Raw genomic sequence first — 115,343 nt, 5'->3', positions numbered from 1 at the left:
CCTGAAGCTGGCCGACGGCGCGCCACTTACCATCGACGTGACGCCAGCACCGGTCCCGGTAGCCCGTTGGTTGCCCGTGGTACTGCTGATTCAGCTGGCTGTGCTGTTGCTGTGTACCTGGCTGGCGGTACGCCTGGCCATCGGCCCGCTAACCCGTCTGGCCCAGGCAGTGGACAACCTCGACCCGGACCAGCCCGGCGTGCAACTGGATGAAAGCGGGCCACGCGAGGTGCGTTACGCTGCCGTGGCCTTCAACGCCCTGCAGGCGCGCATTGCTGCCCACCTCAAGGAACGCATGCAGTTGCTGGCGGCCATTTCCCACGACCTGCAAACCCCGATCACTCGCATGAAGTTGCGGGTCGAAGTGATGGATGAGGGGGTCGAAAGGGACAAGTTCGGGAGCGACCTGGATGAAATGGAACACCTGGTGCGCGAAGGCGTGGCGTATGCCCGCAGCATGGACAGCAGCACCGAAGCGACCTGCCGGGTCAACCTTGATGCCTTTCTCGACAGCCTGGTATTCGACTACCAGGACAGCGGCGCCCAGGTCGAACGCCACGGCAGCAGCGATACCCTGCTGGAAACCCGCCCGCATGCGCTGCGCCGGGTACTGGTGAACCTGGTCGACAACGCCCTGAAGTTTGCAGGTGCTGCCGAGCTGCAAGTGTCTCGCGAGGGCAGTACCACCATCATCCGCGTGCTCGACAACGGGCCCGGGATACCCGTTGACGAGCTGGATGAAGTGCTCAAGCCGTTCTACCGGGTGGAAGGTTCACGCAATCGCAGCACGGGTGGCACCGGCTTGGGCCTGGCCATTGCCCACCAGCTGATCCGGGCCATGGGGGGCCGGCTGACCCTGAGCAACCGCGAACAGGGCGGATTGTGCGCGCAGATCGAACTCACCTGAACGGCTTCTGCGATCGTTGGCAGGAACGGCCTTGTGTCTCGATCGGGCCGTTCCTGTAAAAAGCGAGGTCGCCTCTACAAACAGATACACAACTGCATCTCCCTGACACACTGCAGATACCCCGCCTCGAGACACTCCCGGTCACACAACCACACCCCGGGAGTCCCTGATGAAAGCCTTCACCTTGCCCACCGGCTGGACGCTGTTCGCCGCCCTCGCCGGCCTGACCTTGGCGATGACCGCCGTAGTCCTGGCCAGCCAACCTGACCCGGACGGCTTGCGCAGTGCCATCCGTGCCACCGCACGCAGCTCGTTCGCACTGTTCCTGCTGGCGTTCCTGGCCTCGTCGCTGGTGACCTTGCTGCCTGGCACAGCAAGCCGCCGCATCCTCCAGGAGCGACGCTACCTGGGGTTGGCATTCGCGTTCTCCCACACCGTGCATGGCGTGCTGATCTATCGCTACGCCCAGCAATTCCCCGAGCTGTTCTGGGCCGGCCGCACGCTCACTTCCAGCCTGCCCGGCACGGTCGGCTACCTGTTCTTGCTGCTGCTCACCGCCACCTCGTTCAAGGCCCCCATGCGGCTATTGGGCGGCCGTGCCTGGCAAGCGCTGCACAGCAGCGGCATGTGGGTGCTGGCTGCCGTGTTCTGCCTGTCGTTCTACAAGCGCATTCCCATGGGGGGCTGGTACCCGCTGGCGTTCGCCCTGATGTTCAGCGCCATCGCCGTCAAGCTAACCGCCAAAGTGGCCCGTAAACAACGCCGCAGCACCCGCGCCCTTGCCTGAAGAGAGCACCGCAAATGACGACCTTGACCCGTACCCTGACCACCGTTGACCGCCTCGGCAGCTGGAGCGCCGACGTGCCATTACGGGTATTTCTGGCCTGGGAGTTTTACGAATCCGGCCTGGAGAAATTCAACGGCAGCAACTGGTTCGCCGACCTGCAGACCAGCTTCCCGTTCCCCTTCAACCTGCTGCCCGCGGAGCTGAACTGGCAGCTGTCGATGTGGGCCGAGTTGGTACTGCCGTTGCTGCTGTTGCTGGGCCTGGGTACCCGGCTGGCATCATTGGGTTTGATGGTGGTGACCGTTGTAGCGATAGCGGCAGTGCACTGGCCGGCGCACTGGTCGGGCCTGGCGGAGCTGGCCCAAGGCTATGCCATTACCGACCAGGGCTTCGGCAATTACAAGTTGCCGCTGATCTACCTGGTGGCGTTGCTGTCACTGCTGCTCAAGGGCGCCGGGCGCCTTAGCCTCGATCATTGGCTGGGCATGCGGTTCGGCAGATGAGGATCGGGGGCTGCTGCGCAGCCCCCCAATGCCTTCAAACTGTTCCGACAATGACACCCTGCTCGCGCAATGCTTCCAACAATGCCAACCCTTGCTGCATATCTCCGCCCAATGCCTGCAGCCGCTCTCTTCCAGTTCCTTGCTCCACCAGCAACCGATACGCCATAGGTGCCAACCGGGCAAAGCGCACCTGCAACCGGGCATCGCGATAAACCAGCAGCAAGCTCGGCGATGCTGGGGCAGCCGTTGGCTGGTAGTCCACGCCAATGCGTTCCACCGGCCAACGATAGGCCAGGACCCGCGCCACACAAGACAACAACGGCTCTCCAGCCAGCAGGTCACCACCCGGGTCATGCGCCGGGTCCTCGGCATCGCTCAGGTACAGTTGCGCCTCGACCCACTCATAGTGCGCCAGCTCCAGCTGCCAAGGGGTGTCCAGCGCCACATGTTGCAGGTAGTCGACGAACGTCTCGGCAATTTCGGTAAACAACGGCGTCTGGCAACGGTAACTGGCGTAGAAATCACGTACTCGGGCATGCCAGCGCTGCTCGCCCAACGCCTGGCGCATCACCGGGAAGCTGCCAGCCAGCAAGCCTTCGATGGCGCCATAGAACAACTCACGGTAAACCTTCAGGCGCCGGGCCTCGACGCCGGGCGGCGGGGCATGGCGCTGTGGGTCGCGCAGGTGACGGGCCAAGGCATACTGCTGCGCACGCAGGGTCTCATTCATCTGCTTGCCCTCCGGCAGCGCATTGCACAGCACGCATACGCGCCGTCTCGGCCAACAGTTCGGCCAAGGGCGGGTAGTTGAAATCACGTTCAAGCACCGTCGGCTGTACGCCAAAGCGCGCACAAGCGCTGGCGTACAGCGCCCAGACATCTTCCTTCACGGCTGCCCCGTGGGTATCCACTTTGAGGTCCGGCGCTTCATCGTAATGCCCGGCAACGTGCATCCCGGTCACGCGCGCCTGGGGCAAGCCTGCAAGGAATTGCTGGGCGTCGTAGCCATGGTTGCAGGCGTTGACATAGACATTGTTGACGTCCAGCAGCAGGTCACAATCCGCTTCTTCGAGCACCGCCTGGATGAAGTCGAGTTCGCTCATCGCCTGATACGGCGCGGCATAGTAGCTGATGTTCTCCACGGCAATGCGCCGCTCCAGCTGCTCCTGAGCCTGGCGTATGCGCGCGGCCACATGGCGTACGGCTTCATCGGTGAACGGGATGGGCATCAGGTCGTACAGGTGCCCGTCATCACTGCAGTAGCTCAGGTGCTCGCTGTACAGGCGCACCTGGTATCGGTCGAGAAACTGCCGGGTCTGCTCGAGGAAATGGCGGTCCAGCGGCGCACTGCCACCCAGCGATAAAGACAACCCATGACAGGTGACAGCAAAGCGCTCCGCCAACTGGGCCAAGCCCTTGCCATAGGCGCCGCCCACGGCAATCCAGTTTTCCGGCGCACACTCCAGAAAGTCCACTGCACCCGCCTCCATGGCCAGCAGTTCCGGCAACAGGCCGCGACGCAAGCCTAGGCCGACGTTCAACATCGCAGGAAACATAAAAGTTCTCCAACAGGCACAACGCCCCACCTGGCCAGCAGGAGGAGCGTTGTGGCGTTTCATGGGGTAGAACGTCAGGGTTTGCCGGTCAGGTGGCTGAACAAGCCGTCCGGCATGGCTTTGCCATTGGCCTGGTAAATCGCCTTGAGGTGATCCGCCGCTTCCTGCTCGGAGATGAAACCGTCATGGTTGCGGTCGATCGTGTCGAAATCACCGGCACGGTCCTTGGCCACCGCCAGAAACTCATCGCGCGAGACCTTGCCATCGTGATTGCTGTCGGTTCTGGCGAACGAGGCGTCACCACACTTGCCTTCACCACACTTGCCCTCAGCCCCGGCCTTGGCGCCGGCGCCGCACTTGCCCTCACCGCACTTGCCTTCGCTTTGGGAAGCCTTGCCGCTCCCCCCGCACTTGCCCTCACCACACTTGCCCTCGCCGGCCACTTTGGCCGAGGCCAGTTGGTAACCTTGAGCCAGCGGCTCGACGGCGAACGCACTGTTGCTCAATGCCATGCTGCCGATCAGGGCGGCGCCGAGCAGGCCGAGGGTGTTTTTTGCTTGAGTCATGATGCAGCTCCACTGGGGTTGGAAAGTGGAGCCATTAGGCCGTTGCGGTTTGTCGGGGATGTATCGTGCCAGGCGCGCTTTTGTATGGCAGTAGGTCTGCAGCACAGGCAGATACAGTGCGATACACACCACCCGGCAACGGGCCCCAAGGTGCCTTGGGGCCATGAGGCGTGATCAGTCTTCCAGCGGTTTGGGCGGGGCCGCTGGCTTGGCGGGCTTGGCCGGCTTGCTGTCCTTGTCCTTGGCTTGCGGGGCCGCCGCTACGGGCTCGGGTGCCGCCACCGCCTTTTCGCTGGCAGGCAGATCATCGACCGCCTTGAGGATCACCTGCGGGTCGATGGCCTCGCCGGTGTCGTCGTCCTTGAGCATGTGCCGCTCACCGTCCTTGCCCACCAGAATCACCTTGGTACCCTTGCTCGCCCCCAGCTTCAGTTCCCGAATCAGGGCCATTGTGGTCTGCTGCTCCAGGTTCTTGTCCTCTCGCTTGCCCATCATGTTGGCGACGCTGTACAGGACAAGGTTGCGCTCCTTGAACGCGGCTTGGGTGGCCGGGTCCTCAAGCGCCTTGTTCAGCCCTCGCAACGTCGGGTCGGCACTGCTGGGAGCGATAACCACCAATGGTCTGGCCTTGCCCAGTTCCTTGGCTAGAGGCGCATCACTGTCTGCGGCAAACAGGGGGCCGGCAACAGCAAGCAAGGTTGCGAGGGTCAGTGACCGGACAAGCATGCGTATCTCCTTATTGTCTCGATAAACCAATGACTACAGATCATGGAGAAAAATCCGACAGGGAGCCTAAACCACTTCATTCCAGAGCGGGGTGTGCAAAAGTAACTGTCGATTTCCGAGCCACCTGAAGCCAAACTACGTCGCTGGTACAAACCACTGTCAGCTTGATTGAGCATAGCCCAAAGCCGCTTTGGCAGGGCCAGGCGAGCCCTTGCCCTGAGCGTATGTCAACGCACATCGATCGATGGCCCCTTGGGTCCCACTTCCATCGCTTGAATCGTCATATCCAGCATCAGCCCTCTGCGTGCAGCGCGCTGAGCATCACGAATGGCATCCGCCTGGTCGATCATGGCCCCTTCGCTCAGCGCTTCGTCGTCAAGCACCCTTTCAAGCTGCCTTCTGAACGGCAGGTCGACCGCAGCGAATCGCTCAGGGTGGGAACGCTCCAGGTGCGCCCGCCAGAATTCACGGTCAACCATGGAGCGGGCAACCTCTTCCGGGGTCTCTGCATCCCGCACCGCAGCCTCTGCTTGTGCAAGGTCCGCATCCAGGACGCCTGAGATCGCAAGAAAGCTCATTTCTCCCACCTGCAATGGCAGGTCGAGACGCTCCCTCAGCCCGATCCTGAAAGCCAACCCCACCTCGCTTCCTTCCTGCGTCCTGCCATGCTGTAGCGCCCATCGGGTAGCGAACAGGTCGACTGCATCCTGGCGCCATAAACGTCTGCCCAGGTCTAGCAAAGCGCGTTCGCTTCCTCCCTGAGCCGCGTGCTCAACCTGCCAAACCAGCAAATTCAGTTCAAGGTTACTCAAGCACCAGGTTGCACCGTCCTGGCACCCCCACTCATCATTGGCCACCGACAGCAAGTTCTGCCGCAGCTCTGGCGTAATGGCCATCGCTTGCAGTACCGCCATGACCCGATTGCCCAATGCACGCGCATTGACACGAAAGTCTTCGGACAGCAACAACTGGCGAAGCACCCGGAAAAAACGCTCGGCGTCCTGCCCCGAATCCAGCGAGTCCCAGGCAGCAAGCATCAAGCCGCGATGCTCCGGGGCCACGGCATCCCCCCATACTTCACGCGCGTGCTGCAGCCGCAGAAGCACTTGCTCCTCGTCGAGGGCAGGATCGTCGCTGCTCAACGAAGCCTGCAAGCGTAGTGTCTGGGCCTCGCCCAAGGGGTTCGCATTCAAGCGGAACCGCCGCCGCTGCCACACGGGCAACTGGTAGAAACCCTCTGGAATGTGCCTGATCCGGTTATCCCGCAAGTCAATGGATACCAACTGAGCGTTGTCGAACACGCCCAGTGGAAACTGCGAGATCTGTGTGTCGCGCAAGTTCAGCCAACGCAATTCAGCCAAACCCGCCAACGTGAACCTGCTCCCCAGGGGGTTGTGGGACAGGTCGAGAGACTGCAGGCTCGTGCAACTGGCCAGTGTGGCGGTTTGTGCAATGTTCAGGACGATCCGGTTGTTGGTCAGGCTCAGATGCCGCAACTGCGCTATCTGCAGCAACGGCTGCGGAAGGCGCGTCAACAGGTTCCCTCCCAGATCGAGGGTTTGCAGGTTAGGGAAAGCCAGCAATAGGCTGCTGGGCACCTCCAGAAGGTCAAGGTGCAGCAGCGACAGGCTGGTCACACCTCTGAAGCTGACCTGTGGGGGTATGTTGGGCAAGCCGCTCGATCTGAAATTGCAGAACATGACGTGGAGGTTTTCCTGTGCATTGATTTGCAGTTCCCCCACGCCCACCGACCGCCGCCAGCAATTGAACAACGTCTGGCGTAGAGCCTCTCGATCTTCCCTGACATCGCCCTGCCCTCGTGCCACCCAGGTATTCAGTGTCATGCGCAGGATGGCGAACTCATTGCGAAGGTCAGCCAGTACGTGTTCAATCTGATGCCCTGAACGCCTGGCGTCATCGGCGAAGGTCTCGACCTGCTCATCACTCAACCACGGAAAGAGATCGCGCAGCGTTGCCCTCAGGGCACTCCCCCTTGATGCGAAACCACCCACTCCGCCACCACCCAGCGGGTAGCCAATACGTCCATCGGCCAAGCGCACGGGCCCTCGGACAGCACCTGGGCGTACCGCGCCAAGCAAACGACTGATCTCATCACGATGGCGTGCCGCTTCGCGCGCCAGTATCACCCTGAGGTTGTGCTCGAAGGGATCGCCGATCCCCATCGCCTGCCGTTGCGCTTCGGTATAGGCTGGCGCCATGACGTCGAACAACTCACCTGCCTCACCCAGCCCCGTGCCCTGGCTGCCATGCAGTTGAAACCTACCGTTAACGTGCACCAGATCGAACGCCCGCTGCCCTTGCTCGGTCTTCGCCAGTATCGGCCCGCCCAGGGAGCCTTCGTAAAGGCGCCAGCACACACCTTGTTCGCTTCCGGGTAGATACCGCAACAAGCCCAAGGCCACCCGTGCCAGGTCTGCATGCTGCGGCGTATCAAGGTACAACGCTTCAAATACCCGAGCCTGGCGGGTAGCCAGCACGCTGCCCCTTGCCGCCTCGGCCAGCCCCAGTGCAACCCTTCCGCTGGACAGCAGCCGCATGCGATCAACGCTGCTGGCGGCCTGTACCAGTGCTTGCGCAGTGCGCGCGCTCAGCCCCGGGAACACCCGGCGCAGCGCCGCGCTGCCAGGGGTATCGCTGGGCTGCAAGGCTTCGAAAAGGTGCTGCAGCAGTGTTCGCCGCTGCGTCCAGGCCAACGCGGCCAGTGCCTGATCTGCCAGGCCACTCGCGCCTGGCAAGCGCCGAGCGTGATCGAGCACTGTTGTATCGTCTACCGGCTCGCCGCTGCGCAAACGGCCAATCATGCTGCGGATGCGTTGATCAAGCCTGACCCGCGCCACGCTGTCGATCATCCCGGGGCTCGGTGCCTGGGCGTGTACATGCAGGCCACGCAGGTCGTCGCCATCAAGGCCGTGGAACAGCAGAACCTGATCGATCTGTTCGTCATTCAGCCCACTGAAGGGTTCGCCCAGACGCCGGAACATGCGGTATTTGTCGGTCCACCGAGCCGGTTGCTCGCACCACAACCGCCAGGCACCTGAGCCGTTGGGACGCAGCAACGGCCCGTGGCCGTCGACCGGATACAACTGCCATTGATCATCACCCGCCTCTGTCACGCGATAGTGATGCCCGTCCATTTCGATCCAGGCCCGCCCGTCCTGACGCCGAATACCCAAGGCGTCCGGGCTTGAGGCTGCAACGGGTGCCTGGCTTTGAAACGGGGTCAAATCTTGTTGCCAGAGTTTCTCTGTGCCGTCCTCCAGCCGAGCCGGCACCAGGGCATCGACCTTCGCAGAGCGTGCCCAAACCCGTCGAGCCACACCCACCCCGGCTACCGTGGTCGCCAGCACGGCAAGGTCTGTCGCCACATGGATCAAATGGTCGAGCGCCTCCTGGCGATCGCCTTCCTGCCAGGCCTCGACGCCATGGTAGACCTCACCCAGCAGTTCGCAGGCCGTCACGGCCAGCAGCGCCAGGCCAAGCCCTGGCAGAAAGAAACTGGCCAGGTTGAGCAGCGCCCATCCTTCGGCTTCAAGGCGCAGGTCATGCTGGCGCTGAACCTCACGATCCAGCCTGGCCACAGGGACCGCGATCATCGCCGCATCGTCCTTGATCTGGTGGATACGTGCCTGTGCCAGGCTGATGAACAACGGCTGCGGGTAAGCCTGCAAGCGCGGTTCGAGATCGCGAAAAGCCCAGCTCGGCAGGTCATCGAAGCGCTCCGCGACCTGGGCGAAAAAAGCCTGGCTGTCTCGCCGCAGCACGAAGCGGCTGAAAAAACGCTGGTAGGCCTTGTCTCGCAAGCAACGGCCCAGTTCGCGGTTCAGTTTGTCGATGCTCTCGAACGCGCGCCAAGGCGAAAAAGGGTCCCCAGGCACGTAAAGCAAAACCCGCCGCGTCGTGTTGAACAGGACGCCCTGCTCAATGACAACGAACACGGTGACCTGCTCGATCGGGCAACCCAGCAATTTCAGTTGCCTGGCCAGCACAAGGTCGCCCGCCAGGCGCGGCAGTTCCCCCTTCTCGCACACAGCCACCATCACATTGAGTTCGCTGGCATCCAGCGTTCCCTCCTGCCTGGCTTTGTAGGCGTCCACAAGCATGGTGTAGCGCCTGGCATCTACAAACTGAGACACCAGGCGCTCGGCACTGCCAGCGGGCGTGAGGATGGCATCCAGATGACGTTGATAGCGCTCACCCAGGTCCAGCTCACGACACAGTCCGGCAAACTCGATGCTTGTAGGGGGTTTGACCGTGCCGTGGCGTGGAAGCAGCAGGCGGTTACCGCGCGGCTGGCCACCTTCCTGCGCCTGGGCGGCCGTGAAGTTGCGCAATGCCACTTCGAGCAGCGGCTTTTCTTCATAGACCACGGCCGTCAGGTGCGCGCCCACCGGCTGACTGTTGATCACAGCTTCCCGGCGGCCCTCCAGAAACCTGAGCGAGTAAGGGTTACGACCAAGCCCATAACGCTCGTCGAGGGCCTTCCCCAGGGCTGATGCGACGAAACTGTCGATGCCCTCGATACCTCGCAGCACCGTGTTCACTTGCTCACAGCAGCGAAGGCTGTTTGACAATGCCCTGCCGATCTCAGGCAGTTGCTCAGCAGGTGCATGACGCAACCAAGGTGGCAGGCGCCTGCCGATGATGCCGTCCTGGAAAGCATCGATGGCGGCCTGCGCATCTGACGGCAAAGTGGTGTCCATAGCGGGGGCCTCTTCATGAAAAGAGGCCAGACTAAGTTGCCTGCTCCCCGCCAGGCGCTATATAGCTAATGCCTGCGCTCAGACAACCGCCAACCCGCTAGCTGAGCGGACGCTGCACCGTGTTCCGGGCCAGCGCCTCCAGCGTCAACTGCAGCAACACCGCATGCTCGCGTTGCTGGTTGCTGGTCTGCAGCCGTGCGATATCCTCTTCCCGATTTCCCAACGCCATCAGCCGTTCCAGTTCAGCGTGCATGGAGGGTGGCACTTGCAAGCGAACCGGGAAAGTCTTGTGCAGGTAATCCTGCCAGAACCACTGCCGTGACAGATAATGAGCGATATCTTCCCGGGTTTGTTTCATCAGGACCCTTTCACGGACCAGGAGAAGGTCCTGATGGCTCAGCGCCGGGATGCCTGCATAGAGCATTTCACCGGGTTGGGCAGGCAAGTCCAGGACATTGCGCAAGGCGATTCGATAGGCCAAGGCAAATTCGATCGACTCAGCGCCCGCCCCCACCCGATAGGCATGTTCAGCGGCAAGCTGATCGAGCAACGCCAAGCGCCACATCCCGGCACCGAGCCTTAGCAAGGCCAGCTCAGGCCGCCGGGCAGATTCACCGTGCCGCGTGCGCCATATCATCAGTCGCAGTTCCAGGTCAGCGAAACGAGCGGTGGCATTATCCTGGCAACCGGTCGCCGCTGCGTGCTCGAACAGCTCATGCCTGAGGGCATCATGCTCAGACATCGCCTGGAGCATGTCGAACACACGGGCCGCGAGCGCGGACGCGGTCGATGAGCGATTGAAGGCACCCGACTCTGTCAGCATCGACAGGGTATTGAAGAATTCCTCCGACTGCTCCTCGGACTCCACATGGGCCCACAGTGCGGCCATTTCATCTCGACGTTCGCCAGGTAACGCATCCAGAAAGCGCAACCGGTAAGGCACGCGACTGGCCTCAAGCAAATGCCAGATTGAAACCCCGTCATATGCTGCCTCCAGCGGATTGCCGGAAAGCTCGACCCTGCCCGAACGCCACAACTGCGACTGATGAAAACCCTCGGGCAGTTCAGAAATACGGTTGTCGCTGAGGTTCAGGGTGTGCAGTTCTGGCGCGTCCATCAGCCCGTAGGGAAACCCGGGCATCTGGGTGTTTGACAGGTAGAGGGCATTCAGCTCGGTCATTGCCTGGACGGAAAATGCCCTGCGCAACGGGTTGTCCGAAAGGTTCAGGTACACCAGGGACCGGCAATCTGCCAAGACCAACGCCTGGCCTTGGTCGAGCGTGATCTGGTTACCAGACAAGTCGAGTACCTCCAGCTTCTGGACAAGCATCAGAGGCAATGGCAAGCGCGTGAGTCGGCAATGGGTGATTTCCAGGTTGCGCAAGTTGGGAAACGCCCGCAGAAACTCGTCCGGAACGTGCTCCACGCGCATGGCGCGCAAGGCCAGGATCGAGACGTGAGGAAAGCCCACTTGCGCGGGCAGGGCCGGCAGATGGCGCAAACGGCTGATGGTCTGGGTCAGCATGAAACGCCCGTCGTCCAGTGCCGCTTGCCCTTGCAGTTCCGGCACAAGACAGCGCCAGCAGTTGATCAGCCCCTTTCTGAACTCACGCCGGGCGGCCAGTTCTGGTGACAGCAAGGCACTGCGTGCCCACTGGGTCAAGTGCCTTTTGAGCACCCCATATTGCTGTTCCAGCACAGATAACCGGGCCTGCGCGTCACTTGAGGCCAACCAGCGCCCGATCTGTTCGTCGGTAAAGGCCGGGTACAGGTCTCGCAACCGGGCCTGAAGCGCCCTTGGCCGGTTTCGCCCTAACGCCCCCCAGAGCCTGCCGCCCGCCATGGGGTAACCAATCCGGCCATCAGCAAGACGTTGCGGCGCGAGAAACGAGCCGCTCGGCTGTTCCAGCCTGAGCAGGTTCACCACGGTCTGGCGCTGGTCGAAAGCAACGTTGGTCAGCGCCTGGCGCAACGCAGGCACGAAGGGCTGGCCTTGGCCGATGGCCGCTTGCGATGCGTCGTCATAGGCTGCGGCCAAGGTCTCGAACAACTCGCCCCTCTCACCGGCAACCGTGTGCGTTGGGGCACGCAGGCGGAACAGCCCATGACGATGAAGCAGGTCAAACGTCTGCGCCGATCCCTCGACCGTCAGTAACGGCTCGCTGGCATCACCGTCGTACAATCGCCACCCCGGCCCGCCAGCCCCCGGCACATGCACCAGCAGGTTCAGGACCACACGCGCCAGGTCGAGGTTTTGCGGCGTATCGATGCACAGCGCCTCGTACACCCGCGCCATTCGAATCCGCGCAACCTGCAACCTTGCTGCCTCGGCCATCAGCAATGGCACACGCCCCGTCTCACGCAAAAACTGCAGGTCATCCTCGCTGGCATCGCGCAGCACCTCATTCGCGGCCAAGCGGTGCAGGCTGGCAAAGTTCTGTCGTAAGAGGCGGCCAGTTTCAGTGTCGGGATTCTGCTCTTCGTACAACGCCTGAAGCAGTTCTCGTCGCCCGGCCCAAGCCACATCGGCCAACGCTGCTCCTTCCTTGCCGGCGGCTTGTGGAAGGCGCATGACCCGCTCCAGCAGTTGCGGGTCTGCGGTTACACCGCCCTCGCGCAACTGGTTGACCAACGTACCAATCCTGCCAGCGAGCCGCACGCGTGTGACGGTGTCGAGCAGCGCGGCCTCCGGCGGTCGGCCATACACATGCCATGCCCGCAGATGCTGATCATCCAGGCCATGAATTGCCAGCGACCGGTCGATCTGCGCGTCGTCGAGGTCGCTGAATGGCCCGCCCAGGCGGCGGAACAACTGGCGTGTGTCGCCCCACTCGGCGGGCTGTTCGCACCACAGCCGCCACGCACCGCCCCCATTGTGACGCAGTGGCGGCGCATAGCCCTGGTAAGGGAGCAATTGCCACTGTTCATCGTCGTTGTGCCAGGTCATCTCATACCAGTGCCCGTCCATGCTGATCCAGCGGCGCTCGCCAACACGGTGCACACCCTCCATGTCCGGCACCGCCGTGTCTGGCGGGCTTTCGCAGCGATAGGGGCCGAGGTCTGCGTTCCACAGTTTTTCCTCACCGTTTTCCAGCTGCGCCGGTACCAGGTTGTCGACCACACTCCAGGCGCGTCGGGCCGTGGCGACTACGGCAACGGTTGCCCCGACAGCCAGCAGCCCTTTGCCTACATTCAGCAGGTGCGCCAGCGCTGCATTGCGTTCGTTTTCCTGCCAGTCCCCTACAGACTGGAACGTCTGCTCAAGCAGTTCCCAGGCCATCACCCCCAACAACACCGCGCCGATGCCCGGAACGAAGAACCCTGCGACACCCAACAAGGTCCAGCCTTCAGCACGCAAACGGCGGGCGTGTTCGGCCTGGACCTCGCGATCAAGCAAGGCCACGGGCGGGGCGATGATCGCAGCATCGTCCTTGATCCGCGCGACCCAGTCGTCAGCAAGGTGCTCGAACAATGGCAGGCGATAGGCAAAGGTCTGCTCATCGAGGTCCCGGGTTGCCCAGCCGGGCACGTCATCGAGCCGCTCACTGACGGCCGAGAAGAATCGCTGGCTATCGCGTCGGCGCACGAAGCGGTTGAAGAAACGCCGGTAGTCATCTTTGCGCAGGCGTTTGCCAAGCACCCGGCGGGCATAATCTTCCAGGTCGCTGCGCACGCTCCAGGGGCCGTGCGGGTCACCCGGTACATAGACCAGCACGCGCTTGCTGGTGTTGAACAGCAAGCCCGCGTCGATCACGTCCAGCACGACGATTTGCTGCAAGCGGCAACCGAACACCGCCAACTGGCGCACGCGAACCGATGCGCCTTCGAGCTTGTCGAGCGTGTCCTTGGTGCAGAGCGCCACCACCCACTGCAGTTCGTCTGCGCTCAATATGCCCTGCGCCCTGGCCTGCAGGGCATCCACCAGCATGCTGTAGCGTTGCCGTCGCGTCAGCAATCCCCTGACTTCGGGCTGAAGTACCGAATCCAGATGCGCCTGGTATTTCTGCCCAAGATCCAGCGCTCGACACAGCCTGGCGAAGCCCGGTGCAGACAGCTCACTGCGCCTTGCGCCGCGCACATCGACCAGGCAATTGCCCTGTGCCTGGTCGCGCTGCTGGTCTGCAGTGAAATTGCACAAAGCGGCCTCGAGCAGAGGAATGTCGTAGTAGTCGCTGCCGACAACCGGAAACCTACTGGTTACATAATGGATCGTGTGTGAGGGAAAGGTGTACCACTGGCGAAAGTACAGGCGATCGACATCAAGGTCGCCGTGGGCACCGAGCGCTTGCTGCAGCAAGGGCCGGGCAAATGCATTCAGGTTGCCTAGCCGCGCCAGCACTGACGACAAGCCTGCACGGCAGGCCAGCAGTTCAGGCAGCGCCTCGCTCAGCAGGGTGAATTCGGCCATGCTCAGCCGCTTCATCCAGGCCGGCAACCGCTGTGCGATGTAGTGGTCCTGGCATGCTTGTGCCATGGCAAGGGTATCGACCGCAGCCGATGGTTGACTGCTATTGTTCTGCATCTCTGCCTCCGCGACGACATGGAAGGCCGAGTCTGAAGACTGTTGCGTCATGCTGACGCCTAGCTATCTACCACCCGCTCAGAACAGCAGTAACTGATGGTCGGTAAGGCGCGCGAAATCATCGCCGACAAAGGGCAGGATGGCGTCGGCCACCGGCAGTAGCTGACGGCTGATGTAGTGATCGTAGTCGATCGGTGCCTGCAGGTTTTCCAGCGGCTCAGGCCCGGCGGTGGTGATCACGTAGCTGATCCAGCCACCACGCTGATACTGCAGAGGGCGCTGCAGGCGCTTGTTGTAGTCGTCGGCAAGGCGTGCGGCACGCACATGCGGCGGCACGTTGCGCTGGTAATCGGCCAGCGGGCGACGCAGGCGCTTGCGATAAACCAGCAGTTCGTCCTGCTCGCCCGCCAACGTGCGCCGTACATACTCGCGTACATAATCACGGTAGGGCTCGCTGCGGAACACACGGCCGTAGAGTTCCTGCTGGAACTGCCGGGCCAGCGGTGACCAGTCGGTGCGCACCGACTCCAGGCCCTTGTAAACCATTTCTTCAGCACCGTCGGCCCGCTGCACCAGGCCGGCATAGCGCTTCTTGCTGCCCTCGTCGGTGCCGCGGATGGTGGGCATCAGGAAGCGCCGGTAGTGCACCTCGAACTGCAGTTCGAGGGCGCTGTGCAGGTTCATGGTCTCGTGCAGATGGGCTTGCCACCATTGGTTGACCTTTGCCACCAGTTCGCGGCCAATACGCGCCGCGTCTTCCTCGGCGTGGGCACCCTTGAGCCAGACAAAGGTGGAGTCGGTGTCACCGTAGATCACATCGTAGCCACACGCCTCGATCAGGGACCTGGTCTGGCGCATGATCTGGTGGCCGCGCATGGTGATCGACGACGCCAGGCGCGGGTCGAAGAAACGGCAACCGCTGGAGCCAAGCACGCCATAAAAGGCATTCATGATGATTTTCAAGGCCTGCGACAGCGGCGCATTGCCCTCGCGCTTGGCCGCTTCCCTGCCCTGCCACACCCGTTCGACGATGGCTGGCAGGCAGTGCTGTGTGCGTGAAAAACGCCCACCGCGAAAGCCCTCGACCGAATGTGCGTCGTCAGGCTGGCGCAGGCCTTCGATCAGCCCGACCGGGTCGATGAGAAAGGTCCGGATGATCGACGGGTACAGGCTCTTGTAGTCCAGCACCAGCACCGAGTCGTAAAGCCCTGGCCGCGAATCCATGACAAACCCGCCGGGGCTGGCTTCGTCCGGCCGGCTGCCAAGGCTGGGCGCGACAAAGCCAAGGCGGTGCATCTGTGGAATGTACAAGTGACAGAACGCGGCTACCGACCCACCGCTGCGGTCCACGGCCAATCCCGTCACCGAGGCCCGTTCGAGCAGGAAGTCGAGCAGCCGGGTATGGGCGAAAATGCGCGTGACCAGTTCGCAGTCCTTCAGGTTGTAGCGTGCCAGGGCCGGTTTGTCTTCGGCGAAGCGGCGATTGATTTCGTCCATGCGTTGGTACGGCGTGTCGATGGCCTTGCCTTCACCCAGCAGGGTCTGGGCAACGTTCTCCAGGCTGAACGAGGCAAAGCTCCAGGTGGCCGAACGCAACGCCTCGATGCCATCGATCAGCAGCCGCCCCGGCGCATCGGCGAAAACATGGCCGCCACCGGCATGGCTGCGCAGGGTCATGACCGCACCGTTGCGCCCCAGGGCCAGTGGCACCTGCAACGACTTGGCGTGCTCATGCAGCAGGCGCAGGTCGAACTGCACCAGGTTCCAGCCAATGATCGCGTCCGGGTCATGCCTGGCCATCCACTGGTTGAGCCGGGTGATCAAGGCGGCGCGATCGGCGCAATACTCCAGGTCGAAGTCAAGCCCGCTGGCATCGCCGTTGGCCGGGCCGAGCATGTACACCTGGCGCTGGCCACAGCCCTCCAGCGCGATGCTGTACAGCTCACCACGCTCGCTGGTCTCGATGTCCAGCGACACCAGGCGCAGCGCCGGGCGATAGCCTGGCAGAGGCCTGAGCTGGGCTTCCCGGTAAACGCCCTGCGCATCCGGCTGGCCAGTAAACTGCACCGGCGCCGTGATGAACCGCTCCATGAGGTAACGCTCCGGCGGCCGGATATCGGCCTCGAACACGTCGATACCGGCCGTGCGCAGACGCTGCTCCAGTTGCATCAACTGGCGATGCTGGCGGGTATAGAGGCCGAGCATCGGGCGATGCTCGAAGTCCTTCAGGCGCAGTGGCTTGAGCTTCGTCCCGGTTTCGTTGGCCAGCAGCACACGGGCGTGCTCGGCCTGCGCCTGAGGAATGAAAGCCACCGACTCCTGCGCCGCAAGCCGCAACAGCCGCGGCCCGTCATCGGTGGCCAGCCAGAACTCCACGCAGGTGCCTTCCGGCGTATCGTGCCAGTGCCGGGTCAGGACAAAACCCTGCTGCAACTCCACTGCGTCGACCTCTGGATTGTCTGTAGATGGCGTTATTCTACCTGTGTCGTGCCTGGCATGAGTGTTTTAGCGCTTCCCCGCCACAAAACCGCTCCCCCGCCCGGCCACGGCCAGCAGCCAGGCCAAGGCGATCAACACCAGCACCACCCCGCCAAACCACTCCACACCGGCCCCAGCCAGCAGCAATCCGCCAATGATCCCGCCCAGGGCAATGGCGCAGTTCCACACCGTCACCAGCATCGACTGCGCCACGTCACCACCCGGGCCTGCGGCGTCGGCGCACGCTGTCTGCAGCAGGGTCGGGGCGCCGCCATAGGTCATTCCCCACAAGGCGATGCTCAAGTACACAAACCACGACGATGCCTGCCCCAATGCCAGCGTGGCCAAGGCAAAACCGGCCAGGCTCAGCAACACCAGTTTGCGCAGGTGTCGGTCGACCAGCAGCCCTACCAGGCCGATCCCGGCCAGCGCCGACAGACCAAACACCATCAGCACAGGGCCAATGTCCGCAGCCATGCCAGCCGCCGCCAGCAACGGCACGATATAGGTGTAGAGGATGTTATGGCCAAGGATCCAGATGAGGATCACCAGCAATACGATCAACACCCCCGGCGTGCGCAATACCTGCATGGCCGCCGGGCGCTTGCCGGCAGCCTGCCCCGGGTAGTCCGGCACGGATCGCAACACCCACACCACCAGCAGCGACGCCACCAGCGTGACAACCACGAACGTCGCGCGCCAGCCCAGCCCCGCTCCCAGCCAGGTCGCAATCGGCAAGCCGAGCGACAAGGCAATCGGCTGACCGAGCATGGCCAGGGCCATGGCCCGGCCCTGCAACGGCACCGGCACCATGCGCCGGGCATGGCCAGCGATCAGGCCCCATGCCAGGCCGGCCGCAGCCCCCGTGAAAAAGCGCAGCACCAGGGTCAGCGTGTTGGAGTCCGACAAGGCCGTCAGCCCGTTGAACAGCACGAAGCCGATGATCGCCAGCAACAGCGCCCGGCGCCGATACCAGCCTTGGGTCAACGTCACCAACGGGATGGCGGTCAGCAACGAGCCCAAGGCATACGCCGTGACCCATTGCCCAGCCATGGCCTGGCTGATGTGCATGCCATCGGCGATCTGATCGAGCAGACCCGCCGGCAGGGTTTCGCTGAGAATGGCGATGAAACCGGTCATGGCCAGCGCCAGCAGACCGCCAACGGGTAGACGTTCGTTGCTGACAGCCAGCAACGGTGCGGAAGATGTCTGGGACATTGCAAATGCCTTGAGTGAGAAACGAGGCGAACAGTCTGCTAGACAAGGCCATTACGGAAAAAGACGGTTACAATGCCGCTCACCCAGGACATCAGCGTCCGCAATCAGGAGTGCGACATGGACAGCCTCAGCGGCTTCGTGGTCTTCAACCGGGTGGCCGAAACCCGCAGCTTCGTTGCCGCCAGCCAGTCACTGGGGATCAGTGCCTCTGCAGTGGGCAAGCGCGTGGCGCGCCTGGAAAGCCGCCTGGGCGTGCGCCTGTTCCACCGCAGCACACGCAGCATCACCCTCACCGCCGAGGGCACGATGTTCCTCGAACGCAGCCGGCGCATCCTCGCCGAAATCGAAGCCACCGAGCAGGAGCTGTCGCAGGCCAGCGAAACGCCGCGCGGGCGCCTGCGGGTGAGCATGCCGCAGGTGACCAGACTGGTAATGCCGGCCCTGGCCGAGTTCATGGCACTGTACCCACAGGTTGAACTGGACCTGGACTTCTCCGACCGCATGGTGGATATCGTCGGCGAAGGCTTCGATGTGGTGATGCGCGGCGGGCAGCCGGTGGATTCCCGGCTCAGCGCCAAATTCCTCGGGCACTTTCAGCACCGCCTGGTAGCCTCGCCCGAGTACCTGCGCGAACGCGGCACTCCCCTGCACCCACGCGACCTGGCGGTGCATACCTGCCTGCATTATCGCTTCCCCAGCAACGGCAAGCTGGAAACCTGGCCGCTGCGCCAGGAGCATCCCGAACAAGCCTATGACATCCCCATCTCGATGGTCTGCAACCACGTCGAAACACGCGTCTGCTTTGCCTTGAACCACCGCGGCATTACCTGTCTGCCGGACTTCAACGTGGGTCGCGAACTGGCCAATGGCTCACTGGTCAGTGTCCTCGACGACTTCATGGAACGGCGCGGCAGCTTCTATCTGCTGTGGCCGTCCGGGCGGCAGATGCCGCCAAAGTTGCGGGTATTCATCGACTTCATGCTCGCTCGGGTATTCAACCGTACAGGTAGTTGATGTCCTTGTAGGCCAGCGGCGGTACCTGGCCGAGCAGGAAGTCACGCAGCTTGTGCATCTGCCGCGCTTTTGGGCTGGCCTTGAGCCAGGTCATGTAGTAACCGTCGCCGGTGGCCACGGCATGCTTGAAAGGCGTGACCAGGCGCCCGGCGGCCAGGTCGGTGCTGGCCAGTACCAGATCGACCACTGAAATGCCCAGGCCTTGCTGGGCGGCCGATATGCCCTGGTCGAGGGTATCGAACACCTGCCCCTGGTCGATGCTGATGTCCAGCGCGTCCATTCGCGCCAGCCAACGCCGCCAGTCACGCCGGTCGGGTGACGGGTGGAGGAACTCGCATCGGGGCAGGTCGGACAGTTGCGGTTGTGCCTGCGTCATGTAATCCGGATGACATACCGGGATCAGCCATTCATCGAACAGCTTGAAACTCTCGATATCGGCGGGAAAACGCCCGCTTGCCAGGAGAATGGCGCAGTCGTAGGGCTCGGAATAGAAATCCACGCTGTCGATATCCATCCACACACTGGACAGCTGCACGCTGCAGTTGTCCTCGACCTTCTTGAACGCATCCAGCGCCCGCAGCAGCCAGCGCACCGTAAGCGTGGACGGCGCCTTCAGGCGCAGGCCATAGCGATCCTGACGCAGCAGTGCGCAGGCATTCTCGATGATCTTGAAACCGACCTTCAGCTCTTGCGCCAGCAGGCGGCCGTGCTCGGTCAGGCTCAGTTTCGGGCCCCGACGTTCGAACAGGTCGCAGCCGAACAGGGCTTCGAGGGTCTTGATGTGGTGGCTGACGGCGCCCTGGGTCAGGGCCAGCTCTTCAGCCGCACGGGTGAAAGAGCCATAGCGAGAGGCCACCTCGAAGGCACGCAGCGCGTGCAAGGCCTGAATCCGTTCCGACATGGCGGCGTCCCGAGCATGAGTAGGACTAATAGTAGGTCATAACTCCACGCGTTTTACAACGACAAGAGCGTCTCGGAAAATGCCGGTAAATAACAAACATAACCAAGATCCTGCCTGCATGTGACTGGAACGTTCACTTAAATCAACGCCTGGGGAAATCATGTTTACGGGATATGGAAATTGCTATCGCCTGGATGCGCTGGAGCTTGCCGCTGAACATGGTCACACCATGCAACACTGGACGTTCAAAACCATAGAACACTTTCGCAGTATTCTCGCCAACCCCGAATTCCCCTGCCTGTTCGGCCGCAAGGCGGTAAACGGCGAAACCTGCCACATTCTCTTCGCCCGCGCCGAGCAACTGGCCGATGATATCGCGCAGGGCCTGGCCAACTATGTGCGCACCGTCGCACCGATCGCACCCAAGCAGCGCATCGGCAGCCCTTTGGTGGTGTTTCTCGAAACCGCAGCCGGCAGCAGCCTGGCCGAGCAGCAGGCCTTGGCCTGGAAGGTACTGCGCGGCGTGCATGCGCGCGACCCGCACCCTTGGCCTCAAGGCATCCCGACCGATCCCGACGATACCGGCTGGTCGTTCTGCTATGCCGGCATGCCGCTGTTCATCAACATGAACTTCCCCGGCCATCAGCAGATGAAAAGCCGCAACCTGGGCCAGCACATCACCTTCGTCATCAACCCGCGGGAGAACTTCGACGAAGTGGCCAACGCCAACACCGAGAGTGGCAAGCGCATCCGCGAGCGCATTCGCGAGCGCGTGCACCACTACAACGACGGCGTTGTGCCCGACACCCTTGGCTTTTTCGGCGATACCGACAACTACGAGTGGAAGCAGTATCAACTGCAGGAGGCAGGCTCGCTCAACCCGTCACGCTGCCCGTTCCACGCCCATGCCGCACACCAGCCGACACCCGACATACTGATCGAGAACTGACCGTGAATACCGCACTCACCGCCACCTACGCCCTCACCGTGCTGCTACTGATCGCCACTCCCGGCCCGGTGGTTGCACTGATCGTCAACACTGCGGCCGCCTCCGGCTCGCGCAAGGCCATGTTCACCGCCGTCGGCACCAACTGGGCATCACTGGTGCTGATTGGCGCGGCAGCGTGGATCATCCTCACCAGTGCCGCCATCGACAAAACATGGCTCAGCACCATGAGCCTGCTGGGCTGCCTGTTCATCGGCTACATTGCCGTGGGCACGCTGAGGGACGCCCTGCAGGCACCCGCGTCAGACGCGGCGAGAGAGGCCCCCAAGGCTGGGCGCGGCGGGCTGATGCAAGGCTTCATGGTGGGCATTTCCAACCCGAAAGACATCATTTTCTTCATCGCCTTCTTCCCGCAGTTCATTCAGATCACCGAGTCGTTCGGCAAGAGCATGGTGGTGCTGTCGCTACTGTGGGTGGCCATCGATTTCGCCGTGCTCAGCCTGTACATCTTCGCCATCGGCAAGATCGCCTCGCAGCGCAGCAACCGCATCATCAGCCTGGCGTCGGGCGTCGCCCTGCTGCTGATCGCCGCCGGCGGCCTGCTGTACAACCTCAAGGAACTGGCGGCCTGAACCTGCTGCAAAGCACCCGGCATCAGCGAAGGAGAGACCATGACCACGACTGACACGCGCCCGTCTCCTTCGCCGCTGCAGCAGGACTACCAGCGTTTTCTCCTGCTGGGCAGTCGCCGTGCCCCCTATACCCTGCATGTGCACGAAACCGGCTACCGCTCCGGCACCATCAACACCGATGCCCTTGGCCTGCGCTACAGCCATTGCGCCGGCAAGCGCTTTTCGGCGGCCGAGCACGGTGGTGCGTCGCGCATCAACCTGCTGGTCGGCGGCTCCACAGCCCTGGGCATCGGCGCCAGCTCCGACGAACACACGGTGGCCTCGCACCTGTCGATGCTCACGGGCGAAGTCTGGCTGAGCCTGGCCGGCTGCGGGCTCAACGCCACCCAGGAATTGATGATGTTCCTGACCCACCAGCACCGCCTTGGTCAGCTCGGCCATGTGGTGGTGCTCAGTGGCCTCAACAGCTTGGCCCACGAAGCCCTGCACGAAGTCCTCGCGGGTACCAACGACCCGCAGCACGCCAAGGCCTACCAGGCCTTTCTCAACAGTTTCAGCGAAGGCCTGCAGCCCTGTGCACCACCCCGTCGGCAGTCGCTGTGGCGGCGCATCGGACAAGCGCTGGCCCCTCCTGTGGCCGCGCCCCCGGTCAGCTGGCCACTGTCGCCCCCGGAAAAACGGCTGGCCCGTGCCGCCGACAACATTGGCCGCACCTTGCGCCAATGGGATCGCCTGCTGGCAGACAGCCACGCCACGCTCACCTTCATCCTGCAACCCTTGCTGCCCTGGTGCCGGGATACTCTGCCCGCCGGTGAGCAAGCCATGCTGACCGCGCTGCAGCAACAACCGGCGAACTTCGACCGGCTGCTGGAGGGCGCGTTCGACAGACAGTTGCATTCGGCATTTTTCCGCCGCATCAAAAGCCAGGCCGACCCGGTGCCCTGCTACGACATGAACTGCATGCTCGACAGCTCGCCCGTGTTCGGCGCCGACCTGTTCATCGACCGCCTGCACCTGAACGATCTGGGCAACAATGCCTTGGCCAAGGTGATCACCGCCAAGCTTGGGCTGGCCCAGGAAAAACATGCCCAGCGCAAGGTCACGCCGATCAAGCTCGTCTGACAGTTGTCGGGTGGTCTTTCGGCCACCCCCCTTGGGTGGCTAGAATACGTCGTCGTTACGATTTGCCCGAGGCGCACGCTTGACCGCCATGAACACCGAAGCCGTCCTTCCGTACCTGGCCATCCATGGGGTTTGCCTGTGAACCTTGTGCGGCGCCTGCCCCCGCTATTGGCTGCGCTGATGCCATTGGTCGCGCAAGCGCTGGAGGTACGCATCGACCCTCATGCCGACCTGCTCTACCGTCAGGCCTTGCCGCTGCTGGAGCAGGCCGATGACCAGGGCGACGCTAACAGCACGCTGCGCACCGCAGTAGGCGGCGACCCTGAGCTTAGCCGCCAGGGCCAGGCCATGGCTCACACCTTGCCGACAGCGGTTGCCCTGCTGAAAAAATCGGTAGAGCTTGGCCACCCGGTCGCACAGTACCGCCTGGCCCTGTACTACATGACGTACCTGCCCGCCGCGCAAATCCCGGAGGCCGCCTGCCCGTTGCTCGAAGCCAGCCTCCAGCAGGGGTTTGCCGCACCGGCGCCAGCCATTGCCACCTGGTGCCGGCCGTACAACGTCAGCAGCGAGTACCGCACAGCGCTGGAGGCTATCCCCAGCATGGCCACCGTGTACGCCCCCTACTACCCGCAACCGGCCACACGCCTGGCTTGCAACCGCAGCCGGCCACAAGGCCTGGAAATGCTATGGGGGCGACAGCGCGACTATCAGGCCGAGGTGTACCGCCTGCTTGGCGACCTCGACCCACAGCAGCGCACGAGCCTGCTGCAGAAAGCCGTAGACATCAATGGCTGCGCAACGGCGCAACAGCTGCTGACCAGCCGCCCATAACCCAGGGTCATTCGGGGCCGCCTTGCGGCCCTGTTGTCAGTTGGCCACTGAGGTTGAGGCGAACACGCCTAGACCAGCAAGATCGTTCAAGCCATCCCCTGCCCCGTCTGTCATGCTGGCCTGCCACGTAGCCGCCATGCAGCCATCATGCCCCACATCGCCCGCCAAGCCTTTCTTCACGGCGCCATTGCCATTCTCCCGTTGTCCCTGGCCGTTGCCCCTTGGGGCCTGCTGGCCGGTTCCATGGCCATCGAGGCCAACCTCAGCGCCTGGCAGGGGCAAGGGCTGTCGGCCATCGTCTTCGCCGGCGCCGCGCAGCTGGTGGCCATTGGCATGCTCAAGGGGGGGGCCAACCTGGCGTCGATCCTGCTCACCACCCTGCTGCTGACCTCGCAGCACCTGCTGTATGGCCTGTCGATGCGCCCGGTAGTTTCCAGCCAGCCGCTGCGCTGGCGCCTGGGCCTGGGCTTTCTGCTGACCGACGAATTCTTCGCCCTGACCAGCCAGTACGACCAGCAGCAATTCAACCGCTGGTATGCCTTGGGGGTGGGCCTGACCTTCTACATTGCCTGGAACCTGTTCACCCTGGCCGGCATACTGCTGGGCCAGAATATTCCACACCTGGACCAGTTTGGCCTGGATTTCTCCATTGTCGCCACTTTTGTCGCCCTGATCGCGCCGCTGGTGCGCAACCTGGCCACCGTGGTGTGCGTAGCCGTGTCGCTGTTCTGTTCGGTGCTGTTCAGCTACTGGCACTGGGAAACCGCCCTGGTGGTCGCAGGCCTGCTGGGCATGAGCGCCGGGTTCATCTGCCAGAAATTCGCCGGAGTCCGCGCATGACCTGGATCTTGATATTCGCCATGGGCGCCATCGTGTTCCTCAACCGCTACGCATTCCTGGAGCCGCGCCTGCCCTTGCGTCTGAGCTCGAATGCCCGGCAGTTTCTCGGCTTTGCCGTGCCGGGCATGCTCACCGCCATCTGCGGCCCGATCATCTTCATGGCTGACCACCAGCTCAACCTGAGCCTGCTCAACCCCTACCTGCTGGGCTCCCTTGTGGCCATCGCCCTGGTGCTGTTGACCCGCAGCGTATTGCTGAGCATGCTGGTGAGCATGTTGATCTTCTTCCTTCTGCGCAGCTGGCTGGCATGAGCCCACCCTTGCGCGAGCAGACACACCTCTGGCAGGCGCCAGCCCTTGGCGACGTCGAGATGCTGCACGCTCGCTACTATCAGCAGCGCTTTGCCCCGCATGTGCACGAAGGCTATGTATTCACCGTGATCGAGTCGGGCGCCCAGCGCTTCTGGCACCGCGGCAGCGAGCACCTGGCACCGGTCGGCAGCATGGTGCTGATCAACCCCGACGAACTGCATACCGGCGCTACGGCCCATGAAGCCGGCTGGCGTTATCGCGGCTTCTATCCCGAGCACGAGCGGGTGACCGGTGTGCTTGACGAACTGGAACTGGGCCGCCACGGCATGCCCAGCTTCAAGGACAGCGTGATCCATGACCCGGCCCTGGCCCTCGCGTTCAGCCAGCTGCATCAGTTGTCCGAAGCCAGCGCCAGCGCCTTGCAGCAGCAGACGGCCTGGCGCCAGGCGGTGCTGGCCCTGGTGCAGCGGCACGGGCAGTGCGCCGAGCCTTCGGCCCCTGGCCACGAACCCCTCGCCGTAGCCCGCGCCCGCGAACTGCTGGAAAGCCAACTGGCCGACCCGCCCTCACTGGAAGCGCTGGCGGCAGCAGTCAACCTGTCGCCGTTCCACTTCGCCCGGGTGTTCCGCCAGGCCACCGGACTGCCGCCCCATGCCTGGTTAAAGCAACGCCGCCTGGCCCGTGCCCGCGAAATGCTGAAGCACGGCCTGGCCGCTTCGCAAGTGGCGTTCGACCTCGGCTTTGCCGACCAGAGCCATTTGAGCCGGCAGTTCAAACAAGCCTATGGGGTGACCCCGGGGGCGTATCGACAAGCCTGCGTTCACTCTGCTCTACGCGCGTGAGAGGGCGGCAGCGCCCTCTCGAGAATGCAGACCCGCCAGCAGCTACCAGACTGTGCAGTTGAGCACTTCAACAGGTCACTTTCAGATCCCGAGCCTTGGATCCCACGCACGAGACGAGCATCAACTTTAAACATGCAGACGCGGCAGTAGCCCTTTGCAGCTGCCGCAGCGCGCCTTGCAAAGGCCACAAGAGCCTGACCAACCCTCTGCTACACTGACAAGGCTGAATGGAGGATCCTGTCATGTCCGAAAGAGAGCTCACCACCCTTCTGTCGTTGATGAACCAGCGCCAGGCCTGTCTGAGCAGTGCCTGCAAGGAGATTGCCGACTGGATCGACCGGCAGGGCGATGTGCCCGCCGCCGGCAAGATCCGCGCTAGCCTGAAGGCACTGGAGGCCGATGAGGCCCAGGTTCGCAAGACCCTGACGTCGCTGACCCTCGACAGACCGCTGCCGCGCTTTCGTAGCTGAAAGGCGCAGCTGAAAAAGAAAAGGGCCGCTGAACGCGGCCCTTTGATCTGTCAGTGGTTCATGTGCATGTGATCATGCCCACCACCTGCGTCGGCGTTGAGCGCACGCACTTGCGCCTGAACGTCCAGGGTTTCCTTGGCGCCCTTGGCATCCTCGATGGTCAGGGTCAGCGGCACTTTGTCACCCTCCTTCACCTGATTGTTCAGGCCCATCAGCATGACATGCAGGCCATTCGGGTCCAAGGTCACTGCCTTGCCGGCTGGCAATTCGACAGCCTTGACCTCACGCATGCCCATCACGTCACCGTTCATGGTCATCTCGTGCACCTGCACGGTCTTGGCCACGGGCGAAGCCACACCCACCAGCTTGCTGTCGCTGCTGGCAGTCAGGACCATGAACGCACCGGTGGACTGCTGATGCGGCACGCTGGCACGCACCCAGGCATCACTCACGGTGGTCTGGGCCAGGGCCGGCAGGGCCAGCCCCATCAGTACCAGGGCAGCCAGACCGCGTTTGATCGGTTGCATCGACATTCAGCAGATCTCCATCAGGGTGACCAGATCTTCGGCGCATTCCTTGGCGTTCAGGGAATGGCCCAGGCTCAGGCGCAGGGTGCCACGTGTATCGTAGACGTAGCTGGTGGACGAATGAGAAATGGTGTAGGTGTCTCCGGCCGGAACCTTCTCGTAGAACACCTTGAATTCCTTGGCCACCGCGGCAATTTCCTCGGGGGTGCCGGTCAGCGCGGTGAACGTCGGGTCGAAGGCCTTGACGTAGGCATCGAGCACCTCGGGCGTGTCGCGCTCCGGGTCCAGGGTGATGAACACCACCTGGAACAGGTCGCGGTCGCGGCCCCTCAGCAGCTTGCGAATCTGCGCCGCCCGCGCCAGCGTGGTCGGGCAGACGGCCGGGCACTGGGTGAAGCCGAAGAAGACCATCGGCATGCTGCCGTAGAAGCTCGACAGGGTGCGCACGTTACCTTGCGGGTCTTTGAGGCTGAACTTGCGCCCGAGGATATCGTTGCTCATGTTCTTGCCGTACTTGAACTCGAGCCCCCGGGCCGGGCTGCAGCCTGCCAGCAGGCCAAGCCCGAGAACGCCCATGCCGGCGACAACCGCACGCCGGGTCAAAAGATCATTCATGAAACCATCCTTTAAAGGGAAGGTGCCGGCCCTCGGGACGGACCGGTCGAAAAACCGGGGCATTCTGGCATGACGCCCAGAGGGGTTCTACCCGACAAAGGCGAGGATGGCCTGCAGCCCTTTGAATATGGGCTGCGGCCTATTGTCGCGGGGGTTGAAACCGTAACACTTTGTTGCTAAGGGAACCGCCTTCAACTCAGTAGTAGGCGTTTTCTTTCTGGCTGTGGTCAGTCACGTCACGCACGCCCTTCAGCTCCGGAATACGCTCGAGCAGGGTGCGCTCGATGCCTTCCTTCAGGGTGACATCGGCCTGGCCGCAACCCTGGCAGCCACCACCGAACTGCAGCACGGCAATGCCGTCGTCGACCACGTCCACCAGGCTCACCTGGCCGCCATGGCTGGCCAGGCCGGGGTTGATCTCGGTCTGCAGGTAGTAGTTGATACGTTCGTTGATCGGGCTGTCTTCGTTGACCATCGGCACCTTGGCGTTCGGCGCCTTGATGGTCAGCTGGCCACCCATGCGGTCGGTGGCGTAGTCGACCAGCGCGTCTTCCAGGAACGGTACGCTGACGGCGTCCAGGTAGGCAGTGAAGCTTTTCAGACCCACGGCGGTGTCGTCGGGCTTCTCTTCGCCCGGCTTGCAGTAGGCGATGCACGTCTCGGCGTACTGGGTGCCCGGCTGGGTGATGAAAATGCGAATGCCGATGCCGGGCGTATTCTGCTTGGAGAGCAGATCGGCCAGGTAGTCATGGGCGGCGTCGGTAATGGTTATAGCGCTCATGTAGGTTCCTCACAGACTTGCGGCCAAGTGTACGCCAACCCAGCCTTCGAACAAAGTCCTAGCAATTGACTCGGGAAAGCGCATATTCAGGGGCCGGCCCCCGTTGCGCCGCCAGCCAGGCCTGCATTCGCCGGTACAGGCCGCGCTCCAGCCACTGGTAGCTGAACCACGACATTAGTCCAATGGACGGCACGCACAGGGCGAACGTCAGGAACGGGTTCAGCTGCAGCCGCTGGCTGGCGAACCAACCGGCATACAGCACCAGCACATGAATCAGGTACACCGAGTACGAACAGTCGCCAAGGGCCTTGAGCAGCCGATTGCCCTGGAACAGCGGCTCCATGGCCACGAAGGCCAGGACGACCATCGCACTCGGTAACCCCCAGTGCAGCAAGCGCTGGGAAGCGTCCAGACAGTAGATCGCCATGCCCGCCACACCCAGCAACGCCAGCGGCAACCACCGCCCCTGACGGATCAGCCCGCGGCGGTACAGTACACCGACACCAATGCCCAGCAGAAACTCGTAGATGATGTCGTTGTTGTAGAAGCGGCTGACCACGCCCATGCGCCCCAGTACCTCACTGACCAGCAACAGAGCGGCAGTCACCAGCAGCAGGTGATGCCGTTGGCGTACCAGGAAGGCCAGGCCGAACAGCAGGTAGAAAAACATCTCGAAGTTCAGCGTCCAGCCCACGTTCAGGGTCGGGTACAGGCCATAGCCACCTGGGTTTTCCGCCGGGATGAACAGCAGCGACAGGAACAGGTGCCGCCAGTCAAACGCCTGATGTGGCATCCATTGGCTGAATGCCAGCAGCAACATGGCCATCAGGGCTGTGTAGAACCAGTAGGCAGGGACGATGCGCAGCGCCCGATTGAGCAGGAACTGGCGCGGCTCGATGGTTTTGTCGCGGGTCGACAGGTAGATGACCAGCCCGCTGATGACGAAAAAGATGTCGACACCTACGGCGCCACGGTCGGTGAGCAGTTGGCCGATGGGGCCGGTGGCGTGGAAGTCGAAGAAGATCTGCATGAAATGGTGGCAGACCACCACCCAGGCGGCGAACGCCCGCAATGCCTGAAGCGAATACAGCATGGAATACCCTGCGCTTGGCGGTGCATTGAGGCCCGTATCGAGTGCAGAGGCCAGCGCCAGCCTTGAGAGCAGCGCCGTACCTGTCGTAGGAGCGGGTTCACCCGCGAAGGGCTGCAAAGCAGCCCCAGCAATCGATCCAGACCACCTACTCTGTCCGACCGCAAGCAAATCGGAAAAGTCAGCCAACCCGATCAGAGGTTCTCGTAGCGGTTCATGTCCAGCACGCCCGCCTCGACCGGTTCGGTCTCCTTGATATAGCTGTTCAGATCGTGGAAGTAGTGCCAGAACGCTGGGTGACTGCGGCGCACACCCCAGCGCATGACAATGCGCTCGAACTTCGCCGCGTCATCTTTGGCATACTCCATGTCCTCGACGAACTCCGGCACATCCGTGGTCGGGATGTTGAAGATGAAGTTCGGGTAGCTGCTGAGCACCCCCGGGTACAGGGTCAGGGTATCCAGCCCCGGCTGGTAGCGGTACGCCTCACCCAGCAGGAACGCCACGTTGCTGTGCGCGCGGTTGCGCAGCAGGCTGTAAACCTGACGCTGGCCGTCCTGCCCTTCGATACGCAGCATGGTCGCCTCGGGCAACTGGTTGATCACCTTCAGCCCGGCCGCCGGGCGCGACACCAGACGGCTGAGCGACTGCTCGGCATTGCGGAATTCTTCGCTCATCTGCGGCCGTGAGCAGAACGCACCCTGGCAGCGGTTGATCGGGTCCGGCGCGGCATTCAGGCTGCCGGTGCGCTGCAGCAGCTTAAGGCCAAAGTCGCGTTTGGGATTGCGCGGGTCGAGCTTGATGCCACTCGGGGTGTCGGTGTCGATGTCTTCATAATCCATCCACATCTTCACCTTGCCACTGTTCTGGTACCAGTCGCCAAGGATCGCCTTGCGCTGGTCGGCCGGCATCAGGCGCAGGAAGTTGACCTCGGCACCATTGCGGATCAGGTCGAAGTACAGGCGCGTCTGCAACTGGTGCGAAACGTTGCCATACACATCGAAGTTGACCGCCAGCTGGTAATACGTGCGCTCGAACAATGGGTAGTCGAACAGCCACACAGTCAGCGGCACATCCCCCACCAGGCCCTTGGTCACCGATGCGCTGTCGAAGTGGCGGAAGATGCTCAGCAGCGCATTGTCGTTACCAGCCCACAGCGTCGACCATCTCGGTGCCGGCATTTCGGCATAGGCTTCACGGCGCAGTTTCTCGTAGTCGTTGCGCTTGTCACGATAGGCGTGCCACAGGCTCAGCACACTGCCCACGTCATCGATCTGACCAGGCATGGCCAACAGCGGAGTAGCCTCGCCCCGGTACTCGGCATCGGTGACATAGCGATCGAAGGCCGGCTCCTGGAACAGCGCCCAGAAGTTGTCGCGGATCACGTCAGTGGCAATCTGTCCGCGGCACACCGGGCCACGGATGAAGGTGCGCACGAAGTACTCGGCGTTATCCAGCATGAACTGGTAGCGCGCCACGGCCGGGATCGCCTCGAAGGTTTCAAACGGGTTGGCCCGGTGGCGCGGGCCGTAGCCCGGAAGCGCGGCGGCATGCCAGTCGCCGGCATAGAACAGCTGCTTCACGCGCTTGAGCTTCTGCGGCCCCATCGGGTAGGTGATGTGCGTCTTGTGCACGATCACGCCCTGCACCGGGATCAACCGGTAGTAGAAGTCCGTGCCCGGCGGGTCGTTGGGGCGGCGGGTGGCAATGATATCGACCGGCTTGCCACTTGGCGTACGCGAGCGCACCCACTGGAAGAAGTGGCCCTGCTCGCCGCCAGCGAAATGGATGTGCGCCAAAAACAGGTGCTCGTAGAGCCAGCGCCCCACCAGCGCCTCGGTGGACCCCGGGCGGTTGAGCAGTTCTTCCCACTCTGCGATCTGCCTGGCTTCGGCCGCGCTCGGCTGGATCGGCTGGTACTCCACCGGCGCACCGGCCGCCAGCCAGCGGCGCATGGTGGCGTATTCGTCGTCGGTCAGCCCGGTCACCGCCAGCGGCATGCCCTCCTTGGGGTGTGCGCCGGCATAGGCGTCGAATTCATGGGGCAACGGGCACATGTTGTTGCGGCTCAGGCCCAGGACGATCTCTTCGGGCAGCTTGGCGTTGGGCGTAAGCGGGGTCTTGTGGCCCAACTCCAGCATGCGCGCCATCAGCGCGGCCTGACCGCCCTGGTTGTCGAGCACCGAGTAGAAGCCCTTCTTGCGCCATTGCTCTTCGCTGTGGGCGTCGTAGAACAGCCTCGTGGTGGGCACCGCCTTGCTCCGCTCGCCCTGGTACACCGGGACCTTGCTGGCCCCGCGCACCGCGCCTTCAGGGCTTTCCAGCTTGAGCTGGCAGGCGGCGTCGTTGCAGGCGTGGCAGGCCACGCACTTCTCTGTGAAGATCGGTTGAATGTCCCGGGTGTAGGAAATGGCCGGGCTCGACTGGGGGGCCTGCCCGAATACCGCGCCGCTGATGAGCAGGGCGAAGGCGCCGGCAAGGATACGATGCACCATGTGCGGAAAGTCCTGGTTCTTGAAAGCCATCACGATTTGTTGCCTGGTCGTCCTGGGTGCTTCGCGCTGCCTCCACCCGCCCAACATGAGCAGTTTTCATGCAAATGGGCGACATGCCTAAAAACCGCGCAGCTTTGTTATGATTCGGCACCTTCTGATATTCGCCCGACCAGGTAGTTCCTATGTCCGACCGCAGCGCTCGTCTCCAAGCACTCCAGAACGCACTCAAAGAGCGCATCCTGATCCTCGACGGCGGCATGGGTACTATGATCCAAAGCTACCGCCTGGAGGAACACGACTATCGTGGCACGCGTTTTGCCGATTGGCCAAGCGATGTGAAGGGTAACAACGACCTTTTGCTGCTCAGCCGCCCGGACGTGATCGCCGCCATCGAGAAGGCCTACCTGGATGCCGGTGCCGATATTCTCGAAACCAACACCTTCAATGCCACGCAGATTTCCCAGGCGGACTACGGCATGGAGTCGCTGGTTTACGAGCTGAACGTCGAAGGCGCGCGCATCGCTCGCCAGGTTGCCGATGCCAAGACCCTGGAGACGCCGGACAAGCCGCGCTTCGTTGCCGGCGTGCTCGGCCCTACCAGCCGAACCTGCTCGATTTCCCCGGACGTCAACGACCCAGGGTTTCGCAACGTCACCTTCGACGAGTTGGTAGAAAACTACATCGAGGCCACCCGTGGCCTGATCGAAGGCGGCGCCGACCTGATCCTGATCGAAACCATCTTCGACACCCTCAACGCGAAGGCGGCGATCTTCGCCGTGCAGCAAGTGTTCGAGGACGACAACGTCGAACTGCCGATCATGATCTCCGGCACCATCACCGACGCCTCCGGCCGTACCCTGTCGGGCCAGACCACCGAAGCGTTCTGGAACTCGGTGCGTCACGCCAAGCCGATTTCCGTGGGCCTGAACTGCGCCCTCGGCGCCAAGGACCTGCGCCCGTACCTGGAAGAACTGGCGACCAAGGCCGATACCCATGTGTCCGCCCACCCCAATGCCGGCCTGCCGAACGCCTTCGGCGAGTACGACGAAACCCCGGCCGAGATGGCCGCGGTGGTCGAAGAATTCGCGGCCAGCGGCTTCCTCAACATCATTGGCGGCTGCTGCGGCACCACGCCGGGGCACATCCAGGCCATTGCCGAAGCCGTGGCCAAGTACAAGCCGCGCGAGATCCCGGAAATCGCCAAGGCCTGCCGCCTGTCGGGCCTGGAGCCGTTCACCATCGACCGCCAGTCGCTGTTCGTCAACGTCGGTGAGCGCACCAACATCACCGGTTCCGCCAAGTTCGCCCGGCTGATCCGCGAAGAGAACTATACCGAAGCCCTGGAAGTCGCCCTGCAGCAGGTCGAGGCCGGCGCCCAGGTAATCGACATCAACATGGACGAAGGGATGCTCGACTCCCAGGCAGCCATGGTCCGGTTCCTCAACCTGATCGCGGGTGAGCCGGACATTTCGCGCGTACCGATCATGATCGACTCGTCCAAGTGGGAAGTGATCGAAGCCGGCCTCAAGTGCATCCAGGGCAAGGGCATCGTCAACTCCATTTCCATGAAGGAAGGCGTCGAGCAGTTCAAGCACCACGCCCGCCTGTGCAAGCGCTATGGCGCTGCCGTGGTGGTCATGGCCTTCGACGAAGTCGGCCAGGCCGACACTGCCGCGCGCAAGAAGGAAATCTGCCAGCGCAGCTATGACATCCTGGTCAACGAAGTGGGCTTCCCGCCAGAAGACATCATCTTCGACCCGAACATCTTTGCCGTCGCCACCGGTATCGAAGAACACAACAACTACGCCGTCGACTTCATCGAGGCCTGTGCCTATATCCGCGACCACCTGCCCCACGCCCTGAGCTCGGGTGGCGTGTCCAACGTGTCGTTCTCGTTCCGTGGCAACAACCCGGTGCGTGAGGCGATCCACTCGGTGTTCCTGTACCACGCGATCCAGAACGGCCTGACCATGGGTATCGTCAACGCCGGCCAGCTGGAGATCTACGACGAGATCCCGGCCCAGCTGCGTGAAAAGGTCGAGGACGTGGTGCTCAACCGCACCCCGCATGGCACCGATGCACTGCTGGCCATCGCCGACGACTACAAGGGTGGCGGCGCAACCAAGGAAGTGGAAAACGAAGAGTGGCGCTCGCTGCCGGTGGAAAAACGCCTGGAGCACGCGCTGGTCAAGGGCATCACCGCGTTCATCGTCGAAGACACCGAAGCATGCCGCCAGCAGTGCGCGCGCCCCATCGAAGTGATCGAAGGCCCGCTGATGAACGGCATGAACGTGGTCGGCGACCTGTTCGGCGCGGGCAAGATGTTCCTGCCGCAGGTGGTCAAGTCGGCCCGGGTGATGAAACAGGCCGTTGCTCACCTGATCCCCTTCATCGAAGCCGAAAAAGGCGACAAGCCGGAAGCCAAGGGCAAGATCCTGATGGCCACGGTGAAAGGCGACGTGCACGACATCGGCAAGAACATTGTCGGCGTGGTGCTGGGCTGTAACGGATACGACATCGTCGACCTTGGCGTGATGGTACCGGCGGAGAAGATCCTGCAGACGGCCCGCGAGCAGAAGTGCGACATCATCGGCCTGTCCGGCCTGATTACCCCGTCGCTGGACGAAATGGTCCACGTTGCCCGCGAAATGCAGCGCCAGGGCTTCGAACTGCCGCTGATGATCGGTGGCGCCACCACCTCCAAGGCGCACACGGCGGTCAAGATCGAGCCCAAGTACAGCAACGACGCAGTCATCTACGTCACCGACGCTTCGCGCGCGGTCGGCGTGGCCACCCAGTTGCTGTCCAAAGAACTCAAGCCGGGCTTCGTCGAGAAGACCCGCCTGGAATACGTGGACGTGCGCGAGCGCACCGCCAACCGCAGCGCCCGCACCGAGCGCCTCAGCTACGCCCAGGCGATCGCTGCCAAGCCGCAGTACGACTGGGCCAGCTACCAGCCAGCGGTGCCCTCCTTCACCGGCATCAAGGTGCTGGAAGACATCGATTTGCGCACCCTGGCCGAGTACATCGACTGGACGCCGTTCTTCATCTCCTGGGACTTGGCCGGCAAGTTCCCGCGCATCCTCACCGACGAGGTGGTTGGCGAGGCCGCTACGGCGCTGTACAAGGATGCCCGCGAGATGCTCGACAAACTGATCGACGAGAAGCTGATCAGCGCCCGCGCGGTATTCGGCTTCTGGCCGGCCAACCAGGTGGACGATGACGACATCGAAGTCTACGGCGAAGACGGCCAGGCACTGGCCACCCTGCACCACCTGCGCCAGCAGACCATCAAGCCGGACGGCAAGCCCAACTGGTCGCTGGCCGACTTCGTCGCACCGAAAGACAGTGGCGTTACCGACTACGTAGGTGGTTTCATCACCACCGCCGGCATCGGTGCCGAGGAAGTGGCCAAGGCTTACCAGGACAAGGGCGACGACTACAGCTCGATCATGGTCAAGGCCCTGGCCGACCGCCTGGCCGAAGCCTGTGCCGAATGGCTGCACGAGCAGGTGCGTAAAGAGCACTGGGGCTATGCCCGCGACGAGCACCTGGACAACGAGGCGCTGATCAAGGAACAGTACAGCGGCATCCGCCCTGCGCCGGGTTATCCGGCCTGCCCCGACCACACTGAAAAGGAAACCCTGTTCCGCCTGCTCGATGGCACCGCCATCGGTGAAACCGGGCCGAGCGGGGTGTACCTCACCGAGCACTTCGCGATGTTCCCGGCGGCGGCGGTCAGCGGCTGGTACTTCGCCCACCCGCAGGCGAAGTATTTTGCCGTAGGCAAGGTCGACAAGGATCAGATCGAACGTTACAGCGCACGCAAAGGCCAGGATATCAGCGTGAGCGAGCGCTGGCTGGCGCCTAACCTGGGGTATGACAGCTAAACGACTGCGCTGGCTTCTTCGCGGGCTTACCCACACAGGTATGAAACAGCCCTCAAGGGCAGTTATTTACCTGTCGGGGGTTCTCCGCGACGAGGCCGGCACGGGCAACCTCACAACCATTGCCTACACTGTCCCTGATTGCCTCTGATTTCCCCAGGAGCCACCATGGACGATTCCAGCCAGGGCAAACCCCCGACCTTCTGGCAGATGCTGCACAGCATCCTCGCTGCCGCCTTCGGCGTGCAAAGCGGCAAAAACCGCGCACGCGACTTCACCCACGGCAAGGCCAGCCATTTCATTGCGCTGGGGGGGCTGTTCACCCTGGTGTTCATTGCGGTATTGATCGGCCTGGTGCAGTTGGCGCTGCACCTGACCCGCTAACCTGTGCCGGCCTCTTCGCGGGTGAACCCGCTCCTACAGGGCCTGTGTCCAACCCCCGACCTGTGTCCACCCTCGATCAGGCGTAGGAGCGGGTTTACCCGCGAATACGGTCGCGACGGCAACGGTGAACGGTAGGTGGAAATTGGCCAGCAGGCCCGGCCCTTTCGCGGGTAAACCCGCTCCTACGAGGGCCTGTGTCCAACCACCGACCTGTGTCCACCACCGATCCGGTGCGGCGGCAACGGTGAACGGCGGGTGGAAATTGGCCAGCAGGCCCGGCCCTTTCGCGGGTGAACCCGCTCCTACGACGGCCTGTGTCCAACCACCGACCTGTGTCCACCACCGATCTGTGTAGGAGCGGGTTTACCCGCGAATACGGTCGCGGCCGCAACGGTGAACGGCAGGTGGAGATTGGCCAGCAGGGCCGGCCCTTTCGCGGGTAAACCCGCTCCTACGACGGTCCTGCGACATTCTCAAGGGATATGTTTTCACCGCGAAGAGGCGGCCACAGGCAATAATAAAGCGCCTGCGAGATTCCCTCCCGCAGACGCCCCTGCTACATCACGGTCTTGAGTTGCAAGTCACTGGTGGCTGACCCAATACACGGCAGTGACCACCACCAGAACGATCAGGCAGAGGATCGCCCAGGCATCGACACTGCTGTCAGCTTTGCGGACCTTGGTTGAGTTTCCCATTGCATTGCCTCTTGTAGTGGTTATGGGAATGCACTTCACCACCAGCAGTTAAGACGAGCAATGCCCTTCCCTCAAGCAGGGTCATTCAATATTCGACCGGTGACGCCAGAAACGGGTAACGGTACCCGGGCGGCCGCCCTTCGGCACTGTAACGCCGGAAATCGACGCCGTAGTCGTCCCTTTCCAGCAGCTTCAACCAACGCCTGGCCTTGGCCTGATCGATTTCCTGCAATACCGGAACACGGCGCTCGCGCAGGCCGTCGCGGTTCAACGCCAGCCCGTGGGCATCATCGTGCAGCATCACCATGGCCCAACCGCCAAGGGTGAAATGCCCCCCCATCAGCACGCTCAAGCGCCCATTGATACGCGCGCGCAAGGCTTCGGCCGAGCTGTTGACGGCACCGAACAGCACATCACGCCCCGGCGTATACCCGGCCTCCTCGAACGCCTGCATGGCACCAAAAGCCATCTGATCATTGGCCGACCACACCAGGCGGGTGGCCGGGTAACGCTCCAGCAATTGTTGCGCCTGCTCGTAGGCGCGCTGGCGGTTCCAGCCGCCATATACCACTTGCCGCAAGCGCACCTGAGGGAAATCGGCCAAGGCGCGGCGCATGCCCTCAACGCGCAACTGCGAGGCCGGGGTGGTCTTGACCCCGGCAAAAGCCACCAGATCCACCGGCCCTGCGTCGCGAGGCAGTTGTGCGAGCAACAGGTGCAACATCTGGAAGCCTGCCTGCTCGTCGTTGCTAATCAAGGTACCCAGTGGCTCGGCGTACTTGTCGGGCTGGCCCTCGATACTGAGGCGCTGGCTGGCGGTCAGGCCATTGTTGACCAGCAGCAGCTTCACCCCGGTGCCACGCGACAGCCGCAGGATTTCCGGTGCCACGTACTGCTCATTGACCAGCACCAGGTAATCCGGCCGCTGCGGCGCGCTCAGGATCGCCCGGGCCTGGGTCAGTGCCAGGTCGGCGCGGCGCTCGCTGTATTGCACCTGCAGGGTCATGCCCAGCTCGTCCGCGGCGGCCTGCATGAAGCGGGTATAGCTGGTCCAGAATGTCTCGTTGGACAGCCCCGGGTTGAGGAACACCACCGAAGCCGATTGCGCATTTGCCACCAATGGCAAGACAAGGCACAAGCTTTGGCACAGGGCCTTGAGCATGGGGTCACATCTCTGCGAAGCAAACGCCGGATTATAAACGCCTGGCGATGCTCCGCGCACAAATGGCAGTCAATCTCACATAGTCCATTTGGTTCTTTTCATATGCAAAAACATCACTTTAGCGCATAACCGCAACCTGCTATCGTTCCCCGGCTCCGTACCGGAGTGCGCGGCCGTGCGCGCGAATAGCTGCATGCCTGAGACAGGACTTTTATGTACGTATACGACGAGTACGATCAGCGGATCATCGAGGACCGCGTCAAGCAGTTCCGTGATCAGACCCGCCGCTACCTGGCCGGTGAGCTGAGCGAAGAAGAATTCCGCCCTCTGCGCCTGCAGAACGGCCTTTACATCCAACGTTTCGCGCCGATGCTGCGTGTCGCGGTGCCGTACGGCCAGCTGAACGCCAAACAGGTCCGCACCCTGGCCAAGATCGCTCGCGACTATGACAAGGGCTATGCCCACATTTCCACCCGCCAGAACGTGCAGTTCAACTGGCCGGCGCTGGAAGACATCCCCGACATCCTCGCCGAACTGGCCACCGTGCAGATGCACGCGATCCAGACCAGCGGCAACTGCCTGCGCAACACCACCACCGACCAGTTCGCCGGTGTGGCCGCAGACGAAATCGTCGACCCGCGCCCGTGGTGTGAAATCGTCCGTCAGTGGACCACCTTCCACCCGGAATTCGCCTACCTGCCACGCAAGTTCAAGATCGCCATCAACGGCTCGCAGGAAGACCGCGCCGCCATCGAAGTGCACGACATTGGCCTTGAGCCGGTGCGCAACGCTGCCGGCGAACTGGGCTTCCGTGTGCTGGTCGGTGGTGGCCTGGGCCGTACCCCGGTGGTGGGCTCGTTCATCAACGAGTTCCTGCCATGGCAGGACCTGATCAGCTACCTCGACGCCATCCTGCGCGTGTACAACCGTTACGGTCGCCGTGACAACAAGTACAAGGCGCGGATCAAGATCCTGGTCAAGGCGCTGACCCCGGAAGTGTTCGCCGAAAAGGTCGAGGCCGAAATGGTCCACCTGCGTGGCGGCACCACCACCCTGACCGAAGCCGAAGTGCAGCGCGTCTCGCGCCACTTCGTCGACCCCGAGTACCTGGCACTCGACAACGTCGACTACACCGCCCTGGATGCCGAGCACCCAGGGTTCGCCCGCTGGCGCTCGCGCAACACCCGCGCCCACAAGCGCCCGGGCTACGTGGCTGTGACCCTGTCACTCAAGCCTACCGGTGTTGCCCCGGGCGACGTGACCGACAAGCAGCTGGACGCCGTGGCCGACCTGGCCGAACGCTACAGCTTCGGCTTCCTGCGCACCTCGCACGAGCAGAACATCATCCTCGCCGACGTCGAGCAGCGCCAGCTGCACGCGCTGTGGCTTGAACTGCGCGAGAGCGGCTTCGCCACCCCAAACATCGGCCTGCTGACCGACATCATCTGCTGCCCGGGTGGCGACTACTGCTCGCTGGCCAACGCCAAGTCGATCCCGATTGCCGAGTCCATCCAGCGCCGCTTCGACGACCTGGACTACCTGTTCGACATCGGCGAAATCGACCTGAACATCTCCGGCTGCATGAACGCCTGCGGCCACCACCACGTGGGCCACATCGGCATCCTCGGCGTGGACAAGAAGGGTGAGGAGTTCTACCAGGTGTCGCTGGGCGGCAACGCCGCACGCGGCGCAAGCCTGGGCAAGATCCTTGGCCCGTCCTTCGCGCAGGATGACATGGCCGATGTGATCGAGAAGCTGATCGCCGTGTACGTCGAGCAACGCACCGAGGAAGAGCGTTTCATCGACACCTACCAGCGTATCGGCATCGACCCCTTCAAGGAACGCGTCTATGCAGCGAATCATTAAGAACAACCAGATCGTCGACGAAACCTGGCACCTGCTGCCCAAGGAAACCTCGTTCGACGAGCTGACCAACTGCGACGACTACATCGTGCCGCTGCAAATGTGGCGCGACCATGCCCACGTGCTCAAGGCCCGCGATGGCGGCCTGGGCGTATGGCTGGACAGCGACCAGGAAGCGGAGGAAATCGGTGAAGACGTGCACCACTTCCAGGTCATCGCCCTGAACTTTCCGGCATTCACCGACGGCCGCAGCTACTCCAATGCGCGTCTGCTGCGTGACCGCTACAAGTTCAAGGGCGAACTGCGCGCCATCGGCGATGTGCTGCGCGACCAGCTGTTCTTCATGGCCCGCTGCGGCTTCGACGCATTCGCCATCCGTGCCGACAAGGACCCGGAAGACGCGCTGCAAAGCCTGAAGGACTTCTCGGTGACCTACCAGGCCGCTACCGACGAACCGCTGCCGCTGTTCCGCCGCCGCTGATCGTCCCGCCCCAGCGAACAGCCCGCCTCTCGGCGGGCTGTTTCGTTCACAGGCCGTGGCGCTGGATTGCCTCACGGCTCAACTCAAGCAAAAGCTGCCGTTTCGCGACCTCACGCGCTGCGCAGATATGCTCGACCTGGGCAAAATAGTCGCCATCACTCAGCGTTTTCGATTGCTCGAGCAACGCATCCAGGCGCTGCTGAAAAGGCTCGTCCAAGCGGCTGAAGCGCGCCGCCTGCTGCTCCTGCAGGTAGTCCTGCCAGAAGGTTCGATCTGCCAGCGCCTGCGCCAAGGCTTGTGGCGTTTCCTGCCGCAGCACCTCGCTGCGCGCGGCGTCCAGGTCTTCACGGCCAACCCCACTGAAACTCTCGTACGAAAGATGGCTGGGCTGCACGGGAAGGTCGAGACTATCTGCCAGCCTGACGCGATAGGTCAGGTAAACCTCAACGGGATCGTTCGAAAAGTAATCCGCAATATGCCGCGCGGCAATTGCGTTGACTTTGTCCAGGCGGAACAACGAACGCCCCAGCCTGACCAGCGCCCGCTCCTTCTGTAACCCGGTACCGGCTGTACCGGCCTTGGCGACCAGCGCGCCAACCTCCAGCTCGCTGAGCGTCAGCAGCAACTCGTCACTGCAACTGCGCGGCCGGGCAACTTGCTCGAACAGGCTCGCGCGTACTTCAGCGTGCTGCTCGCAGGCCTCGAGGATATGCCACACCCGGGCCTGCAGGTCGCGCGGTTGTGCGTCGTATTCACGCAGGGCGCGTAAATCAGAGAAAAAGCGGAACAGATCCTGCGCCCCGGCTTCCTGGCTCAAGCGGTTCCAGCTCGCCAATCGCACCTCGCGCTGGGCTGGCGTGAATCCTGAAAACCAAGGGGCTGCAGCGTTCGGGATCGAAGTGGCATGAGCTGCACGTCGACGCTCAACGGCCCCGGCCGACGCCCTGGCCAACTGCAAGCGCTGCAAGGTTTCGTCCGAGAGTGGATTGTCGTGCAGCTCCAGGCCCCGCAACAAGCGAAGCGGCACTAAAGACAGCGCTTCAGGCAGCGTCTGGATCTGGTTGTCACGCATGTCCAGCAACTCCAGATTACCGTGCCTGGCCAGATCAGCGGGCAGATCGCCCAGCCCGGTGTTGCGCAAGGACAGCCGGCGCAGCAGGGGGAAAGACGCCAAGGGTGGCAGCAAGCCGACCGGGTTACCGTTGAGCTCCAAGCGGCGCAGCTCCACAAGCTGGCTCAAACGCAGGTTATCCTCGCTGGAAAGCACGATCTGGTTGCCGCCAAGGCGCAGGGTCCTCAGTTCGGTCAGTTGCTCGATACCTGCGGGAAGGCGCGTCAGCTGGTTGTTCCGCAAGTCCAGGTTGCGCACCTTGCTGAAGCGACCAAGAAAGCCCGCATCAAGGCTCGTCACCTGCATATCGCGCAGGGTCAGGTGCGTGATGTGGTCGAAACTCACATTATCAGGCAACGCTGGCAGGTCACCCACCCGCTCGCCCACGAGGGTCAGGTGGTAGTCACCCGCCATCTCCCCAGGGGTAAAGCGCTGCCAGCTTGCCGTAATACGCCTGGCAACCTTGATACGACGCAGGCGGCGAACAATGTTCAGTCCTGCGTCATTTCGCCAGGCTTGCAATGCCTGCTTGAGGCTGACCTTGGCCTGTAACAGTTGGCTCACATGGTTCCAGGGGTCCACTCCCCGCCAAGCCAGGTCTTGCAGATAGGCCTCCAACTGCTCACTGCTCATCACCGGATACACGTGGTTCAACGTGCGCCGCAGTGCCTGGCGAGTCCCTGTCAGGTGGCCACTGAGCGGGTAGCCCAACCGCCCATCGAACAACCGTACAGGAGGGCGAATCCCCTGCCCCACACGGGCCAGCCCAATCATTCGGGCCGCCGCTTCACGGTCAGCGAGCGCCTCAAGCCCAAGCCGCTCACCCAGTGCGTCATCCGTCATCTGGCTAATACCAAGCAACTGTCGCTGGCGGCTGTCCAGCTGCCGTCTCAACGTCTGCAGCAACCCACCCCTGCCCGCGGCAGGCAGCTCAACGTTGACCCCAGCCGACCAAGGGGCGATGGCATCGATCAGGCCCAGCGCGAGCTTACCGGTATCGTCATTTTCTGCGGTGGCCTGGCGCAACCCTGCGCAGGCACGGTCTATCCGGCTGTCGCGTATTGCCCAGCGGGCACGCTCCGCCAAGGCCAGGGGTACCCGGCCTGCGCCCGTCAGGCTCTCCATCTCGACGCTGCTGGCCCCCTCGACGATTTCCCGTGCGCAGCGGTGGGAAAGGCCCGGGAAGTCCCGCATCAATACGCGGTCCGCTGCTTGCGGGCTGATCTGTCGCTCGTTGAAGACCTCCTCGAAAGCGTCACCCCGCAACATCGGGAAATCACGGTGCAATTGCTGGCGTTCGATGGCATCGAGCAAGCGTGCCGGCGCGGGCGCATTTTCCAACAGCAAACGGCGCAGGCAGTCAGCCTCGAAACCGGTGGTCTGCAGCGCTACAGATACCGCCTCATCGGGCACCTGCGCCGTGCGGCTGGCAAGGCGGCGCACCATGTAGGCGGGGTCATGCCAGCGCTGCGGTTGCTCGAACTCATGCACCCATCCCCCGGCACCATTGTGCTCAAGTGCCGGTGAATACGCCCCTGGCCTTGATGGGTGATGAATACGCCATGCGCCATCGTCCCCCTCGCTCACCTCATAGACAGCATCGTGCAGGCGCCTCAGCGAACGGCCAGTTTCATTCACGGCCTGGCCTACCATCAGATCGACGCCCTCACGCTGATAGCCCGACAAGGACGGATCACACAGCCGCAACTGGCCATCGCCCAGGCTTACCGGCACCATGGCATCCACCCGCGCCACTCGCTGTGCCAGCTTGCCAAGTGCCGTCGCTCCGGCCGCCGTCACCGCCGCCATCACGACCGTGTCGGCCACGTTGAACAAGTGGCCCAATGCGGCGTCGCGATCACCCAACTGCCAATCCTGGTAGCCTTCGTACACCTCACCCGCCAGTTGCACCACCGTAAGCCCCAGCAGGGCCTGCCCCAACACAGGCACAAACAGCGCTGCCAGGCCTGCCACGCTCAACCCCAAATCCAGATAGCCCTGCAAACGTGCGCGGCGGTCGGCGACATCCTCATCCTCTGTCGATACCGCCAATACCCGCGCGTCATCCAGCATTTTTTTGATCCGGGCTTGGCGCAGCGCGACGAACACGTCGCCCTCGATCGCAAAACAGCGGCCATCCAGCTCAAGCGGAAGAACAGTATTACCGTGGCTGAGCAGTGCGTTCAGGGCCGCGCAGAAGGTGACGCGATCACGCTCTGCGACGAAGCGCTGGAAGTACCGCCGATAGGCCTCATTACGCAAGCGTATGCCAAGCGTCATGTACAGCAGCTCCCAGCTGGTGTGCCAACTCACCGGGGCATACGGGTCCTCAGGCAACCACGCGATAACACCAAGCAGGCGGGCGTTCTGACGCACTTCGATCACCAGTGCACCAATGACCTCCTTGCCCAACAGCCGCAGGGTGTGACACTTCAACACGGTGCTGTCGGCTGGCAGGAAAGACACTGTGCCCACAACCTGGTTGATCCACTGACAGGTCTGCTCATCGATTTCACCCTTGATCCTTGCGGCGATTGCAGCAAGCGCCAGGTTGGCCCTCAACGCCTCCTCCAGAGTGCTCTCGACGGCCACCCCCTCGCCTTCAAGCTTCGATTGCAAATGGCTTTGATAACGCCCGCCGATATCAAGGTCTCTGCAAAGGCGGACAAAGGCTTGCGCACTTAGCGGCAGCAGGTGCCCGCTGGCAGTGACCAACTGCGACCCGGTCGCGAACCAGCCAGGCTGCATTTCCTTTTCGTGGAAGTTGTGCAGTGCCGCCGAGAGCAGCGTCTGGGTGCTGACGATGCGTGTCGAAGTACTTGGCAAGGCAGGTGATATCGACGGTTTTGGCTGCAGGGTCACCAGCCTGAGCTGAGCCTGGCGCAGGTCTACCTGCCTGATCGAATGGGCCTCAAGTGCTCTTTTGAGCAACGACTCGGCGAACTCATCCAAGGGGGTTATGGCCCCTAACCAGGCGTCTACTTGGTCCTGCGCCCGCTGTTGGCGCAAAGCAGCGGCGCGCAGCTCTGTCAGCTCTTGGGCAGACGCGCGCTTGAGCCAGCCTGGCAACTGACGGGCAATCAGCGCATCGATGGAATCGGCAGGTATTACGGAAGGGGTCATGGGCAGCCTCAACGCTTGATAAAAAAGCGCTAGCTGAACAAGGTTCCAATCCCCTCTGGCCCTATTTATGTAGTGAATGCACAGCTTGAAAATGTATTTGTGCCTACAGGTCAAATGACTTTGGCGCCATAGCGGCTTATTCGCTGCCGTTCAAACCTGCACACTGGGCACCACATGATCCTCCCCCTATTCAGGAGCAACCCCATGAGCGTTCCTTCCTTCGGCCTTGGCACCTTCCGCCTCACCGGCCAAACCGTCATCGACTCGGTCAAGTCTGCCCTGGCAGTCGGCTACCGTGCCATCGATACCGCACAGATCTACAAGAACGAAGCCGAAGTCGGCCAGGCCATCGCCGAAAGCGGCGTGCCGCGCAGCGAGCTGTTCATCACCACCAAGATCTGGGTCGACAACTACGCCGCCGACAAGCTGATCCCCAGCCTGCGTGACAGCTTGCAGAAACTGCGCACCGACTATGTCGACCTGCTGCTGATCCACTGGCCAGCGCCGGGCAACGGCGTAGAACTGCCCGAGTACATGAAGGCCCTGGCCGACGCCAAGCAGCAAGGCCTGGCTCGCCAGATCGGCGTTTCCAACTTCAACATCGAGCTGACCAGGCAAGCCATTGCCGTGGTCGGCAAAGGGGAAATCGCCACCAACCAGATCGAGCTCAGCCCCTATCTGCAGAACAGCAAGCTGACCGCGTTCCTCAAGGAACAAGGGATCACCGTGACCTCGTACATGACCCTGGCCTACGGCAAAGTGCTAAAAGACCCGGTACTGGCCCAGATCGCCGCCAAGCACAAGGCTACCGTCGCCCAGGTTGCCCTGGCCTGGGCCCTGCAACTGGGCTATGCCGTGATCCCGTCGTCGACCAAGCGTGAAAACCTGGCCAGCAACCTGCTTGCCCGTGGCCTGACGCTGGACAGCGACGACATGGCACGCATCGCCAAGCTGGAGCGCAACGGCCGCGAGGTCAGCCCTGACGGCCTGGCGCCAACCTGGGACTGACACCGATGACTGCTCAAACAATGAGACCCGGCCGCGTGCTTTTCGCGTTGGCCATTGGCGCCTTTGGCATCGGCACTACCGAGTTCACCCCGATGGGGCTACTGCCAGTCATCGCCCAAGGCGTGGAGGTGAGCATCCCCAGCGCCGGCATGCTGATCACCGCCTATGCCATTGGCGTGATGGTCGGCGCGCCGATCATGACCCTGCTGTTCAGCCGCTTTGGGAAGCGCGCTGCGCTGATGGCGCTGATGGCCATCTTCACCCTTGGCAACCTGCTGTCGTCACTGTCGCCGGACTACTACACCCTGCTCGCCTCGCGACTGGTCACCAGCCTCAACCATGGTGCGTTCTTCGGCCTGGGAGCCGTGGTGGCAGCCAGCGTGGTGCCCAAGGAGAAACAGGCCAGCGCCGTGGCCACCATGTTCATGGGCCTGACCATCGCCAACATCGGCGGCGTGCCGGCCGCCACCTGGATCGGCCAGCAGATTGGCTGGCGCATGGCATTTGCCGGTACCGCCGTACTCGGCCTGCTGGCCATGGCCGCGCTGTGGTACGCCCTGCCCAAGGGTGAACGCGGCAGCGTGCCGCACGTGCGCAAGGAACTGGCGGTCATTGCCCGCCCCAGCGTGCTGCTGGCAATGGCCACCACCGTGCTCGGTGCCGGTGCCATGTTCACCTTGTACACCTACGTGGCGCCGGTGCTGGCCGAACTGATCGGTGCCTCGGACGGCTTCGTAACCTTGGGACTGGTACTGATCGGGGTTGGCTTCACCCTTGGCAACAGCCTGGGTGGCCGCCTGGCCGACTGGTCGCTGGATGGCGCGGCGAAAATCTTCCTCGCCGTGCTGGCGCTGATCATGCTGGCGATGCCCCTGGTACTGAGTAGCCACATCGGCGCTGCCATCGCCCTGCTGGTCTGGGGCATGTTCACCTTCGCCGTGGTACCGCCGCTGCAAATGCGCGTAATGACTGCCGCCATCGAGGCGCCAGGCCTGGCATCGTCGATCAACGTGGGTGCGTTCAACCTGGGTAACGCCGTGGGCGCGGCGCTGGGTGGTGCGGTTATCAGCCTGAACCTGGGCTACGCCGCCGTGCCAATGGCCGGAGGTGTGCTGGCGGCTGCGGGGCTGTTGCTGGTATGGCTGGGCGGGCGCAACAAGGTCGCCGGCAAGGCCGCAGCCGATATGGCCTGAAGGCAATCACCTGCAGGAGCGCCTCCGTTCTCCTGCCAGGCTGTGGGCACGGATGCCCGAAACGCGACATCGGCTGCCTGTTCGGCGTGAGACAGGCAACCTCGGCACTGGATAACCTGCTGCGGCAACGCCTTGCTCCCTTGCCATAGAAGAACCTTGCCCATGACAACCTCCGCCGCCTCCGTAGCCGCCGCCACGCCTGCCGACCAGCCTCAGGGCTTTGTCGTGCGCATCGTCGGTGCTGCTGCATTCGCCCACCTGCTCAATGACCTGATTCAAGCCGTACTGCCGTCGATCTACCCCATGCTGAAAAGCGATTTCGCGCTGAGCTTCGCCCAGATCGGCTGGATCGCCTTGGTGTATCAGGTGACCGCTTCCCTGCTGCAACCCTGGGTCGGCATGTTCACCGACAAGCACCCACAACCCTACCTGCTGCCTGCCGGCATGTTGGTGACGCTGGTGGGCATCGCCCTGCTCGCCTTTGCCGGCAGCTATGCAATGCTGCTGGTGGCCGCCGCCGTGGTCGGCGTGGGTTCGGCCACCTTCCACCCAGAGGCCTCGCGAGTGGCCAGAATGGCTTCCGGCGGGCGCTTCGGGACCGCGCAATCAACCTTCCAGGTCGGCGGCAATACCGGCTCGGCCCTCGGCCCACTACTCACCGCCGCCATCATCATTCCACACGGCCAACCGGCCATTGCCTGGTTCATGCTGGCCGCTGCGCTGGCTGTTCTGGTGCTGCTGCGGGTGACGGGCTGGAGCGTGCGCCACGGCCAGGCCCGGCTCAAGACCTTCGCTGGCCAACAGGCCCCCGGCCTGTCGCGGGGTGCCATGTGGCGCGCTGTGGCGGTGATCGCCGTGCTGATGTTCGCCAAGTTCGTCTACATCGCTTCGTTCACCAACTTCTTCACCTTCTACCTGATCGAGCATTTCGGCCTGAGTGTGCAGCACAGCCAGCTGTACCTGTTCGTGTTCCTCGCAGCCGTTGCGCTGGGCACCTTTGCCGGTGGCCCGGTGGGTGATCGCATCGGGCGCAAGGCCGTGATCTGGGTCTCGTTCCTCGGTGTGGCGCCCTTCGCCCTGGCCCTGCCCCATGCCAGCCTTGCCTGGACAGCCGTGCTGGCGGTGGTCATCGGCCTGGTGATGTCCTCGGCATTCGCTGCCCTGGTGGTGTATGCCCAGGAGGCGGTGCCGGGCCGGGTCGGCATGGTTTCAGGGGTGATGTTCGGGCTGATGTTCGGCATCAGCGGCCTGGGTGCAGCCGGCCTGGGCGCACTGGCCGACCGGCATGGCATCGAGTGGGTGTACCAGGCCATTGCGTTCCTGCCGCTGCTCGGGTTGGCCACCGCCTTGCTACCGGCCACCCGCTCGCAGGCCCGCCCTGGCCGTTGCTGCTAAAGTGGCGCTGCCAGGCTGCTTCGATACGAGGTCACGATGGTAAAGCCGCAACGTGAACTGCTGGTGGAAGTCGATGAGTGGACCTGGGAAGTGGGTAGCCGTGCGACAGACTACCCAAGCGACTGGTTCATCGAGCCCCATAGCCATACCAAGCATCAACTGATCTATGCCATCAAAGGCCTGATGATCGTCGAGTCCGGCAACGAATGCTGGACTGTGCCACCCAGCCGCGGCGTGTGGATGCCTTGCGGCCAGGTACATGCCATTCGCTGTGTCGGCGACGTGAAGATGCGTAGTGTGTTCGTGCGCATCGACGCGGCAACCGGCCTGCCCCTGCAGAGCAAGGCCATCAGCATCTCGCCCTTGCTCAGCGAACTGATCAAGGCCTCGGTGGGGTTCACCGCACCGTTTGCCGAGGACTCGCGCGAAGCCCGGGTCATGCGCCTGATCCTCGACGAAATCTGCGTACTGCCGACCTTGCCGCTGAAGCTGTCGCAACCCAGCGACCAGCGCCTGCGGGTGATCTGCACGGCATTGCATGAACGGCCCGACGATAATGCCACCGTTGCCGACTGGGGCCTGCGCCTGGGGGTGGACGAAAAGACCATCCAGCGGTTGTTCCGCAAGGAGACCGGCATGACCTTCGGCCAGTGGCGCCAGCAGGCGCGGCTGATGCAGGCACTGGAGCGGATTGCCCTGGGCGAGCGAATCATCGATGTGGCGGGGGCCTTGGGCTATGACAGCCCAAGTGCCTTCGCCAGCATGTTCAAGCGCCAGTTCGGTACCACGCCCAGTCAGTTCTTCAGATAACCTGAAGTCCACGCATTTGCCGGCACTGGCCCGCCGCATACGGGCTGTCCGCTGAGGGCTCGCCCTGCCTGTTCTTGCACAGCATCCCCGCCAAGCCGTATACAGTACCCCTACAACAATGCCCGCAAAGGAGCCCGGCACATGACCGTGACGCTGTCCCCCCTGCAGATCGACTGCGATTTCGACTCCGGCAACATACAGGTACTGGATGCCAGCAACCCGGCCCAGGTACACCTGGCCATTCGCCCGGACACCCACAGCGGCCACTACCAGTGGTTCCACTTCAAGGTCAGCGGGCTCACACCGGGGCAGGTCCATCGCTTCAGCCTGGACAACGCTTCTGGCTCCTCGTACAAGAACGCGTGGAGCGGCTACAACGCTGTGGCCAGCTATGACCAGCAGCGCTGGTTCCGTGTGCCAAGCCAGTTCGACGGTACGGCGCTATCGTTCGAGGTCAAGGCTGAACAGGACCAGATCTGGTTCGCCTACTTCGAGCCTTACCCGCGTGCCCGCCACAACCAGCTGATCGAACGTGCCTGCCAACTCCCAGGGGTCGAGTTGCTGGCCAGCGGCCGCAGTGTCCAGGGCCGCGATATCCCGCTGCTGCGGGCAGGCGACGGTGCCGAAGGCAAGCGCAAGCTGTGGCTGATTGCCCAGCAGCACCCGGGCGAGCACATGGCCGAATGGTTCATGGAAGGCGTGATCGACCGCCTGCAGGCCAACGACGCAGTGGTCCAGCAATTGCTGGCCAAGGCCGACCTTTACCTGATCCCCAACATGAACCCCGACGGCGCATTCCTCGGCCACCTGCGCACCAACTTCAAGGGCAAGGACCTCAACCGCGCCTGGCAGGACGCCAGCGTCGAATTCAGCCCGGAAGTGTTCTTTGCACAGGCGCAGATGAAGCAGTACGGAGTGGATGCCTTCATCGACGTGCACGGTGACGAAGAGATCCCCCACGTGTTCACGGCCGCATGCGAGGGCAACCCGGGTTACACCCCTCGGCTGGCCAACCTCGAAGAGCAGTTCCGTAGCACCTTGTGCAGCCTGACCCGCGACTTCCAGACGGTGCATGGCTATACCCGTGACGAACCCGGACAGGCGAATACGACGCTGGCCTGCAATGCGGTGGGCATGGCCCATGACTGCCTGTCACTGACGCTGGAGATGCCATTCAAGGACCATGACGACGCGCCCGATGCAGTCACCGGGTGGTCGGGGGCGCGCTCCAAGGCACTGGCCGGCGCGGTGCTGGAGACCCTGGCAAGCATGGTTGGCGATTTGCGCTGAACCTCGCCTTGCGCAGCCCCTGCAGGAGCAGCCCGTCGCGACACGCGGCGGCTGCTTCGGGGGTATTGACCGCCGTTCAGAACTGCACATCCAGTATCACACTGTCGGTATAGGTCGCAGCCGGCGGTGTCGCCTGATCGGTATAGACCTTGGCGTTGTAGTTGAACACCTGGCTACCCGTGCCGGTACCTACGCCGGGGTTGATGTCGGCATCCGTACTGGAACGCCTGGCAGCCCCTGACGCCCCCCAGCGCACGGTGCCGGCACTTTTGAAAATGTCATAGGCCAGGTAGTTGTTGGCCGATGACTTCATCCGCCGCCGCCCACCGGACACGTTCTGCCCGTCATCCAGCCCTACCGTGTAGCTGCTGCCCTTGGTGCATGACACGTTTATGCCCTGACTCACCGTGCCGAACCCCGCCACCACCGGCGCACTGGCGAAGCTGATGTCAGGCGTGGTGATCTGGCAATCGTTGGTCACCGTCAGGCTCACGTTCAAGAGCTGGCTACCCGAGCCGATGTCGCGCCCAAGGCATATCCCCAACGCTCCAATCCCCGAGCAATAATCCCAGCTCCAGGCCACGGTCAGGGCCTCTTGATACAACCCGGCCGCGACATTGCTGCCAATCTGGGTGCGCATGTAGATCGGCACCGCCTTGGGCGTGGTACCGCCGAGCAGCCCCAGCAAGTCGAGGATACCGTTGCGGGCGAAGTCGTAGGCCACACCCCGGGTAATCGGGTAGCGGGTGGTGTTGTCGGCATACAGCGTGTAGGGAATGACATCGCCTGTCGGGCCGACCAGCCCACCCGAGGCGGGCGTGATCGTGGCGTAGAAATGATCACCGCTGCTGAGCAAGGTCAGTAGCGAACCGGTGCACTGCAACCCCGAGTTGAGGCTGGAAGCCGTCTGTACCGTGTTGCGAACCTGCGTTGAATTAAGGCTGCCAAACGCTGCCGGCAACGTGGCCACCGATGAGCAAAGCGCCAAGGCCGTGCCGCTCGGCAACAGCAGCACGCTCGCCACCAGGCCCCGCCGCCAGGCATTCATCGGCACACCAACGGACCAATCAAAGGGACCGAGCCTTGCGCTTCGGGCAGGTCGAACGCCACTTCGCAATGCCCACCCCCTTCAAGCGCCACCTGAAGGCGGTTATGCGACGACAGGTTCTCCAGATACACCAACCCGTCCCACCCCACCACCGCCTGGGTGCCACTCTCTGCGTGGGTAACACGGCTACCCAGTTTGAGCACCTGCTGATTGCCATCCACCAATTCGATACTGGCCGCCATGACGCGCTTGAGGGGGAACTCCAGCAAGTAGCCACTGCCCCGTCGTACCGCCACACGCTGCTCAACGTCCGGCGCGAGGACATCCGGTGGCAGGTTCATCGGATCGATCTCGTACTTGCCCCGGTAGTAACCGCTGCTGTAAGGCACCAGCAAGTGCCCCTTGGCATCGGTACGGCCGATTTCCTGGTTTTCATAACGCACCGGCACATCGGCGTAACCTGCGGTGCTGACCACCACGAAGGCATCATCGATACGGTTGGCGGCGAACACGCCGGCATCCATCCACACCAGAGAACCACTGGCGTCGGCCCAGCGGGTCATCTCGCCGCTGCTGCCATACGTACCGGCCTGCAATTGCACCGATTGCAGGCGCCAGGTGACGTCGGCCTGGCGATAGGCATCACGGTCGCTGCCTGCGGCATAGCCCAGGTTGTAACCGACGCCGACACCGGCTGGCACCGCACGGCTGTAGTTGACCCGTTGCAGGGTCTCGCCTTCATTGCTGCGTTCCATGCTCAGCGCCAGGGTGCCGTGCAGGTCGAACGGGATCACCAGCTGCGCCTGCACCGCCCACTGGCTGTCCCCCACTTCACGGTTGGCCGAGAGGTACACACTGCTGCTGCCCCACAGCGGCTTGCTGTAGCTCAGGTTGATCAACCGGGTACGCGTACCGTCACCGGCGCGCACGTCGAAGTAGCCAGCGCCAATGCTGCCGTACTCGTTCAGGTTGACACTGAGGGTGACCTGTTCGCTGCTTTTGCTCAGTTGCATGTCCGGGGAGCCCACCCGGCTCAGGTCGGCATAATCGCCATGGCGTTGCAGGCGTTGGTAACCGAAGCCGATGCGCTGGCTGTTGTATTGGTAGCCAAGGGCGACCTGGTGGCCCTTGTCGCCCTCGAACCGGCTTTGCGCCAAGGCAGCGTTGAGTACGCCGAAGTTGCCCACGCGCATGTTGCCGCCCAGCCCACCCAGCATCAGCGACTCCGCCGTTTCGGCGTGGGTTTCCAGGGTGAATATGTCACTGAGCCCATAGCGCAGGCTACCCGAGGCGATACCCGGCCCATAGCTGAAATCGCGTACACCGTAATCACGGCGCAGGCTGCCGGCGGCCACCGAGTAGTCCGACAGGCCCTTCTGCAGCAGGCTGCTGGTGACGTAGAACGGCAAGGTGGTCGACACCTGCCGGCCAAGGGCATCAGTGGTGACCACCACCGCCTCCCCGGCACCGTTGATGAACGGCACGTTGGTCAGGGTGTACGGGCCTGGCTGCAGTTCGGTGGTACTGGACTTGAAACCGTTGATGAACAGGTCGAGCGACGTCGGCACCGCCGCTTCGCCGGCGAACGCAGGCAACGGGTAAGTGACAAGATCCGGACGCGCAGCGAAGTCGCGTGACAGCTGCACTCCGCCCACCCGCACCGAACTGCTCCAGGGCAAGGCACCCGTCACGAAGTCACCGGCTTCGTAGGTCAGCAGGCGCTGCTCGTCGGTGAAGCGCCAGGTGGTGTCGTAACGCATGAAGCCACGGCGGGTATCGTCCACCTGTGCGCCATTGAAAGACTGACGCCACTGCCCGGTACTGGAAAAGGTACCCCAGCTGTCGAACAGGCGCAGCTCGTTCCAGGCGGCCAGGTAGGTACCGCCTTCATCGGTGTCGTTGAGGTACAGGTCGTAGTTGAACAAGGCGCCAAAACTGCTGCGCGCATCGCTGGCCGGGTAAAGGTTGCGATCACCCACTTGCTGTTCTGGCAACCAGGCTGGCGGCACCTGCAGCAGCAGGCGCTGGTTCTGACTGTCGTAGTCGGTGTGCAGCCCCGCGATGCTGTCCAGGGCCACCTCCCCCTGGGGGTTGCCCGGCAGCGAGACGCCGGCTGCACGCAATACGTCGCTGTCCAGGTACAACCGCCCGGCCCGCTGCTGCACCGGTATCAGGTCAACCCTGGGCATCTGGTTCACCACCAGGTCGAGGTAAAGGGTGGCCTCGGCGATGGCGGACATCTCCGTGGGCGGTGGGGGCAAGTCGTCGGCCAGTACCAGCGCGGGGCTGACCATGGCCAGCCCCAGGCACCAGCGGCACGTCGTCGCCGAGAGCCATTTCACACACGGTTTCCAACCATTGCCGGGTCCTCCCTGGCCCCTGCACTTCATTCAGCCGTTGGCTCATTGGCCTTGGCGGATGGCGTCCGCCGAGCGCTGACCGTTGACCCTGCCCATGAGCACGCTGCCGTTGCCGGATGCCACGGGAGCCGGCCAGCGCATGCTTGCCCCCGGCAGCACATAACCCAGCAGGCCTTCAGCCAGTGGCTTGCTCTGGCTGCCTTGCTGCACGACCACATCGGTCAACCGCGCATGGACTGGGCCCGTGTTACGCAGTTCAATATAGGGCTTGCCCTGCACCGTCACCGGGCGCCAACTGAGCTGCGGCTTGCCCACGCCCTCGGCATTGCGTTTGCCTTCAGGGTCGGCCTTGCCCCACAGCCCTTCGCCATAGACGAACAGCGGCACCGAATAGCGCATCTGCAATCGAATGGCCGCCGTCGCGCCGGGCTCGGCCTTGTCGACCGGGATGGCGGGCGGAATCTCGTCGATGATGATGCGGTAGGCCTGCTCCTGGCCGGCGGGTGAAGGGCCGGTACGGGTGAGGCGGATCAGCTGCTTCTGCCCGGGTGCAATGTTGGCGACCGGTGGGCTGCCGATAATTTCGCGCTGCGCCTGGAACTGCTCCTGGTAATCACCCTGGCGCCAGGCGAATACCCGCACCTGCAGGTTTGCCGGCGCAGTGCCACGGTTTTCCAGCCACAACGCACCTGCCTTCTGGTCGGCCTCCAGCACCGGGTCGATCGGCCAGATCAGCACCGAAGTGGCCGCCCAGGCCGGCAGGCTTGCCAGCGACAATAATCCAGTCAATCCACGCGTCCACTTCGCGCCTGCCCGCATGCAGCTCTCCTTAGACACTTGTCATGGGTGGCGCTGGCCGTTACCAGGTCACCGTCACTTGCACCACATCGGTGTAGGTCCCTGCCGGCTGCGTGCCGGTCAGCTGAACCCGCCCGTACACCGGTAGCTTGATCGCCGTCGGGTCGGAATAGCTCACCGCCACGCTCTGACCGATCCCCAAGGCCTGGCTATAGGCGGCGTCCCGGTACAACTGGTAGGCCAGCACTTGCGTGCCACTGGTGCGCTTCAGGTTGCGTGTGCCACTGGCACTGTTCTGCCCGCCGTCCAGGCTCATGCTCATGGCCACGCCAGGCGTGCACTGGAACGTCACGGTAGAACCACCCAGCGATGTGCTGAGCAGCCCCGTGGACAGCGCCGACTGCGAGCCATAATCGAGCGTGCCGTAGCTGGTGACACCCCCCACCACCAGGCACCCGGCGACAACCTGCGCCGTCACCGTGAAGGTACTGGTGGTTACTGCCCCCAACGGAGCGGCCAACAACATGCTGACGCCAGTCAGGCCTCCTGCCAGCCAGCCGCGCATGGGTCAGAACGACAGCTCGACCGAGATCGTGTCGCTGTAGACCCCTGCGGGCAGGCCTGCCTTGCCGACGGCCTTGCCGTAAAGGTTGACCGTCTGAGCGGCGCCGGTACTGGTCGGCAGGGTGATGGTGTCGTCGACCGCCAGCAACGCCGTACGCCCAGCGTCGGTATAGAGGTCATACGGCACAAAGTTGCCAGAACCATCGGCGAGCGCACGGGTGCCACCGCTCGACTGGCCATCATGCAGGCCTGCACTCACTTTGATCACAGGCACCGTACCTGCAGAGCACAGGATGCTCATGGCGCCTCCCCCGCCTCCCAGCACCTGGGCATCGGCGGTGACGAACAAGGCATCCTGGGTACCGAAGTCCAGGGCACCGAAGTTAAGCCCGGACGTGCCCGACGTGCCATTGACCTGGCACGCCGCAGTCAGCGTCAGGGTCGAGCTGATACTTCCCGTTACCGTGGCCGCCTGGGCCTGGGAAGCCAACGCCAGGCCCAGGCCTGCGAGGACGCAATATGAAAGGTTCGTTCGCATCGGAGTCTCCTTGCGTGGTTACCAGTCCAGGGTCACTCTGAGGGTGTCGCGGTAAAGCCCGGCCGGCAGCGCACGCGGTTGCGCCACTACCACACCGTAGATGGGAATCGGTACTTGCTGGCTGCTGCTAATGGTGAAGGCCCGTGCCTGGCCGACGCCGTAGCGGCTGCTGCCGCCCGGGTCAACCGCCAGCTGGTATGGAATCAGTTCACGGCCGTTGCTCAGGCGGCGAATGCCATCGTCGCCATTGAGGCCACCATTGATACGCACGTTGAAGGCCCGAACCTCAGGCGTGCAACTGATCTGCAGGCTACCCTGACCGCCCACTTCGTCCACCTGGCTGCGCAACGGCTGATCCCAGTTCGGACCGCGCTCGCCAAAATCCAGTACGCCTGGGTCACCCAGCACGGCCGGTTGCGTCTCGTTGCTGCTGATCTGGCAAGACGCGCTGATCACCAGCCGCGCCTGGATGAAACCGGTGGTGCTGCCATGCACCGCACCGCCTGGGACCAGCAGCGGGCCGAGGGTGAGCAACAGGATCGAAGTGCGGCTCATGGCATGGCGTCCTTGTGCATGGTGGCGTCCTTACCAGGTGACGGTGACTTTCAGCAGATCGGCATAAACCCCTGCATCCGGCACCCAGGCCAGTTTGTCGATACGTGCATACAGCGGCAATTCAACCGAACCGCTGCCCGGTACACGCGCCGATTGGGCTACCCCCACTGCCAGCGGCTCACGCCAGGCAGCGTCACGGTACAAGCGGTAAGGAATGGGCCGCGCCAGGCGATCGTCGCTGGCCAGGTAGCGCAGTTCGCCGATGCCACCATGCAGGCCACCATCGACGCGCACCTGATAAGGCGTATCCGGGTTGCACTCCAGGCGCGGCGGACGCTGGCTCAGCAGCACACCACTCAAGGGCGCGCCAGGGCCATCCAGGCGCGCCGTAGCACCCAGGTCAATCCGCCCCAGGGCCTGGGCTCCCGCATCGCGGGTCTGGTTGACCAGCATGCAGCCACGCTGCACCAGTACCCGCACCTCCACGAGAAAATCCGCAGCCACGGTACTGCCGCTGAACAACAGGCCGAACAGCGCGGCCAGCATGCGCTCCGTCACCTTGTTATCCTTATCGAAACGTCTTGAACTGAGCGTAGCAGTGAGGCGGCGCAGCCGATGTGGCATAAAGCCATTTTTTTGTATTAGCGACAAAGCGATACCGTGGCATCAAAAAAAGCCTGTACCGCACAGAACCCGTGGCCACCCCGTGCCTCCAATGGCCAGGAGCCGGTAAATTCGCCGGGATTCTGTTAGGGTGAATCGTATTCGTCCCGCGCCAGACACCTGTGCCGTACACGGACGGACATGACAGGAGCTTTTTCAATCATGACTGCAGACAACTCACTGGCAGACGCCATGGAGCGCTGTGCCCAAGAACCGATCCAGGTTCCGGGCAGCATCCAGCCTCACGGCTTTCTGCTGGTGCTGGATGCCACCGACCTGTGCGTGCTGCAGGCCAGTGAAAATGTCGAGCACTGGTTGGGCTTGCCAGCCCGCGAACTGATCGGTTGCCACTTCGCCGACCTGGTTCACGAGGGCTTTGACCTGCACGCGCACCTCACACGGCTTCCCGAAGATGAAGTCTTCCCCTTCCACATTGGCGACGTGCGCTTGCGCCAGGGCGCACCCATCAGTGCCCTGCTGCACATGCTGGTCCATTGCCACGATCAGGTACTGATTGCCGAGTTCGAACCGCCCCGCCTGCCAGCAGACCTGGTCGGGCAAGGCGACTACTACCCGTTGGTGCGCAGCTTTGTCGCCAGTCTGCAACTGGCCGGCAGTATCGAAGACCTGCTGCAACAAGCGGTGCTGCAGCTCAAGCGCATCACCGGCTTTGGGCGGGTCAAGGCCTACCGGTTCGATGCCGAAGGCAATGGCCAGGTGCTGGCCGAGGTGGCCGACCCGGGCTACCCCAGCTACGCAGGCCTGTGCTTCCCGGCTGCAGACATCCCGCGCCAGGCGCGCGAGCTGTACCGGGTCAACCGAATCCGCGTAATCGAAGATGCCAACTATCAGCCCTCGCCACTGCTGCCCGCAACCAACCCGCGCACAGGCAAGGCGCTGGACATGAGTTTCGCTGTACTGCGCAGCGTGTCACCCGTGCACCTGCAGTACATGCGCAACATGGGCACGCTGGCCTCGATGTCGCTGTCGATCGTGGTCGACGGCGAGCTGTGGGGGCTGATTTCCTGCCACCATCAGCAGCCACGCCCGGTGGACCTGCGCACCCGCACGGCCTGCGAGCTGTTGGCCAGCGTGCTGTCGTTGCAGATAGAGTCCCGCGAGTCCCATGCCAGCACGCGCAAGCTGTTGGCGCTGCGCCAGCACATCGTACGCATGATCTCGTCCATGGCCGACCACGACAGCGTCAGTGACGGCTTGCGCGACCTGCCCCACGTGCTGCTGGCCTTCGCCGACGCCCAGGGCGCGGCAGTGATCTCGGCCGAGCGCTGTGACCTGATCGGCCAGACCCCACCTGAGGCCCAGGTGACGGCGCTGGTGCACTGGCTAGGCCAACGTGACGAAGACAGCGTGTTCCATAGCGACAACCTGCGCCGCGACATTATTGAGCTACCCGAGCTGGCAAACCATGCTGGCGGGGTGCTGGCAGTGGCCATCTCGCAGATCCACTCGCACTACCTGCTGTGGTTCCGCCCCGAGCAGATACGCACGGTCAACTGGGCCGGGCAGCCGACCAAGCAGGTCGGGCCACAAGGCAACCTCGACCCACGGCACAGTTTTGAACGCTGGCAGGAAGAACTGCGCGGCTATTGTCAGGCGTGGGACCCACTGGTGATCGAGGGCGTGATGGAGCTGCGCAGCGCTGTGCTGGGCATTGTCCTGCGCAAGGCGGAAGAGCTGGCACAACTGGCTGGCGAATTGCGCCGTTCCAACAAGGAGCTCGAAGCGTTTTCCTACAGTGTTTCCCACGACCTGCGCGCCCCGCTGCGGCACATCGCCGGCTATACCGAACTGCTTGGCGAAATCGAAGGCCAGGGCTTGAGCGAACGCGGCAAGCGCTTCCTGCAGCATATCGGTGAAGCGGCGCACTTTGCCGGGAGCCTGGTCGACAACCTGCTCAACTTCTCGCAGATGGGCCGCTCGGCCTTGCGCCTGTCCGACGTCGACCTCAACGCCCTGGTCGAGGCCATTCGCAGCGAGCTGGCCCCCGATTACGAAGGCCGCGCAATCGTTTGGGACATCGCCCCACTGCCCAAGGTGATCGGCGACCCGGCGTTCATCAACATGGCCTTGCACAACCTGATAGCCAATGCCATCAAGTACACTCGCGGCCGTACGCCTGCTCGCATCGAGATCAGTGCCGTACAGCACCCTGACGAAACCGAGGTCTGCATCCGCGACAATGGCGTGGGCTTCGACATGGCCTACGCCAACAAGCTGTTCGGTGTCTTCCAGCGCCTGCACCGCATGGAAGATTTCGAAGGCACCGGCATTGGCCTGGCGAGTGTACGCCGCATCATCGAGCGCCACGACGGTCGAGTCTGGGCCACTGGCCAGGTCGACCAAGGCGCCAGCTTCCACTTCACCCTACCCCGAAACACTGCTACCTGAGGCATCGCTACCATCATGCTCAAGCCCATTCTGCTGGTCGAAGACAACCCCCGAGACCTGGAGCTGACCCTGCTGGCCCTGGAGCGCAGCCAGTTGGCCAACGAGGTCATCGTGCTGCGTGACGGCGCCGATGCCCTCGACTACTTGCTGCGCCGCAACGCCTACGCCGAGCGCGATGACGGCAACCCTGCCGTGCTGTTACTCGACCTGAAACTGCCTAAGGTCGACGGCCTGGAAGTGCTCAAGGAAGTGCGCGCCACTGCCGAACTGCGCAGCATCCCCACCGTGATGCTGACCTCTTCGCGCGAAGAGCCCGACCTGCTGCGCGCCTACGAGCTGGGGGTAAACGCTTATGTGGTCAAACCCGTGGAGTTCAAGGAATTCGTCACCGCCATCTCCGACCTCGGGGTATTCTGGGCAGTGCTAAACGAACCGCCACCCGGCTCACTGCGACTGAACCGTCGCGGTAGCAACTGAGGCCGCCGCGACGATGCAGCAAACGCCGTTGAAAATACTGATGGTCGAAGACAGCTCGATGGACGCCGAGCTGACCCTGATGCGCCTGGAGCGCAGCGGGCTGCATGTGCAGTCGCAGCTGGTGTTCGACCATGCGGGTGTCGAACATGCCCTGCGCCAGGCCCGCTACGACCTGATCCTGTGTGACTGCGTGCTACCAGGCTCGTCCGGCACAGAAGTGCTGGCCATCGCCCAACGCCTGGCACCCGACATCCCGTTCATATTCCTGTCCGGCATTTATGGCGAAGAGCACGCGGTGGAAATGATCCGCCTGGGCGCGACCGACTATGTGCTGAAGAAGAACCTGCCACTGCTGCCCAAAGCCGTGCGCCGAGCCCTGAGCGAAGTGCAGGAACGCCAGCGCCGTCGCCGCGCCGAAGAGGCCCTGGCGGACGTCGAAGCACGTGCTCGCATTGCCATCGACGCCGCCGGCATGGGCACCTGGGACCTGCGCCCGCAAGAGGGCCTGTTGCTGTGGGATGACCGCTGCAAGACCTTGTTCGGCCTGCCCACCAGCACCGAAATGAGCCTTGAAGTGTTCTACGCCGGCATCTACCCCGACGACCTGCCACTGGTGCGCGAGGCGGTGGAACATGCCATGCGCCCGGAAAGTGACGGTCATTACCGCGTGGAGTTTCGGATCGCGCAACCCAATGGCCTGGAGCCTCGCTGGTTGCTGAGCAGCGGCCAAAGCCAGTTCGTCGATGATCAGTGCGTTCGCTTCTCCGGCGTACTGCAGGACATCCACGCGCAACGCCAGGCCACCCAGGCGCTGCGTCAGCTGAACGAGATGCTTGGCGAGCGGGTCGAACGCCGTACCCGCGAACGCGATCGTGCCTGGGAGCTGTCACAGGATTTGCTGGCCGTGCTGAACAAAGACCTGACCCCGGTCGCACTGAACCCCGCCTGGGAAGCCAGCCTGGGCTTCTCGCGCGAACGCCTGAGCCAGTCCTCCTTGCTGCACCTGCTGCCTGAGCACGACCAGGAACAGTTACTCACCGAACTGGCCGCCCTCGCCCACGGCCGCACCAGCGCACGCTTTGTCGGCCGCATCCTGCATGCCGGCGGCCAACAGCGCTGGCTGTCGTGGGTGGTGGTGCCGGAGGACACCCTGCTGTACGTGGTGGCACGCGACATCACCAGCGAGCGCGAAGCCGCCCTGGGCCTGGCAGATGCCAACGCCCGGCTGCGCGAACAGATCAACGAGCGCGAGCGCATCGAGGCCGCTCTGCAGCAGATGCAGCGGCTGGAAGCGGTTGGGCAACTGACGGCTGGCGTGGCGCATGACTTCAATAACCTGCTGACGGTGATACTCACAGGTGCCAGCTTTCTGGAGCGCGATCTGGCCAAGGCCGACCTGGACAAGGCCCGCACTCGCCTCACCCATATCCGCGAAGCGGGCGAGCGTGGTGCCAAGCTGACCTCGCAGTTGCTGGCCTTCTCCCGCCGCCAGCGTCTGGAGCCGGTGCCGCTGAACCTCAACCGTACCCTGGCCGGCCTGGAAGAGCTGCTGCGCCGCACGCTGGGTGGCAACGTCTCGGTGCGTCTGGACCTTGACCTGGCCCTGTGGCAGGCACTGACCGACCCCACCCAGACCGAGATGATCATCCTCAACCTGGCGATCAATGCCCGCGATGCCATGCCCGACGGCGGTCAGCTGACCCTGACAACGCGTAACACCCATATCGACCAGCGCCCGCAACGCCCGGAAGACCCGGACCCGGGCGAGTACGTGATGCTGAGCATCCGCGATACGGGTTGCGGCATGAGCGAAGAGGTGCTGGCCAAGGTATTCGAGCCTTTCTTTACCACCAAGGACATCGGCAAAGGTTCGGGCCTGGGCCTGGCCCAGGTGTTCGGCTTCGCCAAGCAGTCCGGTGGCGGTGTGCGCATCGACACCACACTCGGTCGCGGTACCGAAGTGGCGGTATACCTGCCGGCGGTAAAAGAGGAGATGGTGAACGAACCCGTGCCAGCAGTGCTCAGTCAGTCGATCAGCGAAAGCGGCCATAACCGCACGGTGCTGCTGGTGGACGACGACCATCTGGTGCGCGACATGCTAGGCGATGTGTTACGCCAATACGGCTACCAGGTGCGCCAGGCGCACAGCGGCGAGCAGGCATTGGCCTTGCTGGATGACGACATTGACCTGCTGCTGACTGATTTCGCCATGCCCGAGTTCAATGGTGCACAACTGGCGCTGGCTGCCCGCGAACGGTACCCCCGCCTGCCGGTGGTGTTTCTTACCGGTTATGCGGAGTTGCAGGGGCTGGAACTGCCGGGCAGCCTGGTGATCCAGAAGCCGGTGCAGGCTGATGAACTGGCCAGGGCGCTGAACGAAATGCTGGGGATTTCCGGGTAACCCGGTACGGCACGACCCGCGCTCAGGAGGCGCGGAGGCGCGCAAAATCACAAAAACGCGAAAACCCAGTGCTCATCTTTCCTGGCACCGGGTTGAATACGTTTGAATCTTGAAAAATGGCAGGGGCGGCTGGATTCGAACCAACGCATGGCAGGATCAAAACCTGCTGCCTTACCGCTTGGCGACGCCCCTGTATCGGATGCAGCATTTGCTGCTCTGACAATTCCAACTGAGTGACAACTGGGTTGTTGTCTTGGAATGCGCGGCACTTTAACAACAAACTTTCGGTCTGTGAACCCCCCTGATAAAAAAAATTGCCAAAAAACAGCGAGTTAGTCATTTCGGTGTTGGTGCAGCGACCGTCCGTCGGTTTCCGCCCGCCTCGCTTCAACACAATCGCATTCCGCACTTCCAATCAGATAAGCCCATTGCATTGACCAAGGAGGACCCCATGCCTGTCTCTCACGACCTCTACCAGGACCTGCACTACCCGCGCGAAATCGTCCAGCAGCGCCGCCAGCAGGACAAGGCGCTGGATCGCCTGCTGGACGAGTACGTGGACATCGACAACCAGGTGCTGGCTGCCGAATCGATATCGGCCGGTAACTTCGTCGATGAAGACCTGCGCCACCTCAAGGAGCGTCGCCTGGCGGTGAAGTACATGATCGAGCGCCAGCTGGAGCGAAAGGCATAGCCCGCACAGGCACAAGAGGCGGCCAGACCTATCGCAAGAAGTGATGATTGCCCGGCACTTTCTCTATTAGTCAAAATGGCCGCTCTCGGGCAAGCTGCAGGCTGCCCCGCCATCGCCCAAGGAGCGTTGCTTTTGTCTGCCTGGATCCCTACCCCGCTGCGCCAGCTTGGCCAACGCTTGCGCGGCACCGCCAATCAACAGAGCGAGCTGCTCGGCTGGTTCGAGGACAAGGCGCACAGCCGCGGTTATCAGCTGAGTGACGGTCAGCGGCGGGTAATCCACTGCATGGCCGAACAACTGACGCAGCTTGAACAAGGTCAACCGCGCAGTCTGTACCTGTACGGCTCGGTCGGCCGGGGTAAAAGCTGGCTGCTCGATGGCTTTTTCCAGGCCGTGCCGATAGCCGCCAAGCTGCGCCTGCATTTTCATGATTTCTTTGCACGCCTGCACCAGGGCATGCACCGCCACCGGGCGCTGGACGACGCGCTGGGCGCAACGCTGGACGAGCTGGTGGGTGGTTGCCGGGTGCTGTGCTTCGACGAATTCCACGTGCATGACATAGGCGATGCCATGCTGCTCACCCGGCTGTTCAACGCCTTGTTCGCCCGTGGCGTGTACTTGCTGGTGACCTCTAACTACGCGCCCGAAGGGCTGTTGCCCAACCCGCTGTATCACGAGCGTTTTCTGCCGGTCATTCGCCTGATCAACAGCTCGATGCACGTGCTCGAAGTCGGTGGCGACACGGATTTTCGCAGCTTGCCGGCCAACCGCGAGCATCAGCGTTTTACCCAGGGCCATTATGTCTGGCCGGGTGATGCGGCGCAGCGCCAGGCGCTGAATGTGCCGAGCGAACAACCGGTGATACTGGACGTGAACAAGCGCCCGCTGCGAGCGCTGGCCATCGATGGCCGGCGGGTGGTGGTTGGCTTTGACGATCTGTGCGAGAAGGCCACCGCGGTCATCGACTACCTGGTGCTGGCCAGGGACTATGACGAGTGGGTGATCGATGGGCTGGATGACCTCTCGGCGTGTTCGCTGGCGGCTCAGCAGCGCTTCGTCAACCTGGTGGATGTGCTGTATGACCAGGATCGGCGGGTGATTGTCATAGGTAAACGTCCGCTGGAAGAGAGCCTGGGCGGCCCGCTGGCCGACCTGATGCGTACCCGCAGCCGGTTGGGGCAACTGCACCAGATTGCCCCCTGAGCCTGCAGTGCCTGAGCCGGCCCTTTCGCGGGTGAACCCGCTCCTACGACGACCTGGACTGCGCCCAATCACCAATGTGTGTCCACGGCCTCTGCCGAACCACCGTTGCGCGTCCCGCCCGCGAAAGGGCCATCGTGGTCAAACCATCAACCCGCCCTGGGCAAATCCGCCAGCACCGCTTCGATCTCGCCCAGCACTGCCGGGTCATCCAGGGTCGACGGCGGCACATAATCCTGCCCATCGGCAATCTTGCGCAGCACCGCCCGCAGAATCTTGCCGGAACGGGTCTTGGGCAGGCGCTTCACCAGCCGTACCCGGTTGAAACAGGCCAGCGGGCCAATTTCCTCGCGCACGCTGCCCACCAGCTCCACCAGCAACTGCGCCTCGGCAATGCCCTCGCCATCCTTGAGTACCACCAGCGCCAGCGGTACCTGGCCCTTGATCTCGTCATGCACACCGATCACAGCACACTCCGCTACCGCCGGGTGGCGGGCGACCAGGTCTTCCATTTCACCGGTGGACAAACGATGACCGGAAACGTTGATCACATCATCGGTGCGCCCCATGATGTAGACGAAACCATCATCGTCCAGATAGCCGCCGTCACCCGTGTGGTAGTACCCCGGATACGTGCGCAGGTAGGCCTGCAGGTAGCGCTCGTGATCCCCCCACAGCGTCTGACTGCAACCGGGTGGCAATGGCAGGGCAATCACGATCGAACCCTGATGGTTGGCCCCGAGCAAGTGGCCTTCGTCATCCAGTACACGAACGTTGTAACCCGGCACCGCGCGGTTGCTCGACCCTGGCTTCGCCGCGCTGCCCTCCAGCCCGACGCAGGGCGCGGTGACCGGCCAGCCAGTCTCGGTCTGCCACCAATGGTCGTGCACCGGCTTGCCACTCACCCGCTCCAACCATTCATGGGTGCTGGAATCCAGCTTTTCACCCGCCAGGAACAGTTGCCGCAGCGAGCTGAGGTCATGCTTGCGAATCAGGTCGCCCTCCGGGTCTTCCTTGCGGATGGCGCGCATGGCCGTAGGCGCACAGAACAGCGCGTTGACCTGGTACTGCTCCACCACCCGCCAATAGGCCGAAGCATCCGGGGTGCGGATCGGCTTGCCTTCGTAGAACACCGTGGTACAGCCGCTCATCAACGGCCCGTAGACGATCAGTGAATGGCCGACCACCCAACCGACGTCTGAAATGCCCCACCACACATCGCCGGCCTGCATGCCATAGATATGGCGCATGGCGTAACACAGCGCCACGGCATTGCCGCCGTTTTCCCGGACGATACCCTTGGGCTTACCGGTGGTGCCTGAGGTATACATGATGTACAGCGGGTCGCCGGCATCAAGCTCGACGGGCGCCACCGGCTCGGCGTCGGCCAAGGCCGCCTGCCAGTCCAGGTCGCGGCCTGGCAGCAGTTCAGCGTGCGCCTGTGGCCGCTGCAGCACCAGCACATTGCGCGGCTGGTGCCGGGCCAGTTGCAGGGCACGGTCAACCAGCGGTTTGTATGCAATGACCCGGTCGAACTCCAGCCCGCACGATGCCGTCAGCAACAAGGTGGGCCGGGCGTCATCGATGCGCAGGGCCAACTCGTTGGCGGCAAAGCCACCGAACACGACCGAATGCACCGCGCCGATCCGCGCGCAGGCCAGCATCGCCATGGCCGCTTGCGGCACCATGGGCATGTAGATGATCACGCCATCGCCCTTGTTCACCCCCAGCTGGCGCAGCAAACCGGCCAGGCGTGCCACCCCGTCGCGCAACTGGTTGTAGGTGTAGGTCTGCTGCACGCCGGTCACTGGCGAATCGTAGATCAGCGCCAACTGCTCGCCCCGGCCCTGCTCGATCTGGTGATCGAGGGCCAGGTAACAGCTGTTCAGGCGGCCATCCGCGAACCAGCGGTGAGTACCGTCGGCGTTAGCTTGCAGGGTCAGGGCAGGCTTGCGGTGCCAGGCCAGGTGTGCGGCCTGTTCCGCCCAGAAAGCGGCAGGGTCGGAAATGGAATGGGCGTAGCTGTGCTGGTAGCTCATGTCGTTAGAAACCCGGTACTTGTTGTTATTGAAGGGCGAAACTTGAGTATGGACCGCTATACCCACGCCGCCATGGGACTAAAGTCACAACCGACCTGCAAATTTGCAGACAACGCAATTACGCCCCATAACGGTGCAAAGCCTCTAGAATAGGCCTCCCCTTCAACCACCGAGCAGCCCATGGACATCGAGCAGGCCCGTACCTTCCTGGAAATTGTGCGTTGCGGCAGCCTGGTCGCCGCGGCCGAACGCCTGTTCGTGTCACAAACCGCGATCACCGCGCGCGTGCAGCGCCTGGAACAGCAACTGGGTTGCCAGCTGTTCGTGCGTAGCCGCAGCGGCGCCAGCCTGACCAGCGATGGCGAAGCGTTCGTCAGTTATGCCAACCAGTTGGTGCAAACCTGGGAAGCCGCGCGCCGCGACCTGCCGTTGCCTGAAGGTTGCCAGCAGGTGCTGCATGTGGGCGGTGAGGTGAGCCTGGGCAACCCGATGATGCTCGACTGGGTAAGTGCCCTGCACCGTGAACTGCCCAGCCATGCCATCCGCAGCGAAGTCAGCGATGGAGAGTCGCTGCTGCGCAAGGTCGAGATGGGCTTGCTGGACGCCGCGCTGGTCTACCAGCCGACCTACGGTCCAGGCCTGCAGGTGGAGCAGTTGATGGAAGAGAAGCTGATTCGCGTGCGCCGGGTCGAGCGGCCCGAGCCGTACATCTACATCGACTGGGGCGAGGCCTTCCGCCGCCAGCATGATGCGGCCCTGCCCGACTGCGCGCGCCCGGCGCTTAGCTTCAACCTCGGCCCTTTGGCCCTGCAGTTCATACTCGACCAAGGTGGCAGTGGCTACTTCCGCACGCGGGTGGTGCAGGCCTATCTGGACAGCGGCGTGTTCGAGCGGGTACCGCAGGCACCGGAGTTCACCTACCCGACCTTCCTGGTGTACCCGCGTAAACGTGACAGCGAAGCCCTGCAACAGGCCTTCGCGATCCTGCGCCGGCTGATAGCTGCCGGCGCCAGCGACTGGTCACAACGCTGGGACCCGGTTATCTGAAGCCTCGGTCTTGCTGAGCAACTGACGCTTGAGGCCGGCGATCAGGTCGGTCTGGGTGATCACCCCCACCAGCTTGTCGCCATCAAGCACCGGCAAGCAGTGCAGGCCTTGTTCGCACAACAAGGGCAGCAGGCGTTCCAACGGGTGCTGGCTGCTGACACTGACAACCCGCCTGCTCATCACTTGTGCCATGCGCACCGCCTGGCGGCCGAACAGACCGCGCCAGCTGAAACGCCCACGCTGCATCGCCGGGCCAACCAGGTCGCTGAGGCTGACGATGCCTACAAGCTTGCCGTGCTGCAGGACAGGCAGGGTTTTCAGGTGATGGCTGGCGAGCATTTTCCAGGCCTGCTCCAGCGTGGTATCAGGCGTGACGAACTGCACATCGCGGGACATCACCGAGGCCGCGGTGATACCACCAAGGCTGCGCTGCAGGGCGTGCTGCTCGGTGGCGCGGATGATGCGCTCCAGCTCGTCACGGGTGACGTCGACGAACTCGCCCAGCTCTTCCAGGGCCAGGTCCAGGTCTTCACTGCGGATGCCGACCCGCTCGCCGGGCAGCGGGTCATGGGTGTGGTGCAGGTCTTTGCGTGGCACCGCGCCTTTCGGGTAGCGCACCCCCGTCAAACGGTTGTAGGCGATTGCCACTGTCACCAGGATCAACGCATTGAGCAGCACCGGCTCCAGCAGGTGATCGCCCAGGGCGGTCAACCCCGGGTCGGCCAGCACCGCGCTCACTGCCACACCGCCACCCGGCGGGTGCAGGCAGCGCAACAGGCACATGACCAGGATCGAGATGCCGAGCGCCGCAGCAGCCACCCACAGCTCGGGGCCGAAGCCTTCGCGCATGGCCAGCCCCACTGCACCCGCCAGGGCGTAGCTGCCCAACACCGGCCAAGGTTGGGCCAAGGGGCCGGAATGCACCGCAAACACCAGTACCGCCGAAGCAGCCAGCGGGCCGAGCAAGTGCAGGGCGATGCTGGAGCCATAGGCCAGGCTGGTCAGCCAGCCCGCGAGGAACAGGCCAAGCAGCGCACCGATACCGGCACGCAACCATTCTTTCGGGGGGATGTTGAGGGAGGCCGGCAACAGCCGCTGCAGACGACTTTCGGAACGCGAGGCAGACATTTGGGCAATCGGGATCTTTGGTTTTTCTGTTCAAAAAGAAAGCCCAGCCGAGTTGGCCTGGGCCTCGTATTGCGCATGCAATACCACAAGGGGCTCCGTCCGTGGAGAGATGGAAACCGCAGGGTTTCGTGGGGAGGATTTTGCCGGGTGGGGGGAATTTGGGCTAATTCAAAAAACTGCGGCTGTACTGCAATTTTTTTGCAGTACTGATAGGGCCAAAGGGGATTGCGTACACCTGTGGGAGCGGCCTTGTGTCGCGATGGGCCGCACAGCGGCCCCGGCATTATCAGGCCTTGCGCGGCAGGTCGATGCTCACCCGCAGGCCGCCCAGCGGGCTCTCCAGCAAGGCCAGGCGCCCTCCCCAGGCATCAACGATATCGCGCACGATGCCCAACCCCAGCCCATGCCCAGCCACCTGTTCGTCCAGCCGCGAACCACGCTCCAGCACCTGCTGCCGCTGGTCTTGCGCAATACCCGGGCCATCGTCATCAACCCACAGCCGGTAGCCCTCGGCGCTCGGCGCGATACCCAGGCGCACTTCGCTGTCTGCCCACTTGCAGGCGTTGTCCAGCAGATTACCCAACAGTTCCAGAACGTCCTCGCGGTCCCATGGCAACAACAGCCCGGGCGGCACATCACTTGCCAGCAGCAGGCCCTCGCCATGAATCATGCCCAAGGTCCCGAGCAACCCCGGCAGTTCGGCATCACAATCGAACTGCGCGCCCGGCAGCGCATCACCTGCCAGGCGCGCACGGTTCAGCTCGCGCGCCAGGCGTTCCTGAATCTGCTGCAACTGCTCGCGCATTTGCGCGCGCACCTCCGGCAGACCCTGCAAGCGTTCACTGGAGGCCAGGCTCAGCAGCACCGCCAGCGGCGTCTTCAGCGCATGGCCGAGGTTACCAAGGGCATTGCGTGAACGGCGCAGGCTGTCTTCGGTATGGCTAAGCAAGTGGTTGATCTGCCCCACCAGCGGTACCAACTCGCTGGGCACCTCGGCATCCAGCTGCGAGCGCTGCCCCTGCTGCAGTTGGGCGATCTGCTGGCGCGCCCGCTCCAGCGGCCGCAGCGAGCGGGTAACCGTGATGCGCTGCAGCACCAGAATCAGGATCAGCGCCACCAGGCCCATGCCCAGGCCGATCTGCTGCAAGCGTCGGAAACCTTCGCGCACCGGTGAATAGTCCTGAGCCACACTGATCGAAATGTCCTGGCCCAGGCGCCGGTAGTCGGCACGCAGGGCCAGCAGCTGCTGGCCTTCGGGGCCGAGTTCATGGCTATCGGAAAGCCCGGGCGCTGCGGGCTTGGGCATGTCCAGGTCCCACAGCGAACGAGACCTCCAGGTACCCTGGTCGAAATCGATGCGGAAGTAGTAACCGGAAAACGGCCGCTGATAGGCAGCCGAGATGCGCCGCTCATCCAGCTGCAGGCCCGAAGGCCCGCGCACCAATGCCACCAGAAGGTTCTCGCTTTCGTTGCGCAGGCCGTTTTCCAGATAACGTTGCAGGCCGGCCTCGAACAGCCACAAGGTCAGTTGCGCCAGCACCACGCCGACCACCACCAGTACCGCCACCAGGCCCAGGCTCAGGCGCGCCTGGATCGACTTCACTCGCCGCTCCCGGCATAGATGTAGCCTTGCCCGCGACGGGTTTCGATCACACTGCGGCCCAGCTTGCGGCGCAAATGGTTGACGTGGACCTCCAGCACGTTCGAGTCGCGCTCGGTTTCACCGTCGTAGAGGTGCTCGGCCAGGTGGCTTTTGGACAGGATCTGCTGCGGGTGCAGCATGAAGTAGCGCAGCAGGCGGAACTCGGCGGCGGTCAGTTGCACATCCACCCCGTCGCGGCTCACGCACTGACGGCTTTCGTCAAGGTGCAGGCCGGCCGCTTCCAGCTTCGGCTGATTGGCCAGGCCCCGGGCGCGGCGCAGCAACGCCTGGATGCGCAGTTGCAGCTCTTCGGGGTGGAAGGGTTTGCTCAGGTAATCGTCAGCCCCGGCCTTCAGCCCTTCGATGCGCTCGGCCCAGGAGCCGCGGGCGGTGAGGATCAATACCGGTGTGGCCAGGCCAGCGGCACGCCACTGGGCCAGCACGTCCAGGCCGGGCAAGCCAGGCAGGCCGAGGTCCAGGATGATCAGGTCGTAAGGCTCGCTTTGCCCCTGGTAAACCGCGTCACGGCCATCAGCCAGCCAGTCCACGGCATAGCCCTGGCGCTGCAGGCCGGCGGTCAGTTCATCGGCCAACGGTACGTTGTCCTCGACAAGCAACAGGCGCATTCAGTCATCTTCCTCGTCTTTGAGCAGGGCGCCGGTGCTGGCATCGAGCTTGATCTCGCGCACCACACCTTCAGTCGTCAGCAACTCGACTTCATATTCGTAGCGATCATCGTCTTCTTCCAGCTCGGCTTCCAGCAGACGCGCCCCGGGGTGACGCCCCAGGGCGGTCTCGAGCAGCTGTTCGAGCGGCAGGATGATGCCCTTCTGACGGAGCTTCAGGGCTTCATCCTGGTCCAGGTCGCGGGCAACAGCCAGGGAGCAGACGGCAAGCAGCGAGAGCGCCAGGTAACGTGCCGTCCGGGATACATGGATCATCAGCTGTCTCGTTCGTCCTTGAGCACCTCACCGGTCTTGGCATCCATGTCGACGTCCCATTCGACGTTCTGCGTATCACGCAGCTCGACCTTGTAGATGTAGCGGCCGTACTCGTCTTCAAGTTCCGAGTCAGTGACGGTGGCGCCTGGGTGCTTGGCCACGGCAGCGGCCTTGAGCTCGTCCAGCGACTTGATGGTCTTGGCGTTGACCAGTTTGACCACTTCGTCAGGCTGAACGTCCTTGGCGAAGGCGGCATTGGCGCCCAGGGCGAGGGCAGCGGCGGTGATCAGGGCAGTCATGGTTTTCATCGTTCTTCTCTCCTGAGAACTGTGCAAGTTGTCTACGGGGTTAAGATTAACCAGCGGTCCTTAATTCAACCTGAAAACAGCTGGCGGCATGATAGCGCAGTTACGCCGCCAACCCGACTCGACGCCGTGCAAGGTGCGGCCTTGCGCTGCGAAAGGGCCAATACAGGCACCTACAGGTGTGTTATCTGTAATGGCCCCCTCGCAGCACAAGGCTGCTCCTATGCCCAAGAGACCCGCCATGAGCGCCATCCACATCAAATACCCCGCCCTCACCTTCAAGGCCGGCCAGCGTGCCTTGCGACACATCCGCGAGCGCGGCCTGCAGGCGGCCGATGTCGGGGTATTGCCGGGCGCGGCGGGTGGGCCGAAGCCGCTGGGCATCCAGGGCCTGGACCTGGCGCTGTTCGGCGAGTGGCTACCCTCGGCACCCCGTCAGCGTGCCCTGATCGGCGCATCGATCGGTGCCTGGCGCTTCGCCAGCGCCTGCCTCGACGACCCGGTCGCCGGCATCCGTCGCCTGGGCGAGCTATACACCGAGCAGGATTTCGCCAAGGGCGTCACCCCGGCCGAAATCAGCCGCAGTTGCCAACGCATGCTCGATGACCTGCTGGAGGGCCGCGACGGCCAGCTGCTGGCCAACCCGCACTACCGCCTGAACATCCTGGTGGTGAAAAGCCATGGCCAGCTCGCTCACGACCATCGCGGCCGCCTGGGGCTGGGCCTGGGCTCGGTGGTTGCCAGTAACCTTTTGGGCCGTTCGCGCCTGGCCCGTCACTTCGAGCGCATCATTCTGCACGATGGGCGCGCCGCGCCTCCGCTCGACACGCTGACCGACTTCCCCTCACGCTACCTGCCGCTGGACTTGACCAACCTGCGCCACGCCCTGCTCGCTTCCGGGTCGATACCGATGGTCATGCAGGGCGTGAAAGACATCCCCGGCGCCGGCGCCGGCACCTACCGCGACGGCGGCCTGCTCGACTATCACCTCGACCTGCCCTATCGCGGCGACGACCTGGTGCTGTACCCGCACTTCACCGACAAGGTTGTACCCGGCTGGTTCGACAAGGCCCTGCCCTGGCGCAAGGGCGATGCCACCCGCCTGCAAAACGTGCTGCTGATGACGCCTTCGCCGCAATACCTGGCCGCCCTGCCCTACGGCAAGCTGCCCGACCGCAACGACTTCAAGCGCTTCATGGGCGATGCGCCAGGGCGCAAGCGCTATTGGTACAAGGCCATTGCCGAAAGCCAGCGCCTGGGGGATGAACTGCTGGAACTGACCGCCACCGGGCGGCTGCATGAACGCCTGCAAGCCTTGTAGCGGCCATGCTGGTAGACTGCGCGCATTATTGATTCACACAGAGTTATGACAGCGTGGAAATTTTCAAGGAATTCACATTCGAATCGGCCCACCGCCTGCCCCACGTCCCTGAAGGGCACAAATGCGGCCGTTTGCATGGCCACTCGTTCAAGGTCGGACTGCACCTGACCGGCCCGCTCGACCCGCACACGGGCTGGATCCGCGACTTCGCCGAGGTCAAGGCGATCTTCAAGCCGATCTATGATCAGCTGGACCACAACTACCTGAACGACATCCCCGGGCTGGAAAACCCCACCAGCGAAGTGATCGCCAAGTGGATCTGGGACCAGGTCAAGCCGCTGATGCCGGAGCTGTCCAAGGTTCGCATCCACGAAACCTGCACCAGCGGTTGCGAATACACCGGCGACTGATTCGCCCGGCTCACTGGCCCTGCGCGCTGCCCATGGCATCGCGCAGGAAGCTGGGGGCGATGTAGCGCTGGTAGTGCGCCTCTGAAAGCAGGAAGAACTCGCGATCGATCGCATCGCGCAATTGGGGCAGTTCCCAGTCACGGAACTCCGGCAGCAACACCATGCCATAGGCCTCCAGGTCACGGATCATCCGCGCCCCGCGGGCAATCAGCTGGTAAGCCCAGCAATACGCCGACTGCTGCTCGACAAAGCGGATGGAGCGCTGCTCCAGTTGCTGGCGCAGCAGGCCTTTGTCGAACACCTCAAGCTTGGCCATCATCACCTGCACCAGCAGCTGCTCAAGGCGCAACCACACGGCGCGCTTCTGCGTGTCGTCGTAGCCGTTCCAGTTGATCACTTCGTGGTGAAAACGCTTGCAGCCACGGCACACCGTGTCTCCGTACACCGTGGAGCACAGGCCGACGCAAGGGGTTTTGATGGACTTGTTGGACATGAAAAACAACAGCTTGGCGATGGAACACAGGCCCATGTTAGCCCTTTGTCTAACCAGGGTCACTCGTTAAAGTCATGAACACCGCCTTACCTTCAGGCTTTTTTTACCGTAGAATCACCCGGCCTTTTCAAAGGCAACAATGTCCGTTGGAAGCTGTTTTCAAAGCGTCACGAGCACAGTTGATCCGGTAGAACGGCGTTGGCCTGGGCCATGCATCCCTCGCATGCCCGCGCCAGCCCTCATCAGTCCCCGTTCTGCAGGCGTAAAACTTTGAAAGCAGCTTCTGTAAGGATTCCTTGCGACCCTGGTTGGGCGGCCCACAAAGCCGCGGCAGCGCATGGGTGCATTGAATGCTGGATAAGCGTCCCGGACCCCCTTTAGGGACCACTGATGAGGGAAATAACTGTGCTTGAAGCCTACCGCAAACACATCGAAGAGCGCGCCGCCCTGGGTATCGTTCCCCAGCCGCTGAACGCCGAACAAACTGCAGGCCTGGTCGAGCTGCTGAAAAACCCGCCGGCCGGCGAAGAAGCCTTCCTCGTAGACCTGATCACCAACCGCGTACCGCCAGGGGTCGACGAAGCTGCCTACGTCAAGGCCGCTTTCCTCTCCGCCGTCGCCAAGGGCGAAGCCAAGTCGCCACTGATCGACCGCAAGCACGCCACCGAACTGCTGGGCACCATGCAGGGCGGCTACAACATCGAAACGCTGGTCGCACTGCTGGATGACGCCGAACTGGGCGCCGTCGCGGCCGAACAGCTCAAGCACACCCTGCTGATGTTCGATGCCTTCCACGACGTGGCCGAAAAAGCCAAGGCCGGCAACACGCACGCCAAGGCCGTCCTGGAATCCTGGGCTGCCGGCGAGTGGTTCACCTCGCGCCCGGCCATCGCCGACAAGTACACCCTGACCGTGTTCAAGGTGCCTGGCGAAACCAACACCGACGACCTGTCGCCTGCCCCGGACGCCTGGTCGCGCCCTGACATTCCGCTGCACGCCCTGGCCATGCTGAAAATGGCCCGCGACGGCATCGAGCCGCAGCAGCCTGGTTCGGTCGGCCCGCTGGCCCAGATCGAAGCCGTCAAGGCCAAGGGCTTCCCGGTGGCCTATGTCGGCGACGTTGTCGGTACCGGCTCCTCGCGTAAATCCGCTACCAACTCGGTACTGTGGTTCTTCGGCGACGACATCCCTTACGTGCCGAACAAGCGCGCCGGTGGCTTCTGCTTCGGCACCAAGATCGCCCCGATCTTCTACAACACCATGGAAGACGCCGGCGCCCTGCCGATCGAATTCGACTGCACCAACCTGGGCATGGGCGACGTCATCGACGTTTACCCATACAAAGGTGAAGTACGCCGTCACGACAGCGACGAACTGGTCACCACCTTCGAGCTGAAAACCGAAGTGCTGCTGGATGAAGTCCGCGCTGGCGGCCGTATCCCGCTGATCGTCGGCCGTGGCCTGACCGAAAAAGCCCGTGCCGAGCTGGGCCTGGGTGCTTCCGACCTGTTCAAGAAACCAGAGCAGCCTGCCGATTCCGGCAAGGGCTTCACCCTGGCGCAGAAAATGGTCGGCCGTGCCTGTGGCCTGCCAGAAGGCCAGGGCGTGCGCCCAGGCGCCTACTGCGAGCCAAAAATGACCACCGTCGGCTCCCAGGACACCACTGGCCCGATGACGCGCGACGAACTGAAAGACCTGGCATGCCTGGGCTTCTCTGCTGACCTTGTCATGCAGTCGTTCTGCCACACCGCGGCCTATCCGAAGCCGATCGACGTCACCACCCACCACACCCTGCCAGACTTCATCCGCACCCGTGGCGGCGTGTCGCTGCGCCCGGGTGACGGCATCATCCACAGCTGGCTGAACCGCATGCTGATGCCTGACACCGTAGGTACCGGTGGCGACTCGCACACCCGCTTCCCGATCGGCATCTCGTTCCCAGCCGGTTCCGGCCTGGTGGCCTTCGCTGCCGCCACCGGCGTCATGCCGCTGGACATGCCAGAATCGATCCTGGTGCGCTTCAAGGGCAAACTGCAACCAGGCATCACCCTGCGTGACCTGGTTCATGCCATCCCTTACTACGCCATCCAGAAGGGCCTGCTGACCGTCGAGAAGAAAGGCAAGAAAAACGCCTTCTCCGGCCGCATCCTGGAAATCGAAGGCCTGGACGAACTGACCGTCGAGCAAGCCTTCGAGCTGTCCGACGCCTCGGCCGAGCGTTCCGCTGCCGGTTGCACCATCAAGCTGCCGGAAAAGGCCATCGCCGAGTACCTGCAGTCCAACATCACCCTGCTGCGCTGGATGATCGGCGAAGGCTACGGCGATGCCCGCACCCTGGAGCGCCGTGCCCAGGCCATGGAAGCCTGGCTGGCCAAGCCTGAGCTGCTGTCGGCCGACGCCGATGCCGAATACGCCGAAATCATCGAAATCGACCTGGCCGACGTCAAGGAGCCTGTGCTCTGCGCGCCGAACGACCCGGACGATGCCCGCCTGCTGTCCTCGGTACAAGGCGAGAAGATCGACGAAGTGTTCATCGGTTCGTGCATGACCAACATCGGTCACTTCCGCGCTGCCGGCAAGCTGCTGGAGAAGGTCAAGGGTGGCATTCCGACCCGTCTGTGGCTGGCTCCGCCAACCAAGATGGACGCTCACCAGCTGACCGAAGAAGGCTACTACGGCATCTACGGCAAGGCCGGTGCACGTATGGAAATGCCAGGCTGCTCGCTGTGCATGGGCAACCAGGCACGTGTGCAGACCGGTTCGACCGTGGTCTCCACCTCGACCCGTAACTTCCCGAACCGTCTGGGCGACGCGACCAACGTGTACCTGGCATCGGCCGAGCTGGCCGCTGTCGCTTCGATCATCGGCAAACTGCCGACCGTCGAAGAGTACATGCAGTACGCGAAAGACATCGACAGCATGGCTGCCGACGTTTACCGCTACCTGAGCTTCGACCAGATCGCCGAGTTCCGCGAAGCGGCAGCCAACGCCAAGATCCCGGTGGTCCAGGCGTAAGCTGAGTTACAGGTTGTAAACAAAGCCCCGGCAGCGATGCCGGGGCTTTGTTGTTTGGGCCTGTGCCGGCCATTTCGCGGCTAAAGCCGCTCCTACAGGGCTCCCACGGTGTTCGAGACCTGCGCATGCCCCTGTAGGAGCGGCTTTAGCCGCGAAGCAACCGGCACAGGCCATCTCATATCACAAACAAGTCCACGAACCTGTGCACAGCCGTGCCTTCCAGCTTCTGCTGGTCCTTGCACAGTTCGAAAACCTGCTGACACCGCTGCCGGGCAAAGCGGGTCGCCAGGTTGGCCCTGAACTTGGCCTCCAGCAACGGTATCCCCTCCCCGCGCCGCCGACGATGCCCGATCGGGTACTCCACCACCACTTGCTCGGTGCTGCTGCCATCCTTGAAGAACACCTGCAGCGCGTTGGCGATCGAACGCTTGTCCGGCTCCAGGTACTCGCGACTGAAGCGCGGGTCTTCCACCACCTCCATCTTCTCGCGCAGGCGGTCGATACTGGGGTGGTTGGCATGGAAAGCGTCCTCATAATGCTCCGCCACCAGATGACCAAAGATCAGTGGCACAGCCACCATGTACTGCAGGCAGTGGTCACGGTCGGCGGCATTGGCCAGTGGGCCGCTCTTGGAGATGATGCGGATCGCTGATTCCTGGGTGGTGATGACGATGCGGTCGACTTCATGCAGGCGGTTACGCACAAGTGGATGCAGAATCACTGCTGCCTCACAGGCGGTCTGGGCGTGGAACTCGGCAGGGAAACTGACCTTGAACAGCACATTTTCCATCACATAGCTGCCCAACGCCTGGGGCAGGCGCAGCTCGTACTGCCCGGCGGGCTTGAGCGCCAGGTCTTTGTTGGTATGGCTGAACGAAACATCGTAGAACCCCCACTGCGACGCCGTGAGCACGCCCGGCACGCCCATTTCCCCACGCAAGGCGATGTCGGCCAGGCGCACACCTCGGCTGGAGGCGTCACCCGCAGCCCAGGACTTGCGCGAACCGGCGTTGGGCGCATGGCGATAGGTACGAAGGGCCTGGCCGTCGACGAAGGCGTGGGACAAGGCCGAGAGCATCTGCTCACGATTGGCCCCCATCAGCCTGGCGCACACGGCGGTCGAGGCGACCTTCACCAGAATCACGTGATCGAGGCCGACACGGTTGAAGGCGTTTTCCAGCGCCAGCACGCCCTGGATCTCATGCGCCATGACCATGGCCTCCAGCACATCACGCATCAGCAGTGGCTCTTCACCCGCGGCAACCCGTTTCTGTGACAGGTGGTCAGCCACTGCCAGGATGCCGCCAAGGTTGTCCGAGGGATGAGCCCATTCGGCGGCCAGCCAGGTGTCGTTGTAGTCCAGCCAGCGCACCGTGCAGCCAATGTCCCAAGCGGCCTTGACCGGGTCGAGGCGATAGGAGGTGCCGGGGACGCGAGCACCATTCGGGACCAGCGTGCCTTCCACCTGGGGGCCAAGGAGCTTGGTGCACTCAGGGAAGCGCAAGGCGAGAAGGCCGCAACCGAGGGTGTCCATCAGGCAGTTGCGCGCGGTGTCCAGGGCCTCGCGGGATTCGACCCGGTAGCCGAGGGCGTAATCGGCCAGGGTTTGTAGCACCCGGTCGTAATCCGGGCGGTCGTTGAGGTCTACGTTGGCGCTCATATCCAGCTCCCTTCAGAATTGCCGGGGCTGCTGCGCAGCCCTTCGCGGGCTTGCCCGCTCCCACAGGTTGACCACGGCATTCAGAACCTGTGGTTACCCTGTGGGAGCGGGCAAGCCCGCGAAGGGCCGCTTGGCGGCCCCAACGAACTAAAGCCGAGCGCCAGTGGTGCGTTAGAAGCTGTCGCCAGGCACGCGAACCCAGCCCTCCATCAGCACGCGAGCACTACGGCTCATGATTGCCTTGGTTACCGTCCACTCACCATTCACCTGGCGTGCCTCGGCCCCGACCCGCAGGGTGCCCGAAGGATGACCGAAACGCACAGCGCTGCGCTCGCCCCCGCCAGCGGCGAGGTTGACCAGCGTGCCCGGAATGGCCGCCGCAGTGCCAATTGCCACCGCAGCCGTACCCATCATGGCATGGTGCAGCTTGCCCATCGACAAGGCCCGCACCAGCAGGTCGATCTCACCGGCCGGCACCGCCTTGCCACTGGAGGCAGTGTAGGTGCTCGGCGGCGCGACGAACGCCACTTTCGGCGTGTGCTGACGCCCGGCAGCCTGGTCGACGTTGTCGATAAGCCCCATGCGCACGGCGCCATAGGCGCGAATGGTCTCGAAGCGCAGCAGCGCCTGCGGATCGCCGTTGATGGCGTCCTGCAGTTCGGTACCGGTGTAGCCGATATCGGCAGCATTGACAAAAATGGTCGGGATGCCGGCATTGATCAAGGTCGCCTTGAACGTACCGACCCCCGGCACTTCCAGGTCATCGACCAGATTGCCGGTGGGGAACATGGCACCGCCACCGCCGTCTTCATCGGCTGCAGGGTCAAGAAACTCCAGCTGCACCTCGGCCGCCGGGAAGGTGACCCCGTCCAGCTCGAAGTCGCCGGTTTCCTGCACTTCACCTTCAGTGATCGGGACGTGGGCGATGATGGTCTTGCCGATATTCGCCTGCCAGATACGCACGGTGGCGATACCGTTGCGCGGAATACGCGCCGGGTCGACCAGGCCACTGCTGATGGCAAACGAACCGACCGCAGCGGACAGGTTGCCGCAGTTGCCGCTCCAGTCGACGAAGGCCTTGTCGATGCTGACCTGGCCGAACAGGTAGTCGACATCGTGCTCGGGTTTGATGCTTTGCGACAGGATCACGGTCTTGCTGGTGCTCGACGTGGCGCCGCCCATGCCATCGATCTGCTTGCCGTAGGGGTCGGGGCTGCCGATTACCCGCAGCAGCAGCGCATCGCGGGCGGGACCTGGAATTTGCGCCTGCTCGGGCAGGTCCTGCAGGCGAAAGAACACACCTTTGCTGGTGCCGCCGCGGATGTAGGTGGCGGGGATTTTGATCTGGGGTACATGTGCCATTTTCTTGGGCATCCTGATAGTCCGGTGAAATACCCTGGGGCTGCCTTGCAGCCCTGTCGCGACACAAGGTCGCTCCCACAGGTACTGCGCCGCCCTTTGTGGGAGCGGCCTTGTGTCGCGAAAGGGCCGCAAAGCGGCCCCCGATTCATGCTCAGGCGGTCGCTTCGAGGAAGTCCTGGGCAAAGCGCTGCAGCACCCCGCCCGCTTCGTAGATCGACACTTCCTCGGCGGTGTCCAGACGGCAGGTCACCGGTACTTCCAGGCACTCGCCATTGGCACGGGTAACCACCAGGGTCAGGGTCGCCCGTGGCGTACGCGCACCCAGCACGTCATAGGTTTCGCTGCCATCCAGGCCCAGGGTCTTGCGGTCGGTGCCCGGTTTGAACTCCAGCGGCAGCACGCCCATGCCTACCAGGTTGGTGCGGTGAATACGCTCGAAGCCTTCGGCCACGATCGCCTCGACACCGGCCAGACGCACGCCCTTGGCCGCCCAGTCACGGGACGAACCCTGGCCGTAGTCGGCACCGGCGACAATGATCAGCGGCTGCTTGCGCTGCATGTAGGTCTCGATCGCCTCCCACATGCGGGTAACCTTGCCTTCCGGCTCGATACGCGCCAGCGAGCCCTGCTTCACGCTGCCATCGTCGTTGCGCACCATTTCGTTGAACAGCTTGGGGTTGGCGAAGGTGGCGCGCTGGGCGGTCAGGTGGTCACCCCGGTGAGTGGCGTAGGAGTTGAAGTCCTCTTCCGGCAGGCCCATTTTCGCCAGGTATTCACCGGCGGCGCTGTCGAGCATGATGGCGTTGGACGGCGACAGGTGGTCGGTGGTGATGTTGTCCGGCAGCACCGCCAGCGGGCGCATGCCACGCAACGTGCGCTCGCCGGCCAGGGCACCTTCCCAGTAGGGAGGGCGGCGGATGTAGGTGCTCATCGGGCGCCAATCATACAGCGGCGCAACCTTCGGCCCGCGGTCTTCCTCGATGGCGAACATCGGGATGTAGACCTTGCGGAACTGCTCCGGCTTGACCGCTGCACGCACCACCGCATCGATTTCTTCGTCGCTGGGCCAGATGTCCTTGAGGCGGATTTCCTTGCCGTCGACCACCCCCAGTACATCCTTCTCGATGTCGAAGCGGATGGTACCGGCTATGGCGTAGGCGACCACCAGCGGTGGCGAAGCCAGGAAGGCCTGCTTGGCGTACGGGTGGATACGCCCGTCGAAGTTGCGGTTACCCGACAACACGGCAGTGGCGTACAGGTCGCGGTCGATGATTTCTTGCTGGATCACCGGGTCCAGGGCGCCGGACATACCGTTGCAGGTGGTGCAGGCAAAGGCGACGATGCCAAAGCCAAGTTGCTCCAGCTCCTTCTCCAGCCCTGCTTCCTCCAGATACAGCTGCACAGCCTTGGAGCCGGGAGCCAGCGACGACTTGACCCACGGCTTGCGGGTCAGGCCCAGCTTGTTGGCATTGCGCGCAATCAGGCCTGCGGCAATCACGTTGCGCGGGTTGCTGGTGTTGGTGCAGCTGGTGATGGCAGCGATGATCACCGCGCCGTCCGGCATCTGCCCCGGCACTTCTTCCCAGCTGCCGGCGATGCCTTTGGCTGCCAGGTCGCTGGTGGCGACGCGGGCATGCGGGTTGGACGGGCCGGCCATGTTGCGTACCACGCTCGACAGGTCGAAGCTCAGGGTACGCTCGTAGACCGCGCCGCCCAGGCTGTCAGCCCACAGGCCGGTGGCCTTGGCGAAGGTTTCCACCAGTTTGACCTGCTGCTCTTCACGGCCGGTCAGGCGCAGGTAGTCGATGGTCTGCTGGTCGATGGCGAACATCGCCGCCGTGGCGCCGTATTCCGGGGCCATGTTGGAAATGGTGGCGCGGTCGCCCAAGGTCAGGGCACGGGCACCCTCACCATGGAACTCCAGGTAAGCGCCGACCACTTTCTGCTTGCGCAGGAATTCGGTCAAGGCCAGTACCAGGTCGGTGGCAGTGATGTTCGCGGCCAGTTTGCCAGTCAGCTCGACGCCGACGATCTCCGGCAGACGCATCCAGGAGGCGCGGCCGAGCATCACGTTTTCGGCTTCCAGGCCGCCTACGCCGATGGCGATCACACCCAGTGCATCGACATGCGGCGTGTGGCTGTCGGTGCCGACGCAGGTGTCCGGGTAGGCGACGCCGCGGTCGCTGTGGACCACCGGTGACATCTTCTCCAGGTTGATCTGGTGCATGATGCCGTTGCCCGGCTGGATCACGTCGACGTTCTTGAACGCCTTCTTGGTCCAGTTGATGAAGTGGAAGCGGTCTTCGTTGCGGCGATCTTCGATGGCGCGGTTCTTTTCGAAGGCCTGCGGGTCGAAACCACCACACTCGACGGCCAGCGAGTGGTCGACGATCAGTTGCACCGGCACCACCGGGTTGACCTGGGCCGGGTCGCCGCCTTTGTCGGCAATGGCGTCACGCAGGCCGGCAAGGTCGACCAGCGCAGTCTGGCCAAGGATGTCATGGCACACCACGCGGGCCGGGAACCACGGAAAGTCGAGGTCGCGCTTGCGTTCGATCAGCTGGCTCAGCGAGGCGTCGAGCGTAGCAGGGTCGCAGCGGCGCACCAGGTTCTCGGCGAGCACGCGGGACGTGTATGGCAAGCCATCGTAGGCGCCGGGCTTGATCGCCTCGACCGCCGCGCGGGCATCGAAGTAGTCCAGGTCGGTGCCTGGCAGGTGCTTGCGGTATGCAGTGTTCATCATGGAATCAGGCTCGGTCACAGGATTCGGAAGGTTTCACCGTACCTGTGGGAGCGGGCGTGCCCGCGAATGCGTCAGCAGGTGCGCAGTGGTTGCAAGGCCGGGTGCATTCGCGGGCACGCCCGCTCCCTCAAGGGAAACGGGTTGCCTCTCTATAGCTATTCAGCGCTGCTCGATCGGCACGAACTGGCGCTGTTCGACGCCGACATACTCGGCGCTCGGGCGGATGATGCGGTTGTTGGCGCGCTGCTCGAAGACGTGCGCCGCCCAGCCGGTCAGCCGCGAGCAGACGAAGATCGGGGTGAACAGCTTGGTCGGAATGCCCATGAAGTGGTACGCCGAGGCATGGTAGAAGTCGGCGTTGGGGAACAGGCGCTTCTGCTCCCACATGGTCTTGTCGATGGCTTCGGACACCGGGTACAGCACCTTGTCACCCACTTCGTCAGCCAGCTGCTTCGACCAGCCCTTGATCACCTCGTTGCGCGGGTCGGACTCTTTGTAGATGGCATGGCCAAAGCCCATGATCTTGTCTTTGCGCTCGAGCATGCGCAGCAGCTCGGCGGTGGCTTCCTGCGGGCTCTGGAAGCGTTCGATCAGCTCCATCGCAGCCTCGTTGGCACCGCCGTGCAGCGGGCCACGCAGCGAGCCGATGGCTGCGGTAACGCAGGAGTACAGGTCAGACAGGGTCGAGGCGCAGACGCGGGCAGTGAAGGTCGAGGCGTTGAATTCGTGCTCAGCGTAGAGAATCAGCGACACGTTCATGACCTTGACGTGCAGCTCGCTCGGCTTCTTGCCGTGCAGCAGGTGCAGGAAGTGGCCACCCAAGGTGTCTTCATCAGTGGTGCAGTCGATGCGTACGCCATGGTGGGTGAAGCGGTACCAGTAGCACATCACGGCCGGGAACAGCGCCAGCAGGCGGTTGGTCTTGTCGCGCTGGGCTTCAAAGGTCAGTTCTGGTTCGAGGGTGCCCAGTACCGAGCAACCGGTGCGCATGACGTCCATCGGGTGGGCATCGCGCGGGATGCGCTCAAGCACTTCCTTCAAGGCTTGCGGCAGGTCACGCAGGCCCTTGAGCTTGCGCTTGTAGTCGGCCAGTTCGGCCTGGGTTGGCAGCTCGCCATACAGCAGCAGGTAGGCGACTTCTTCGAACTCGGCACCGGCGGCCAGGTCACGCACATCATAACCACGGTAGGTCAGCCCGGCACCGGCCTGGCCCACGGTCGACAGTGCAGTCTGGCCGGCCACCTGGCCACGCAGGCCTGCGCCACTGAGTACTTTTGCTTCGGCCATGGTGTTTCTCCTTTCTTGAATTTGTTATGGATGCTTTCTGGCTAATTCGGGCGCTAGCGCTTAGCCCTTCTTCTGGGCAAACAGTGCATCGAGGCTCTGCTCGAAGGCGTGATAACCAATGGCATCGTAAAGCTCCATGCGAGTCTGCATGGTGTCGATCACGTTCTTTTGCGTGCCGTCACGGCGCAGCGCGGTATACACGTTCTCGGCTGCTTTGTTCATGGCGCGGAACGCCGACAGCGGGTACAGCACCAACGACACGTCGACCGAGGCCAACTCTTCGGTTGTGTACAGCGGCGTGGCACCGAACTCGGTGATGTTGGCCAGGATCGGTGCCTTCACCCGATCAGCGAAAGTCTTGTACATCTGCAGTTCGGTGATGGCTTCCGGGAAAATCATGTCGGCGCCAGCTTCGACACACGCTTCGGCACGGTCCAAAGCGGCGTTCAGGCCTTCGACGGCCAGCGCATCGGTACGCGCCATGATCACGAAGCTGTCATCGCTGCGGGCGTCGACGGCAGCTTTGATACGGTCGACCATTTCCTGCTGGCTGACAATTTCCTTGTTGGGACGGTGGCCACAACGCTTGGCGCCAACCTGGTCCTCGATATGGATGGCGGCAGCGCCGAACTTGCTCATCGAGCGCACGGTACGGGCAACGTTGAAAGCCGAAGCGCCGAAGCCGGTGTCGACATCCACCAGCAGCGGCAGGTCGCACACGTCGGTGATGCGACGCACGTCGGTGAGCACGTCGTCCAGGCCAGTGATGCCCAGGTCTGGCAGGCCCAGGGAGCCGGCAGCCACGCCGCCACCTGACAGGTAGATGGCCTTGAAGCCGGCGCGCTTGGCCAGCAGGGCATGGTTGGCGTTGATGGCGCCAACCACCTGCAGCGGATGCTCAGCGGCAACGGCGTCACGGAAACGCTGACCGGGGGTGCTCTTGACTGTCATTTCTCACCTCGTGTGCTGTTGTTGTGGGCGTCCAGGTAGTGACGCTCGATATTGCGCTTGGACGCGCCGATGTGGCGGCGCATCAGGAGTTCGGCCAGTTCGCCGTCACGGTCGGCGATGGCATCAAGAATGCGATGGTGTTCGGCAAAGGCCTGGCGTGGCCGGTTAGGCGTGGCAGAGAACTGGATACGGTACATGCGCACCAACTGGTACAGCTCGCCGCAGAGCATCTTGACCAAGGTCTGGTTGCCGCTACCCTGAATAATCCGGTAATGGAAGTCGTAGTCGCCTTCCTGCTGGTAGTAGCCCAGGCCGGCCTGGAACGCGGCATCGCGCTCATGGGTGTCGAGCACCCGGCGCAGTTCGTCGATGTCGGCCTGGCTCATGCGTTCGGCGGCCAGGCGACAGGCCATGCCTTCCAGCGACTCGCGGATTTCGTACAGCTCGATCAGCTCGGCGTGGTTGAGCGATACCACTCGCGCGCCCACATGCGGCACGCGCACCAGTAGGCGCTGGCCTTCAAGGCGGTGAATAGCCTCGCGTAGCGGCCCGCGGCTGATGCCATAGGTGCGCGCCAACTCCGGCTCGGAAATCTTGCTGCCGGGGGCGATATCACCCTTGACAATGGCCGCCTGGATGCGTCGGAAGACGTTTTCGGAGAGGGTTTCCGTTTCGTCTGTCAGCACCGGGCCGGGGGTGGAAAGGTCCTGCATATTGTCGACACCTTTTAAAACTCTTGGTCAGAAACTAGCGAAACAAGACCTGCAAGTCAAAGACAAAATGAACATTGTCGACAATCGTCTAATCGCGAACTATCACCACTTCAACGCTGTCAGATCGCGCACCGCTGGCGTCAAGACGTCGGCGTGATAGAATGCCGCGCCTCCGATGGGGTATGGATAGCCTGTCTGTCATGCATTCGTGCCTGTTGACAGATAAACGAGGAAGCTTGCGCAGTAATTGCCAGTCACCTTGACCTGAACCTTGCCTAGAACCTTGCAATGCACCGCGCCAGGAATATGAGACTTACACCCGTTTTATTGCTGCTATGCCTCACCCTGCTGCCGGCCCTTGGCCAGGCTGCGGGCAAGACCGTGTATGGTCTCAACGAATACGCACATCTGGGCGACCTGGACCTGGAAGTGGCCGCCAAGCTCGACACCGGTGCCAAGACCGCGTCGCTCAGTGCCCGCGACATCAAGCGGTTCAAGCGCAATGGCGAAAGCTGGGTACGCTTCTACCTCGCCATCGATGCGGCCCATTCGCACCCGATCGAACGCCCACTGGCACGTGTCAGCAAGATCAAGCGCCGGGCTGGCGACTATGATGCCGAATCGGGCAAGGCCTACACGGCCCGCCCGGTCATCGAACTCGAAATCTGCATGGGCCAGACCAGGCGCACCATCGAAGTCAACCTCACCGACCGCAGCGCGTTCCAGTTCCCGCTGCTGATCGGTTCCGAGGCACTCAAGCACTTCGACGCACTGGTTGACCCAAGCCTTAAATATGCGGCCGGCAAACCTGCCTGTGCCACCGACGCTCCCAAAGCAGAGTAATCCCGATGCGCTCTCTTACCCTCCATCTGAAAGTCCTGATCACCGTGCTGGTGCTATTGGGCGTGGCGGTCACGGCTTATCAGATCTTCGTGCTCGGCATCCCGGTGACCGAGGATGAAACCGACGACCTGTGGAACATCGACGCCAAGGTCGAGTTCGTGGCCAGCAGCAAGGACCCGGTCAAGGTGCAGATGTTCGTGCCACCGCTGAACCGCGACTACGTCAGCCTCAACGAGAGCTTCATCTCCAACAACTACGGGGTCAGCATCAACCGTGCCGACGGCAACCGCAAGGTTACCTGGTCGGCACGTCGCGCCAGTGGCAACCAGACCCTCTACTACCGCCTGGTACTGACCAAGCGCTACAGCAACGAGAAGACCAAGGTCAAAGGCCCGACCTTCCGTGACAGCCTGGCCGTCGAAGGCCCCGAGAAGATCGCCGCCGAAGCCCTGATGGCGCCTATACGTCAGCACTCGGCCGACGTCGAGACCTTCGTCAGCGAGACCATCAAGCGGGTCAACAACCTCAACGACGACAACGTCAAGCTGCTGCTGGCCGGCGACACTTCGGCAATGAAGAAGGCCCAGGTCATCGACCTGCTGCTGTCCATCGCCCACGTGCCGATGGAAAAGGTGCACACCATCCGCCTGCTGGCCGACACCCCGCAAACCCCGGAGCTGTGGCTGCGCAGCTTCAACGGCGACGACTGGCTGTACTTCAACCCGGACACCGGTGAGCAAGGCCTGCCGAGCGACCGCCTGCTGTGGTGGACCGGTGACGACAACCTGATCACCGTCGATGGCGGCAAGAAGGCCACCGTCACCTTCAGCATGAACAACAGCGAGATGAACGCCATCCGCCTGGCCAAGCTGACCGACGAGAACACCGACGCCGACTTCCTCGAATACTCGCTGTACGGCCTGCCGCTGCAAACCCAGCAAACCTTCATGATCATGGTCATGATCCCGATCGGCGTGCTGGTGATCCTGGTGCTGCGCAACCTGATCGGCATCCAGACCCTGGGCACATTCACCCCGGTGCTGATCGCCCTGGCGTTCCGCGAAACCCAGCTGGGCTTCGGTATCATGCTGTTCACGGTGATCACTGCCCTGGGCCTGTCGCTGCGCTCGTATCTGGAACACCTCAAGCTGCAGATGCTGCCACGCCTGTCGGTGGTATTGACCTTCGTCGTGGTGCTGATTGCCGCCATCAGCCTGTTCAGCCACAAGCTGGGCCTTGAACGTGGGCTTTCGGTAGCACTGTTCCCGATGGTGATCCTGACCATGACCATCGAACGCCTGTCGATCACCTGGGAGGAGCGTGGTGGCGGCCATGCCATGAAAGTGGCCATCGGCACCCTGTTCGCCGCCTCCCTGGCACACCTGCTGATGATGGTGCCGGAGCTGGTGTACTTCGTGTTCACCTTCCCGGCGGTGCTGCTGATCCTGGTGGGCTTCATGCTGGCGATGGGCCGTTATCGCGGCTACCGCCTGACCGAGCTCGTGCGCTTCAAAGCCTTCCTGAACAAGGCAGACACCTGATGTTTGGCCTCATCAAGACGTGGAAAGCCCTGGAGGCCCGGGGCATCATGGGGATCAACCGGCGTAACGCGGACTATGTGCTGAAGTACAACAAGCGCAGCCTGTACCCGATCGTCGACGACAAGATCATCACCAAGGAGCGCGCACTGGCGGCCGGCATCCATGTGCCGGAAATGTACGGCATCATCGAGACCGAAAAAGAGATCGAGAAGCTCGACCAGATCATCGGCGGTCGCAGCGATTTCGTCATCAAGCCGGCGCAAGGCGCCGGCGGTGACGGCATCCTGGTAATCGCCGACCGCTTCGAGGACCGCTACCGCACAGTGTCGGGCAAGATCATCAGCCATGAGGAAATCGAGCACCAGATTTCCAGCATCCTCACCGGGCTGTACTCCCTCGGCGGGCACCGCGACCGCGCGCTGATCGAGTACCGCGTGACCCCGGACCAGATATTCAAGAGCATCAGTTACGAAGGCGTACCGGACATCCGCATCATCGTGCTCATGGGTTACCCGGTGATGGCCATGCTGCGCCTGCCGACTCGCCAGTCCGGCGGCAAGGCCAACCTGCACCAGGGCGCCATCGGTGTGGGTGTCGACCTGGCCACCGGCGTGACCCTGCGCGGCACCTGGCTGAACAACATCATCAGCAAGCACCCGGACACCACCAACGCGGTGGACGGCGTGCAACTGCCGAACTGGGACGGTTTCATGAAGCTGGCCGCTGGCTGCTATGAACTGTGCGGCCTGGGCTATATCGGCGTGGACATGGTGCTTGACCAGGAAAAGGGCCCGCTGATTCTGGAGCTCAACGCCCGCCCGGGGCTGAACATCCAGATTGCCAACGACTGCGGCCTGACTCAGCGCACCCATGCCATCGAGGCGCACATCGAAGCACTGGCCAAGGAGGGTGTGACCGAAGACGCCGAGCAGCGGGTACGGGTAGCACAGGGTCTGTTCGGGCATGTGCCCAACCGCTGAAATACAGGGGCTGCCTTGCAGCCCATTCGCAGCACAAGGTTGCTCTTGCAAGCACTGCAGTTGATTCAAGCGCTTCGCTCGACCTGCAGGAATTGCCTTGTGCTGCGTATGGGCCAAACACAATGTTGAATGTCGTACCCAGCGCTAGGCGCTTTTCCTGCACAGGTCTACAATCGCCCTCCTCGCTTTTACATCGCCGTCCATACTGATGCCGACCTGCACGCTACACCCCCTGCCCTACCAGCCCGACCCTGCCGCCTATTTCGCCCACCTGCGCCAGGCCCCCGGTGCGATCCTGCTCGACAGCGCGCGCCCCGGTGCCGAACGCGGGCGTTTCGACCTGCTCAGCGCCTGGCCGCTGCAACAACTGCAGGCGCAGCCCGATGAAGATGGCCGCGTCTTCCTCCAGCGCCTGCGCGCTGGCCTGGCACAACTGGGCCACGCCGACTTGCCCAACGGTGTAGAGCTGCCCTTCGCCGGGGGCCTGATCGGCTACCTGAGCTACGACTTCGGCCGCCGCCTGGAACACCTGCCAAGTCTGGCCGTGGACGACCTGGGCTTGCCAGACGCACAACTGGGCCTGTATGCCTGGGCACTGGTCAGCGATCATCTGCTCGGCACCAGCCAGCTGGTGTTCCACCCGAGCCTGACCGGCGACGAGCGCGAACGCCTGATCAGCCTGTTCCAGGACACCAGCGCCACCACCGGCGACTTCCGGCTGCTCGCGCCGATGGCCGGTGACCTGGAGCCGGAGCAATACAAAACCGCTTTCGACCAGGTACAACGCTACATCCAGGCCGGTGACTGCTACCAGATCAACCTCACCCAACGCTTTCGCGCACCCTGCCAAGGCGATCCATGGCGGGCCTACCAGGCCCTGCGCCAGGCCTGCCCGACCCCCTTCTCCGGCTACCAGCAACTGGCCGACGGCAGTACCCTGCTGAGCTTTTCGCCCGAGCGCTTCATCCGCGTCAGCCAGGGCCAGGTGGAAACCCGGCCGATCAAGGGCACCCGCCCACGTGCCAGCGACCCGGTGGAAGACCAGCGTAATGCCCAGGAGCTGCTGCACAGCCCGAAGGACCGCTCGGAAAACCTGATGATCGTCGACCTGCTGCGCAACGACCTGGGGCGCACGTGCGAGATTGGCTCAGTGAAGGTACCGGAACTGTTCAGCCTGGAGAGTTACCCCAACGTGCACCATCTGGTCAGCAGCATCACCGGCCAGCTGGCCAGCGACAAGGATGCGCTGGACCTGATCGGCGACAGCTTCCCTGGCGGCTCGATCACTGGCGCACCGAAGATCCGCGCCATGCAGATCATCGACGAACTGGAACCCGCGCGCCGCGCGCTGTACTGCGGCTCGCTGCTGTATGTGGATGTGCGCGGCGAAATGGACAGCTCGATCGCCATTCGCAGCTTGCTGATCAAAGATAGCCAGGTCAGTTGCTGGGGCGGCGGCGCAGTGGTAGCCGACTCGCAGTGGCAGGCCGAGTATGAAGAGTCGATCGCCAAAGTGCGGGTGCTGATGCAGACCCTGCAGGGCCTGTGAGCCCATCTAGACTCCGTTTTTTTTGTTACCATCCCCCTACTACGAGCGCACAGCGCCACAGCCAAGATGGAAACCGCCTGATGAGCCAACCCTTCGACGTCGCCGCCCTGGCCGCGACCTATGCCAACAAGTCCCCGCAGGACATCCTCAAGCTTGCCTTCGAGCACTTCGGTGATGACCTGTGGATCTCCTTCAGCGGCGCCGAGGATGTGGTGCTGGTCGACATGGCCTGGAAGCTGAACAAGCAGGTAAAGGTATTCAGCCTCGACACTGGGCGCCTGCACCCGGAGACCTACCGGTTCATCGACCAGGTACGCGAACAGTACAACCTGCCCATCGAGATCCTCAGTCCCGACCGCGCCAAGCTCGACCCGTTCGTCAAGGAAAAGGGCCTGTTCAGCTTCTACAAGGACGGCCATGGCGAGTGCTGCGGCATTCGCAAGATCGAGCCGCTGCGACGCAAGCTGGCCACCGTCAGCGCCTGGGCCACCGGCCAGCGCCGCGACCAAAGCCCGGGCACCCGCAGCCAGGTGGCGGCACTGGAAATCGACAGCGCCTTTTCCACGCCTGAGCGCACGCTGTACAAGTTCAACCCACTGGCGCAGATGAGCAGTGAAGAGGTATGGGGTTATATCCGCATGCTCGAGCTGCCGTACAACAGCCTGCACGAGCGTGGCTTCATCAGCATTGGCTGCGAGCCATGCACCCGCCCGGTGCTGCCAAACCAGCATGAGCGTGAAGGGCGCTGGTGGTGGGAAGAGTCGACGCAGAAGGAATGCGGGTTGCATGCGGGCAACCTGATCAGCAAGGCTTGAGATAGCTAGGGCGGCCTGTAGGAGCGGGTTTACCCGCGAAGAAGACACCGCGGTGGCTGGCACGGGCTTCGCCCGTGTTCGCGGGCAAGCCCGCTCCCACAGGGATCGCGCCAGCTTTTAGACATTGAGCAAGGGCCGTTACTCCCACAGCGACCCCATCACCCCCGAATCAGTGCACCGGCAGTTCGACGCCTTCGAACAATTCTTCCAGCTCTTGCTTGTTATGGCACTGAATGGCCTTGGCCATCACTTCACGGGTCAGGTGCGGGGCAAACTTCTCGATGAAGTCGCACATGAAGCCGCGCAGGAAGGTGCCACGACGGAAGCCGATCTTGGTGATGCTGGCTTCGAACAGCTCACTGGCATCCAGCGCCACCAAGTCACTGTCGAGCTTGGCGTCCACAGCCATGCCGGCAACGATACCCACGCCCAGCCCCAGGCGCACATACGTCTTGATCACGTCGGCGTCAGCCGCGGTGAAGACCACTTTTGGCGTGAGGCCGCGGTGATTGAAAGCCTCATCCAACTTCGAGCGCCCGGTGAAACCGAACACGTAGGTGACGATCGGGTATTCGGCGACGGCTTCCAGGGTCAGTTTTGGCAGCTTGGCCAGCGGGTGCCCCTGTGGCACTACAACGCAACGGTTCCACTTGTAGCACGGCATCATGATCAGGTCGCCGAACAGCTCCAGCGCCTCGGTGGCGATGGCGAAGTCGACCGTACCGTCCGCAGCCATCTCGGCAATCTGCATGGGCGACCCCTGGTGCATGTGCAGGGACACCTCCGGATACTGCTTGATGAAGCTGCTGATAACCGGCGGCAACGCATAGCGCGCCTGGGTGTGGGTGGTGGCGATGGACAGCGTGCCCTTCTTCTCGTTGGAGAACTCCTGGGCAATCTGCTTGATGCTCTCGACCTTGCGCAGGATTTCGCCTGCGGTATTGATGATGCGCTCACCGGCCGGGGTAACGCGGGTCAGATGCTTGCCGCTGCGGGCAAAGACTTCAACACCCAATTCGTCTTCGAGCAGGCGGATCTGCTTGCTGATACCTGGCTGGGAGGTATACAGGCTCTGCGCCGTCGCGGAGACGTTGAGGTCATGGTGCGCCACTTCCCAGATGTAGCGCAGTTGTTGAAGCTTCATAGGTTTCCCTCGGTTCAGCGGTGAGTCCGCGGCAGCAGGCAGCGACGATATATAACTATATTAGTGGTTCTGGAAATAAATCTAGAACTATTTTGTTACATGCCCGCGGAAATGGACTGCACCTATCTTCACGTTTTCCTACGCCCCAGATGCTGCGCCAAGGGCACCATGTACACCGGCACCGGCGACAGCTGCAGCAGCCGCACTGCCGTGCGCCCCAGCGGTACATCCACCCCGGCACCGGCACTGTGGCTACCGAATATCAACAGGTCGACGCTTAGCCGCTGGGCCTGGTCGAGAATCACCTGCGCGGGGTCGCCCTGTCGCACACGCACGGCCTTGATCACCGCCAGGTCAGCCTCTTCGCCCAACTCGTCGCGAAAGTTTTCCAGTACACGCTGCTCTATGTTCGCCATCACCGTGTTCACCCCCTGGCTGTGCAATTGATCGAGCGTCTGCTCATCGAGGTAGCTTTGCAGGAGGGATTCGGCGAACTGGCCCATCGGCTCGACCGCGTGGATCACATACAACTCGGCACCGAACGTGCGCGCCAGGGCCAGCGCGTGTTGCATCACGAAAGGGGCGTAGACACCGAGGTCGGTGGCGTACAGCATGGAGCGGATCATTCGACCTCCTCGACTGCCGCAGCGGCAGAGCAAGCTTCAGCTTAGCAGCGCGCCGGACGCTCGCTTTGCCGTCCGGCGCGCTGCTGCCGTGGGCTGGAGGGCCCTGCCGAAGCCTCGGCCACCCTCAGGCCGGCCGGCCGCTGCTGTCGATGAAACTCAGCGCTTGGTACAGCATTTCAATGCGCGGCATGCTGCAGCCTGCCGCCCGTGCGCGTGCCAGCGGCTCGGCGTAAATGGCCTCCAGCTCCAGCGGGCGTTTGTGGACATGGTCGTGATACATGCTCGGCCAGTAGTCGGGCATGCGCTCGGTCACCTGGAACAAGTGCTCGGCATAGCCCGCGGGCAGTACATGGCCACAGGCTGCCGCCCCCTGCACCACCTCGGCCATCAAGGCCTGTATCAGCTCGCGGCTATTGCTGTCGACCATCAGTGGCGAAGTGCTGGCCCCCAGCAGCACCGACAGCCCGTTGTAAGGCACGTTCCACACCAGCTTCTGCCAGCGCGCCAAGGCCAGGTTCGGCATGGCCTGCGAGTCGATCCCCGCAGCCTGGAACAACCCGGCGCCTTCATTCACCAGCGCGACACCGCAATCGGTGGCCGGCCCACTGTGATACCCCAGGTTGACCGCCCCCAGCGCCTGGTGGCGGATTACACCTGGAGCCTGGCGGTTGACACAGATGAAGCACAGGCCGCCGAGCAGGTGCATGTCGCTGCGCAAGGCCGGACGCAACTGCTCCTCGACACCCAGGCCGTTCTGCAACAGCACCACCTTGGCGCCGGGCGCAGCAGCCTGGACGATCAACGGTGCCAACTGCTCGTTGCTGGTGGCCTTGGCCCCGATCAGGAGCCAGTCACAGGGCGGCATGTCAGCGGCACTGACATAAGCCTGCACATTCATGTGCAGTGCGCCATGCACGGCACTGTCCAGGCTCAGCCCGCGCTCACAAACGGCCTGGTACTCGCTGCGCAACAGAAAATGCACATCGAAACCGGCCCGGGCCAGCATCAACCCATAAAAGCCGCCGATGGCGCCACTGCCGATGATGCCGATGCGAGGGGGGTGCGAATGCATGCCAATCTCCAGGTAAAGGGTCAGCACTCTTTTTACACAGGTTACGTAGCGCTGGGCAGTCCATTCGCGCGCAACACCCTCGCTCAGGTAAAAACCCCACAATGACTGGGTTCAGCCCATTGTCGTGCCATCTGTAACGCGCTAAGGTTCGGCTCCCCGCTGCGATTATTCTTGCTGCTGGGCCGCACGGGGATAGTTGGCGGCCGGCACCCGTGACCTGACGAGTAACACGATGGCTGATTTACCGATCGATGACTTGAACGTTGCCTCCAACGAGACCCTGATCACCCCTGATCAGCTCAAGAAGGAAATCCCCCTCAGCGCCAAGGCCCTGCAGACCGTGACTGCCGGCCGTGAAGTGGTGCGCAATATTCTCGACGGCAAGGACCATCGCCTGTTCGTCGTGGTCGGCCCTTGCTCCATCCACGACATCAAGGCAGCCCACGAATACGCCGAGCGCCTGAAAGTGCTGGCCGAAGAAGTGTCCGATACGCTGTACCTGGTCATGCGCGTGTACTTCGAAAAGCCGCGCACCACCGTCGGCTGGAAAGGCCTGATCAACGATCCGTACCTGGATGACTCGTTCAAGATCCAGGACGGCCTGCACATCGGCCGCAAGCTGCTGCTGGACCTGGCCGAAATGGGCCTGCCGACCGCCACCGAAGCGCTCGACCCGATTTCGCCGCAGTACCTGCAAGACCTGATCAGCTGGTCGGCCATCGGTGCCCGCACCACCGAATCGCAAACACACCGCGAGATGGCCTCGGGCCTGTCCTCGGCGGTGGGTTTCAAGAACGGCACCGACGGCGGCCTGACCGTTGCCATCAATGCCCTGCAGTCGGTGTCCAAGCCGCACCGCTTCCTGGGCATCAACCAGGAGGGCGGCGTGTCGATCGTCACCACCAAGGGCAACCCATACGGCCACGTGGTACTGCGCGGCGGCAATGGCAAGCCGAACTACGACTCGGTCAGCGTCGCCCTGTGCGAACAGGACCTGGCCAAGGCCAAGATCAAGGCCAACATCATGGTCGACTGCAGCCATGCCAACTCCAACAAGGACCCGGCCCTGCAACCGCTGGTGATGGAGAACGTCGCCAACCAGATTCTCGAGGGCAACCAGTCGATCATCGGCCTGATGGTCGAAAGCCACCTGAACTGGGGCTGTCAGTCCATTCCGAAAAACCTGGACGATTTGCAGTATGGCGTGTCGATCACGGACGCCTGCATCGACTGGTCGGCTACCGAGAAAACCCTGCGCAGCATGCATGCCAAGCTCAAGGATGTGCTGCCGCAGCGTAAGCGCGGCTGAACATTGCGGGAATGAAAAACGCCGGGCACTGCCCGGCGTTTTTTGTTGTGTCTGGCGCCTGTCGTCAGCTCAGGCCTTGCTCGAATGCCGCTGCTGGCGCTCCATGTAACGCTCCACATACGAGCAAGACGGGATCACCGTGTAGCCCATCTGCTCGGCGTACTCCAGAGCCCGCTCGGTCAGGGCGGCAGCGATCCCACGGCCGCGCAGGGCGTTGGGCACGAAGGTGCGATAGATGTCCAGCGTCTGCTTGCCCAGATCCATGTACGTCAAGTAGGCACGATGACCGTCCACGTTGGTCTCGAACTGATGACCGGCCTGGTCATGGTGGATGGTCAGCGCTTCGCTCATCACTACTCCTCGCAGGTCTTCTCGGCAGACCCTTACCTTAACCGATGGTGGTTTATCCGGCACAGAATCCTCTACGCCACCTGTTGCCGCTTCGACCATTGGACGATTGTAATCGTTCGGATCGTCTGGCACTGACAAGATAGTAGGCACCGCAAGCGGGATTGCTCAAGGTGCTGGCGGTTAAAAAAGGCTAAACCGCCGCCTAGGCGACTTTCCCAAGCCCGCCCAACAGCCACCGGATGTACTAGGGCTTAAGACGCTGATCGACAGTTAAAGTCACCCTTAGTTCAACAAAAAAGTTCCTGTACCACAACCGCTTGCGAACCCTGCAGTTTTTTTTCACAGACACGTCGCAAATCTTGTCGGCGCGGAGTCAAGCAACATTTTTTTTGCAGTTCTTGCGCTCTGTCAGTTTACTTACTACAAGTAATGGGTACTATGTACGCCGGCCAGTTTCTCTTTCCTGAGAGATGGCTATTTAATAGAAAGTCCTTGAAGGGGAACACGATGAACAACGTTCTGAAATTCTCTGCTCTGGCTCTGGCCGCAGTTCTGGCTACCGGTTGCAGCAGCGTATCCAAAGAAACCGAAGCTCGTCTGACTGCGACTGAAGACGCAGCAGCTCGCGCTCAAGCTCGTGCTGACGAAGCCTACCGTAAGGCTGACGACGCAATGGCAGCCGCTCAGAAGGCTCAGCAGACCGCTGACGAAGCCAACGAGCGCGCCCTGCGTATGCTGGACAAAGCCAGCCGCAAGTAATAATCCTCACGGATTGTTAAGAAGCCGACCCACTTGTGGGTCGGCTTTTTTATTGCCTTTGAAACCGACAAACGCGGTCAGCAGGTACGAAAAGGCCTGCACTAAGGGCAGGCCTGGGTACGCCGAAATTACCTTACTGCAGTTCGGGCGGAATGCTCGTCACCATCGGTGCGGCCCCTTGGTTTTCCACCGGCACGGCAATTTCTACCGGCATACCATCTTCTGCAGCCACCACGTCACGCACCATGTCCCAGTTCATGCGTAGGTTATTGGCCAGGTCTTCGCGCTTGAGCAAGGCATTGATAACTGCGGTGTGTTTGTCGACAACCGACGGGTTACCCTGGTCATCCAGCGGCGTGTGCGCCTCAAGATAGACCTTGCCAGCGCTGATACCGAACTTGTAAGGCTCGTTGATGATGCGCACCGGAGTCCCCACCGGCACCATCTTCGACAGTTCAAGCACGTTGTTGTTGAACATGCGGAAGCAACCGTGACTGGTGCGCATGCCAATGCCGAACTTCTTGTTCGAACCATGGATCAGGTAGCCCGGTACGCCCAAGGTGAACTTGAACGGCCCCAGCGGGTTGTCCGGGCCAGCCGGCACCACAGTCGGCAGGATGTCACCGTCCTCGGCGTGCTCTTTGCGAATCGAAGCGGGCGGCGTCCAGGTCGGGTTGGGCGTCTTGGCGGTGATCCTGGTGTTGGCGATCGGCGACCCCCACCCCTCGCGACCAATGCCCAGCGGGAAGGTGTACACCACGCTCTCCCCCTTGGGGAAGTAGTACATGCGGTACTCGGCCAGGTTGATGACGATGCCTTCGCGCGGGCCCGGCGGCAGGACGAAACGGGTCGGCAGGATGATCTCGGTGCCGGCGCCCGGCAGCCAAGGGTCCACGCCGGGGTTGGCGGCAATCATTTCCAGGTAGCCGAGGTCGTTTGCGGTGCCGATATCGGCGAACGTGTCCTCGTACTTTGCCTTGATCACATGCACTTGGCCGACGATGTCTTCACCGGGCGGTGGCAGTGGCAGCTCCAGCGCAGCAGCGGGGCCCGCTACCAACAGGGCGGCCAGGGACAGGCTACGGGTGACGGCAGGAAAGCGCGGCAACATCCGGTAAATCCTTCGAAAGGTGGGTCAAGAGGATCGATTGTACACCCGCGCCGATGCAAGCGGGAGGCATTGGCACGTTGCAAGCGTTTCAGATGATGAAAGGTGCTTTTCGTTCAGCTGCCGTGCAGCTCTGGCCACACCGGACGCATGCCACGTCGCTGGGCATCGAGGATGGCACGGCACAGCTCACACAGGCGACCATCGCGGTAGATCGATCGCGGCACCCCCGACCAACGCGGCTGGGCTGGCAGCAGGCCGCCACACAAAGTACGGTCGACCGGCACGCCCAGCTCGAGCTGGCGGGCCACGAGGTGGACGCGGCTTTCCTGGCAGGCGAACAGGTCGAGCTGCTCGTCGGGCTCGATCAGTTGATAGGCATACAGGGACCAGGCAGGGCGCGGCATTTGGAGCACTCGAAACGGGGGGCGCAACATTAGCCCAAAGGCGGCCCCGTTTAAAGCTTCACAGCAAGGGTTTTATCGCTGGCCAGGCATTTTCCAGCAGGCGCTGCTGAGCCCCCTGGGCCGGATGGATGCCATCAGCCTGCATCAGTTCAGGTACGCCCCCTACCCCTTCGAGGAAAAACGGCACCAAAGGAACCTGTTTGTCCGCTGCCAGCTGTTCATACACCTTGGCAAAGGCGGTGGTGTAACGCACACCATAATTGGGCGGCAGGCGCATGCCCAATAGCAGCACCTTGGCCCCTGCCTGACGCGAATGCTCGATCATCGAGGCAAGATTTTGTTGCAATTGTGCAGGCGACTGCCCGCGCAGGCCATCGTTGCCGCCCAGCTCCAGCACCACCAGGCTCGGTTTATGGGCTGCAAGCAGCGCCGGCAGCCGCGCCTGGCCACCTGCGCTGGTGTCGCCACTGATCGAAGCATTGACCACTTTGTCGTCAAAACCTTCGTCCCTGAGGCGGGCCTGCAAGAGAGACACCCAGCCCTGACGGCTATCCAGGCCAAAACCGGCGCTGATACTATCGCCAACAACCAGCAGTGTTCCTGCCGCTGCGCTCTGGGCCAGGCAATACAGGGCCAGACCGGCACTCAACCACCACACTCGCATCGGATTCTCCATGAGCCCCAGCATTCTCGTTGCGCAGAACCTTAGCAAAGTGGTCCCCAGCGCGGAAGGTGACCTTACCATCCTCCACGCACTGTCTCTCGACCTGGCCCAAGGCGACAGCCTGGCCATCGTCGGCGCCTCGGGCTCTGGCAAGTCGACCCTGCTCGGTTTGCTCGCCGGCCTCGACCGGCCCAGCGCTGGCAGCGTCATGCTCGCCGGCCACGACCTGGGGCCACTGGATGAAGACCAGCGTGCCCGTGTGCGAGCCGAACATGTGGGTTTCGTGTTCCAGTCGTTCCAGTTGCTCGACAGCCTCAATGCACTGGAAAACGTCATGCTGCCACTGGAACTGGACGGCCGCCGCGATGCTCGCGAACAGGCTCGCACTTTGCTGGAGCGGGTCGGCCTGGGCAAGCGCCTGAGCCACACACCTCGGCAGCTCTCGGGCGGCGAGCAACAGCGCGTCGCCATCGCCCGCGCCTTCGCCGCGCAGCCTGCGGTGCTGTTCGCCGATGAGCCCACCGGTAACCTCGACAGCCACACCGGCGAGCGCATCAGCGATCTGTTGTTCGAGCTGAACAAGGAGCGCGGCACTACCTTGGTGCTGGTCACCCATGACGAACGCCTGGCCCGCCGCTGCCGGCGCCAGATCCGCCTGGACGCGGGCCGCCTTGTGGCGCCGATGGAGGTCTGGTGAGCCATATGCCGCTGTCCCGCCTGTGTGGCCTGGCACTGCGCCAGTTGCTGCGCGATGTTCGCGCCAGCGAAGTGCGCGTGCTGTTCTTTGCCCTGTTGGTGGCGGTAGCCGCCAGCACCGCCATCGGCTATTTCGGCGCCCGCCTCAACGGCGCCATGCAGCTGCGCGCCAGCGAGTTCCTGGGCGCCGATCTGGTACTGCAGGGCAGCGCCCCGGCCCGCGAGCAACAACTCGATGCCGGCAAGGCACTGGGCTTGCGCCACGCACACGTGGTCGAGTTCACCAGCGTGGTCGGCGGCGACAAGGGCATCCAGCTGTCCAGCGTCAAGGCCGCCGACGGCGCCTACCCGTTGCGCGGGCAAGTACGCAGCGCTCCGGCACCCTATGCCGAAGAAACACCCGGCGGCGGCCCTGCCCCTGGCGAAGTGTGGGTCGAACCGCGCCTGTTGGCGGCACTGGGGCTGGCGATCGGCGACAGCATCGACGTGGGCATGAAAACCCTGCGCATGAGCCGCGTGCTTACCTACGAACCGGACCGCGCCAACAACTTCTACAGCCTTACCCCACGCGTGATGATGAACCTGGCCGACCTGGAAGCCACCGGCGTGATCCAGCCGGGCAGCCGGGTCACCTACCGTGACCTGTGGCGCGGCGATGCCGAGGCGCTGGCGCAGTACCGTCAGGCCGTGGAAAAAGACCTGGCCGCCAACCAGCGCCTGCGTGACACCCGCGATGGCAACCAACAGATCGGCGGCGCGCTGGGCAAAGCCGAACGCTACCTGAACATGGCCAGCCTGGTGGCTGTGCTGCTGGCAGGCGTGGCCGTGGCACTGTCGGCCAGTCGCTATGCTGCACGCCGACTGGACGCCAGCGCCCTGCTGCGCTGCCTGGGCCTGTCGCGCCACCAGGCATTGGGCTTGTATTGCTTGCAACTGGCCATGCTCGGCCTGGTCGCTGCCCTGGCCGGCGCCTTGCTTGGCTGGCTGGCTCAGCTGGGCCTGTTCCGCCTGCTGCACGGCTTGCTGCCGAGCGTAGTGCCCGCTGGCGGCATCGTTCCTGCGCTGGCAGGTATCGGTACCGGGCTGGTGGCACTGGCTGGCTTTGCCCTGCCGCCGATTGCGGCGCTGGGCCAGGTGCCGCCACTGCGCGTGCTGCGCCGTGACCTGTTGCCGATACCTGCGAGCAGTTGGCTGGTGTACGGCGCCGCCCTGCTCGCCCTGGGCCTGATCATGTGGCGCCTGAGCCTCGACCTGCTGCTCACCTTCGCCCTGCTCGGTGGCGGCCTGGTCGCCGCACTTCTGCTCGGCGGCCTGCTGTTGCTCGGTTTACGCAGCCTGCGCCAGCTGCTGGCCGGTGCGCCACTCACCTGGCGTCTGGGGCTGGGCCAGCTATTGCGCCACCCCATGGCTGCAGCAGGCCAAGCCCTGGCCTTCGGCCTGATACTGCTGGCCATGGCCTTGGTCGCCCTGCTGCGCGCAGAGCTGCTCGATACCTGGCAAGCACAGCTACCCAAGGATGCGCCCAACCACTTCGCCCTGAACATCCTGCCAGATGACCGTGAGCTGTTCATTCAACACCTGCACCAGGTCAATGCCGCTTCAGCGCCGCTGTACCCGGTAACGCCCGGGCGCCTGGTGCAAATCAATGAAAAACCGGTACAGCAGGTGGTCAGCAAGGACTCGGCAGGCGAGCGCGCCGTGCAGCGCGACCTCAGCCTGACCTGGGCCGCCGAGTTGCCCGAAGGCAACGTGCTGACCGCCGGCAACTGGTGGCAAGCCTTGCCAGCCGACAACGACATCCCCGGGGTTTCAGTGGAGGCGGAGCTGGCCAGCAGCCTGAAACTGCAGATGGGCGACCTGCTGACGTTCGATATTGGCGGCCAGCAGCGCCAGGCCCGCGTGAGCAGCCTGCGCAACGTGCATTGGGACAGCTTCCAGCCGAACTTCTACATGATCTTCCAGCCTGGCACGCTGCAGGGGCTGCCGACCACTTACCTGACCAGCTTCTACCTGGCAGCGGGGCATGACCTGGATGTCGTCGCGCTGTCACGGGCGTTTCCGGCGGTGACCATCCTGCAGGTGGATGCCTTGCTAGACCAGCTGCGCAGCATTCTCGCCCAGGTAACCCTGGCGGTGGAGTATGTGCTGCTGTTCGTGCTGGCCGCCGGGCTGGCAGTGCTGTTCGCCGGCTTGCAGGCCACGCTGGACGAGCGTATTCGCCAAGGCGCACTGTTGCGCGCACTGGGCGCGGCGCGGCCGTTGCTGGTCAAGGCCCGGCGAATCGAGTTCGGCCTGCTGGGTGCGGCCAGCGGGCTATTGGCGGCCGTGGGCTGCGAACTGATTACCTGGGTGCTGTACCGCTATGCCTTCGATTTGCAGTGGAGCCCGCACCCGTGGCTGCTGGTGTTGCCGCTGACGGGGGCACTGCTGGTGGGTGGTGCTGGAGTGCTGGGAACACGGCGGGCGTTGAATGCCAGCCCGCTGGCGGTGTTGCGCGAGGCTTGATGCCTGGCTGTCAGCGCTTCTGCCGGGACAGCACATGCCTCAGGCTGACGCAAGACGGGCCAGTCAGTCCATCGAGACTGACTGGCCGTAACGGATGCTGCTCACATACCAGGTCGCTTCACCGGTAGGTGTATGCACCACCACCTCATCACCCTCCTCCTTCTTCAGCAAGGCACGGGCCATGGGCGAATCGATCGAGATGTAATCGTTGCGCCCGTAGATCTCGTCGTAGCCGACAATGCGAAACTTCATGGTCTCGCCCTCGTCGTTCTCGATCTCAACCCAGGCACCGAAAAACACTTTGCCTTCCTGCTCGGGCGAGTACGCCACCACTTTCACATCTTCAAGCCGCTTGCGCAGGTATCGCACCCTGCGGTCGATTTCGCGCAGCAGCTTCTTGTTGTACTGGTAGTCCGCGTTCTCGCTGCGGTCACCCAACGAAGCCGCCCAGGCAACCTTTTGGGTGATTTCCGGACGATACACCCGCCACAGGTGGTCCAGCTCTTTCTTCAGCGCCTCATGGCCTTCTGTGGTGATGATATTGGTGCTCAATAGCGCATTCCTCAGCGGCGGGTAATCAGGCCTTGACGCGCGATGCGGGTGAGATGGCCGATGACTTCGGCGGCTTCGTCCGGTGCCGGCGCCTGGATCACAGCCAGGTCGAAGCGGTCATTGCCATACTGCGCGAGGTGGCAGCCACTATCAGCGAACTGGATCAGAAAGGCACGCGCCTGTCCCTTGCGCCGTGACAGGCCTTCAAGATGACGCAAAAGGGTGGGCTGATGCCGGCCGCCGAGCAGGATGCGCGGTGTGCGGGACGCCTGGTTGGCAGGCAAAGGGCTCAAACAGACACTGGTACGTGGGCAACTCATGGAGCTTCTCTCCGCCTCGCGAATCCCGCTGGGCAGCGGTGGGAGGCGTCACCGAACCAGCGCTTTAGCGGTATTTCGGACGGCCCGGAGGTGGGGCTTTCCTGCGCCCCGCAAGTAGCTGTTTAAATCGGCGCAGGCGGTATGCTAGAGCGATGAGCCCCAAGTTGCAAGCGACAAGCCCCAAGCAAGAACAAGCCGAGTACTGGCCCGCGCTTGCCTGCGGCTCGTAGCTCACAGCGTGCAGCTGATTACCGGGCGATCAGGCGGTCGAGCGAGAAGCGGCCAGCGCCTTCGATCATGACTGCAACGGTGCCGGCCAACAGCGCCAGGGCGAACTCATAGCCGTTGTTGGACATGAACAGGCCGTTGCCGATGTGCACCGAAACGATCGCCACTATCAAGGTCACCGTCAGCGCCAGGGCCGCCGGGCGAGCCAGCAGGCCGACCACCAAGGCCAGGCCACCGAAGAATTCGGCACTACCGGACAGCAGGGCCATCAGGTAACCCGGCGCCAGGCCGATGCTTTCCATCCATTGGCCGGTGCCTTCCAGGCCGTAGCCACCGAACAGGCCGAAGAGTTTTTGCGCACCATGAGCCATGAAGATGATGCCGACCAGGATGCGGATAACGCTCAAGCCAGCGCCACCACGTGTAGAGAACAGAGCGTTGAGGGTAGTGTTGTTCATGTCGAAGCGTCCTTGAAGTGAAGCAGTTGTGTGGGTATGGGCGCCATCATAATCAATTCTCTTGATATGAAAATCGCAAAAAACCCAACATAACAATCGATAAAATCGATGCTTAACGCTTCGCTACACGCTCCAGTGCCGCGCGTTCGCGGTTGAACGCCAGGTAGTACTTGTTGATGCTGTTGACGAAATTGACCGGTCCCATCCCCACTTGCTCCATGGCGATGCGTTCGGTCTGGAAAAACCACTGGTTGCCGTTGAGCCCCCGCCGTCGAGCCTCTGCACGCATGGCCTGAACCCGCTCGGGGCCGAGGTTGTAGGCTGCCAGCACAAAGGCCATGCGCTCACGCTCGTTGATCTTGGTACTGGCAAAAAACTTGCGCCGGATAAGCGCCAGGTAACGGGCACTGGCCAGGACATTGCCATCTACCGTCGCAGTATTGCTCACCCCCACCCGCTGGGCCGCCGAAGGGGTAATCTGCATCAGGCCATGGGCACCGCCAGTACCGCGTGCAGCCGGGTTGAGCGTCGACTCCTTGAAGGCCAGCGCAGCCAGGTTGAGCCAGTCGATCTGTTGCGCCTGGCCATGCTTCTGCAACACCGCCCGCACCGATGCCAGACGCTGGCGGTCCTTGCTGGCCAACGGGTTGTGTACCCGGTACTGGCGGCGGTAGATGCGCTCGAATGCGGCATCCTGGTTATCTGGCGCGCGGTAACCTTGCAGAAAGTGATCGACTGCGGCCAGCAATTGCGGCGCTTCACGCCCTACATACCAGCGCATGGCTTGCGGCGCCCCCAGGCGCACCCGGCTGTCCAGGCGCAGGCGCGGCATAACCCGGGCCCAACGCCGGGCAATGGGCTGCTCGACCACGGTCAGGTGGTAGATGCCTGCCTGTACCATCTCCAGCACATCCTCCACCGCCAGCGTCGAATCGACCCACTCCACTTTGATCGGCGGCCGCTTGCGCAGTGCCAGTTGCTGGTTGACCTGCTGGATCAGCGGCCCGGCGGCACTGGCACTGGTCAGGGCCACGGTACGCCCTGACAGCTGTTCGACCTTGCTGAAACTTCGCTCGCCTTTGCGCCCGACAAGCATCAGCGGCACCTGGTCGAGTATCGGCGCACTGCCGCGGACACCGCTCACCGTAGTGGGGTCAAGCAGCTCGCCTGGCGCGGCCAGGTCACCCTCACCGCGGGCCAGGGCGCCCAGCAACTGTTCCTTGGCCCGCGGGATGAGCTTTAGCTGGATCTGCTGGTCGTCGGCGGTACGAGCATTGAGGAAATGCTCCAGGGCACGCAGGCGATAATACTCGATGCCGACTGGCTCGCCCTTGACCTCACCAGAACTGTTGCGGCTCTGGTTGACCAGCACTCGCAGTACTTTGCTGGTGCGAATCTGCGCCAGGTCACGCACCTTGGCAGGCGGTATGTTTTGCTGCGGCCCCGGCGAGCGCGCCTGGGCGGGACCGGCAAAGGCCAACCCCAGCGTCAGCAGAAAAATGAGCCAGCATCGCTGCATGCGAAAACGTTTCCGTGGTCGGTGAGCGGCATCCATGGGTTGCACCGCCAAGTGATAAACGACGGTAAAAGACCACGGCAACAGCATGAAGTTCTTGGTTTTTTCAGAAAAACGCGGTTTTTGCTATGCTGGCCGCCCCGCGGCACGAGATAGCACCATGCAACTGATCGATATCGGCGTCAACCTGACCAACAGCAGTTTCCACGACCAACAGGCCGCAATCGTCGAGCGCGCACTGGAGGCCGGCGTTACGCAAATGCTGCTGACAGGCACCAGCCTGGCGGTCAGCGAACAAGCGCTGGCGCTGTGCCAACAACTGGATGCCAGCGGCGCGCACCTGTTCGCCACGGCCGGCGTGCACCCTCATGATGCCAAGGCCTGGGATGCCGACAGCGAGCGCCAGCTGCGACTGTTGCTGAGCGAACCGCGCGTACGCGCGGTAGGCGAATGCGGCCTGGATTTCAACCGCGACTTTTCCCCTCGCCCGCTGCAGGAAAAAGCCCTGGAAGCCCAGCTGACACTGGCTGCGCAGCTGCGCCTGCCGGTGTTCCTGCACGAGCGCGATGCCAGCGAGCGCTTGCTGGCGATTCTCAAGGACTACCGCGACCACCTGACCGGCGCGGTGGTGCACTGCTTCACCGGTGAGCGCGAGGCGCTGTTCGCCTACCTGGACCTGGACCTGCACATCGGCATTACCGGCTGGATCTGCGACGAACGCCGCGGCACTCACCTGCACCCGCTGGTGGGCAACATCCCTGAAGGCCGGCTTATGCTGGAAAGCGACGCGCCCTACCTGCTGCCGCGCAGCTTGCGGCCCAAGCCCAAGAGCGGGCGCAACGAGCCGGCGTTCTTGCCGGAGGTACTGCGCGAGGTGGCCTTGCATCGCGGTGAATCAGCCGAGCACACGGCAGCGCATACCACGGCAACGGCGCGGGCTTTTTTCCAGCTCCCCTGAATCTCGCGTGTTTCCGCGGGGCGGGTGAACACAGTTGATATGCATCAACACATGTCCAGGTGGATGTGGGCACAATGATGGCACCTTGCCAATATTGTTTCCGCTCAACTCAGAGAAGACCTGCCCATGGGTGCCTGGCTTAGCAATGTTTCCCTGAAGTACAAATTCTGGGCCGTCAACGCAGTGGCCTTTGTCACCACCTTGCTGCTGGTGCTGTACGCAGTGCACCTGGAGCAACGCGCACGTGCCGAGGCGGCTCAGGGCCTGGCGGTCGCACAAGCCCAGTTGCTGGCCGCCTGGCCAGCCGGGCAAGCACTGCCACGCCCGGCCAACGTCATCAGTTGGTCAACCGGGCAAACGCCAACCTACGCCGGAGAGGCGCTCGATGCCCTGCGCAACGCCCAAGGCTGGGTAGCATTGCCGAGCGCCTGGATCCTCGGTGAAAACCCGCTGCGTGGCGCACAGGTATTGCGCAATGGCGACCAGCAGTTGGCTGTGCTGGCCCAGTCACCCAGCCTGCGCCAGGTTTTCTTCGATCGCTTCAGCAATTACGCGGTGTGTGTGCTGATCCTGATGCTGGCCATGCTCGGCGCCTCGCAACTGCTGATCCGCTTCCTGCTCAGCCAACTCAACACCCTCAAGGACGTGATGCTGCACGTGGAAAAAACCGGCGACCTGTCGGCCCGCGTACCGCTAGCCAGTGGCGACGAGGTCGGCCAGATGGCCGGGGCCTTCAACGCCATGCAGTCCACCTATCACCGCGTGGTCAGCACCGTCGCCCACAGCGCAGCACAGCTGGACTCGGGCGCTGCACGCCTGGCCGCCAGCATGAGCGACGTACGCCATGGCATGCTCGGCCAGCAGAGTGAAACCGACCAGGCCGCCACTGCCATCAACGAAATGTCGGCGACCGTGCACCACATTGCCCAGCACGCCGGTGCCACCCGCGATTTGTCACAAACCGCCGACACCTTGGCCGGCAGCGGCCAAGCGGTGGTCAGCCGAGTGCAGGATTCGATTTCCGGGCTTTCCAGCGGCGTGCAGCAAACTGCCGAGATGATCCGACAGCTAGCCGAGGACAGCCAGAAGATCAACGGTGTAGTCAGTGTGATCCACAGTATTGCCGAACAGACCAACTTGCTGGCGCTTAATGCTGCCATCGAAGCCGCGCGCGCCGGCGACCTGGGCCGCGGCTTTGCCGTGGTCGCCGATGAAGTGCGCAACCTGGCCAAACGCGTGCAAACCTCCACGGATGAAATCACCACCATGGTTTCGGCCCTGCAGTCGGGCACCCGCGATGCGGTGGAGTTCATGCAGGAAAGTTCGTACAAGGCCGACGACTGCGTACGTCAGGCACAGGAAGCCGGTGAGGCGCTGGCGGAAATTACCGGTGCCGTGGCGCAGATGCGCGAAAGCAATACCCAGATCGCTGTAGCGGCCGAGCAGCAAAGCCAGGTAGCCGAGGAAATGAACCGCGCGGTGGTCAGCATCCGCGATGTCACCGAGCGGACCGTGCAACAAACGGTCGGTTCGGCGACCACCAGCAGCGAACTGGCGACCCTGGCCGGCGAACTGAACAAGGCCATTGGCCAGCTCAAGCTATAGTCACCATAGCCAGGTTCGATTGGCCCCCGCTTGGGGGCCGCACTAAGCTTTGGGCATGACCGAGAGGAAATCCCCATGAGCAAACGCCTGCCCAATCTTCCCGCCTGGCAATGGCGCGGCTACCACCACAATCACCGCCACCCGGCCAACCTGGTGTTGCACCTGATCGCTGTGCCGTTGTTCATTCTGGGGACACTGCTGGTGCTGTCCGGTCTGTTTGGTTTCGACCTCGGCCAGATCGCGGTGGGTGTGATTGCCTTGATCGCAGCGTTGGGCCTGCAGCGCCAAGGCCACCGCCTTGAAGCCCAGCAGCCCGAACCGTTCGCCAACCGCCAGGATGCCGTGCAGCGCTTACTGACCGAGCAGTTCATCACCTTTCCGCGCTTTGTGGTGAGCGGGGCCTGGTGGAGGGCCTGGCGGGAGCGGCACAAGCACCGGCACTGAGCCAGCTGCCGGAGCGCTGCTTGTGAGCAGCCTTGCAAGGGTCAGGCGAAAACGGTGACGGTCTGCCGGCTCAACGCCAACAACTCGCCCTGCGCCGTCCACAATGCCGCAGCAGCATGCCCATAGCCATCCCGCGCATGCTCGGTCTCCACACAGTACCGGCACCAATCCAGGGTCGACAGCTTCGCCGTTGGCTGGATGAACTCGATGGTCCAGGTCAACGTACTGCCCGCAGCGGGCTGCTTGAGAAACGGCATGAGGCTGGGCGGCCAGGCATCGACCAACGCCAACAGGTGCGCCTCGCTCACCTGTTCTTCCACCACATCCCGCAAGCGCACCCAGCCGCCCATCTTGCGCGACTGATTGCCACTGAACGGCAGCCCACCTACTGCCCAGCGCAGGGCCACGTGCCGCATGAACTCAGGGGTAACGCCTTTGATATAGGGCAACTCCGGGGCCGCCTCATCGAGCGCAGGCATTTCGATGGCCGGTAACGCCGGCACTTCGACCACCGAAGGGCGGCCCGCACCGAAATTGCCCTGCACCAAAGTCACCACCTGGCCATCCTGAACAGCGCGGCCCAGCAACGTGCTAACCGCCTTGCCTTCGCGCAAAACCTCCACCTCGAAGCGGATGGGCACATCCGCCGCCGCGGGTGCCACGAAGCTGATGGCCAATGAGCGTACCGGGCGGTTGTCGCTGATCTTGAGGCGCATGGTTTCATAGACCATGGCCGCCATCAGCCCGCCAAAGGCAGCACGCCCCTGGGCCCAGCTGGGCGGAATGCTGACGGAATCCGGGTTGGCCCGCACGGCGTCGAGCAGTTGGTTGAAAGTCATTGGCCGGCTCCTGCCTGCAAAGAAAAAGGTCCGTTCATCCTAGCCAGCAAACGCCAAGCATTCAGCCCGCATATCGGTCATTTTCCGTGATAACGCCGCGCCAGCGCCTCTTGCAGGGCATCCAGCGTCACATCCGACTGGCGCTCCGCCTCATGCAGCTCCTGCTCCCAATCGGCTTTGCAGGGGAGCAAGTCGGCATGGTCGCGCGCTTGCAGCAGCCATTGCAGGCGGTCGTGCCAATCACCCAGGTTGCCCTGTGCCTTTTTCAGCAGACGTTGCAGTTTCTTCCCTGCGTGATCGAGTTGCGGGTAGGCCTCATCGCCATAGCGTGCACGCTTGATCAGCAAACGCAGGCGGTGTCGATCGTGAGCAGGGTCCTGCAACGCTTTGTGCAACTTGCGCCACTGCTTGACCAAGCGCTTGTCGATACGTTTGCTTAGCGACTTGACCAGCCCCTCCCGGCCCGCCGCCCGCAGGAACAATGGAAAGGCGTCGAGAATCGCCAATACCCTGGCCAGCTGTGGGCTGGCAGCGACACTGGCGAAAGTCCTGTCACGCCCCTCCAGACGCCGCTGCCCGGCTGCTGTGTGACCGCGCCCGATCAGCTCGGCCGCCAGCACCTCGCGATCACGCAGCGGCGTGGTAAGGGTCCCCAGCGAACGTGCAGCATCCTCCAGCTGTTCCACGCCAGGCAGCCCACGCAGCGGCCTCAGCAGACTTCGCAGGCGCCGCAAGGTGGTACGCAAGTCGTGCAAGGCCTCACTGTCGGTATTGGCAGCCAGGCGTTCACGACAGGCCAGCAAGCGCACCTGCAAGGTCAGTATCTGGGCAACGACATGGTCGAGCATGGCAGACATACGATGCTCCCTGTTCAGCGCCCGGCGCGAGATTCACGAATGTAGAACCGCGCCTTTTCGGCTTTGCGGGTACAGCTTTCGTAGCCTTCGAACTGCTGCTGGGTCTTGGCCCCGGTCAGCAATGACAAGGCCTTGGAATAACTTACGGCACCGGCGAAGCCTTCGGCCTTGGCCAGGTCCAGCTCCTTCCAGGCGGCATCCAGCTGGGTCGCGCAGCTGTCACGGTAGGCCGTCTTGCCCGCGCAGCCAGCAAGGGCCAGGGCAATCAGTGGAAGGCAAATCCAGGCTTTCATCAGTAATACCTCTATGGAAAAACGGTGGCTGTTCGACGCTCCGACAGCTGGAAAGTGCCATGCCCAGCCGGCTTTGCCTGGCCAGTTTTATTACAGTAGCTCAGCACGATCTACATTGAAGCACAGGCAGCGATGGGTGCATTGTAGGACCATGATGGCACTGGCCGGGGAATGTTCATGAGTAAACGTGTGGCACTGGTACTGGGATCGGGCGGAGCCCGAGGGTATGCGCACATCGGCGTGATCGAGGAAATCGAGCGCCGCGGCTACGACATAGCCTGCGTCGCGGGGTGTTCCATGGGCGCGGTGATTGGCGGTATCTATGCCGCCGGCAAGCTCGACGACTATCGCAACTGGATCGAAAGCCTCGACTACCTCGATGTGCTGCGCCTGGTCGACGTCAGCTTTCGCCTCGGTGCGATTCGCGGCGACAAGGTGTTCGGGCAGATCCGCAAGATCGTCGGCGAGATAAACATCGAGCAACTGCGCATACCCTACACCGCAGTGGCCGCCGACCTTACCAACCAGCAGGAAATCTGGTTCCAGGAAGGTTGCCTGCATCAGGCCATGCGCGCCTCGGCGGCCATTCCCAGCCTGTTCACGCCGGTGATGCAAGGCAACCGCATGCTTGTCGACGGTGGCATCCTCAACCCGCTGCCAATCGTGCCGGTGGTGTCCAGCCATTGCGACCTGATCATCGCGGTAAACCTAAACGCCACCAACCAGAAGCAGTACCAGTTGCCGGTGATCGAGCGCCCGGCGGCGTTCAAGATGCGCTTTGACGCCTTGTTGAGCTCGCTGGGTTCACGCTTGCCATTCCGGCGCAAACCGGCGGAAGAGCTGATCCGCATCGAAAAGGAGATCGTCGCCGAGGGGTTGGCACCGCCAAGCCCGTGGCTTGCCGACAGCGCCGACCCGGAAAGCCAGCAACCGGCAGCGGCCCCGGAGCGCGAGGGCGCGCCGAAGTCTGCCACCGGTTCTTTCATCATCGACAACGTGGGGCCGGCCTCACTCCTGGACTTGATCAACCAGAGCTTCGAGGTCATGCAGACTTCGCTGGCACAGTACAAGATTGCCGGCTATCCACCGGATGTGCTGATCAACGTACCCAAGCGGGTGTGCCGGTTTTTCGAGTTCTACAAGGCGCCGGAGCTCATCGCCCTGGGGCGAGAGATTGCACGCGATACGCTGGACAGTTATGAAGGGGTGAAGCGGTAGCACCTGGTTAGCGCCACCCCTGAAGGCGCTGTGACCTTCGACAATGACCGTGCTCGCGGCTGGCGAAAACGAAGCAGGCCGCACGAGGCGGCCTGTTTCTTCATGCAACGAACACCTTAGTAACGGGTGATGTCTGCATTGGCTTCCAGCTGCTTGCGGTAAGCGGCAAAGTCCTGCTGGCCAGCACGTGACGCGAGGTAGCGGCGAATCTGCTGCTTCTCTTCGTCGGTGGCGGCAGCGCCTTCGTTCACGCCCTTGAGCTGCAACACCACCAGGCTACCGTCACGCAGCACGACGCTGCCATAGACTGGCTTGTCCTTGGCTTGCGGCTTGCCCAGACGGAACAGTGCCTGCAGTTCGGCCGGGTCAATACCGTCCTCACCACGGGTGACGGCTTCATAGGCTTTCCAGCCTTGGCCTTCGTGCACGCTGCCTGCTGCGATGGAACCGTCACGCAGGCCGGCAATCAGCTTGTCTGCCTTGGCCTTGAGTTCGGCAGTCGCCTTCTCTTTGGCCAGGTGCTCCCTGATATTCTTGGCCACAGCGTCCAGCGGCAGTTGCTCTGGCTTGCGGTGTTCCTTGACGCGCAGCACCACGGTGGTCTCAGGGTCGAGCTCGATGGCGGTGCTGTTGGCACCCTCATCCAGCACTTCTTCAGAGAACGCAGCCTGCACCACCGCACGGTTGGCGGTAATGCCTTCACCGCCCTCGCGGCCGAAGGCGGCGGAGGTGTGGACCTTGAGGTTCAGGTCCTGGGCCGGCTGGGCCAGGTCGGAAGCCTCGTAGGCAGCATCCTGCAGTTGCTTGCTGGCGTCGACATAACGCTGCTCGACCAGCGGCATCTTCAGATCGCGGGTCAGTTTGTCCTTCAGGCTGGCGAAGCTCGGTACCTCTGGCGCCTGGACGCCCAGCAGCTTGATCAGATGGTAGCCAAACTCGGTGCGCACCGGTGCAGATACCTGCCCATCCTGCAGCTTGTACAGCGCCTCTTCGAAGGCCGGGTCGTATACGCCCGGGCCGGCAAAGCCAAGGTCACCACCGGTGTTGGCGGAGCCTGGGTCCTGAGAGAACTCCTTGGCCAAAGCGGCAAAGTCCTCACCCTTGGCCAGACGCTGCTCGATCTCTTCGGCGCGGGCCTTGGCCTGGGCGTCGGTGACCTTGTCGTTGACCTCGATGAGGATGTGCGCGGCATGGCGCTGCTCGGCCAGGTTGGCGATTTCCTTCTCGTACTGGGCCTTGAGCTCTTCGTCGGTCACTTTGACCTGATCGAAGAACGCCGACTTCTTCAGCTCGATGTAGTCGATCACTACCTGGTCAGGCGACATGAACTCCTTGGCGTGCTGGTCGTAGTGCGCCTTGACCTCTTCGTCGCTGACCTTGACTGCGGCCGGGTCGGCCTTGAACGTCAGGGAGGCGAAGTCGCGGGTCTGCTTCTCCAGGCGAGCGAAGGCATCGACCTGTTGATCGGTGACGAAGCTGCTGCCGGCCAGGCCGGTGCGCAGTTGGCCGATGAGCATTTCCTCGCCGAGCATCTCGCGGAACTGCATGCGACCGTAGCCCATCTGGCGGATCACCTGGTCGAAACGCTCAGCGCTGAACTTGCCGTCCACCTGGAACTCAGGGGTCTGCAAGATAACCTGATCCAGCGCGGCCTCGGAGAATGCGAACTTGGCATCCTCAGCACCTTGCAGCAGCAGCTTGCGGCTGATCAGCCCCTTGAGTGCCTCCTCACGCAGCAACTTGTCATCCAGCAGCGCCGGGTCGAAATCCTTGCCCAACTGTTGCATCAGTTGACGGCGCTGCATGTCGGCCGCCTGGCTCAGTTCGTTCTGGCTGATGGTCTGGCCGTTCACCTTGGCGGCGTCCTGGCTATGAGTGGCGGCCTGGAAAATGGCTTCGAAACCGGTCAATGCCATCAACACGACGATAAGGCCGATGATGGTCTTGGCAATCCAACCTTGTGAATTGTCCCTGATATTTTGCAGCATGCGTCCCCCAGAAACGGCTGTACCACTGCGTCGACAACCGCGGAGCGTGGGTAGAATCCTGATAAAAGAAAGGCGCATCCGAGGATGCGCCTTTTCTTAGCAAACGTGTCAGGCGGGAACGTTTGCGCCCCGCCATCACCGTGCTCGGACCAGGCCAGGCCGGGTCCGGCTGAAAGACGACTTAGTTGACGGCGTCTTTCAGGCCTTTGCCAGCCTTGAAACCTGGAACCTTGGCGGCTTCGATCTTGATTGCCTTGCCGGTTTGCGGGTTGCGGCCAGTACGCTCGGCGCGCTCCTTGACCGAGAAGGTACCAAAGCCAACCAGTACCACATCGTCACCTTGCTTCAGGGCGCCGGTGACGGATTCGATGACTGCGTCCAGCGCACGGCCGGCTACAGCTTTCGGGATGTCTGCAGATGCGGCGATAGCGTCAATCAGTTCCGACTTGTTCACTCTAAGTCCCCTTATTTCTCTATTGAGTTTGTTTCTAAGTATGTAATGAAAAGCTTATGAAACGTGTGCTGGGAGGCATGGCGACAATAACGTGCCGCTTTATAGCAAGGCGCCGAAAATACTGTCAAGGAAAGCCCCCCAGCCAAAAACTACTAATGCGTGCTGATTCTTTCCTTAGCATCGCCGTCGCGCTTCTCGTCTTTCGCGACAATCTCCGGAGCCACATCTGGCAAGGGCTCCGGGGCGTATTGCAGCGCAATTTGCAGGACTTCGTCAATCCATTTGACCGGTTTGATCTGAAGATCCTGTTTGATATTTTCAGGAATCTCCTTGAGATCGCGAACATTTTCCTCGGGAATGATCACCGTCTTGATCCCGCCACGGTGTGCCGCCAGCAGTTTTTCCTTCAGCCCGCCAATGGCCAATACCTGGCCACGCAAGGTGATTTCGCCGGTCATGGCCACATCGGCACGTACCGGAATCTGCGTCAGCGCCGACACCAGTGCGGTGCACATTCCGATACCGGCACTTGGGCCGTCCTTCGGCGTGGCACCTTCAGGCATGTGGATGTGCACGTCATGCTTCTCGTGGAAGTCGGCGGCAATCCCCAGGCTGCGGGCGCGGCTGCGCACCACGGTCTGCGCGGCGGTAATCGACTCGACCATGACATCGCCCAGCGAGCCGGTCTTGATCAACTGGCCCTTGCCGGGGATGACCACGGCCTCGATGGTCAGCAACTCGCCGCCCACCTGGGTCCAGGCCAGGCCGGTTACCTGGCCGATCTGGTCCTGCTGCTCGGCCAGGCCATAGCGGAACTTGCGCACGCCCAGCAGGTGCTCCAGCTGCTCGCTGGCCACCTTGACCTTGACCTGCTTCTGCCCGGTATGTTCCTTGACCACCTTGCGGCAGACCTTGGCAATTTGCCGTTCCAGACCCCGCACACCGGCTTCACGGGTGTAGTAGCGGATGATGTCGCGAATCGCCGAGACGTCGACTTCCAGCTCTTCTTTCTTCAAGCCGTTGGCCTTGACCTGCTTGGGCACCAGGTACTTGACCGCGATGTTGATCTTTTCGTCCTCGGTGTAGCCAGGCAGACGGATGACTTCCATCCGGTCCAGCAGCGCCGGCGGGATGTTCATCGAGTTCGAGGTGCACAGGAACATCACGTCCGAGAGGTCGTAGTCGACCTCCAGGTAGTGGTCGTTGAAGTTGTGGTTCTGCTCAGGGTCGAGCACTTCCAGCAGTGCCGAGGCTGGGTCGCCGCGCATGTCGCTGCCCATCTTGTCGATCTCGTCGAGCAGGAACAACGGGTTGCGCACACCCACCTTGGTCATCTTCTGGATCAGACGACCCGGCATGGAGCCAATGTAGGTACGGCGGTGGCCACGGATCTCGGCCTCGTCACGCACGCCACCCAGGGCCATGCGCACGAACTTGCGGTTGGTGGCGGCAGCGATCGACTCGGCCAGCGAAGTCTTGCCGACGCCGGGTGGCCCGACCAGGCACAGCACCGGACCGCGGATCTTCTTGACGCGCTTCTGCACGGCAAGGTACTCGAGGATGCGTTCCTTGACCTCTTCCAGGCCATAGTGGTCGGCATCGAGGATTTCCTCGGCCTTGGCCAGGTCCAGACGCACCTTGCTCTGAGCCTTCCACGGCACCTGCACCAACCAGTCGAGGTACGAGCGCACCACGGTAGCTTCGGCCGACATCGGAGACATTTGCTTGAGCTTGTTCAGCTCCGCCTGAGCCTTGGCCAAGGCATCCTTAGGGAGACCTGCGGCTTCGATGCGCTTTTTCAGCTCTTCGACTTCATTGTGGCCTTCGTCACCATCGCCAAGTTCTTTCTGAATGGCCTTCATCTGCTCATTCAGGTAGTACTCGCGCTGGCTGCGCTCCATCTGCTTCTTGACCCGGCCGCGAATGCGCTTTTCGACCTGCAGGAGGTCGATTTCGGCATCCAGCAGCGCCAGCACGTGCTCGACACGGGTAGTCAAGTCGACGATTTCAAGAATTTCCTGCTTCTGCTCGATCTTCAGGGCCATGTGCGCGGCCATGGTGTCGACCAGGCGCCCTGGCTCGTCGATGCTGTTCAGCGAAGACAGCACTTCGGCAGGCACCTTCTTGCCCAGCTGAACGTACTGTTCGAACTGCGACAGCAGCGTGCGCACGAACACTTCCGACTCGCGCTCGGCAGTGTCGGTTTCGTCGATCAGGGAGACTTCAGCACGGATGTGCCCTTCAACTTCGGAGAAGCGCTCGACCGCACCACGCTGCTCGCCCTCGACCAGCACCTTGACGGTGCCATCAGGCAGCTTCAGCAGTTGCAGCACGGTGGCAACGGTACCGACACGGTACAGGGCGTCCTCGCCCGGATCGTCGTCGGCTGGATTCTTCTGGGCCAGCAGAAGGATCTGCTTTTCGCCCGTCATCGCCGCCTCGAGGGCTTCGATGGACTTTTCGCGCCCCACGAACAGCGGGATAACCATGTGCGGGTAAACAACGACATCGCGCAATGGCAAAAGAGGCAAGTCGAGGGTGGTCTTCATGATTTCGCCTCTACAGCGGCCTTATGGCCGGAAACCGGTGGAAATGATGCTTGGACCTAATGTGGGGGCACGCTTGGGAAATTACAAGCGCTTGTACAGGAAAAGCAGAAAGGGGCCCGTAGGCC

The 115,343-nt window shown here is 62.9% G+C and carries 96 protein-coding genes and 1 tRNA gene (1 of these 97 running past the window's edge); 43 read left to right on the top strand and 54 right to left on the bottom strand.

Annotation, left to right across the window (positions count from 1 at the left end; all coding sequences use genetic code 11):
• From N5D53_RS06235 to N5D53_RS06225, 3 genes are all read left to right on the top strand, one after another.
• Positions 1 to 907, top strand: partial view of a HAMP domain-containing sensor histidine kinase gene (locus tag N5D53_RS06235; protein WP_010953357.1) — the 3' portion only. It extends 380 nt beyond the left edge of the window; 907 of the gene's 1,287 nt are visible here — the last part of the coding sequence; its start codon lies off the left edge, out of view; its stop codon occupies positions 905 to 907.
• A gap of 169 nt (positions 908 to 1,076) precedes the next feature.
• Positions 1,077 to 1,694, top strand: a complete 618-nt coding sequence (locus N5D53_RS06230) for a ferric reductase-like transmembrane domain-containing protein (RefSeq protein ID WP_020192806.1) — start codon at positions 1,077 to 1,079, stop codon at positions 1,692 to 1,694.
• 14 nt (positions 1,695 to 1,708) lie between these two features.
• Positions 1,709 to 2,197: a DoxX family protein gene (locus tag N5D53_RS06225; RefSeq protein ID WP_279840176.1), complete on the top strand. Its 489-nt coding sequence runs from the start codon at positions 1,709 to 1,711 to the stop codon at positions 2,195 to 2,197.
• 34 nt (positions 2,198 to 2,231) lie between these two features.
• Here N5D53_RS06225 and N5D53_RS06220 read toward each other — a convergent pair whose 3' ends face one another.
• The 8 genes from N5D53_RS06220 to N5D53_RS06185 all read right to left on the bottom strand — a co-directional run bounded on the left by N5D53_RS06220 (position 2,232) and on the right by N5D53_RS06185 (position 17,984).
• Positions 2,232 to 2,927 (bottom strand): putative DNA-binding domain-containing protein, encoded by a 696-nt coding sequence (locus tag N5D53_RS06220; protein ID WP_064492431.1) that lies wholly within the window; start codon positions 2,925 to 2,927, stop codon positions 2,232 to 2,234.
• Positions 2,920 to 3,753 (bottom strand): DUF692 domain-containing protein, encoded by an 834-nt coding sequence (locus N5D53_RS06215; RefSeq protein ID WP_064492430.1) that lies wholly within the window; start codon positions 3,751 to 3,753, stop codon positions 2,920 to 2,922. The genes N5D53_RS06220 and N5D53_RS06215 overlap by 8 nt, the downstream gene beginning before the upstream one ends.
• Positions 3,754 to 3,827: 74 nt before the next feature.
• Positions 3,828 to 4,319, bottom strand: a complete 492-nt coding sequence (locus N5D53_RS06210) for a hypothetical protein (protein WP_064492429.1) — start codon at positions 4,317 to 4,319, stop codon at positions 3,828 to 3,830.
• A 174-nt stretch (positions 4,320 to 4,493) separates the two neighbouring features.
• The gene (locus N5D53_RS06205) at positions 4,494 to 5,045 is read right to left on the bottom strand and encodes a DUF4174 domain-containing protein (protein ID WP_274145504.1); all 552 of its coding nucleotides are present in this window, start codon (positions 5,043 to 5,045) and stop codon (positions 4,494 to 4,496) included.
• Between the two features lie 227 nt (positions 5,046 to 5,272).
• The gene (locus tag N5D53_RS06200; RefSeq protein ID WP_279840175.1) at positions 5,273 to 9,766 is read right to left on the bottom strand and encodes an NEL-type E3 ubiquitin ligase domain-containing protein; all 4,494 of its coding nucleotides are present in this window, start codon (positions 9,764 to 9,766) and stop codon (positions 5,273 to 5,275) included.
• A 97-nt stretch (positions 9,767 to 9,863) separates the two neighbouring features.
• Positions 9,864 to 14,288 (bottom strand): NEL-type E3 ubiquitin ligase domain-containing protein, encoded by a 4,425-nt coding sequence (locus N5D53_RS06195; protein ID WP_279840174.1) that lies wholly within the window; start codon positions 14,286 to 14,288, stop codon positions 9,864 to 9,866.
• Positions 14,289 to 14,366: 78 nt separating this feature from the next.
• A complete protein-coding gene (locus N5D53_RS06190) occupies positions 14,367 to 16,727 on the bottom strand; it encodes a DNA polymerase II (protein WP_064492426.1) in 2,361 nt (786 codons plus the stop codon).
• A 66-nt stretch (positions 16,728 to 16,793) separates the two neighbouring features.
• The gene (locus tag N5D53_RS06185) at positions 16,794 to 17,984 is read right to left on the bottom strand and encodes an MFS transporter (RefSeq protein WP_279840173.1); all 1,191 of its coding nucleotides are present in this window, start codon (positions 17,982 to 17,984) and stop codon (positions 16,794 to 16,796) included.
• A gap of 117 nt (positions 17,985 to 18,101) precedes the next feature.
• Between N5D53_RS06185 and N5D53_RS06180 the strand changes: the two genes are divergently transcribed.
• Complete coding sequence (locus N5D53_RS06180; RefSeq protein ID WP_129932536.1) at positions 18,102 to 18,998, top strand: LysR family transcriptional regulator; 897 nt, start codon at positions 18,102 to 18,104, stop codon at positions 18,996 to 18,998.
• Here the strand turns inward: N5D53_RS06180 and N5D53_RS06175 are convergent.
• A complete protein-coding gene (locus N5D53_RS06175; RefSeq protein ID WP_003250438.1) occupies positions 18,979 to 19,899 on the bottom strand; it encodes a LysR substrate-binding domain-containing protein in 921 nt (306 codons plus the stop codon). The two genes, N5D53_RS06180 and N5D53_RS06175, sit on opposite strands and share 20 nt — an antisense overlap.
• 160 nt (positions 19,900 to 20,059) lie before the next feature.
• On the opposite strand from N5D53_RS06175, the gene N5D53_RS06170 reads away from it, so the two are divergent.
• The 8 genes from N5D53_RS06170 (at position 20,060) to N5D53_RS06135 (ending at position 25,896) form a co-directional block, all read left to right on the top strand.
• Positions 20,060 to 20,848 carry a YqcI/YcgG family protein gene (locus tag N5D53_RS06170; RefSeq protein WP_010953345.1) on the top strand — a complete coding sequence of 263 codons (789 nt, stop codon included), beginning with the start codon at positions 20,060 to 20,062 and terminating at the stop codon, positions 20,846 to 20,848.
• A 2-nt stretch (positions 20,849 to 20,850) separates the two neighbouring features.
• The gene (locus tag N5D53_RS06165) at positions 20,851 to 21,477 is read left to right on the top strand and encodes a LysE family translocator (protein WP_064492423.1); all 627 of its coding nucleotides are present in this window, start codon (positions 20,851 to 20,853) and stop codon (positions 21,475 to 21,477) included.
• A gap of 39 nt (positions 21,478 to 21,516) precedes the next feature.
• Positions 21,517 to 22,599 (top strand): hypothetical protein, encoded by a 1,083-nt coding sequence (locus tag N5D53_RS06160; RefSeq protein ID WP_020193373.1) that lies wholly within the window; start codon positions 21,517 to 21,519, stop codon positions 22,597 to 22,599.
• 138 nt (positions 22,600 to 22,737) lie between these two features.
• Positions 22,738 to 23,433, top strand: a complete 696-nt coding sequence (locus tag N5D53_RS06155; protein WP_104962106.1) for a sel1 repeat family protein — start codon at positions 22,738 to 22,740, stop codon at positions 23,431 to 23,433.
• Positions 23,434 to 23,580: 147 nt separating this feature from the next.
• The gene (locus N5D53_RS06150) at positions 23,581 to 24,273 is read left to right on the top strand and encodes an AzlC family ABC transporter permease (RefSeq protein ID WP_104962107.1); all 693 of its coding nucleotides are present in this window, start codon (positions 23,581 to 23,583) and stop codon (positions 24,271 to 24,273) included.
• Positions 24,270 to 24,584, top strand: a complete 315-nt coding sequence (locus N5D53_RS06145; protein ID WP_020193370.1) for an AzlD domain-containing protein — start codon at positions 24,270 to 24,272, stop codon at positions 24,582 to 24,584. Before N5D53_RS06150 ends, N5D53_RS06145 begins: the two co-directional genes overlap by 4 nt.
• Positions 24,581 to 25,426 carry an AraC family transcriptional regulator gene (locus N5D53_RS06140; RefSeq protein WP_003250425.1) on the top strand — a complete coding sequence of 282 codons (846 nt, stop codon included), beginning with the start codon at positions 24,581 to 24,583 and terminating at the stop codon, positions 25,424 to 25,426. Before N5D53_RS06145 ends, N5D53_RS06140 begins: the two co-directional genes overlap by 4 nt.
• Positions 25,427 to 25,668: 242 nt before the next feature.
• A complete protein-coding gene (locus N5D53_RS06135) occupies positions 25,669 to 25,896 on the top strand; it encodes a hypothetical protein (protein WP_003250422.1) in 228 nt (75 codons plus the stop codon).
• Positions 25,897 to 25,946: 50 nt separating this feature from the next.
• Here N5D53_RS06135 and N5D53_RS06130 read toward each other — a convergent pair whose 3' ends face one another.
• The 5 genes from N5D53_RS06130 to N5D53_RS06110 all read right to left on the bottom strand — a co-directional run bounded on the left by N5D53_RS06130 (position 25,947) and on the right by N5D53_RS06110 (position 31,404).
• Entirely contained in the window at positions 25,947 to 26,429 is a 483-nt protein-coding gene (locus tag N5D53_RS06130; protein WP_004573777.1) for a copper chaperone PCu(A)C, read from the bottom strand.
• Positions 26,430 to 27,038: an SCO family protein gene (locus N5D53_RS06125; protein ID WP_104962109.1), complete on the bottom strand. Its 609-nt coding sequence runs from the start codon at positions 27,036 to 27,038 to the stop codon at positions 26,430 to 26,432. It abuts the gene before it with no gap.
• A gap of 196 nt (positions 27,039 to 27,234) precedes the next feature.
• Positions 27,235 to 27,819: a Fe-S biogenesis protein NfuA gene (gene nfuA / locus N5D53_RS06120; RefSeq protein ID WP_003250416.1), complete on the bottom strand. Its 585-nt coding sequence runs from the start codon at positions 27,817 to 27,819 to the stop codon at positions 27,235 to 27,237.
• A gap of 58 nt (positions 27,820 to 27,877) precedes the next feature.
• A complete protein-coding gene (locus tag N5D53_RS06115) occupies positions 27,878 to 28,912 on the bottom strand; it encodes an acyltransferase (RefSeq protein ID WP_014591628.1) in 1,035 nt (344 codons plus the stop codon).
• A gap of 191 nt (positions 28,913 to 29,103) precedes the next feature.
• Positions 29,104 to 31,404 (bottom strand): fatty acid cis/trans isomerase, encoded by a 2,301-nt coding sequence (locus N5D53_RS06110; RefSeq protein WP_266022949.1) that lies wholly within the window; start codon positions 31,402 to 31,404, stop codon positions 29,104 to 29,106.
• A gap of 182 nt (positions 31,405 to 31,586) precedes the next feature.
• Here N5D53_RS06110 and metH point away from each other — a divergent pair, with 182 nt between their 5' ends.
• Together metH and N5D53_RS06100 are read left to right on the top strand one after the other, a co-directional pair.
• Positions 31,587 to 35,294, top strand: a complete 3,708-nt coding sequence (metH, locus tag N5D53_RS06105; protein WP_190869108.1) for a methionine synthase — start codon at positions 31,587 to 31,589, stop codon at positions 35,292 to 35,294.
• Between the two features lie 165 nt (positions 35,295 to 35,459).
• Entirely contained in the window at positions 35,460 to 35,675 is a 216-nt protein-coding gene (locus N5D53_RS06100; protein ID WP_020193229.1) for a DUF2970 domain-containing protein, read from the top strand.
• Between the two features lie 780 nt (positions 35,676 to 36,455).
• Here N5D53_RS06100 and N5D53_RS06095 read toward each other — a convergent pair.
• Entirely contained in the window at positions 36,456 to 37,532 is a 1,077-nt protein-coding gene (locus N5D53_RS06095; protein WP_279840172.1) for an ABC transporter substrate-binding protein, read from the bottom strand.
• A 213-nt stretch (positions 37,533 to 37,745) separates the two neighbouring features.
• Between N5D53_RS06095 and N5D53_RS06090 the strand changes: the two genes are divergently transcribed.
• Complete coding sequence (locus N5D53_RS06090) at positions 37,746 to 39,398, top strand: nitrite/sulfite reductase (RefSeq protein ID WP_064493402.1); 1,653 nt, start codon at positions 37,746 to 37,748, stop codon at positions 39,396 to 39,398.
• On the top strand, positions 39,382 to 39,876 hold the full coding sequence (locus tag N5D53_RS06085; RefSeq protein ID WP_003250391.1) for a DUF934 domain-containing protein: 495 nt from the start codon (positions 39,382 to 39,384) through the stop codon (positions 39,874 to 39,876). The genes N5D53_RS06090 and N5D53_RS06085 overlap by 17 nt, the downstream gene beginning before the upstream one ends.
• Before the next feature lie 46 nt (positions 39,877 to 39,922).
• Here the strand turns inward: N5D53_RS06085 and N5D53_RS06080 are convergent, their stop codons facing one another.
• Complete coding sequence (locus tag N5D53_RS06080) at positions 39,923 to 44,110, bottom strand: NEL-type E3 ubiquitin ligase domain-containing protein (RefSeq protein ID WP_279840171.1); 4,188 nt, start codon at positions 44,108 to 44,110, stop codon at positions 39,923 to 39,925.
• 204 nt (positions 44,111 to 44,314) lie between these two features.
• On the opposite strand from N5D53_RS06080, the gene dkgB reads away from it, so the two are divergent.
• The 5 genes from dkgB (at position 44,315) to N5D53_RS06055 (ending at position 49,806) form a co-directional block, all read left to right on the top strand.
• Complete coding sequence (gene dkgB, locus N5D53_RS06075; protein ID WP_190869105.1) at positions 44,315 to 45,118, top strand: 2,5-didehydrogluconate reductase DkgB; 804 nt, start codon at positions 44,315 to 44,317, stop codon at positions 45,116 to 45,118.
• 5 nt (positions 45,119 to 45,123) lie between these two features.
• Positions 45,124 to 46,311: an MFS transporter gene (locus N5D53_RS06070; protein WP_190869104.1), complete on the top strand. Its 1,188-nt coding sequence runs from the start codon at positions 45,124 to 45,126 to the stop codon at positions 46,309 to 46,311.
• 162 nt (positions 46,312 to 46,473) lie between these two features.
• A complete protein-coding gene (locus N5D53_RS06065) occupies positions 46,474 to 47,706 on the top strand; it encodes an MFS transporter (protein ID WP_104962119.1) in 1,233 nt (410 codons plus the stop codon).
• Between the two features lie 36 nt (positions 47,707 to 47,742).
• A complete protein-coding gene (locus N5D53_RS06060; protein WP_108191865.1) occupies positions 47,743 to 48,516 on the top strand; it encodes a helix-turn-helix transcriptional regulator in 774 nt (257 codons plus the stop codon).
• Between the two features lie 141 nt (positions 48,517 to 48,657).
• On the top strand, positions 48,658 to 49,806 hold the full coding sequence (locus N5D53_RS06055) for a M14-type cytosolic carboxypeptidase (RefSeq protein ID WP_190869103.1): 1,149 nt from the start codon (positions 48,658 to 48,660) through the stop codon (positions 49,804 to 49,806).
• 76 nt (positions 49,807 to 49,882) lie between these two features.
• On the opposite strand, the gene N5D53_RS06050 is transcribed toward N5D53_RS06055, so the two are convergent.
• From N5D53_RS06050 to N5D53_RS06020, 7 genes are all read right to left on the bottom strand, one after another.
• The gene (locus N5D53_RS06050) at positions 49,883 to 50,854 is read right to left on the bottom strand and encodes a spore coat U domain-containing protein (protein ID WP_266022862.1); all 972 of its coding nucleotides are present in this window, start codon (positions 50,852 to 50,854) and stop codon (positions 49,883 to 49,885) included.
• Positions 50,851 to 53,148, bottom strand: a complete 2,298-nt coding sequence (locus tag N5D53_RS06045; protein WP_266022947.1) for a fimbria/pilus outer membrane usher protein — start codon at positions 53,146 to 53,148, stop codon at positions 50,851 to 50,853. Before N5D53_RS06045 ends, N5D53_RS06050 begins: the two co-directional genes overlap by 4 nt.
• A 108-nt stretch (positions 53,149 to 53,256) precedes the next feature.
• Complete coding sequence (locus tag N5D53_RS06040; protein ID WP_104962123.1) at positions 53,257 to 54,033, bottom strand: molecular chaperone; 777 nt, start codon at positions 54,031 to 54,033, stop codon at positions 53,257 to 53,259.
• A gap of 40 nt (positions 54,034 to 54,073) precedes the next feature.
• Complete coding sequence (locus N5D53_RS06035; protein WP_020192458.1) at positions 54,074 to 54,577, bottom strand: spore coat U domain-containing protein; 504 nt, start codon at positions 54,575 to 54,577, stop codon at positions 54,074 to 54,076.
• A 3-nt stretch (positions 54,578 to 54,580) separates the two neighbouring features.
• Positions 54,581 to 55,114 (bottom strand): spore coat U domain-containing protein, encoded by a 534-nt coding sequence (locus N5D53_RS06030; protein ID WP_014861820.1) that lies wholly within the window; start codon positions 55,112 to 55,114, stop codon positions 54,581 to 54,583.
• A gap of 18 nt (positions 55,115 to 55,132) precedes the next feature.
• Positions 55,133 to 55,669 carry a spore coat U domain-containing protein gene (locus N5D53_RS06025; protein WP_064493411.1) on the bottom strand — a complete coding sequence of 179 codons (537 nt, stop codon included), beginning with the start codon at positions 55,667 to 55,669 and terminating at the stop codon, positions 55,133 to 55,135.
• A gap of 30 nt (positions 55,670 to 55,699) precedes the next feature.
• A complete protein-coding gene (locus tag N5D53_RS06020; protein ID WP_104962126.1) occupies positions 55,700 to 56,227 on the bottom strand; it encodes a spore coat U domain-containing protein in 528 nt (175 codons plus the stop codon).
• A gap of 267 nt (positions 56,228 to 56,494) precedes the next feature.
• Between N5D53_RS06020 and N5D53_RS06015 the strand changes: the two genes are divergently transcribed.
• Genes N5D53_RS06015 through N5D53_RS06005 form a run of 3 tightly spaced genes read left to right on the top strand, consistent with a single transcriptional unit; the run spans position 56,495 to position 61,619 of the window.
• On the top strand, positions 56,495 to 58,741 hold the full coding sequence (locus tag N5D53_RS06015; protein ID WP_190869101.1) for an ATP-binding protein: 2,247 nt from the start codon (positions 56,495 to 56,497) through the stop codon (positions 58,739 to 58,741).
• Between the two features lie 15 nt (positions 58,742 to 58,756).
• Positions 58,757 to 59,218: a response regulator gene (locus N5D53_RS06010; protein WP_003250360.1), complete on the top strand. Its 462-nt coding sequence runs from the start codon at positions 58,757 to 58,759 to the stop codon at positions 59,216 to 59,218.
• Between the two features lie 13 nt (positions 59,219 to 59,231).
• Complete coding sequence (locus N5D53_RS06005) at positions 59,232 to 61,619, top strand: response regulator (RefSeq protein ID WP_266022856.1); 2,388 nt, start codon at positions 59,232 to 59,234, stop codon at positions 61,617 to 61,619.
• A 117-nt stretch (positions 61,620 to 61,736) separates the two neighbouring features.
• Here N5D53_RS06005 and N5D53_RS06000 read toward each other — a convergent pair.
• Positions 61,737 to 61,811, bottom strand: a tRNA-Gln gene (locus N5D53_RS06000).
• Positions 61,812 to 62,070: 259 nt separating this feature from the next.
• Here N5D53_RS06000 and N5D53_RS05995 point away from each other — a divergent pair.
• A complete protein-coding gene (locus tag N5D53_RS05995; RefSeq protein WP_020193386.1) occupies positions 62,071 to 62,313 on the top strand; it encodes a hypothetical protein in 243 nt (80 codons plus the stop codon).
• Positions 62,314 to 62,445: 132 nt separating this feature from the next.
• On the top strand, positions 62,446 to 63,516 hold the full coding sequence (zapE, locus tag N5D53_RS05990) for a cell division protein ZapE (protein ID WP_190869100.1): 1,071 nt from the start codon (positions 62,446 to 62,448) through the stop codon (positions 63,514 to 63,516).
• Positions 63,517 to 63,662: 146 nt separating this feature from the next.
• On the opposite strand, the gene N5D53_RS05985 is transcribed toward zapE, so the two are convergent.
• Positions 63,663 to 65,552, bottom strand: a complete 1,890-nt coding sequence (locus N5D53_RS05985; RefSeq protein ID WP_190869099.1) for a propionyl-CoA synthetase — start codon at positions 65,550 to 65,552, stop codon at positions 63,663 to 63,665.
• 180 nt (positions 65,553 to 65,732) lie between these two features.
• Between N5D53_RS05985 and N5D53_RS05980 the strand changes: the two genes are divergently transcribed.
• Entirely contained in the window at positions 65,733 to 66,599 is an 867-nt protein-coding gene (locus tag N5D53_RS05980) for a LysR family transcriptional regulator (protein ID WP_020191989.1), read from the top strand.
• On the opposite strand, the gene N5D53_RS05975 is transcribed toward N5D53_RS05980, so the two are convergent.
• The 5 genes from N5D53_RS05975 to N5D53_RS05955 form a co-directional block, all read right to left on the bottom strand.
• Positions 66,573 to 67,727: an HPP family protein gene (locus N5D53_RS05975; RefSeq protein ID WP_190869098.1), complete on the bottom strand. Its 1,155-nt coding sequence runs from the start codon at positions 67,725 to 67,727 to the stop codon at positions 66,573 to 66,575. The two genes, N5D53_RS05980 and N5D53_RS05975, sit on opposite strands and share 27 nt — an antisense overlap.
• A 286-nt stretch (positions 67,728 to 68,013) precedes the next feature.
• Positions 68,014 to 69,330, bottom strand: coding sequence for a sensor histidine kinase (locus N5D53_RS05970; RefSeq protein WP_190869097.1), 1,317 nt, complete (start codon positions 69,328 to 69,330; stop codon positions 68,014 to 68,016).
• The gene (locus N5D53_RS05965) at positions 69,327 to 69,995 is read right to left on the bottom strand and encodes a response regulator transcription factor (protein WP_010953307.1); all 669 of its coding nucleotides are present in this window, start codon (positions 69,993 to 69,995) and stop codon (positions 69,327 to 69,329) included. Before N5D53_RS05965 ends, N5D53_RS05970 begins: the two co-directional genes overlap by 4 nt.
• Positions 69,996 to 70,310, bottom strand: coding sequence for a PepSY domain-containing protein (locus N5D53_RS05960; RefSeq protein ID WP_003250344.1), 315 nt, complete (start codon positions 70,308 to 70,310; stop codon positions 69,996 to 69,998).
• Positions 70,310 to 70,618: a PepSY domain-containing protein gene (locus tag N5D53_RS05955; protein WP_010953306.1), complete on the bottom strand. Its 309-nt coding sequence runs from the start codon at positions 70,616 to 70,618 to the stop codon at positions 70,310 to 70,312. Before N5D53_RS05955 ends, N5D53_RS05960 begins: the two co-directional genes overlap by 1 nt.
• 238 nt (positions 70,619 to 70,856) lie before the next feature.
• Here N5D53_RS05955 and N5D53_RS05950 point away from each other — a divergent pair, with 238 nt between their 5' ends.
• A complete protein-coding gene (locus tag N5D53_RS05950) occupies positions 70,857 to 71,936 on the top strand; it encodes a patatin-like phospholipase family protein (RefSeq protein WP_004573881.1) in 1,080 nt (359 codons plus the stop codon).
• Between the two features lie 53 nt (positions 71,937 to 71,989).
• The gene (gene queD, locus N5D53_RS05945) at positions 71,990 to 72,346 is read left to right on the top strand and encodes a 6-carboxytetrahydropterin synthase QueD (RefSeq protein ID WP_003250327.1); all 357 of its coding nucleotides are present in this window, start codon (positions 71,990 to 71,992) and stop codon (positions 72,344 to 72,346) included.
• Between the two features lie 10 nt (positions 72,347 to 72,356).
• On the opposite strand, the gene N5D53_RS05940 is transcribed toward queD, so the two are convergent.
• Entirely contained in the window at positions 72,357 to 72,839 is a 483-nt protein-coding gene (locus N5D53_RS05940; RefSeq protein WP_162490568.1) for a DUF1289 domain-containing protein, read from the bottom strand.
• Between the two features lie 405 nt (positions 72,840 to 73,244).
• Here N5D53_RS05940 and acnB point away from each other — a divergent pair, with 405 nt between their 5' ends.
• On the top strand, positions 73,245 to 75,854 hold the full coding sequence (acnB, locus tag N5D53_RS05935) for a bifunctional aconitate hydratase 2/2-methylisocitrate dehydratase (RefSeq protein ID WP_012053050.1): 2,610 nt from the start codon (positions 73,245 to 73,247) through the stop codon (positions 75,852 to 75,854).
• A 175-nt stretch (positions 75,855 to 76,029) separates the two neighbouring features.
• On the opposite strand, the gene prpD is transcribed toward acnB, so the two are convergent.
• From prpD to N5D53_RS05905, 6 genes are all read right to left on the bottom strand, one after another.
• A complete protein-coding gene (gene prpD / locus N5D53_RS05930) occupies positions 76,030 to 77,514 on the bottom strand; it encodes a 2-methylcitrate dehydratase (RefSeq protein ID WP_014753825.1) in 1,485 nt (494 codons plus the stop codon).
• A 171-nt stretch (positions 77,515 to 77,685) separates the two neighbouring features.
• Complete coding sequence (gene prpF / locus N5D53_RS05925; protein ID WP_104962135.1) at positions 77,686 to 78,876, bottom strand: 2-methylaconitate cis-trans isomerase PrpF; 1,191 nt, start codon at positions 78,874 to 78,876, stop codon at positions 77,686 to 77,688.
• Positions 78,877 to 79,027: 151 nt separating this feature from the next.
• The gene (acnD, locus tag N5D53_RS05920; protein WP_121161877.1) at positions 79,028 to 81,616 is read right to left on the bottom strand and encodes a Fe/S-dependent 2-methylisocitrate dehydratase AcnD; all 2,589 of its coding nucleotides are present in this window, start codon (positions 81,614 to 81,616) and stop codon (positions 79,028 to 79,030) included.
• A 162-nt stretch (positions 81,617 to 81,778) separates the two neighbouring features.
• Positions 81,779 to 82,906, bottom strand: a complete 1,128-nt coding sequence (prpC, locus tag N5D53_RS05915; protein WP_121161879.1) for a 2-methylcitrate synthase — start codon at positions 82,904 to 82,906, stop codon at positions 81,779 to 81,781.
• A gap of 60 nt (positions 82,907 to 82,966) precedes the next feature.
• Entirely contained in the window at positions 82,967 to 83,857 is an 891-nt protein-coding gene (gene prpB / locus N5D53_RS05910; protein ID WP_012053054.1) for a methylisocitrate lyase, read from the bottom strand.
• Entirely contained in the window at positions 83,854 to 84,570 is a 717-nt protein-coding gene (locus tag N5D53_RS05905) for a GntR family transcriptional regulator (protein ID WP_003250308.1), read from the bottom strand. Before N5D53_RS05905 ends, prpB begins: the two co-directional genes overlap by 4 nt.
• Before the next feature lie 306 nt (positions 84,571 to 84,876).
• On the opposite strand from N5D53_RS05905, the gene N5D53_RS05900 reads away from it, so the two are divergent.
• From N5D53_RS05900 to N5D53_RS05880, 5 genes are all read left to right on the top strand, one after another.
• Positions 84,877 to 85,413: an ATP-dependent zinc protease gene (locus N5D53_RS05900; RefSeq protein WP_010953297.1), complete on the top strand. Its 537-nt coding sequence runs from the start codon at positions 84,877 to 84,879 to the stop codon at positions 85,411 to 85,413.
• A 5-nt stretch (positions 85,414 to 85,418) separates the two neighbouring features.
• Entirely contained in the window at positions 85,419 to 86,954 is a 1,536-nt protein-coding gene (locus N5D53_RS05895) for an inactive transglutaminase family protein (protein WP_014591660.1), read from the top strand.
• Complete coding sequence (locus tag N5D53_RS05890) at positions 86,954 to 87,934, top strand: alpha-L-glutamate ligase-like protein (RefSeq protein ID WP_279840170.1); 981 nt, start codon at positions 86,954 to 86,956, stop codon at positions 87,932 to 87,934. The genes N5D53_RS05895 and N5D53_RS05890 overlap by 1 nt, the downstream gene beginning before the upstream one ends.
• A 208-nt stretch (positions 87,935 to 88,142) precedes the next feature.
• Complete coding sequence (pabB, locus tag N5D53_RS05885; RefSeq protein WP_279840169.1) at positions 88,143 to 89,483, top strand: aminodeoxychorismate synthase component I; 1,341 nt, start codon at positions 88,143 to 88,145, stop codon at positions 89,481 to 89,483.
• Positions 89,484 to 89,563: 80 nt separating this feature from the next.
• Positions 89,564 to 90,298, top strand: a complete 735-nt coding sequence (locus N5D53_RS05880) for a phosphoadenylyl-sulfate reductase (RefSeq protein ID WP_003250299.1) — start codon at positions 89,564 to 89,566, stop codon at positions 90,296 to 90,298.
• A 169-nt stretch (positions 90,299 to 90,467) separates the two neighbouring features.
• Here N5D53_RS05880 and cysB read toward each other — a convergent pair whose 3' ends face one another.
• The 3 genes from cysB to N5D53_RS05865 form a co-directional block, all read right to left on the bottom strand.
• A complete protein-coding gene (gene cysB / locus N5D53_RS05875; RefSeq protein ID WP_010953293.1) occupies positions 90,468 to 91,442 on the bottom strand; it encodes an HTH-type transcriptional regulator CysB in 975 nt (324 codons plus the stop codon).
• 128 nt (positions 91,443 to 91,570) lie between these two features.
• On the bottom strand, positions 91,571 to 92,068 hold the full coding sequence (locus N5D53_RS05870) for a universal stress protein (protein WP_003250295.1): 498 nt from the start codon (positions 92,066 to 92,068) through the stop codon (positions 91,571 to 91,573).
• Positions 92,069 to 92,192: 124 nt separating this feature from the next.
• Positions 92,193 to 93,140, bottom strand: coding sequence for a putative 2-dehydropantoate 2-reductase (locus N5D53_RS05865; protein WP_279840168.1), 948 nt, complete (start codon positions 93,138 to 93,140; stop codon positions 92,193 to 92,195).
• 232 nt (positions 93,141 to 93,372) lie between these two features.
• On the opposite strand from N5D53_RS05865, the gene N5D53_RS05860 reads away from it, so the two are divergent.
• Positions 93,373 to 94,449, top strand: a complete 1,077-nt coding sequence (locus N5D53_RS05860) for a 3-deoxy-7-phosphoheptulonate synthase (RefSeq protein ID WP_014591663.1) — start codon at positions 93,373 to 93,375, stop codon at positions 94,447 to 94,449.
• A gap of 69 nt (positions 94,450 to 94,518) precedes the next feature.
• On the opposite strand, the gene N5D53_RS05855 is transcribed toward N5D53_RS05860, so the two are convergent.
• On the bottom strand, positions 94,519 to 94,800 hold the full coding sequence (locus N5D53_RS05855) for a GNAT family N-acetyltransferase (RefSeq protein WP_003250290.1): 282 nt from the start codon (positions 94,798 to 94,800) through the stop codon (positions 94,519 to 94,521).
• 507 nt (positions 94,801 to 95,307) lie between these two features.
• On the opposite strand from N5D53_RS05855, the gene N5D53_RS05850 reads away from it, so the two are divergent.
• A complete protein-coding gene (locus N5D53_RS05850) occupies positions 95,308 to 95,559 on the top strand; it encodes an Lpp/OprI family alanine-zipper lipoprotein (RefSeq protein WP_003250288.1) in 252 nt (83 codons plus the stop codon).
• Positions 95,560 to 95,692: 133 nt separating this feature from the next.
• On the opposite strand, the gene N5D53_RS05845 is transcribed toward N5D53_RS05850, so the two are convergent.
• From N5D53_RS05845 to N5D53_RS05835, 3 genes are all read right to left on the bottom strand, one after another.
• Positions 95,693 to 96,670 carry a L,D-transpeptidase family protein gene (locus N5D53_RS05845; protein WP_020192894.1) on the bottom strand — a complete coding sequence of 326 codons (978 nt, stop codon included), beginning with the start codon at positions 96,668 to 96,670 and terminating at the stop codon, positions 95,693 to 95,695.
• A gap of 113 nt (positions 96,671 to 96,783) precedes the next feature.
• The gene (locus tag N5D53_RS05840) at positions 96,784 to 97,074 is read right to left on the bottom strand and encodes a hypothetical protein (RefSeq protein ID WP_014591666.1); all 291 of its coding nucleotides are present in this window, start codon (positions 97,072 to 97,074) and stop codon (positions 96,784 to 96,786) included.
• A gap of 58 nt (positions 97,075 to 97,132) precedes the next feature.
• A complete protein-coding gene (locus N5D53_RS05835) occupies positions 97,133 to 97,738 on the bottom strand; it encodes an arylesterase (protein WP_020192893.1) in 606 nt (201 codons plus the stop codon).
• Positions 97,739 to 97,748: 10 nt separating this feature from the next.
• On the opposite strand from N5D53_RS05835, the gene N5D53_RS05830 reads away from it, so the two are divergent.
• Both N5D53_RS05830 and N5D53_RS05825 read left to right on the top strand, forming a co-directional pair.
• Positions 97,749 to 98,435, top strand: a complete 687-nt coding sequence (locus N5D53_RS05830; protein WP_020192892.1) for an ABC transporter ATP-binding protein — start codon at positions 97,749 to 97,751, stop codon at positions 98,433 to 98,435.
• A complete protein-coding gene (locus N5D53_RS05825; protein WP_279840167.1) occupies positions 98,432 to 100,939 on the top strand; it encodes an FtsX-like permease family protein in 2,508 nt (835 codons plus the stop codon). Before N5D53_RS05830 ends, N5D53_RS05825 begins: the two co-directional genes overlap by 4 nt.
• A 63-nt stretch (positions 100,940 to 101,002) precedes the next feature.
• On the opposite strand, the gene greB is transcribed toward N5D53_RS05825, so the two are convergent.
• The 4 genes from greB to N5D53_RS05805 all read right to left on the bottom strand — a co-directional run bounded on the left by greB (position 101,003) and on the right by N5D53_RS05805 (position 104,016).
• Positions 101,003 to 101,491, bottom strand: coding sequence for a transcription elongation factor GreB (greB, locus tag N5D53_RS05820; protein ID WP_129932124.1), 489 nt, complete (start codon positions 101,489 to 101,491; stop codon positions 101,003 to 101,005).
• Positions 101,492 to 101,502: 11 nt separating this feature from the next.
• A complete protein-coding gene (locus N5D53_RS05815; protein ID WP_014591670.1) occupies positions 101,503 to 101,811 on the bottom strand; it encodes a hypothetical protein in 309 nt (102 codons plus the stop codon).
• A gap of 248 nt (positions 101,812 to 102,059) precedes the next feature.
• On the bottom strand, positions 102,060 to 102,497 hold the full coding sequence (locus N5D53_RS05810; protein WP_279840166.1) for a DoxX family protein: 438 nt from the start codon (positions 102,495 to 102,497) through the stop codon (positions 102,060 to 102,062).
• Positions 102,498 to 102,609: 112 nt separating this feature from the next.
• Entirely contained in the window at positions 102,610 to 104,016 is a 1,407-nt protein-coding gene (locus tag N5D53_RS05805; RefSeq protein WP_019438673.1) for a transglycosylase SLT domain-containing protein, read from the bottom strand.
• 157 nt (positions 104,017 to 104,173) lie between these two features.
• On the opposite strand from N5D53_RS05805, the gene N5D53_RS05800 reads away from it, so the two are divergent.
• The 3 genes from N5D53_RS05800 (at position 104,174) to N5D53_RS05790 (ending at position 107,020) form a co-directional block, all read left to right on the top strand.
• Complete coding sequence (locus N5D53_RS05800) at positions 104,174 to 104,971, top strand: TatD family hydrolase (RefSeq protein WP_020190965.1); 798 nt, start codon at positions 104,174 to 104,176, stop codon at positions 104,969 to 104,971.
• A 126-nt stretch (positions 104,972 to 105,097) separates the two neighbouring features.
• Positions 105,098 to 106,576, top strand: a complete 1,479-nt coding sequence (locus tag N5D53_RS05795) for a methyl-accepting chemotaxis protein (protein ID WP_064493428.1) — start codon at positions 105,098 to 105,100, stop codon at positions 106,574 to 106,576.
• A 75-nt stretch (positions 106,577 to 106,651) separates the two neighbouring features.
• Positions 106,652 to 107,020, top strand: a complete 369-nt coding sequence (locus tag N5D53_RS05790) for an Mpo1-like protein (protein ID WP_010953277.1) — start codon at positions 106,652 to 106,654, stop codon at positions 107,018 to 107,020.
• Positions 107,021 to 107,061: 41 nt separating this feature from the next.
• Here N5D53_RS05790 and N5D53_RS05785 read toward each other — a convergent pair whose 3' ends face one another.
• The 3 genes from N5D53_RS05785 to N5D53_RS05775 form a co-directional block, all read right to left on the bottom strand.
• On the bottom strand, positions 107,062 to 107,859 hold the full coding sequence (locus N5D53_RS05785) for a thioesterase family protein (protein ID WP_104962143.1): 798 nt from the start codon (positions 107,857 to 107,859) through the stop codon (positions 107,062 to 107,064).
• Positions 107,860 to 107,936: 77 nt separating this feature from the next.
• Positions 107,937 to 108,716, bottom strand: coding sequence for a CHAD domain-containing protein (locus tag N5D53_RS05780; RefSeq protein ID WP_104962144.1), 780 nt, complete (start codon positions 108,714 to 108,716; stop codon positions 107,937 to 107,939).
• Positions 108,717 to 108,730: 14 nt separating this feature from the next.
• Positions 108,731 to 109,009: a lipoprotein gene (locus N5D53_RS05775; protein ID WP_003250254.1), complete on the bottom strand. Its 279-nt coding sequence runs from the start codon at positions 109,007 to 109,009 to the stop codon at positions 108,731 to 108,733.
• Between the two features lie 177 nt (positions 109,010 to 109,186).
• On the opposite strand from N5D53_RS05775, the gene N5D53_RS05770 reads away from it, so the two are divergent.
• Positions 109,187 to 110,227 (top strand): patatin-like phospholipase family protein, encoded by a 1,041-nt coding sequence (locus tag N5D53_RS05770; protein ID WP_026031953.1) that lies wholly within the window; start codon positions 109,187 to 109,189, stop codon positions 110,225 to 110,227.
• A 116-nt stretch (positions 110,228 to 110,343) separates the two neighbouring features.
• Here the strand turns inward: N5D53_RS05770 and N5D53_RS05765 are convergent, their stop codons facing one another.
• From N5D53_RS05765 to lon, 3 genes are all read right to left on the bottom strand, one after another.
• Positions 110,344 to 112,215, bottom strand: coding sequence for a SurA N-terminal domain-containing protein (locus tag N5D53_RS05765; protein WP_019438678.1), 1,872 nt, complete (start codon positions 112,213 to 112,215; stop codon positions 110,344 to 110,346).
• A gap of 181 nt (positions 112,216 to 112,396) precedes the next feature.
• Positions 112,397 to 112,669, bottom strand: coding sequence for a nucleoid-associated protein HU-beta (gene hupB, locus N5D53_RS05760; RefSeq protein WP_003250246.1), 273 nt, complete (start codon positions 112,667 to 112,669; stop codon positions 112,397 to 112,399).
• 152 nt (positions 112,670 to 112,821) lie between these two features.
• Positions 112,822 to 115,218, bottom strand: a complete 2,397-nt coding sequence (lon, locus tag N5D53_RS05755; RefSeq protein ID WP_010953272.1) for an endopeptidase La — start codon at positions 115,216 to 115,218, stop codon at positions 112,822 to 112,824.
• Positions 115,219 to 115,343: the final 125 nt, after the last annotated feature.

The organism is Pseudomonas sp. GD03862, from assembly GCF_029840855.1.
Lineage (GTDB): Bacteria > Pseudomonadota > Gammaproteobacteria > Pseudomonadales > Pseudomonadaceae > Aquipseudomonas > Aquipseudomonas alloputida.
The sequence above is the reverse complement of the archived record's forward strand: the minus strand, read 5'-3'. Positions and strand labels throughout refer to the sequence as shown.

Bases quoted from the DNA above. Each gene is read 5' to 3' on its own strand.
- N5D53_RS06030 (WP_014861820.1), bottom strand. From the start codon at position 55,114: ATGCGAACGAACCTTTCATATTGCGTCCTCGCAGGCCTGGGCCTGGCG.
- N5D53_RS05840 (WP_014591666.1), bottom strand. From the start codon at position 97,074: ATGCCGCGCCCTGCCTGGTCCCTGTATGCCTATCAACTGATCGAGCCC.
- N5D53_RS05905 (WP_003250308.1), bottom strand. From the start codon at position 84,570: ATGCAGGACCTTTCCACCCCCGGCCCGGTGCTGACAGACGAAACGGAA.
- N5D53_RS06070 (WP_190869104.1), top strand. From the start codon at position 45,124: ATGACTGCTCAAACAATGAGACCCGGCCGCGTGCTTTTCGCGTTGGCC.
- N5D53_RS06145 (WP_020193370.1), top strand. From the start codon at position 24,270: ATGACCTGGATCTTGATATTCGCCATGGGCGCCATCGTGTTCCTCAAC.
- N5D53_RS05975 (WP_190869098.1), bottom strand. From the start codon at position 67,727: ATGTCTGCCTCGCGTTCCGAAAGTCGTCTGCAGCGGCTGTTGCCGGCC.
- N5D53_RS06175 (WP_003250438.1), bottom strand. From the start codon at position 19,899: ATGTCGGAACGGATTCAGGCCTTGCACGCGCTGCGTGCCTTCGAGGTG.
- N5D53_RS06050 (WP_266022862.1), bottom strand. From the start codon at position 50,854: ATGAATGCCTGGCGGCGGGGCCTGGTGGCGAGCGTGCTGCTGTTGCCG.
- N5D53_RS06150 (WP_104962107.1), top strand. From the start codon at position 23,581: ATGCCCCACATCGCCCGCCAAGCCTTTCTTCACGGCGCCATTGCCATT.
- N5D53_RS05950 (WP_004573881.1), top strand. From the start codon at position 70,857: ATGAGCGCCATCCACATCAAATACCCCGCCCTCACCTTCAAGGCCGGC.
- N5D53_RS06015 (WP_190869101.1), top strand. From the start codon at position 56,495: ATGACTGCAGACAACTCACTGGCAGACGCCATGGAGCGCTGTGCCCAA.
- N5D53_RS06115 (WP_014591628.1), bottom strand. From the start codon at position 28,912: ATGCTGTATTCGCTTCAGGCATTGCGGGCGTTCGCCGCCTGGGTGGTG.
- N5D53_RS05955 (WP_010953306.1), bottom strand. From the start codon at position 70,618: ATGAAAACCATGACTGCCCTGATCACCGCCGCTGCCCTCGCCCTGGGC.
- N5D53_RS05810 (WP_279840166.1), bottom strand. From the start codon at position 102,497: ATGAACAACACTACCCTCAACGCTCTGTTCTCTACACGTGGTGGCGCT.
- N5D53_RS05805 (WP_019438673.1), bottom strand. From the start codon at position 104,016: ATGCAGCGATGCTGGCTCATTTTTCTGCTGACGCTGGGGTTGGCCTTT.
- N5D53_RS05815 (WP_014591670.1), bottom strand. From the start codon at position 101,811: ATGAGTTGCCCACGTACCAGTGTCTGTTTGAGCCCTTTGCCTGCCAAC.
- dkgB (WP_190869105.1), top strand. From the start codon at position 44,315: ATGAGCGTTCCTTCCTTCGGCCTTGGCACCTTCCGCCTCACCGGCCAA.
- N5D53_RS05870 (WP_003250295.1), bottom strand. From the start codon at position 92,068: ATGATCCGCTCCATGCTGTACGCCACCGACCTCGGTGTCTACGCCCCT.
- metH (WP_190869108.1), top strand. From the start codon at position 31,587: ATGTCCGACCGCAGCGCTCGTCTCCAAGCACTCCAGAACGCACTCAAA.
- N5D53_RS05960 (WP_003250344.1), bottom strand. From the start codon at position 70,310: ATGATCCATGTATCCCGGACGGCACGTTACCTGGCGCTCTCGCTGCTT.
- N5D53_RS06230 (WP_020192806.1), top strand. From the start codon at position 1,077: ATGAAAGCCTTCACCTTGCCCACCGGCTGGACGCTGTTCGCCGCCCTC.
- N5D53_RS06065 (WP_104962119.1), top strand. From the start codon at position 46,474: ATGACAACCTCCGCCGCCTCCGTAGCCGCCGCCACGCCTGCCGACCAG.
- N5D53_RS06130 (WP_004573777.1), bottom strand. From the start codon at position 26,429: ATGTCGATGCAACCGATCAAACGCGGTCTGGCTGCCCTGGTACTGATG.
- N5D53_RS05995 (WP_020193386.1), top strand. From the start codon at position 62,071: ATGCCTGTCTCTCACGACCTCTACCAGGACCTGCACTACCCGCGCGAA.
- N5D53_RS05795 (WP_064493428.1), top strand. From the start codon at position 105,098: ATGGGTGCCTGGCTTAGCAATGTTTCCCTGAAGTACAAATTCTGGGCC.
- N5D53_RS06210 (WP_064492429.1), bottom strand. From the start codon at position 4,319: ATGACTCAAGCAAAAAACACCCTCGGCCTGCTCGGCGCCGCCCTGATC.
- N5D53_RS06080 (WP_279840171.1), bottom strand. From the start codon at position 44,110: ATGACCCCTTCCGTAATACCTGCCGATTCCATCGATGCGCTGATTGCC.
- N5D53_RS06110 (WP_266022949.1), bottom strand. From the start codon at position 31,404: ATGGTGCATCGTATCCTTGCCGGCGCCTTCGCCCTGCTCATCAGCGGC.
- N5D53_RS05790 (WP_010953277.1), top strand. From the start codon at position 106,652: ATGAGCAAACGCCTGCCCAATCTTCCCGCCTGGCAATGGCGCGGCTAC.
- prpB (WP_012053054.1), bottom strand. From the start codon at position 83,857: ATGACAGTCAAGAGCACCCCCGGTCAGCGTTTCCGTGACGCCGTTGCC.
- N5D53_RS05865 (WP_279840168.1), bottom strand. From the start codon at position 93,140: ATGCATTCGCACCCCCCTCGCATCGGCATCATCGGCAGTGGCGCCATC.
- N5D53_RS05895 (WP_014591660.1), top strand. From the start codon at position 85,419: ATGCGCTCTCTTACCCTCCATCTGAAAGTCCTGATCACCGTGCTGGTG.
- N5D53_RS05850 (WP_003250288.1), top strand. From the start codon at position 95,308: ATGAACAACGTTCTGAAATTCTCTGCTCTGGCTCTGGCCGCAGTTCTG.
- N5D53_RS05900 (WP_010953297.1), top strand. From the start codon at position 84,877: ATGAGACTTACACCCGTTTTATTGCTGCTATGCCTCACCCTGCTGCCG.
- N5D53_RS06215 (WP_064492430.1), bottom strand. From the start codon at position 3,753: ATGTTTCCTGCGATGTTGAACGTCGGCCTAGGCTTGCGTCGCGGCCTG.
- prpD (WP_014753825.1), bottom strand. From the start codon at position 77,514: ATGAGCGCCAACGTAGACCTCAACGACCGCCCGGATTACGACCGGGTG.
- N5D53_RS05765 (WP_019438678.1), bottom strand. From the start codon at position 112,215: ATGCTGCAAAATATCAGGGACAATTCACAAGGTTGGATTGCCAAGACC.
- N5D53_RS05980 (WP_020191989.1), top strand. From the start codon at position 65,733: ATGGACATCGAGCAGGCCCGTACCTTCCTGGAAATTGTGCGTTGCGGC.
- pabB (WP_279840169.1), top strand. From the start codon at position 88,143: ATGCCGACCTGCACGCTACACCCCCTGCCCTACCAGCCCGACCCTGCC.
- N5D53_RS05965 (WP_010953307.1), bottom strand. From the start codon at position 69,995: ATGCGCCTGTTGCTTGTCGAGGACAACGTACCGTTGGCCGATGAACTG.
- lon (WP_010953272.1), bottom strand. From the start codon at position 115,218: ATGAAGACCACCCTCGACTTGCCTCTTTTGCCATTGCGCGATGTCGTT.
- N5D53_RS06035 (WP_020192458.1), bottom strand. From the start codon at position 54,577: ATGCGCGGCTGGCTGGCAGGAGGCCTGACTGGCGTCAGCATGTTGTTG.
- N5D53_RS05770 (WP_026031953.1), top strand. From the start codon at position 109,187: ATGAGTAAACGTGTGGCACTGGTACTGGGATCGGGCGGAGCCCGAGGG.
- N5D53_RS06170 (WP_010953345.1), top strand. From the start codon at position 20,060: ATGTTTACGGGATATGGAAATTGCTATCGCCTGGATGCGCTGGAGCTT.
- N5D53_RS05985 (WP_190869099.1), bottom strand. From the start codon at position 65,552: ATGAGCTACCAGCACAGCTACGCCCATTCCATTTCCGACCCTGCCGCT.
- N5D53_RS05855 (WP_003250290.1), bottom strand. From the start codon at position 94,800: ATGAGCGAAGCGCTGACCATCCACCATGACCAGGCCGGTCATCAGTTC.
- N5D53_RS06195 (WP_279840174.1), bottom strand. From the start codon at position 14,288: ATGCAGAACAATAGCAGTCAACCATCGGCTGCGGTCGATACCCTTGCC.
- N5D53_RS06125 (WP_104962109.1), bottom strand. From the start codon at position 27,038: ATGAATGATCTTTTGACCCGGCGTGCGGTTGTCGCCGGCATGGGCGTT.
- N5D53_RS05800 (WP_020190965.1), top strand. From the start codon at position 104,174: ATGCAACTGATCGATATCGGCGTCAACCTGACCAACAGCAGTTTCCAC.
- N5D53_RS05845 (WP_020192894.1), bottom strand. From the start codon at position 96,670: ATGTTGCCGCGCTTTCCTGCCGTCACCCGTAGCCTGTCCCTGGCCGCC.
- N5D53_RS06220 (WP_064492431.1), bottom strand. From the start codon at position 2,927: ATGAATGAGACCCTGCGTGCGCAGCAGTATGCCTTGGCCCGTCACCTG.
- N5D53_RS06200 (WP_279840175.1), bottom strand. From the start codon at position 9,766: ATGGACACCACTTTGCCGTCAGATGCGCAGGCCGCCATCGATGCTTTC.
- N5D53_RS05830 (WP_020192892.1), top strand. From the start codon at position 97,749: ATGAGCCCCAGCATTCTCGTTGCGCAGAACCTTAGCAAAGTGGTCCCC.
- N5D53_RS06085 (WP_003250391.1), top strand. From the start codon at position 39,382: ATGCAGCGAATCATTAAGAACAACCAGATCGTCGACGAAACCTGGCAC.
- N5D53_RS06090 (WP_064493402.1), top strand. From the start codon at position 37,746: ATGTACGTATACGACGAGTACGATCAGCGGATCATCGAGGACCGCGTC.
- N5D53_RS06185 (WP_279840173.1), bottom strand. From the start codon at position 17,984: ATGTCCCAGACATCTTCCGCACCGTTGCTGGCTGTCAGCAACGAACGT.
- N5D53_RS06095 (WP_279840172.1), bottom strand. From the start codon at position 37,532: ATGCTCAAGGCCCTGTGCCAAAGCTTGTGCCTTGTCTTGCCATTGGTG.
- N5D53_RS06135 (WP_003250422.1), top strand. From the start codon at position 25,669: ATGTCCGAAAGAGAGCTCACCACCCTTCTGTCGTTGATGAACCAGCGC.
- N5D53_RS06010 (WP_003250360.1), top strand. From the start codon at position 58,757: ATGCTCAAGCCCATTCTGCTGGTCGAAGACAACCCCCGAGACCTGGAG.
- N5D53_RS05940 (WP_162490568.1), bottom strand. From the start codon at position 72,839: ATGTCCAACAAGTCCATCAAAACCCCTTGCGTCGGCCTGTGCTCCACG.
- N5D53_RS06205 (WP_274145504.1), bottom strand. From the start codon at position 5,045: ATGCTTGTCCGGTCACTGACCCTCGCAACCTTGCTTGCTGTTGCCGGC.
- N5D53_RS06140 (WP_003250425.1), top strand. From the start codon at position 24,581: ATGAGCCCACCCTTGCGCGAGCAGACACACCTCTGGCAGGCGCCAGCC.
- N5D53_RS06005 (WP_266022856.1), top strand. From the start codon at position 59,232: ATGCAGCAAACGCCGTTGAAAATACTGATGGTCGAAGACAGCTCGATG.
- N5D53_RS06060 (WP_108191865.1), top strand. From the start codon at position 47,743: ATGGTAAAGCCGCAACGTGAACTGCTGGTGGAAGTCGATGAGTGGACC.
- nfuA (WP_003250416.1), bottom strand. From the start codon at position 27,819: ATGAGCGCTATAACCATTACCGACGCCGCCCATGACTACCTGGCCGAT.
- N5D53_RS06055 (WP_190869103.1), top strand. From the start codon at position 48,658: ATGACCGTGACGCTGTCCCCCCTGCAGATCGACTGCGATTTCGACTCC.
- N5D53_RS06025 (WP_064493411.1), bottom strand. From the start codon at position 55,669: ATGAGCCGCACTTCGATCCTGTTGCTCACCCTCGGCCCGCTGCTGGTC.
- prpC (WP_121161879.1), bottom strand. From the start codon at position 82,906: ATGGCCGAAGCAAAAGTACTCAGTGGCGCAGGCCTGCGTGGCCAGGTG.
- acnD (WP_121161877.1), bottom strand. From the start codon at position 81,616: ATGAACACTGCATACCGCAAGCACCTGCCAGGCACCGACCTGGACTAC.
- prpF (WP_104962135.1), bottom strand. From the start codon at position 78,876: ATGGCACATGTACCCCAGATCAAAATCCCCGCCACCTACATCCGCGGC.
- cysB (WP_010953293.1), bottom strand. From the start codon at position 91,442: ATGAAGCTTCAACAACTGCGCTACATCTGGGAAGTGGCGCACCATGAC.
- N5D53_RS05780 (WP_104962144.1), bottom strand. From the start codon at position 108,716: ATGTCTGCCATGCTCGACCATGTCGTTGCCCAGATACTGACCTTGCAG.
- N5D53_RS06180 (WP_129932536.1), top strand. From the start codon at position 18,102: ATGGACAGCCTCAGCGGCTTCGTGGTCTTCAACCGGGTGGCCGAAACC.
- N5D53_RS05835 (WP_020192893.1), bottom strand. From the start codon at position 97,738: ATGCGAGTGTGGTGGTTGAGTGCCGGTCTGGCCCTGTATTGCCTGGCC.
- N5D53_RS06040 (WP_104962123.1), bottom strand. From the start codon at position 54,033: ATGCGGGCAGGCGCGAAGTGGACGCGTGGATTGACTGGATTATTGTCG.
- N5D53_RS05890 (WP_279840170.1), top strand. From the start codon at position 86,954: ATGTTTGGCCTCATCAAGACGTGGAAAGCCCTGGAGGCCCGGGGCATC.
- N5D53_RS05860 (WP_014591663.1), top strand. From the start codon at position 93,373: ATGGCTGATTTACCGATCGATGACTTGAACGTTGCCTCCAACGAGACC.
- N5D53_RS06045 (WP_266022947.1), bottom strand. From the start codon at position 53,148: ATGGTCAGCCCCGCGCTGGTACTGGCCGACGACTTGCCCCCACCGCCC.
- N5D53_RS06100 (WP_020193229.1), top strand. From the start codon at position 35,460: ATGGACGATTCCAGCCAGGGCAAACCCCCGACCTTCTGGCAGATGCTG.
- N5D53_RS06160 (WP_020193373.1), top strand. From the start codon at position 21,517: ATGACCACGACTGACACGCGCCCGTCTCCTTCGCCGCTGCAGCAGGAC.
- N5D53_RS06225 (WP_279840176.1), top strand. From the start codon at position 1,709: ATGACGACCTTGACCCGTACCCTGACCACCGTTGACCGCCTCGGCAGC.
- N5D53_RS05775 (WP_003250254.1), bottom strand. From the start codon at position 109,009: ATGAAAGCCTGGATTTGCCTTCCACTGATTGCCCTGGCCCTTGCTGGC.
- N5D53_RS05785 (WP_104962143.1), bottom strand. From the start codon at position 107,859: ATGACTTTCAACCAACTGCTCGACGCCGTGCGGGCCAACCCGGATTCC.
- N5D53_RS05880 (WP_003250299.1), top strand. From the start codon at position 89,564: ATGAGCCAACCCTTCGACGTCGCCGCCCTGGCCGCGACCTATGCCAAC.